Raw genomic sequence first — 115343 nt, forward strand, 5'->3', positions numbered from 1 at the left:
GTCACCGGTCAAGCGGTCCGCAAGCACTACCGGCGAGCCGCAGAAGCTGCAATGGGTCGCGGCTGTGTTGGCTTCCGTCAAAATCACCGCCCCACAGTTCTCGCAGTGGTATTCTTTTGCTTCCTCGGGATCGAATTTCCGCTGGATGTTTTCTTCAGGAAACGTTTCGATGTCATCCTGCCTGCCGCAGTTCGGGCAGGACAGCTTGCCCGAATCGCTGTCAAACGCCATGTCTGATCCGCAGTTCGGGCATTTATATTGAATGACCATTCCATCTCCCTCCCTTCAGACTGCAGCAAACACTTGGGCCGCCCGTCATTGTTCACCTTTGCCGATCCGGCTTTTCAGCGCCGCAAGCTCATCGTCCACGTTAATGCCTGTTTCCAGCGAATCCAGTTCATCATCCACTCCTGAATCCGTTTCGTACTTCGCCGCCAAATCCTTGATATCCACGCTCGAACTCCTGTTGAGTTCCTGCATCGCCAGCGCTTCATCAAGCTCCTGGTTGATCTTTTCTTCCATCTTGTCAAAAGCGGAGATGCGCTCCCCCGATCCATTTACCGACGAATGAAGATCGTTCATCTTTTTCTGCGTTTTTGCGATAGCCGCTCTTCCTTTGAGTTCCGCGCGGCGCGATTCAAGTTCCCCGATATCCGACTCCAGCTTGTCGTGCATCTGGCGCATTTGGACCGTGTTCGCGTTCGCCAGCTCAACAGCCGTCTTCCGGTCCCGTTCCTTCTCAGCCAGTTCAGCTTTTCGCTGCAGAAATTTGCGCGCATCGTCTTCATTGCCCGCTTCCAGCGCTTTCACTGCGTAGCGCTGCATATCCCCGATTTCTGATTGCAGCTCGTCAAGCTCCCGGCGCTCGCGTTTTTCAGCTGCCATGATCGCGGCCGTCTCAGCCTTCACTTTTCCCAGGTCGCTGTTCAAATCGCGCAAATACTGGTCGATCATCTTCTCCGGATCTTCCGCTTTGTCGAGCATTGCGTTGATGTTGCTCGCCATTATGTCTCTGAACCGTTTCAAGATTTCCATTGCCATTCTCCTTTTTGGTCTGATATCCAGGACTGCACGGCAGTTCCTTTTATAATGGGAGATTACCCTTTCCCGTTTCCGGCTAATCATGTAAAACTGCACCGGCTATGCCCGGCGTAATTTTGCTGCGGTTGGAAACAATGGAAGTTCCCCCAAAACAAACAACCCCTCCAAAGGTACGGAAGGGTTGCTGCACATTGATTCCTTAAGCTTGTTCAGTGGATTTCGCCGTTGAGTTATAGACAGAACCTTTTGGCCCTTGCGGCTTTTTGAAGCTATTGTCTTTACGGAAGTTGCCCATGACTTCCATGGTCTGGCTGATGCTGACGAAAGCGTTCGGGTCGATCGCTTTGATGAGCGGGCGGACAAACGCAAGTTCATAGCGCGAAATGACGCTATAAAGTATTTTGACTTTCGTGCCTGAATAGGCGCCTTCGCCGTCCGTCACTGTAATGCCGCGGTACAGGTTCTCGAGCAATTCTTTTTTGATGGCTTCCCCTTTGCTTGTCACTACCATGAGGCTGAGTTTATGGTGACGCGTATGGATTCGGTCCATGACAAGCCCCGTGATGTAAATCGAAGCCATTGTATACATCGCGAGTTCCCATGAAAAGATGAAACCCGATACGAAAATGACGAGGCTGTTAAGGCTGAACACCAAAAAGCCGAGCGGAATGTCGCGCTTCATTGTCAATAATAGGCCGATAACGTCAAATCCGCCTCCAGAACCGTAAAAACGGATGATGATGCCGGCTCCGGCGCCGACAAGAACTCCGCCAAACACCGATGACAACAGGACGTCTTCCGTCACTTTCATCACCGGGATGTAAAGCATAGAAATCGAAGTCACTGCCACCGAAAAAATACTGTTGAAGATGAAAACCTTCCCAAGCTTCATCCAGCCCAATACAAAAATCGGGATGTTCAGGACAATCAACCAAACGCCTGCATTGAGCGGCGTGATCAAACCGAAAATCATGGCCAGCCCAGTGACCCCGCCCGATAAAATTTCATGCGGCAATAAAAACATGTTAAATGCGAAGCCAAGCAGCACCGATGCCGCGAAAATGACTAATATTCTATAAACTTTGTCCACCCATCATTCTCCATTCCTCAATAAATTCATAGCCAGCAAAAACGGGAAAATCCAAGCCGCTCTTGTTTGCTTCAGCCCCCTAGGGCCTTGGCGCAATGTTTCAAATTATAGAGTACAAAACAGTCCGATTGCAAGCCTTGCCGTACAGGTTTAACAAATCCCTTACAATCCCACAAGAAAAAGCGTTTCCGCTAACCTTCCGATTAGCGGAAACGCCAGGTTGTTCACTAGGTTTACACATTGGACTCTTTGTTGACCTTAAAGCGCTTCCGCTCTCTTCTTGTCCAGTTCAACAACCGCTGGTTCTTCGTATTGCTTCATCCAGAATTCAGCGTCTTTGAAGCCCATTTTTTCGGCATCAAAAACAGGGTCCTTGCCCTCTTTCTTCTGCTTTTCATAGTCCCGCAGCACCCTTAAGGCGGGTTTCGTCAGGAACAGGATGGCTACAAAGTTCAGCCAAGCCATACTTCCCATGCCGAGATCTCCCAGAGCCCAAGCAAATTCAGCGCTTACGACACTGCCGTAGAAAATCATGCCGAGCAGCACAATTTTCAATAGATGAGTCGGCCACTTCAACTTGACAGCGCGATTCCGGTTGAGAAAGACAAGGCAAGTTTCCGCTTTATAGTAGTACGACATGACCGTAGTAAAGCAAAAGAAGAACAGCGCAATAGCCAGAAACGCTGCACCAAAACCAGGTATGACGGATCCAATTGCCATTTGCGTGAATGCCGAAGGGGAAGCGCCGGGAATATTATTGACAATCGCCTCTCCGCCTGCAGGTTTCACATTGTACATGCCTGTAAACAAAATCATGAAGGCAGTTGCCGAACAGATGAGCAATGTATCGATATAGACCGAAAATGCTTGCACCAATCCTTGTTTTGCGGGATGGGATACTTCTGCGGCACCAGCATCATAAGTTTCACTGCCTATTCCGGCAGCGTTTGAGAATGCGCCTCTTTGGACACCCAAAGCGATAGCTGAACCCACAAGCCCGCCGAAAGCGGCGTTAGTGCCAAAGGCGCTGGAGAATATGAGCGAGATTACGCTTGGCAACTCGGTAATGTTCATAAGAAGAATAATAAGGCACATTAAAATATAAATGATGGCCATAACCGGCACGACAATTTCAGCCGCCTTCGCTATGCGCTTGACTCCACCGAAAATGATGACGCCGAGAATTATGACCAGCATACCGCCCGTTATAAGCGGTTCAATGCCAAACGCATTTTCCATCGAAATGGCGATGGTGTTCGCCTGAAGACCCGGCCATAGCACACCCATTACGACGAGTGTAATAATGGCAAACGTTACAGCATACCACTTGATTTTCAATCCTTTTTCTATGTAATAAGGCACGCCTCCGCGATATTGCCCGTCCAATTTACTTTTGTATACTTGTGTCATTGTAATCTCGATAAACGATGTAGCACCGCCCAAAAGAGCCATGACCCACATCCAAAAGACCGCTCCCGGACCCCCAAAAGCAATCGCAGTAGCAACACCCGCAATATTTCCGGTTCCGACCCTGCTCCCGAGCGACATTGAAAATGCCTGGAAGGAAGACACGCCAGCTTTTGATCTGTCACGGCTGAACGTCAGTTTGAACATATCCTTTAAAAGCCTTACTTGCAGAAAACGCGTTGCAATGGAGTAGAACAAACCCACTCCTAAAAACAAATAAACCAATGCTGAACTCCATACGATTCCATTCAACCAACCTACAAAATTCTCCATGTATCCTCCTTTATACACCGAAATTTCGGTGATGCCCATAAAATTCGGCGCAAAAAAACTTCTTTTACAAACGCTCTATTTGGCGTTCTGCCTTTCCATTGCTTGCTGCCGGCTGCGCTCTTAAACCACTTCTATGTATTAGCGGAACTGCAAAGCATCATCACTCTTGCTTCTCAGTCTTTGATTATTGCTCTAAAACAAAACACTTATGTAATAAAACACGCAGCCCTAAAAGTCCTTCCCTGGCACTCCAAGGCCAATCCCAAGCCCCCTCTCACTTCGCCCCCCTTTCTTTACGGCAGTATGCTTATCTTTGATGCCTCATTAAAATACTTAGGGAGTCTTAATAAGTCAGTAGTTTCACTTTCCCTGTATAATATTTTTTAAACATTTGTTAATGATTCTGAAGAGATTTGGATTTATTCGCCCCCCATTTTTCAATAAAAAACCAGCCACGCAGGATAGCCTGCATGACTGGCGCCATAGTCTTCATTGTTTTTCTTCCTTCTATTTTCCCTTAGACGGTTTGCTGCTTCCACTTTGCCAACACCGCTTTTTCTTTTTCCGGATCCAATCCCGCTTTCCGGTCCATATCAGGACGCCCGGCTTCCCACCCAAGCGTATCCCGGATGGTTTCATGCAAAGGCCGGAAGCTCAATCCATTGCGGAGCGCTTTTTTGATAGCCACCGCCAAAAATCCCGCCATGTTTTCCCGGTCCGGTATCCACAGCGGCATTTCCGACCAATACCGGACATCATTCGAAAGCAGGAACTCCTCATCTGCCCAAACCAATTCAGCATCGCTGCCGGAAACCGTTTTGCACTCCTCCAGCAACTGCTCCATCGTCAAACGGGATTCCGGCCCTGTTGCATTAAACGTTCCTGTGCCGCCTTCTTCGGCCATATTGATGATCCACTCCGCCAAATCCCGGACATCGATAAACTGGACTTCCTTGTCCCTTCTCCCCGGCGCCAGTACTTCCCCGCCTTCCGCTATCCGGCTCACCCAGTAATTGAAGCGGTCTGAGTAATCATACGGCCCGACAATGAGCCCTGCACGGACAATCAAGTTGCGTCCAGGAAAAGATTTCTCCACTTCCTTCTCACATAAAAACTTCAGTTCACCATAGTATTCATAGGAAGCAGGGCCCGCCGCATCTTTCTCCAGTTCCTCCACTTTTCCCGGCGGCAATTGGCTGACCGGATGATTTTCATCAATCCCCGGATTTTGCAGCTCATCGTAGACAGAAGCGCTCGAGATAAAAGTGTAATGGCCGGCTGCACCGGCTAACAGCCCTGCCGATTCCCGGACAGCCCATGGCACAAAGCCGCACGTGTCAATCACCGCATCCCATGACCGCCCCTCCAGCGCTTTCAGATTCCCGTTCCGGTCCCCGATCAGCTTCTCCGCTTCCGGGAACAACCCGGAATTTTCCCTCCCCCGGTTAAACAAGGTCACGTCATGCCCTTTTCTCAGCGCCGTCTCCGTCAGGAAGCGGCCCAAAAAACGGGTGCCCCCAAGAATCAATATCTTCATCGCCATTCCCCTTTCTTTTCCTCGATCGTTTTTTTCTGAACCCTTTTATCTTTTCTATTAATGCCTATTCGCTGTTTGTTTTCCAAAGTCCTTGTTTTAAAAAACGATTGAAGTTCAACTTGGGGCAACTGACCACAAAAAAAGAACGAATCCTCTTTAGAAGGATTCGTTCTTTCATCAATTATTCTGCTTCTTCAACCGCTTTCGCCTGATAATTGTAATCTGCCGGATTGATTGGCGTGAAGCCTTCCGGCGTGTAGAACCGCAGCAAGTCTCCATTGACTACTTGGTCCGACAGATACAATTCATATTCTCCGCGCTGCTTGAATTCTTCAGCTTGCTCCAGCTGGTCTTCTTCAAGCGGCAAGCCGGTTTCGGGATCATAGAACGTATCGTTCAGCGCGTAGATTTCCGGGCTGACATAATCGCCGTTCCTGAACGTGACAAGTTCCTCATGTTCCTTGGACAATAAGTCCGTACCGAAATGCACATAATCCTGCGTTTCAACGCCCAGCAAATGCATCACAGTCGGCAGAAGGTCAATTTGTCCGCCATACGTATGGTTGATGCCGCCTTCTAAGCCGGGCACGTGGATGAACAATGGGACACGCTGCAGTTTGGCATTTTCAACAGGGGTGATTTCTTTTGAAAGCACTTGTTCCATTGCCTGGTTATGGTTGTCTGAAATTCCGTAATGGTCGCCGTACATGACAATCATCGTATTGTCAGCCAGGCCGGACTGTTCCAGCTCGGCAAAAAACTGCTCGATCGCTTCGTCCGCATAGCGGGCGGTCTGGAAGTAATTATCGACACTCGGATCGCCTGTCGTGCCTTTTTCGATGGTCGTCAATTCCTGGTCGATATGGTAAGGGAAGTGATGCGCCACCGTGATGTACTTCGTATAGAAAGGTTCAGGCAGCGTTTCAAGAAGATCCGCCGATTGTTCAAAGAACGGCTTATCAAGCACACCGTACTCTGCCATATCCTTTTCTTCCAGGTTGGTATACGACTCGATATCGAAGAAATGGTCATAGCCGAAAGACTTGTAGATTTCAGAGCGGTTCCAGAATGTCGCATTGTTGCCGTGGAAGACCGCCGATTCATAGCCTTTGTCTTTCAGGATGGCAGGAGCCGCCTGGTACGTGTTTTTGCCTTTCGTAATATAGGCTGACCCTTTCGGCAGGCCAAACAGCGAATTTTCGAGCATGAACTCCGCATCCGATGTTTTGCCTTGTGCCGTCTGATGGAAGAAATTATCGAAATACATCGTATTTTCGTCTTCGATCAATGAATTCAAAAACGGTGTAACTTCTTCCCCGTTCAATTCATAATTCATCAGAAACGTCTGGAACGATTCCAAGTGCAGGTAAACCACGTTCATGCCTTCTGCCGCGCCAAAATATGCTTTATTCGGTTCGGCATAATTGGATTTCGTGTAATTCAACGCTTCTGTGCTGTCGTCGCTATCGGCCATCACTCGCTGTGAGGAAGACTTCAAGCTTTCCACGGTGTCATAAATCGCGTAATTGTACATCCCTAGGTACTTGACGATGTAATTGCGGTCAAAGCCGCGCGTCAGCAGCTGCGGGCGGTCTCCTTCAGCCATTGCCAGGTTGAAGAACGAGATTGCCAAAGCCGCCGTGACAACCGAAACAGCTACTTTGTTCTTGAAGCTTCCCGGATCTTTCTTGAACTTTTTGGAGAACACCAAAAGAGACAGGAAAACCACATCAACAAAGAACAACGCATCGGTTGGCTGGATCAGCGTTAGCACGCTTCCTCCCAGGTCACCGAAATTCTGTGTTTGGAACAAAGTCGGCAGCGTGATAAAATCGCTGAAAAACCGGTAGTAAACCACGTTCGAATACAACAGAACCGACATCAGCGTGTAGATTGCCAAGAGGGATATGTACTTCCGTGTCCCTTTGAAAAAGAGCGACAAGCTCAAAAATAGCAGCGCAGATCCCAGTGGATTGATGAACAGCAGCAATTCTTGAAGCACGCCGTCGACATCCAATTTAAATTGCGTTTTCTGGGATACGTATGTCTTCATCCATAGCATCACAACAGCCAGCAGGAAAAAAGGCATATACTTGTTAAAAGTCTCTTTACTCATCATGTTAATTTTTTTCATATTGCACCTTCTCATAATTGAACTTCACAAGGCATTTTGAGACATTGAATTAAAAAAGCCTGAAGCTAAACCACTCCAAGCGAAGTTTATATAAATAATACCAATTTCCATTTTACTAGAATGGGACGCAAAAAGACAGCTTAAGGTTCCTTCCGGTCTTTTAAGCCATCAGCCCGCCATTTCACCACTTCTTTTTCTTCAATCTGCTTCTCCAGCTTTTCATCCCAGCCGCCGGCCAGCCCGCTCCACACCCGGGCATAAAAAATGTCCTGCTTCCGGTCGTACAATTGAAATTCGACGCACGGAACAGGCTGTGCACTGTGCTCTTCACAGCCCACAATATCTGTAACGATCGTTTGAAAATCATCTTCAGCGGAACCAAACTCTTCTTTGGCAAGAAGCTCCTGCAGACGGTCCCAATCCACCGTCCCTTCCACTGCATAGCGGTAAACCGGAAGCGTCCCTTCCCCTTCCACAGCTTCGTTGCCGTCCGCTAATCGGTACTCATCATGCACAGCGCTATATGCGACCAGCGCCTGCCCCTCTTCCATGTCTTCTTCAAAAATGCCTTTTCCGAGATATTCATGCCCCTTTGGCGTAAGCATATAACCTTTATTTCCAAGATGGATCAGCTGAGTCCTCTCCATCTTCCCGATCAAGTCGCGGATAAACAGCTCTTCCACAAGCAGCATGTCGGCTAAAGCGGCGGCTCGTCGGATATCCGTTTCCTGAAAAGCGAAAAGCAGCATTTTCATCAGGATATCCATCTTGAACCGCTTCACCTGGCTGAAAGTGACTTCATATGAAACGGCCGGCAGCTGCCAGCGCGCCGTCTTGATGATCGAAACATCCGGATTTCCCAGCAAATCCGACCGCAGATCCTTTATGAGTTTGTCCATCCCTTCACCCCCTGCTGCCCTGCAATGCTTTCAAGCCGTTTTTCTGTTTGACGACTTGCAGGACGTGCCGATACATCGCTTTCGTTTCGTCCTTTTTCGCGCGCTCCGTAAACATCTCGGAACTGCCGATCAACACAAGCAGCTCTTTCGCGCGCGATAAAGCCACGTTCAACCGGCGGTAATCCTTCGCAAAGCCGATATCGCCGTGCTTGTTTTGGTTGTTGCGCACCATGCTGAGCAGGATGATTTCCATCTCGCTTCCTTGGAACCGGTCGACCGTCCCTGTCCGGATCGTCAAGTGCGGCAAACGCAGCTCTTGATCGATCATCCGCTGCAACCGCTTGACTTGTTCCCCGTAGAAAGAGATGACGCCCACGCTTTTCAGATGGTCAGCCCCTATTCTTCCTTCTTGCTTCGCTTTCGCCGCCGCGTCGTTCATCTCCACGAGCAATCGGCTGATTTCCTGGAGTTCCGCAGGATTATAGAGGCTTTTGCCGCCGCTCATGCGTTCTTCAAAATAAGCCGGTTCATTCGGCAAATCGAGCCACATGAGGTGATTGCTGCGGCTCACCATGTTTGATTCGAGCAAATGGTCGCGGTCCCGGTCGGAATCGGGAAGCCCGCATTGCAATTGCTTGTCCTCCAGTTCATAGAACGGCGAGATTGTTTCCATAATATCCGCGTGCATCCGGTATTGAATGGCAAGCATCGTCTTGTTCGCCTCCGGCAAGTTTTTGTACAAACGCTCGAACAGCGATTCTTCCAAAAGCTTCTCAAGTTCCCGCTTCTCTTCAAATCCGCTGTTTTCTTTGATCATTTCCTCGAGCGTTTCTTCTAATGTGTCATTGCCAAGAAGTGGCGGCAATTGGTGGTGATCCCCGACCAAAATGACTTTCCTGCCTTTCAACATCGGCAACAGCAGTTCCGGCGGCGTTGCTTTCGACACTTCATCGATAATGACCACATCAAACACCGGGTAGTTGTCGATAAAATCCTTGCGCGCCGAAGCGACGCACGTCGTCCCGATCACGTTGGCGTGCTTGATGTACAATTTGCGGATTTCGTCCAAGTCATGATCGTTGGCCCCTTCCAGCAAATCCAGCCATTTTTTCTGGATCGACTGAAGCAAAGGCAAGTTTTTCTGTTCCTGCTTGAGGGATTCCTGGGTGAATGAAAGACTGGCCATTTTTTTGGCCGCTTCTTCGTATTCCGTCTCGGGGCTGGAAGAAAGGACTCCTTCTAAAGCGTCCAATTCTTGTTCTTCGTTCGCTATCCATTCCTGCAAGCGGCCCTTTTTCGCATCGATCTCGGCGAGCTTTCCTTTGTTTTCCTCAAGTGCATCCGTTTCCTGTATGCGTTCAGCTTGAAGTTCTTTCAAGCTTTGCTCCGCCTGTTCATAGGCGGCTTTCTCTTTTCCAAGTTCGATGAGCCGGGCTTTCTCTTCATAGATGCCCTCTTCGATATTGGCCGAAATATGTGCAGCATCAGACAGCTGGCGGACTTGCCGTTCAAGCGGAACTGCTTCGAGCCGCTTTGTTTCGAGGTCTTCGAGCCACTTCTGGTCCAAAGCAAAGGAATGCTGCTGCTGTTTCAAAAGTTCTCCGCACAGCACTTTCTTCAATTCCTGAAACGCCCGCTTCGACTCTTCTATGTAAACGTCCGCGGTTTTTAGTTTCGCGCCTCTTCTCCATAAATCGTTCTGGCGCTTGTACAATCCTGTAAGCGCCCCTGCCAAAACGGCCGGATCGTTCCGCTGCCGGCTTTTCAGCGCCGCCCTCAACTTTTCCAGAAACCGGTCGAGGTCAGAAGAAGTAAAGGCTTCTGTTGCTGCGCTTGCCTTTTGCTTCAACTCTTCGATAGAGAGGTTTGCAGATGCTGCCAACGGTTCCACATAGGTGATTGCAGCCGAAATCAGTTCATTGTATTTTTTCAATTTCCCCCACGCATCGATGTTTTCACGGTTCGCTTCCAATTTGTTGATCAGATAGGTAATGGCTGGAACTTCTTCGATCTTTTGTTCAGCCATCACCTGCATCAAGCCATCCACTTTTTTCACGCTTTCGGCTTCAAGAAGCACGGCTTTCTGCGCTTCGATAACAGCCGCCATTCGGTCCCGCTTTCCGGAAATCACAGCCATGTCCTTCTTCAAGCCAGCCAACTCTTTTTCAAGCCCTTGGAAGAGGCGGGCGCGTTCAAGCTGCTGGATATTATCAGAGACTCGCTTTTGCTCTTCTTCGAACCACTCGAAGGTCCTGCTTTCAAGCAATGCCAGATTCTTGGCGATCAATTTTTCGACCGCCTCCAGCTTTTCTGTGAGCTCCCGCTTTTGGCGGACCGCCTGTTCTTTTTGAAACTCGAATGCCGTTAAGTTGTTTTGCTCTTTTTTCAAAAGCGATTGGATTTCACGCTTCTGCTCCTGCGCTGCTTTTTTCTCTTCGACTGCTTTTGCCGAACCTTCATAAACTGGCTGCAGCTCATTGTAAGCCCGTTCAGCAGCTTCCAGTTCCCTTGCCAGCTCGGATGCGCGTTTTTTGCGCGTTTCGTATTGGGCCGTAATTTCTTTTAACGTATTCTCTTTCCAATACTGGCCGACGTTTTCTTCGATAAATTTTTTTCCTTCTTCTTCAATGCTTTCGGTCCGACCGACTCGAAGAATCCGGATGTCCTTATTGGCCAGCAAGCGGCCAAGGGCGTTGTCAACCGCCAGATTCGATTGCGAAGCGACGAGCGTCTTCAATCCTTTTTTCGCGTTCTGGAGGCAAATCTCTGCGATAACCGTTGTTTTCCCCGTTCCCGGCGGCCCTTGGATGACATACAAATCTTCAGCCGACACCGCTCCTGAAACCGCCTGCTGCTGGAACTCATTCAGCCGGTTGTGGAAGCTTAGCTTCTCCATTTGCTTGAGCGGCTTGACCGGCGGCTTTTCTTCAAACAACAGCCGGTCGAGGTTGGGATTGACCGCCAGGCCTTTTTCCAGGTTGGTGAAGCCCTGGCGCAGCCTCCTGATCTGGCTCAACGCCGCGAAATTGCTGAAAACCACTTCTTTTTTATGAAGCGAGTGCCCTTTCTCCCGGAGCTGTTTGACGATGCCATTTTGAAGTTCGATTTCCACTGCCCGGTTCGCGGCTTTGATCACGGTTCCGACATCCCCGTCAATTCCCGTAAGCCGCACACTCAAGTTTTTCAGCGTTTTCCACTCGTTGTCCTTCAATCCGCAGCCAGTCAACGTGATGCGGCTGAAATCATGGCTGAACGCCAGTTTCGAATAACTTGTCTTGATGTCCGGAATGTCCATTCCGCGCTCCTGGATCTTCAGGTAGCCTTCCCAGCTGCCAATCCGCTTTTTCACATAATCGGAACTTTCTTTCGCCGGCGTCATCCGGTTGATCAGATTGATGAATGCCACCGGAGCCGGTTCCCGGGAGTTTTCGAAAACGACCTGTTCTTCCCGCTGCCAGTTCGTCCCAAGCGCGCCGTACGCTTTCCGGAGCGTCACATTCGTCAAAAGCATTTGATGGTTCGTGAAGATGCAGTGTAAGACAATCAGCTGATTCAGTTCCTTCGCTGCCAGCCGGCTGTTTTCAGCCTGGCTGAAAATCAGCGCAACCGAAAGGCCGCCATCCGGACTTGAAGGATACCGTTCGATAAACACCTTGAAAGGTTCGCCCCCGACAAAAAACGAGCGTTCGTCGATGCCGAACCCCCTCATTTTTTCCGAAGCGGTCTTTGTTATTCTCATGGACGTTTTGTGTATGCTGCTATTTGTGTTAACCATTCCATCACCTGTTCTAAAACTGAAGAAGCTGCTCGATTAAAGCATTCCATCTGATATGTTTTGCATCTAATCATCATACCATCTATTGAGGGAATTTTTCTTTCGAACTTGTGAACTTTATATCAAACGAATTCTTCCAGACAGAACATCCACTCCTGTCCAAAAAAGCCGCAAAAAAAAGCAGACCCCTTCGGCTCCGCTTTTCTATGGATGACATTTTTTCATTCTGCTTTTCCATCTTTCTGTTCTGCAAAGTGATGCTCTGTTGCATATTTGAACGAACTCATCAAAAAGCCTGTCGCTGCCTTGCTTATCTCGGCCTTCGGGTGAATGATATCGAAGCCATGATAAGCACCTTTATATATTTCAAAATCAACCGGAACTCCTGCCTGCTTCAGATTTTCCACATACTGGATTGTTTCATCCCTGAATGGTTCGATATCGCCTACAAACGTGACGGTTGGCGGCAAGGAACGGTAATCGGCTGCCCGCGCGGCTGCTGCATAAGCCGGCACTTCTTTGCCGAACAGTTCGCCTAGATAGAGCTTCCATGCCCAGCGGTTGGTGTCCGAGTTCCAGACGTGGGCGTTATTCTCTCTTGCCGAGTCGGTCAGCATCCGGTCATCGATCATAGGGTAGAGAGGCATTTGAAAAGCGATATTCACTTCGCCTTTGTCCCTTGCATACAGCGTAAGCGCAGCAGTCAAGCCGCCGCCGGCACTTTCTCCGCCCACCATGAGCTGGCTGTCCCGGATGCCCAGCTCTTTCGCATGGGTTTTCATCCATACCATCACCTCATAGCAATCGTCAAATGCTGCCGGATAAGGGGCGTCAATCGACAGGCGATAGTCAGGCGCAACAATGATACAAGCACTTGTTTCGATCAGCTTTTTATACATTTTCCCGCTCATCTCAGGAACTCCTTGTGCATATCCGCCTCCGTGAATCCACAATACACCAGGCACCTCGTTTTCCAGACGGAGCGGTTTATAGATGCGCACACGAATCTTGGAAGCATCTTTCCGGCTGACCCATACTTTGCTGCACTCCAGCCCTTCTGCGTTTTTCCCTTTGAACGTTTTATCCATCTGTTTTTTGGAATTCTGCATCGATTGAATAAACTTGGCTTCGGTCGATTTCTGCACCAGCCGGCTCAATAACATCCCTCTGAACCGTAATTGCCTATCAACCATTCTGCGGGACACTTTCAAGATATAACCTCCTTCAAAATAGCCTTGCCATATATAAAGTATGAATCGGCTGTATCTATAATCATCTGAATTTTTGATAACGGGAGATGTCCAGAATAATTTCCGGCCCAGCTTGGGTATACTACAGTACACACAAATCAGGAGGGTGTTATCATGGCACAGCTGCCCTATAACAGAATCGATTCCGCTTCAAGAGTGATTGAAGCAATGCCAAAAACCATTTATCAGGCATTTATGAATCCGGAAGAATTGATTTTGTGGCTTCCGCCCAAAGGAATGTCAGCCTTCATTGATGTATTTGAGCCCTATGAGGGCGGGACTTATAAGATGACTTTGACCTATGAAAGGGAGGACTCGAACTTCGGAAAGACTTCAAAAGATACCGACGTAACCCATGGGAAATTCCTGGAGTTAGTTCCTGACAGAAAAATTTCCCTATCTGTCCAATTTGATTCTGAAGACCCGGCGTTCTCGGGTGAGATGATCCAGACATGGTATTTGGAATCCGTCTTGGAAGGCACGAAGGTCACCATCATTTGCGAAAACGTTCCGGAAGGAATCCGGAAAGAAGATCATGACGCCGGTCTGAATTCCACACTCGAAAACCTCGCGAGCTTTACCGAAAAGCAAGCCGGGGAACCTTAAATGCCGAATCCACAGACGCATCAGCTTTCAAACTTTTAAGAAACGCCCTAAAATTTTCCGGGCTTTTTTGCGCGGCTGAAAATGAGAATGGATCATTTCCCAGTTTCAATAGCCGATGAATAAAATACTTTAAATTCTTTCTTCATTTCATAGGCGCCTTCTAACACTCGGAACTCATTTTTAACCGTCGATCATTGCAATGTCACCAACTATCTGGATTTCCCCTTCTTCAACAAGGATTCCATCTCCATCATTTGCCGCATAAACTGTCGTTCCGGTGTTTTCAGCATAGCTGCGAACCGCTTCTTTATAATCTTCATTCCAGCGATTGTAATGAGGTAAAAATTCAAAATCAACAAGTTGCAATCCTTCTAATTCATTATCAGAATCCCCTGTAAATATCTGAAACAACTTAATGGATTTCCCAAGCTGAACCCCTCCGCCACTAACCCCTACAACTGTTCCTCCCTGATTGAAAAAATCACGTAGGAACTTATCCATTTTTCGATGCTCGATAGCATTTCTGAATTTTATCGGATTTCCGGCAGAAAGATGAAGTATGTCGCATTCTGCTAATTCATCAATCTTTGAGGAATCAAACTCACTGTAAAGGTCAAAAAACATAAAATCTTGAACTCCATAACGGCGGTAATATTGCGTTTTTATATCGAAATACGTTTTCTCCCGATCTTCTGTAGAAGGAATGTAGCCTATTTTAGTGTTTTTAGTATTCCTGCTATCGAAAAGCATATGATCCAATCTTTGATTGCCAAAAGATTCAACTACTTGGTCACTATAAAAGAACAATTTCCCCATTTTGAACACCTCTTTCATATTGATTCACTATAGCTTCTTTTATTCCGTCAAACTTTGCAAGAACCCGATTCAAAGGTTAGACAATGCTCCAGTTTTGTTCTATCAATGAACAAACTATTTCAATGCCTACGCTTCTCTTCATTTCTGCTGTATATGAATTCATAGCATCCCATACTAATGCGAATCCAAGTTGAACAGCAAAGTTTTAGTTAGCTGCTTGAACACCAACACAAGCCAAATAAGGGAAAGCGTCCAGCACGAAACTCCTCCTTCTCCAAAGCCCATCGCCATTTCAATCCGATAACCGCCTTTCCCCTTTTTAACGAAAAATAAGACCCCGCTTCGAAAAACGGGAGTCTTATTTTTCGTTGTTCCCTAGCTTTGGCCTGTTTTTCTTTCACCGTTTCTGTGCCGCTTCGCGCTTCACGATTTTATCGCTCACTTGCTGGCCGCTCAGTGTAACCATCGGCATGCCGCCACCAGGGTTTACTGTTCCGCCGACAAAATAAAGGTTGTCGTAGAGGGCGCTTTGTTTTTGATGCTTGAATCCCCTATTCGTCTTTTTGTCGGAAACCGTGCCGTAAATGGCGCCTCGGTCGGAGCCGTAAGTGCGTTCAATATCGTGCGGCGTCCAGACATCGCGCGTCACGATGTTGTCGCGCAGGCCATGCAAACCCATGCGCTCCAACTTTTCAAGGACGCGTTTCTCGAATTCCAGATAGTCTTCTGCTGAGAATGGATTCTTCTGTATGTAAGGAATATGCGGCAGAATTTTCAAGTTTTCGTGGCCGGGAGGCGCTTGTGATGGGTCGGTTTTGTTGGTATTGACCACGTAAATGGTTGGGTCATCCGGCAGCTGGTGCTTTTTGAACACTTTCTCCATCTGTTCATGCAGGTTCTCCGAAAAGAAGAAATTGTGGTGGTTCAAGAAAGGATATTCCTTTTTCACCCCGAGATGCAGTACAAGGCCGGAGCTTGCCGGTTCATATTTCTTTTCCAGCTTCCGTACAAACTTCTTATCGGCAGCGACCATCTTTTTATAGAACGGGATCACTTCCATATTGGACACATAATATTCGGCTGTTTTCACAGATCCGTCTTCAAGCTCCACGCCCGTGATTTCCCTGTTTTTATTGGTGAACACTTGCATGACGCCAAGGCCCGTATGGAGTTCGACGCCTTCCTCCTTAGCGAGTTTCGCCAAGCCTTCCGCAAGTTTATGCATCCCGCCCGGCACATACCAGCAGCCCTGGGCATGCTGCATGTAGATCATCATATTGAGAACCGCGGGTGCGCTATACGGAGAAGAGCCGACATATTTGATGAAATAGGAGAGCATATCCCGCAGATGGGGATTGCTGATCCGCTTGGCAATCGCCCCGTGCATCGTCGAAATCAAATCAAATCCTTTTAGAGACGATATAACTCCCTGCTCGGCAATGATTTCTTTTGTCGTGTCCAGGCCCTTTTCAAAATAGCCGGCTTCGGTCGTGTCATAAAGCCGCTTCGCATATTTCAAGAACGCATGATACTCTTTTATGTCCTGGCGGCTAAGCCAAGGGTTCTCCCGTTCCATCGAACGAAGGTCTCCGTATAAATCTAGCACCGTGCCGTCCGGAAAGAACGAACGCCACTCGCGGTCCAGCCGCTTGATCGGCACATAGTCAGCCATCCGCTTCCCGCTTCCGCGGAACAGCTTTTCGAAAACATGCGGCATCGTCAAAATGGACGGGCCGAGGTCGAAACCGAAACCGTCCTGTTCCAGGCGGTTCAGCTTTCCGCCCAGGTGCGCATTCTTCTCATATAAAGATACAGAGTACCCGTTTTGCGCAAGAGATATGGCGGCAGACAAGCCTCCAAGGCCTCCCCCGATCACGAGTACGGATTTGTTGGGATTCGTCATACGGGTACCGTCCTTCTTTCCAAAGTTTTTCAGCCCATCGACTCCGTTAAAATCCGGATCATTTCCCGTTTTGTCACGAAGTTTTTCTGGGCAAAGCAGTCATAATTGTTTTGGCGGACGCTCGTTAAAATTCCCCGGTAAACTTGCGCCGAGACTTGAACAGGCATCCGGCTGTCTTTATCAAAGTTCGAAATGCATTCAAGAAATTCGTCATACAAAACCTCAGCCCGGTTGGCCATCGCTTCCCAAACCTGGATAAAACTATCGGTGATCTCCGAATTGGCCAACTGGCTGACGCGGTAGCCGGCTCTTTGAAGCTCCTCGGCAGGAAGATAGATTCTTCCTTTCTCGCGGTAGTCTTCGCCTACATCCCTTAAAATATTCGTCAATTGCATCGCCACGCCGAGACTGATGGCTGCGTCTGTGCAATCCACTTTGGAACCGGAAGCGATGATCGGCAAAAGCATGCGGCCGACCGATCCTGCCACGTAATAGCTGTAGGTTTCAACATCCTCCAGCGTTTTTGGGGTGGAAAACGAGATGTCCATCCGCTGCCCTTTGATCTGGTCGTAGAATGGCTCGAAATCCATTTCATAAGTGTCGAACACCACACGCAAAGCGCGCCACAACGGATGGTTGATCTCCTGTTTTTGGCCAAAGCGACGGAGTTCGTCCGTCAATTTGTCCAAGGCTGTCAGCTGAGCTGAACTTCCACGGTTTTCATCAACGCTGTCATCCGCTGTCCGGCAAAACGCATAAATGGCATAGACAGCACGGGCTTTTTCTTCGGGAAGTCTTGAGAAGGCGTAATAGAAACTTTTCGAGTGCCGTTTAATGATTTCTTCGCAAAACGCAAAGTCGTCTCGGACAGACATTTGAGCAGTCATGGAAAACTCCCCTTTCAGCGGGTGTGGAATAGGATTCCTTTGTCATCATGCAACAGTTCTTCTGTAGCGATTCGGGCGGACAACAAGACAATCGGAACACCGGCACCCGGATGTGTACTGCTTCCCGTAAAGTAAAGGTTCTCACAATGGGTGGCTTTACTTTGGGGACGCATATGGTTGCTTTGCGCGAGTGTTGGCTGAAGGCCGAAAGTGGCTCCGTTATAGGCATTGAAGCGCCGTTCGAAATCGGGCGGTGTCATATACGATTCAGAGACGATTTCCTGCTTCACATTCTCAAAGCCCTTGATTTTTTCCAAAGCATCCAGTATATTGCTGCGGTAATGCTGGATCGTTTCATCGTCCCATTCATATTGGGAACACGACTTATCAGAAACAGGAACAAGGACGTACAATCCGTCCTTCCCTTCAGGCGCTAAGGCCGGATCGAGCTTAGAACCAATATAGACGTAGAATGACGCTGTGTCGAGGCGTTTTCCTGAAAAGATATCATTCAAATTCCGTTCAAGCTCTTCATTGAAGATAAAGTTATGGGCATTCGGCACTTCGTCGTACTTCTTGTCCATTCCAAGATACATCAGGAAGCAGGAACAGGAGTATTTCATGCTGTCGATTTTCTTATCGGTGTATTTCCCTTTTGCCTTTGGTTCTGAAACAAGATTTTTCATCGCATACGGAAAATCGGCATTGCACATCACAAAATCCGACGGAATGAATTCGCCGTTCAGTTGAATGCCTATCGCCTGCCCATCTTCGATGACAATCTCGTCCACAGGGGAGTTGTACTGGACGGTACCGCCCATTTCCAGAAACAACCGTTCAAGGGATTGCGCAAGCGTATACATCCCGCCCTTGATGAACCATACGCCATAAAGGAACTCGATCATCGGGATCATCGTGTAAAGCGAAGGCCCGCTGTAAGGAGAAACACCGATGTATAAGGTTTGGAAACTGATCATTTGCTTCAGGCGTTCGTTTTTGATGTATTTGCTGATAAATGAATCCGCGTTGTCGAAAGTCTTCAGTTTGAGGCCTTGGCGCAGCACTGCCGGATTGTAGAAGTCCGTTGGTTTGCGGAAAGGTTTTTGAAGGAAATGTTCTTTGGCCACTACAAAACGGCTGTAGATCTCCTGTATATATTTGAAAAAGCCCAGCGCATCTTCTTCCCCGAACGACTCGAGCGTTTTGGTCAATTTGATAAGATCTGAACTGATTTCATAATGCTCATCCGGCTCTCCTTCAAAAAACACACTATACATAGGGTCCAGGCGCTCCATCGGGATATAATCATCCGGGTCGACACCGCACACTTCAAACACTTCACGGTAAAGTTCCGGCATCATGACAATAGTCGGCCCCAAGTCGAACTGGTAGCCATCTTGTTGGATCCTATGCATCTTTCCGCCAGGCAAAGCTTCTTTTTCATATAACTTGACTTCATATCCAGCATGCTGCAGCCGGCAAGCGCTTGCAAGTCCAGCGACGCCTGCCCCGATAACACTGACACTCTTTTTCAATCAGATCTCCTCAATTCTCCTTATAATAAGACGCTGTACAATCAACCTAAGCAATACAATGTATTAGTCCTATTTATTCCCTGCCTATAAGGTTTGAAACATTGGCTGTATAGGTTTTGTACAACGTGCATAAGCATCAGTAAGGGCTGAAAATCAGAAATATCCAACCAGCCAGCAGAAACAGGCGCCGTTCCCATGTGTAGAACGGCGCCTGTTATTCTTGCCTGAAAATAGCGGTCCATACTGATTCGCCGGTTCTTTGCTGAAACAGTTTAATCGTTTGCCGCCAATGCGCGGTCAATCAAATCCTTGCCTATCTGGCTTTCGTATTTCTCATAAACAGATTGTGCTGCCTGGCGGAATTCATCACGCTGCTCGGCCGTCAAGTCGTTCACTTGCATGCCTTCAGATTTCAGTTGCTCCAAAAATTCCACGTCCTGCTGCTGGGCAAGTTCACGCTGTTCATCACGGAATTCTTCGGACGCTTCCATGACCAGCCCCTGCAGATCTTCCGGCAATCCATTATAGAAATCGTTGTTCGCCAATAAAATCGCCGCTGCATAGACGTGGCCCGTCAACGTCAAGTAATCCTGCACTTCGTAAAATTTGTTCGTATAGTATAAAGAAATCGGGCATTCCATTGCATCATATGTCCCTTGCTGCAATGCCGTATACAATTCACCGAAAGCAAATGGGGAGGCATTGGCGCCAAACGCTTTGAACGTATCGGTGTGGAGCGGGTTTTCGAGCGTCCGTAATTTCAAGCCAGCCATGTCTTCCGGGGATTCTATCGGCCCTTCGTTATTGGAAACATGCCGGAAACCGTTTTCTCCGAACGCCAGCCCTTTCAAATCGTTTTGTTCCAGACTATCCAATAACTCCTGGCCTAATTCCCCGTCCAATGCACTGTACGCGGATTCATAATCATTGAACAAAAACGGCAAATCGAATACGAGGAATTTCTCATTGAACGAAGCTAGCGGAGCAACCGCCGGAATCGTCATTTCGAGATTTCCTAATTGTACGGCTTCAATCGCCTCCCGGTCTGAACCATATAGTTGTCCGTTCGGATACAGTTCTACAGTCAGCCTTCCGTCGGATTCCTTTTCCAATTTTTCTTTGAACTTTAGGGATTGGATATGGGCGGAATGTTCTTCGGGAACCAAATAAGCTATTCTGATGGTGTAGGTTTCTTCCCCGCCCTCTTCTTGTGTCGAGGCAGGTTGTTCACTTGGCCTGCCGCATGCCGCCAGTGTAAGTGAAATCAGGATAATCAGTGCAAGTCCGATTGTTTTTTTCATGGTCCCTCCCGTTTGATTTTTTTAAACCCTATACCCTTACTATAATCCAATTTAACCTGAAACAAGACATTATGCTACCAGAAATTAAAATATTCTGAATTTTTAATGCTGATTATAAACTCATGTGATACTCCGGACAAATCCGACTCTTTGCTAGTTCCCAATTCTTCAAATAGAAAACCTTAGAGGACGGACCTTAAATCTGAAAAAACTGCCGGCTCTTGCTGCGAGCTGGCAGTTTTGTGCATTCAAGCTTCATCTCTGATATCAGGTTTGTTTATCTGTTGGGTCTAGGCGGATCTGTTTTCAGCAGTGCATCCATAGGCGCTTCTTTTTTGATGGAATATGTCATGGACTTAGGCTCCGCGTTTGATGGACTATAGGCCGGTTCTTCATGAAAACTGATATCCAAGCCCATTTCTTCTTCCTCTCTTGACACGCGCAGCGGCATGAACAGCCCGATGCCTTTCAGAATGAGGAACGTGCCTGCACAGCCAAGTACCAGTGCGGTCCCGACTCCGATTGCCTGATGCAGCAGCAGTTCCGGGTTTCCGTAAAACAAGCCGTTCTTCCCGGCTTCGTTGACAGCGGTCGTCGCAAACAACCCGGTTGCGAGCGCCCCCCAGATCCCCGCAATCCCGTGGACGCCAAAAGCGTCGAGCGTATCATCGTACTTGAAGCGCGATTTGACGAAATGTATGCCGAAATAGCTGACAGGGGCAGCAATCAGGCCGATGATCAAAGCGGCTGGCACCGTGACAAATCCAGCTGCCGGCGTGATGCCGACGAGCCCGGCGATGGCGCCGGTTGCCGTGCCGACAAGAGTCGGCCTGCGGCGGATGCTCCATTCGACGAATAGCCAGCCGAGCCCGCCTGCCGCGGCGGCGATTTGCGTATTGGCAAAAACCAACGCCGTCAAGCCATTGGCGGCCAATGCACTGCCGGCGTTAAAACCGAACCAGCCAAACCAAAGCGTCGCCGCCCCGATAAGGAACAGGACGATGTTGTGCGGAGAATGCGATTTTTTCAAATGCTCGAAACGCGGACCGATGACGATCGCCGCTGTCAGCGCACTGACGCCTGATAAAATGTGGACGACTGTCCCGCCGGCAAAGTCGAGCTCGCCAAGCTGAGCCAGCCAGCCGCCCCCCCATACCCAGTGTGCCATCGGGGCGTAAATGACGGTTACCCAGACGGCACTGAACAAGATCCAGGCAGGGAAAGAGATTCGTCCGGCAATGCCGCCTGAAATGATAGCTACGGTGATTGCCGCAAATGCGCCCTGGAATATTGCGAACATATAATGCGGAATTGTGTACGTCCCGAATGCCGCTTCAGGCCCCACCCCGTTGAACCCAAGATAATCAAGTCCGCCGATAAAGCCGCCGATGTCCGTTCCGAATGCCAGCGAATATCCCCATAGCATCCAAACAATCGTGACAACAAGCAAACTGACGAAACTGTGCATCATCGTGGAGACGACGTTCCGGTCACTTACCAGGCCGCCGTAGAAAAGTGCAAGGCCCGGAACATGCATGAAGATGACGATCGCTGTCGCCACTAGCATCCATGTCGTGTCACCACTGTCGATTTGCACAGCCGGTGTTGCAGCAAAGGCGCTCGTGGCTCCAAAAAAGACGGATATAAGAACAACAATAAGGAAAGAAATGAAAAACTGGCTGCTTTTTCCGATCATATGAACTCCTCCTGTTCTTTAGTAAATATGGATTTTATTGATCTATGGCGATCCATCGGACTGCTTACTGTGGATGAACGTGTGATTGATGCCCGCTTTCTTCGTTCCCGTTTGCATCCGCCGCAACAGCAGTCCCAATTCCCGCTGCTGAAACGGTGCTGAGCAAAAGCATAGCAAGCGGCAAAAGCCGAAGCTGTATTTTGACGTTCGCGGTTTTTTCCGCTTCCCGGCCCATCATATACAGCAGGCCGAAAACAACAAATACATAAAAGAGGTCCATCGATACAACGATGAACAGCTCACGCGCAGGCGGGACCATCGCTGCAAGCATGGCGCCCATCATCGCCCCCATGAAACTGGCAGCAGATGCTTCGATGATGCCGGTCGAACCGAATAGCCTTCCGATCCCAAAAGCGAATAGGAAACTGATGCAGACTGACAAGACGGTTGAAACTGCCAAGTCTCCAGGCAGTAGAAACGTAATGATCAAACCGATCGCTGTACTTGAAACCATCCCGTAGGACATGGCCACGCATTTCCCCATGGCGGCGTTGACGTGGGCTTTCACCTTCTGGCCGTTCCAGTAAAAGAACAGCGTACAGACTACTAAAAGCAAGGAACTGATCAGCATCAGCATACATATGACCTCTCTTCCGTAAGCTGCAGGAGCCGATTCCCGGCTCCTACGGCTTTTCAGTTGTTTAATGGCAGCTGTCAGGCTGCTTCATGCCGCACGATTTCGCTTTCGGTGTTGGCCGCGGCAGATCCAGCGCCGGATTGCGGTCAAAAAAGCCTACGGGTTTCAGCTGGAAGCTTTGGTAAGCGGTCGGCATGACCGGCCAATCTTCTGTCCGGGTAATGTGGTGATGCCCCATTGTGTACCAGACGACAATGTCCTCGTTTTCGATCGGACGGTCCGCTTTGACGTAATGCTCCAAGCTGTCGCCTCCTTTGGACTGGTTCGGGTATTTCCCGGACGCATACATCTGGTCCGGATCGAACTTCGTGACATGCAGGTGGTTTTTGATGAACCCGGCACGCTGGATGACCGTGGCGCTGTCGGCCGCGAACGGAAAGCAGTTTTCGCCGGTGACGATTTTATAGCTGACGGGCTGGCCGACATGGTTTTTCGATTCCGGGTTCACGATCCGCCATGTTTTCTGGGTGACAAGATCGATGTTGCTGACAGACTCCGATTCGGTCTTGAAAGTTTTGGCGACAGTGTAGAAGGCGTTGCCGTTCGGGTTTTCCGGACCGGCTTTTTCAGCGACCGTATGGCTTTCCACGAGCGAGTTGTTCACTCCGTCGATCATCGGGTCGATCCGGAAATTGAAGAAATGCTGATGGTACGGCGCATTCACTTGCGGAGCAACTTCGGTCCCATATTTCGGCTTTTCCCCTTCATCAAGCGCTCCCACATTCAAAATGCCGGTCAGCTTCACTTCGCATTCGATCGTGCCGTCCGGATAAAAGGACCAGAAAAAGCCGTAGTCGTAGTTGGCGACCGTCGCGAAGAATGACAGTACGAGGCGGCGGGAACGGCGGACATCCACTTGATTGGTCCGCCAGTCGGTATGTTTCCAGGCGATTCCGTAGTCTTCCTCGTGCAGGCAGACGGCGTTTTTGATCGTGAACGGCTCCCCTTTGCTGTTGGCCATGACCGCATCGAAATACTGGATATGGCCGACACAGTCGCAGCCGAGCTCCAGCGAGTTCGCCAGCTGTCCGATGCCATATTCCCCTGCATCGAAGGCGTTCTGCCAGTTATGCGCCGGGTTCACGTCACTGTATGGGACGACCATTTCGGACAAGGCCGCGCGGTATAAAATCGGACGCACTGCCCCTTTGTCCTCGTAGCCGACCGTATGGAGGACGAGGCCTTCACGCGGCGTAAAACCGAAACGGATTTTCCACTTCTGCCAGTCGATCGAATGCCCGTCGAATGTAAAACTCGGGCCTTCCGGCTGGATGATGTCGAGCGGCTTGAGGTCTGTCCGAACTTCGACCGGATGGCTTTTCGCTTCTTCCGGCACATACGCCCCGTCGGTCGGAGGCAGCGGCTTGACGCCATAGTCCTCAATGCGCACAATTTCCATCTTATTGACGTCGACCACGGCAATCAGCCCGGTGATGGGGTACGCATAGCCGTTTTCGTTTGCAGCCGGCCGAACCCATGCAAGAGCCCGGACAAGCCGTTTGCCTTCATCTTCTTCTATGTTGTAATAGCCGGCAGACCACGGGTCCACCATGACGAGGCTTGGGTCGGCCACGCCCCTTTTCAGCAAGGCCGCCTGGTAGTCGGGATCCTGTTTCACCAGCTCTTCCACCATGTCGAATTCATCAAGGATGAAACCTGGCTTCGCATCCGGAACGAATTCCCATTTCGCCACGCTTTCCGTCGTCAGCGACACGAGCGCTTCGAAGGTTTCATTTGTTTCGGGTTTCAGGATGATAAGCGAAGCCAATCGGTCCGGGGCTTCGTGCTCGCTGAAGTTCAAAACGACTTCCTTTGCCGGTTCGTGCAGGACCACTTGAGCGAACCGTACGGAAGGAGCAAGGTTTTGTTCTTTGGAAAGAATCGCAACCGCTTTTGAAATCTCTTCTGCAGTCAACGGTTCAAGCGGATGAACCAGCTTTTCAACTTGTGTAGGTTTTGTCGTCATAAAATCATCTACCTCCCAGTTATGTTATAAAACCTAACAATCATTTGTGTTTGGTTAGGATAAAACTTATCATAATCGCTTTTTCTGCTAAAAAATTGTAAAAAACGAAACAAAATTTAATATTTTCTGAATTTTCATGTTATATTTACTAACATGATATACCACTTGTTTTTCTCACTTCGATTACACTGAAAATAAAACAGAAAGGGAATAATAAGAAAGATAAATAGCAGCAGGGCTTTTTACTGGCATTCACTTCCCATACATATTTTTTTAGAATCCATTAACCAAAGGTGGAGATAAAATGGAAAGACCGAAAACGTATTTTCCTTCCCAGCCGGAAATCCAGCAGCGCACGAATCAGTATCAGGAACTGAAACCTCTCCATTTGAGTTATGCACGGGACGTCGCCTTGTTTTATCAATTCACCACGGATCCCATTTCACCGCCTGCCCTTTCTTTGATTCCGGACGGCTGTTTTGACCTTCTTTTTTGCTGTGACGAATCGCAGCCTGCAGCTTTTCTTTGGACAAGCCCGTACAGCCGGCGGAAACAGCCGGCATTCAGTCCCGATTGCACGTATTTCGGCGTACGGTTCTTCCCGGAACAAAGCCTATTGAAATTCAAGGTCCCCATGGCTGAATTGCTGGATCAGCAAATCCAGTTGTTCGATGTGTTTCCCGGCGAGCAAAAGATCGTCGAGGAACTGATCGTTGCCGGTACGTTTCAGGAACGGATACGCGCTTTCATGGCTTTTCTGGATCAGGCCAAAGTCGACCTGGATAAAGAGATCCGGCTCGTTAAGCATGCCATTGCAGAGATTTACCGCTCGAAGGGGACAATCAACATTCAGGAAGTTGCGTTTGACGTAGGTTGTTCCGAACAGTATATCCGCAGGCGGTTTGAAGCGTATATCGGATTTTCCCCAAAGCAATTTTCGCAAGTCGTCAAATTCCAGAACGCGCTCGATTATTTCCTGGCACCTGAGCAGCCCGATATGCTGGATATCGTCCACGAAACCGGCTATTATGATCAGGCCCATTTCATCAAGGATTTCAAAAAGTTCATGCAGGTAACGCCCAAGCAATATAAAAAAGAGCAGACATAAAACGAACCGCCAAAACCTCGCAGGTTTTGGCGGTTCGCTTTTCTATATCCAGAATCAGGACTCAGTTCCCGATCTTCAACGCATGGTCTTTGTTCTGCAGCACAGCCAGAATGCTGAGTGCTGCAAGAAGGCTCGTCTTCGGATTGTCCGGCATCGGATTGTTTTCGACTTGCAGCTGCATCCGCCCGAAATCCCCTTCCGCTTCAATGGTGTGGGAATTTCGTTCAACGTCCGGATCGACGATGATGCGCACTATTGTTTTCTCGGCCCCAATTCCCGCAATCGCAAGCACCAGCGCCACATTGACATTCTTCGGGAATTTTTCGACGGCTTCATAAGCGGAGCCTTCGAATACTACTTGCTCTTCGTCCGCTTCCAAACCGAGGGATGCGGGTGATTTCCTTGTCGTGATCTGTACCCGCTTCAACCCGCCGGCCGCTTTCGCCGATTGCAGGACATCCAATCCGCCGATTGCGCCGGATGGCAGGAAAATGTGTGTGCCAGAAGACTCCGCTAAAGTTTTAAGCTCGTCCAGAAAAGCGGCATCTTTGAAAACGCCGACGCTGCTGACTACGAGGTCTTTCCTATCAGCGACCACATTTTTCAGATAGATACGCGCCGCTTCCACAGTAGCCGCCTCCACGACTATATCCAGCGGCTCCTTCAAAAAGCCTTGAAGGTCCGTATAAAAATCAGCTTCGAATTGCTCGCCCAGCCGTTGGCCCGCTTCCTCGTTGCGCCCGAAAATGGCGGTAATTCTGCCGCTTGCCATACGGTTTTGATTGATCTGTTCCAATAAATAAGACGCAATATTCCCCGTTCCGATGATTCCGATGTTCATGGTTGGCCTCCTTCCGTAATTGAATAACCTTATCTCATTCCATTATATAACATTTCAACTATCTCTATTGCGTTAAATGATAGCTACTAGCCTGTCCCTTTAAACATAGACACGCCACCTTCGGCACTGTCGATTTCATTAAAGTCGCATTTAATTGATACCTTGAATTGTTGTTTTTACAGATATATAACAAAAAACCAGCTCTGGGGCTGGTTTTGGATTATAAGGAATCTGTTTTTAGAATGAACGGAATTCAGCTTTGTGTTCTCATCAGGTTCTTACAGCTCAAAATCCTTCGATTACGATTTTTCCGATTGTTTTTCCGTCCTCCAACATCGCATGCGCTTTTCGTACATTCTCCGCATTGATCGGGGAAAGAATTTCATTCACCGTCGTTTGTAGTTCGCCTGAATCAATCAGTTCCGAAATCTTATCCAGGATTTCATGCTGCCGGATCATATCATGCGTGCCGAACATGGCACGCGTAAACATAAGTTCCCAGACGAAAGTGACGCTTTTATTGAATAGAGGGAATAGATTCAGTTTTTCTTCGGTCTCATAGATAGAGCAGATTTTCCCTTGAGGATTGATGGCTTTCGCCATGTTGTCCCAATGCATTTCCGTCCGGTTAAGGCATAGAATATAATCCACGCCCTCCAATCCGATTTCTTTCAGCTGCGGCAAATAATCCTCGTAGTGGTTGATGATATGATCGGCCCCGCGGTCTTTAATCCACTGTGTCGATTCCGGACGGGAAGCTGTCCCGATGACCGTCAAGCCAGCCCGTTTTGCCAGTTGGACGGCAATCGAGCCGACCCCTCCAGCAGCCCCGATGATCAATAGATTTGCATTCTCGTTCCCCGATTCCGGTATGCCCAAGCGGTCAAACAACGCTTCCCAAGCCGTAACGGCTGTAAGCGGCAAAGCCGCAGCTTCCGCAAAAGATAAGGTTTCAGGCTTGCGCCCTACAATCCGCTCATCTACAACATGGTATTCGCTGTTGGCTCCTGGACGCGTAACGCTGCCGGCATAGAAAACGTGATCGCCTTTCTTGAACAGCGTACTGTCCGGTCCGGTCTCTTCAACAATACCCGCAACATCCCAGCCGAGTATCCTTGGTTCCTGTTCAACACGTTCTTTTGGACTTCTTATTTTTGTATCCACCGGATTCACCGAAATGGCCATAACCCGGACAAGAAGGTCATTTCCTTGCGGCACCGGCTTCGGGACTTCAACGTCCACCAAGCTTTCCGTGTCTGTAATCGGAAGATAACGATATAATCCAACTGCTTTCATGTTTGCCATCTATTTTTCACTCCTTCAGGTTTTGTCAGCTCTCTATTTGGAATATAGTTTGGAAAATCATCTGTGCTCTAGTTAGTCCGTAAGTATATGTATGAATACAAATGATTTGTCACTTACAGTAGTTAGTATATAAGTTGAACAAACTGTTTTCCAATTATTGAACCTGTGGATTGTTGTGATACTGCGGATGGAGAGAAAGTTGCAGGAAAACAATCAACACTCCACGCGATTTCCTGCTGTTATTGATATACTTGTCAAATGCAGCTTAGACGAGGCGTGCAAAGAAGGACGGGATGGATTGAAACGATTAACGCCAACAGGTGAATTCATATATACGTACGCATATCACGATGACGAAAAAGAATTATGCCAGATGGAGATGCGCGCATTTTTCGGCAGGTACACAGAAGAGAAAATCATAAAAAGCAAACGCGGCATTGATCCCAGCAGAAGCCCGTTCATCAAAGAGCGGCTTGAAGTGCTGTTTGAAGCAGTGGAACTATCCGGTATTTTGGAGCAGGCGGCCGAGGTCGACATGGATACTGCCACATTCAAAGTGATTTTCCCGAAGATCAACGGGCTCGCTTTGGGGGATAAAGTGGAGTACGTGGAAAAACGCGCTATTGAACGGCAGATCGGCGCTGTCATCACAGGCCGGGCGGATGTCCATAGCCCGGATGTCACTTTCGGGCTGATCCCATTCGGCGGCCGCTGGTATTTCGGCAAGTCCCGGCAAAGCGAGTCCGTCTGGTTCAAGCACCAGCAAAAGCCGCGGGAATATTCCACAGCGCTGAGCACGAAAGTGGCGCGCGCCGTCGCCAATATCGCGGTCCCCCATCCTGCCGGAATCAAAGCCATCGATCCATGCTGCGGCATCGGCACGGTATTGGTCGAGGCCTTGTCGATGGGGATCGACATTGTCGGGCGGGACATCAATCCGCTTGTCGTAGACGGTTCACGGGAAAACATCGCCTATTTCGGATTGACGGGACAAGTGGATTTGGGGCCGATAGCCGACATCACCCAGCAATATGATGTGGCCATCATTGACATGCCTTATAACCTTTATACACACGCAACGCCCGAGGAACAGCAGGACATCCTGAGTCATGCACTGCCTTTCACAGAAAAACTGCTTGTCGTGACTATCGAAACGATCGACCATATGATCGATCAAGCCGGCTTCACCATCACCGACCGCTGCATCGCGAAAAAAGGATTGTTCCTGCGGGAAATCCTCGTTTGCGAGAGAACAAGCGAACGGATGGAAGCCGCAGAAGAATTACAGGAAGCTTGAGAAAGAAATGGAAAGCATCGTTTTAAAGCGATGCTTTTTTCTATCGGAAAGTGGGCCATACTCAACTCCGGAGTTGAGTATGGCCAACACATATTTTCAAAATCGCTTAAAATTGTTTTTATAAAGGGCAGCATCGTTCTCCAATAAAATTTTATTTCCCATGAACTTTTTCGCTGCTGCTGTGTCTAATGTAAAACAAGAGAGAAATGAGGTGTTGGCTGTGGACGAAATCGAAGCTGCCCGAAAAGCGATCCAAGGCGACGAAGAGGCATTTGTCGCCTTGATGCACATACATAAAGAAGCCTTGCTGCGGACGGCTCTGGCTTTCCAGAAAAATGACCACGATGCGCTCGAGGCCTTGCAGGAAACGACGTACCGGGCCTTCAAGAAAATACATACATTGAGAGAACCTGCTTACGCAAAAACGTGGCTGATCCGCATCATGATCAATTACTGCCAGGACCAACTAAAAAGGGACAGGCGGTATGCCAGAAATGGAGAAGCTGCAGATTCTTCCGTCTCAGACGATTTGGCCCTGCTTGAACTGCAGGATGCCTTGAGCACGCTGTCCCCTGCTGAGCAGCAATTGATTTACATGAAGTATTTTCAGGGCGTCAAAATCAAAGACATCGCGGCCATTGAGAAGATTCCGGAAGGCACCGTGAAATCCCGGCTGCACAAAACATTGCGGCGGCTTCGCAGCCATTTTGAAGGCAAAGGAGAGATCGACCATGTATGAGAAAGAGGAACAGAAATTGATCCATTTCAAAGACTGCTTGGAACAGGTCCCTCTCCCTTTGGATGCAGCGGACGGCGCAATCTTGCAGGGACTCGAGCGGGCAAAACGCGAAAAAGCGCAAGTCCGCGCCAATCGCATACGGACACTTTGGAGTCTGGCTGCAGCGGCGCTCCTGATCCTTGCGTTAGTGACCACAATACGCGTGTCCCCCGCTTTCGCTAATGCGGTCGCGTCGATTCCCGGAATGGAGAAATTTGTCGAGCTGATCCAAAACGACAAAGGCTTGAATGCGGCTTTTGAAAACGACTATTACCAGCCGATCGGTGAATCGCAAACCATCGGGAATGCGACATTGACAGTAGACGGCGTCATTCTGGATGAATCGGGGATGAACGTTTTCTATACGATTGAATCGGCTGTGGATATGGAGGATATCACCATCCTTGCACCTGTTTTGGAGAATCAGCAAAAAGTGCCACCTTCCAGCATTTCATTCAATCATCCGATTTCCCAGGAAGATTCACCGAAAATCTATAGAGATATCCTGGGTTTTACGTTCGAAGAACCGGTAAGGTTTGAAGATTTGGCATTTACGCTCCATTTGAAGACGAATTTGGATGGCAAGGAATTCGACTTTTCCGTGCCATTCACAGTGCCCGAAAATGTGAAACCGAGCGTCACTTATGAGATGAAGGAAGAAGTGGAAGTGGAGGGACAGAAGTTCACCATTGAAAACGTGACAGTTCATCCGCTGCGTGTCGGAGTCAAGATTTCATTTGATCCGGATAACACAAAAAAGATTCTCCAATTTGAGGACATGCGCCTTGAAGACGAGAACGGCGAAGTTTGGAGCTCTATAGCAAACGGAATTTCAGCCCATGGCGACATCGACGACGGTGAATTGACTTATTTCCTCCAAAGCAATTATTTCGAAAAACCGGAGGAACTGTATTTGCGCATCAATAAAATGCAGGCAGTTGATCTGGAAGATGCTTATTTCCTAGTGGATACCGACAAGGAGTTGTTGCTTCACAGCCCGAAAGATGGCAGGCTGGAACTGACCAAAGCAAGCCGTACGGGATTTGAGGTTGACTTGAAAATGGATCAGGAACAGGAATTCCCTTATGGAATTGACAAGAAAGTCACGGATGCCAATGGCACACTTTTGGATCTGCGGCATTCGGGAATGTCCAGCCCATATGAAGGCAGGCAAATGATTGAAATCGCCATTAAGGACAACGGCTACGCAAATCCGGTGAAAGTTGAACTGTTCGCCTACCCGAACTACATCAATGGTGATGTGAAAGTTGAATTGAAAAAATGACAGTGCGAAAAGGCAGAGACCGGATAAAGGGTCTCTGCCTTTTTATAGTTTCATTTCCAGATTAATTTTATTTGGGCACGTACGCGTATACTTTCTCTTCACCTGTCATTTCGAACAACAACTCAGAAGGAACTTCTTGAGACAAAACCTTTTGCTGATTTATTTTTAAGGGAGCGACTTCTTTTAACCCCTCAAGATTTCTGTATTTTAGCGCCTTTACTCCAAAGTGCAGCTTCACTTTATAGTTTTCTTCAATCTTTTCAACTTTGCTTTCAATTGTCCCGATGATTTTATTGTTTTCGGCAATCACTTCATCCAACGTTTGGGACCTCGAATTTTCTTCCTGATAGTTTCTTACTGCAGTCAGGTAAGGCTCATAGCATTCCTCGATGAACTTTATGTTCAACAACACCAGTTCCTGTTTGTTGTTGAACGTCTCAATCAGCCGCTTATAATCCTTTATTATTGCAGCTTCGCCCCATTTGCGGATCACTTCATGTTCCTTCAACCGATCGATGCTTTCGCCGATTCCGTTAAGGTCCTTATTTAGAACCTTCAAATCCTGAAGAGTGGCCGTGTAGAGGTCTTCCACTTTTTGATCTTCCACGCCTCCAAGCATGATGCCATTGCTTCTGAAGCGTCCGATGACTTCCCTGAAATAACTGAACCTTGCTTCGGCTTTTCCAGCAAAGTCATTGTCCCGGTTTTGCAGTAAAACATCTAATTTCCCTTCAATCCCTTTCAACGAACTCTGGATTTCAATCAATTGCTGTTGGCCGACAACAGCCGTCAACAGATTGAAACTCGCATGCGCGACCAGTTTCGGATCAATCTTTTTCACCAATGTAGCTTGTGCATAAATCCCTTTTACGCCTTCTTTTTTGACTGCAGGGAGATATCCTTTTCCGTCCACTTTTTCGATAAGATTCATGCTCTTATCCTTCAATCCTTTTACAACTTCAGGACTAAACTCCACCTTGTACGTTTTGCTGTCTTGGATGACCCTTGCCCCCGCTTCAAGAGTCCGCAGAAGGTCCAGCTTTAAAATTGCAGGAATTTCAATTTTTCTATACCGTTCTTTTACCGCCTCTTCGTTTTGAACTTCCCAAACGCGAGGCACAAATTGTTCATAAGGATCTTCTTCCATAGGATCTTCAATATCTGGTTCAGATTCTTCGATTTCTGCTTCGCTTTCTTGAATTGGGATTTCTTCATCGTCTGAAGATGCCGCTTTTCTGCTCCTAAAATAAACAAAAAGAGCAACTAGCAGAATCACCAAAACCGCTGCTGCCAGAAGGATATTTTCCACACGCTAGCCCTCATCTCTTTTGAGTTATTCTGAAATGACCTGAATCACATTGTAAAACATATCTAGCCAATATAATCAAATCTTAATCCATATGGTTACGAGCAAGTATCACTTATACCTTGATATGATTATAAGCAATAAAAAAGCTGCTTAACAGCATGCCGCTTTTGAATCTCTTTACAAGGACCTCAATGAAGATAATTTGCTCTATGCAAGACAGTTCATAAACTGAAGATTCCTGTGAATAGTGAGGATTGCTTTGCCGGCGTTTACCTCTATTCCTTACGGGAATAAAGATAAAAACTGCTATGAGAGGGGTATTCTATGAGCTAGGACAAATCATCTACACGAGAAACAAACATCGAAAAAATGAACGAAATCCTTGAAGAAAAAAACAAGCAAACTTCAGAAAAACAAAATTCCAACTCGCAAGAACAAACCAACCAATCGTTGAAAGACCAGGCGCACATCCCGGATGAAAACAATAAATTAACAACCAAGAACAATAACCGGACTCCTTGATTTCCTGTTTTAACCAGGTGGTAATAATAAGTTCACCAAACTTAAAAATGTAAAAAAAGGTTCCGGCAATCAAGCCGGAACCTTTTCCACTGTTATATCGAAGACAATCTTACTTCCCTGGCAAAACCGCTTTTGGAGAAACGAGGCCTGCCTCGACCAGCTCTTCCCAAAAAGCAGCTGGAATCGTGGCCTGCATTGCCGCAAGATCTTCCTTGATGCGGTCCGGTCTTGTGGAGCCCGTCACCACTGCTTTTACAGCAGGATGGGCGGTCGAGAACTGGAGCGCGGCATCCTTCAAGTTCACGCCGTGGTTTTTTGCAACATCTGTAAACCGCTCGACCCGCTTTTTGAGGTCAGGCGTGATTTCCTTGTAATCGAAATAGTCTCCGCCAAACAACGCACCCGAGTTGAATGCACCGCCAATTACGAGCCCGCCGTCTTGCTTCTGCGCCAGCGGCATCATGCGCTCAAGGGCGCGTTCGTGCTGAAGCAGCGTGTATTGTGTCGCCGACAAGCTCAAATCCGGATGGGCTTCTTCCAGCTCAAGCGCCACTTCAATTGGCGTCGTCGTATTGACGCCAAGCCCCCAAGCTCGGATAACCCCTTCATCCCGGAGCCGGTCCAGCACTTTGAACGCGCCTTTCCGCGCTTCATCGAACTTCGTAATCCATTCGTCTCCCAGAAAGTCCGGCGAAAGGTCATGCACAAAGACCATATCCAGGCGGTCCGTCTTCAGCCGCTTCAAGCTGTCTTCAATCGACTTGAGCGTGCCATCCTCCGTATAATCCGTCGCAATCTTATTCTTGCGACCGTATTCAAACAGCCCCTCTTTTTCTTCTTCTTCGTCCAGGATGATCCGGCCGACCTTCGAACTCAGCAAAAATTCGTCGCGGTTATAGGAAGACAAAATTTCACCAAGCCGCAGTTCAGCGAGCCCCGCCCCGTAAAACGGCGCCGTATCAAAATACCGGATTCCCTCGTTCCACGCGGACTGGATCGTTTCCATCGCTTCCTCTTCCGGCACGTCCCGGAACATATTGCCGAGCGGCGCAGTCCCCAGGCCGAGCTTGTTTTTTACCGTTACATTGTTTTTCATAATGGACACCTCTTTTAGAAAGTTGTTTTCAATCCAACACATAACAACTATCTACCCGCTGTGAATTCGGATAAACGATGGAAGGTGAATGGGAGGAAATCAAAAAGCCTGGCCCCTCGCGGTGAACGTCGAGAGATCAGGCTTTGGTTATAAAAATATATGTAATAGAAGAAGGTTGTCCGGCACTATTCTTTCTACTTCCATTATACCGCTAATAAAAACTTATTTATAGACTACTCTTTCCCAATTCCCTGCCCTATACTGTTTTATACCAAAGTAATCATACAGGAGGCAGATTCTTATGAACGACAAAAAAGAGCTCTTGGATTCCGGCCCTTTTTTTCATGGAACGAAAGCCCAGTTGAAAATCGGCGACCTACTGGAAGCGCAAAATCAATCCAATTATCAGGACAAGAAATCCAATTACATCTATTTCACTGCCACATTGGAAGCTGCGAAATGGGGCGCTGAATTGGCTGCATCTGAAGCCAAAGAACGAATTTATATCGTGGAGCCACTGGGCGATTTTGAAAATGACCCGAACTTGACCGACAAACGGTTTCCCGGAAATCCGACACGTTCTTACCGGTCCAAATCCCCGCTGAAGATCGTTGCTGAATTGGGTTCTTGGGAGCGGCATTCTGATGAAGAGATTGAGCATATGCTTGCTTCTTTAAAAACTTTGCGTGAACAGGGGAAGGCGATTATACTGGATTGATTTTTTAGAGGGGGATTCGCGACTGTTTTCTCATCTTTCGGATCGCTTTCGAAACCAACCGCTCTAAATAGCCACCATTTCTTTTTCGAAATGATGGCTAAATTTTTATCTTGTATCATTGATTGATAATGACGACATTTCCCTTTTTCACTCCGCTCTCTACATAATGATGCGCTTGGCGCAGCTGTTCCAGCGGAAATATTTGGTCAACTACCGGCTTGATTTTGCCGTCTGCCAATAGTTTGTTCAGATAGCTCAAATCTTCGGCTTTATAATCGGCCGCTCCCGCTATGATTTTTCGGTCGCCTTTCTTTGTCGGCAAAAGCCTCCGGAACATTTGAGCAAGACTTGGATTCCCCATGAGGTAGATGCCTTTAGACTTCAAGGAGTTGACGGTTTTTGAAAAAGGGCTTTTTCCCGCAACATCGAAAATCACATCATAGGTTTCGCCATTTGCGGTAAAATCTTCTTTCCGGTAATCGATCACTTTGTCTGCGCCGATGGATAGGAGCATGTCCAACTTCTCGCTGCTGTCGACGGCCGTCACTTCAGCGCCTGAATTTTTGGCAAGCTGAACGGCCACCGTGCCGATGCTCCCCCCGGCACCGATGACCAGTACTTTTTGGCCTGCACGGATTCTGGCTTTCTGAAGAAAAAACAAGGCGTTCATCCCGCCTGTCGAAATGGTGGCAGCTTCTTCGAAACTGAGCCTTTCCGGGATGCGGGCGATGGCATAGCTGCCGGGAAGACAGAGGTAGTCCGCATAAGCGCCAAGCTTCAATCCGGTCGCGCCATATACGCGGTCACCTTTCTTGAAGAGCGTATGTTCAGTTCCTACAGCTTCAACTTCCCCGGCAAATTCCTGCCCAAGTACATTCACCCTCGGTTTCCGTACCCCGAAAAACAGCCTCAGCGGAATTCGCAGCAGTACTGGAAATGTAAAGCCCCGTATCTCACAGTCTCCTGCTGTTACGGTGGATGCGCGGACTTTCACCAGAATCTCAGCAGCTTTCGGGACAGGCTTGTCGAGCTGCTGAAGCTCCAGAACTTCCGGCGGCCCGTATCGGGTGCAAACCATGGCTTTCATTTTTCGTCCCCCTTTTTGTGCAGCGATGCACCAAACGGAGTATCGCTTAATCGGCCATCTATATTGAACTCTTTCTCTTACACCGCTTGTCCTTAATAAAATTCAAGACAACCGTGTCCAATCCCTTTTTCCAATAAATTATTTAATCCAATTTCGGAGCCCGCTCCTCTTGCCGGTTTTCCCTAGCAATGCAACTGAAATAAGGCTGTATTTAATAGTTACTTAACTTAAACGCCTGATCTTTATTATGCAACATAGCCAAAATGCACCTGCAGTAAAAAGGTACATCTCCAAGCTGTTCGGCATGGGATTTTTTTCAACCTGACTTGCAGCTGTACCCTTCCCTTTCTCTTCTTGATCATTTCATTAAGATATCCTATCCCAGCAAATACGATGCACTATTACCTGCTCGGATAAATCCGATGTTCACGATGCCTTTGTGGCGTAAGTTTCAAAGTTTTTCATTTCCACTTGAGATACATTCCACAACCGCTTTTTTTATCCCCTTATAACTTACGATAATTGGATTCATTCTTAGCAATGCATTTAAGCCTATCGATTTCTGGCTTCCCTTTTCCCGGTTGATTTGCTCGGTCGCCAGCACATAAAATTCCCATTGATCCAAATTCAGCGGATTCACCACACTTCTATCCTGTTCTTTCAACAAACAGAACACATAAACGTCCGCACTTCTTTTCATTTCCGTTGCATATGTATTGGTACTCGCTTCCCAAGCGAGCGCCGGCCGGATACTGAACTGAATAGTTGATGGTTTCATTTGCTGCCAAGACTGCAAATAGGCCGCCGACTTCACCTCCACATTGATGCCTTCCGCAGTTACCAAGTCGAAAGCGTCCCATTCCGTACGGATTCCTGTCACCGCATCCAAAGCTTTGCCCACAATAAATTCCGCGAGTGTCCCGCGCAATGCGTTATTCAGCAAATCAGACTGATTCCATTGCCAGAAATCCAAAAGTTTGATGTCCAGATCGCCAGTTTTAGAAATAAAAGATTCTTCTCCTGTTTTCTTCATTCTTATAAAGCCCTCCTTAGCGTCCACATACAACTAAAAGCTTATAGAGTTCGAGATATAAGCTTTGGTATCAGAATAAATAGTTACTACAAATAGCACAATTTACATTCCAATATCATCCATTCAATGATACTATTTATTAGCAATATAGTAAAAATGAAAGATGGGATATCCAAAATGAAAAAGAAGATTTTCACAAGTTTATTATTCAGCTGCCTTAGTTTATTTCTACTAGCAGGTTGTGGATCACAAAATCCAAGCACTACTGTAGAAGATTTTTTAACTGCTATTAAAAAGAATGATTTTGAAAAAGCAGGTGCTTTTGTTGAAGGTGGTACTGGCAGTTTGACTACCGAGCAAGAATTTTCTGATGAATCAGAAGAAGACCTTGCAATAACTATGATTGAGAATATCTCAAAAAAATACGATTTTAAAAACCTCGAAGAAGTATCAACTGAGGGCGAAACGGCCGTCGTAAAAGCCGAAATTACTTCTCTAGATATGGGAAGTGTCATGACGAGCACTATGGCTGAAGTCATGCCTTTAGCTTTTGCCAGTGCATTTGATGAACAAACTGTAGAATCCGAAAAAGCATTTGAAGAATTGACTGAAAAGACCATGATCAAACACATGACTTCAGAAGATGCTACCCTTGCTACTCGAACCGTCGAATTCAACCTGGAAAAAGACGATGAAGGAAACTACAAAATTAAAGATGATGAGAATTTAACAGAAGCCATCTTTGCAAACATTTCGCAACTAGAAGAGATGTTTAGTGAAGAAGACAGTGAAGCTTGGACAGAATCCGAAGACAAAGAAACGGAACAACCCGAGCAAACTTCCGAAGTACTATCTATAGTAGCGGAAAACAAAGCATATGAAACAAAACCAATGAATGTCACACTGGAGGAAGCATCTTTCAAAAAAGCGACGAATGTTTCAGAAAATCAGCAGAATAGTATAAACAGCATGTATGCAAATGAACCGATAGGCGAAGAATTCAACTACTTCTATATCAAATACAATGCCGAGAATACATCAGATCAAGATGTCACTTTTAACGGAATTGAGGAAGTTGTATTATTTGCAGAAGGAAAACAAGAAAAAATTGAGGTTTCTAATCAATGGAAAGATTTTATTGATTATGACGAAGCACAGGATCCGGACTACTATGGTGCTGTAAGCAAAAGCGGCGAAGTTGGTGTAGTGATTAAAACCGACCCAGCTAAAGTAGAAAAAATTCGAATCGTATTAAGCGGACCAATGGCAACTGAAAGTTACGAAACACTTTCAGAAGCTCAGAATATCGAGTTTGAAGTAAAAAGATAAATAACTTGCATCTCCATAGTCATTATAGATATTGAAGTTAACAGATCTTTTTAAAAAAGATTGTCTTGCTTTCTTTTAGAAGACACAAACGCCAGCTCCGAAATTGATTGATTCGGAGCTGGCGTTTTTCATTTATTCTCCTGCCAATCCTTATTCGTGTACGCCTTCTTTTACAGGAACCGCCAGCAACTCTTTCAAATGGCGGTCGATTTGGCCGTGGTAGGCTTCCCCTTCTCCGCCGAACAAACCGAAATGGCCGGCAATGCTGGTGATGACTCTCAGTTCACTGTTCGGTACCAGCTTTTGTTCGGGTTCACAATCACTTGGCGGGAAAAACATATCGGTATCGATCGGCATGACATACACCTTGGCTTTGATGCGGCTGAGCGCTTTTGCCAAGTCCCCTTCAGTGTGGCGGCTCACATCACCGCGCTGCCATTTCCATCCCATCGTCAGTAAAGCATTGGGATCCATCATCTGAAAAAACGGCTCAAGGAAGCCTTCAACCAACTCTTCTACAGTCCCCACACCTAACAAGTCCCATTTTTCCTGCTTGAAAAACTCCGTGCAGAAACCCATAACGGCCCAGATATCAGCATGCCGCTTCAAGCCGTCCGCCACTTCTGTATGGGACGAGTAATTCCCGCCGTTCCAACCCGGATCGGATGTAATAGCATCCATCAATGTCTGGGTAAACAGGAAATCATGGATGGTGTTTTTTGCAGTTCCTGCAATCGGCGCCGCACGCTTCACCATATCCGGATACCTGACTGCCCATTCATAGGTTTGCTGGGCTCCCATTGAACCGCCCACCACCAGCGCCAGCTCTTCAATGCCGAACTTTTCCGTGATGAAGCGATGCTGCGCTCTTACGTCATCTCCGATGCGCACTTTCGGGAAATTGCTCATGCTGATCGGATCAGGACTGTTATGAGGCGAGCTGGATAGCCCATTTCCCATCTGATTGATTATGATGATAAAATAATCGGTTGGATCAAGAGCTCTCCCTTCGCCTATGTATGGTTCCCAATCTTTACTGGTTCCTGAAAACCAAGTAGGAATCAAAATGACGTTATTTTTCTCTTCGTTCAGTTTGCCATGCGTCGCATAAGCCAATTTGCAGTCAGGAATCGCTCCCCCTTCTTCCAGTTCAAAATCCCCTAACTCGTAAATCTCATAAGGCCCATGGTTTTCTTGTGAATAGAATAAATTCTCAATCATCAACATACCGCCTTTCCCTTGAAATTTTATAGTCCGAGCGGAAGCAATAAACCGGATTCCAACTGAGCCAATCCTTTACTTCCTTCCTTTCATTATACGCAAGCTCAATCTAAAATAAAACAGAATTTTCTGATTATAAAACTAGGTTAAACTTGTCGCGCCAGTACAGTTACGCCAGTTCAGCCCTTCCAGTATCCGGATCGAACTTTCCACCTGCAGCTCGCAAGCACAAAAAGCAGGTATTTACGCACCAAACCGAATTTGATTTAAATCCATGCTCTTTTGGGTAAACAGGAGTTTAGAACTTGATTTAGGAGGCGTAATGCTATGAAAAAAACAGCAGTTGTTGCTGGAGCTACAGGCGTTATCGGCAAATATATCATCGATTATTTTAAAGAGCAGGAAGGGTGGACAGTGATCGGCCTTGCTCGGAATGTTCCGGAAGATGAGCCGAACGTCCGCTATATCTCTGTGAATATGCTGGAGCCTGATGAAATGAACCTAAAATTATCTTCACTTGGGGATGCAACTCATTTTATCTACGCGGCCTATCAAGACCATGAAGCGAACCCTCAGCAGCAAGTAGCGGTGAACTTGGCTATGTTCAAAAACACGTTGGATGCAATAGAGGAAAATGCGCCTGCTCTTGAACGGGTCATTTTGATGCAGGGAGCCAAAGCATATGGCGTTCATCTTGGGCCGATCAAGACGCCTGCCAAAGAAACCGATGCGCGCCACATGCCGCCAAACTTCTATTACGACCAGGAGGATTATATGCGGGAAGCCCAGCTGGGAAAAGATTGGACGTGGACCATTTTGCGGCCGGATGTCGTATGTGGATTTTCAGTCGGAAAACCGATGAACCTTGCGATGGTCATCGGCGCTTATGCAGCCATTTCAAAAGAACTCGGACTGCCTCTGCGCTTCCCAGGAAAAGCTTATCCGTTCCTTGCGCAGATGACCGATGCCACCTTGCTCGCACGCTGCACACTCTGGGCAGCATTAGAAGAAAGGTGCGCATTTGAAACATTCAATGTAACAAATGGCGATTTTTTTCGGTGGGAAGATATGTGGAAACAGATCGCCGATTTTTTCGGTATGGAATCCGCCCCGCCGAAACCACCGATCTCGTTGACACGCATGATGGCGGATAAAGAAAAGCTGTGGCAGCAGATGGTGGAAAAGTATGGTTTGCAGGACATCCCCTACCAGAAACTCGCTCTTTGGGGATTTGGGGATTTCATCTTCAATTGCGATTACGATGTCATGTCGGACACGACGAAACTTCGGAAATTCGGCTTTTTGGAGTTCGTCGATACCGAAGAAATGTTCATGAAACTCTTCACCGAGTTCAAGGAAAGCAACGTATTGCCCCGTATATGAATAAGCGTTGAACAGGCGCTTATCCAATCAACAGAAGAACGAAATCAAATCATTCATGAATCTGAAAACAGGCTTAAGGAGGAAGAAAAATGGAACAGAAACTAACAGTAACCAACGATATACTGTTTTTCGCTTTTAAATATGCATTAGGCAGCAGTTCAGATGCACCTGTACTTGTAATTGACTCACTCAAAGAAAATATCAAGAGTATAGAAGCAGTTGATTTGAGAGAATATATCCGTGAAATATATGAGTGCAGAAATTCAGGCATGCTTAAAGATGAAGCGGCTTGGCTGGATTTTGTAGATTATCTTCAGGAAGAATTACAGAGCAGAGAGTAATAAAAGATTGCTTCAATCATGCCGATAGATAGAAACCCGCTTCATTGTTAAATGAAGCGGGTTTCTTATGTGAAATCACTATATAGTTCACACTCTGTTCGACGCATAAACGCCATTCACTTCGCCAAGGCAATCTTGATATGCTCCAGATGATGCTCTTCGTGCCAGCACAGTTTCGCGAGTTTCGTTGCGACGCTGATTTCACCATTCGTTTCATGGGTGAAGACGCGGTCCAACTGTTTTTGCGTCACATGCTGCCCAAGTGCGACGATCCGTTCGTTCAAGCCTTCCAGCATCCGGATTGAGCTTTCCACCGGCAATTCGTTGTCCGGAAGCTCCGCCCATTTTTCCTGGTCAAAAGCCGGCACTGTCGGATTGTCATCCGTCAACGCCAGTTTCAGGCGCTGGTACATATTGAGCTGCGAATCCGCAATGTGATGCACCAGCTGGCGGACGGTCCAGCTGCCTTCCCTGTACTTCTTGCCAAGTTGCTCGTCATCCAGTCCATCGACCACTTGTCTCAGCCGCGTTGTATAACTTTCAATTTTGCCAAGCCACCCTTGCACATCTTCAGCTTTCACGTTTTCAGGAACCTCTAATTTTCCAATGGGAAATTTCACATCCATTTTTCCAACCTCTTTTCCTTATCCGTATTTGTAGGCACTCGTATTCACGCTCAATATACCAAGGCGTCCAGGTTTTGTAAATCAAATGCCTGAGAGCTTACTGGGAATTGATAAAGCCGAATAAAACCAAAAAGCATTTTGGGGAATAAAAGATTTTAGCCCAGATAAGCTGGAACTATATATTATCAGGATCGTTTGAATTCAAGTTTATCCTAGTCATTGGCGTGGTAGACAAGGGGCAAATAAATATTCTGGAGGAATCAGGCATGAAGAAAAAATGGATTCCAATGTTGTTGGCATTCGGGTTAGTAATTGCATTTCCCTTCTCCTCTCAATCGGCGGCAGCTACAAGCAGCGCGTCTGCAGGCCAGGAAGAGAAGCTGCCGGAAAATCTTGAAAATCTAATGGCCATCGCGCCCGAGCATCAGTTTATTCTGCGCAAAGGAAGTGTCCGCATTGAAGTGGAACTCCTCCAATGGACATTAGATCAGTATGGACTACCAACAGCGGTTGATGGAATCTTTGGGCCTGAGACAGAAAAAAACGTCCGGCAATACCAGAGGGATAAAGGTTTGAAAGTTGATGGCATCGTAGGCGTGAATACATGGGTGGCAATATATGGGGAATATTAGAAAGATCCCTTCCATAGAATCGCTATGGAGGAAACTTGTGTTGGATAAACTTAATAGACTTTCCGAAAAAATCCGCCCTATAGTTGGGCGGATTTTTCAGTTGGCATCGCGGCGTCTGTACAAAGAGTCATAGAAATACGTTCGATACTCGATCTTAAAGGAAGAATGACCCCTAAAACTAATTCATAAGTTAACTATAGTAAACAAATAAAACTTCCTAAAGAAGCAGCAAAAGAAGCTCTCGATTATTCATCTATTCCAAAAAAACTTTCATTTGTTTACTATTTAATTAAGAGGAAAAGGTTTAGAGATATAACATTTAGGGAAAAAATCACAAGCCCTCTACTTAATTGGGTAAGCAACAAAATATTTTTTATCATTAAAATTATCTCTCTTTTCATTAGCAGCCTATAGCAATAAGAGGGCAATCCGGATGGCCGTCCGGGTTTTATTTTGGGTTATAACAAAACAGAAAATAGGGGGAATGATCTTTGAAGTTACGGACGTTGCTTTCTTTATCAATATTAGGCAGTTTAACCGCCTTGATGCTGGCAGGCTGTGCTACCGGCAATGCAGCCAGCAAGGAAGGACAATCGACTACATTGCGGATTGCGCATAGTTTGGCTGAAGATCATCCGATCCATCAGTCGATCACGCAATTCGCTGATTTGGCACATGACAATTCCGATGGCACAATCGGATTCGAAGTGTACCCAAACGGACAGTTGGGGCAGGAGCGCGGCACCATCGAGATGGTCAAATCTGGACTGATCGATATGGCAAAAGTCAGCGCGAGTGGACTGGAATCGTTCAGCAGCAGCTATTCGATTTTTTCGCTTCCCTATGTGTTCCAAAGCGAAGAGCATTATTACAGAGTGATGAACAACAGCGAAGCGGTCCAAGAAATATTCCAAAGCACGAGAGACGATGGATTTATCGTCATCAATTGGTATGACGGCGGCCAGCGCAGCATTTATACCGCCGACAAGAAAGTGGAATCTCCGGCTGATTTGAACGGCATGAAAATCCGCGTCCAGGAAAGCCAGACTTCGATTGCGATGATCGAAGCAATGGGCGGAGCTCCGACGCCGATGTCATTCAGCGAAGTGTATACGTCGCTTCAGCAAGGCGTCATCGACGGGGCTGAAAGCAATGAAACCGCACTGACAAACAGCAAGCACGGCGAAGTATCGAAAGCCTATACCTACACAGAACACCAATATGTACCGGATTTGCTGATTATCAGCACTGAAACTTGGGACAGTTTGACCGTGGACCAGAAACAGGCATTAAAAGACGCCGCGGCTAGATCTTCCGAAAGCCATATTGATGTCTGGGCGGAAGCGATCGATAAGGCGATCCTGGAGGCAAAAGAAATGGGTGTGGCATTCTACAAAATCGATAAGCAGCCATTTATCGACGCAGCCGTACCGGTCCATGAATCTTATCAATCTCAAAATGCGGATTACGAACGGTATTTCAAAGATTTCCAAAGCTACGCCGATTAACAAGCGAAGAAAGACAGGTTCAGACCCCAGCTATCAACCGCTCTGGGTAGTGCCTGTCCTTTTCGTGATAAAAAAAGGAGAAACGCCGATGAGAAAAATAGTTGACCGAATTACGGCATTCCTGACCTGTTCCTTGATGGTCGCCATGGTGCTGGCCGCCTGCTGGCAGGTATTCACCCGGTTCGTGCTGAATTCACCAAGCACGGTCACCGAAGAATTTTTGCGCTATTCGCTGGTCTGGCTGACCATGCTCGGAGCTGCCTATACATATGGATTGAAAAAGCATTTGGCGATCGTTTTTGTCGCAAGGAAAATGCCGGAAAGAATCCAGCGTACCCTTGATCTTGTGGTAGAGGCAATCATCCTTGTATTCGTTTTATCCGTCCTGCTGTTCGGCGGCTCACAAACGTACCGGAGTGCGATTGGCCAAGTGTCGTCAGCCTTGAATATGCCGATGCAGTATTTATACTTGAGCGTGGTTGTCGCAGGTGTGCTGTTCGTTTTTTACGCCTTTATCCACATTTTCGAGACCATCAAAAAGAACAAAGGGACTGGCATCCATCTGGAAAGCTAGAGAGCAGAGAAACCAATAGAGCAGGGAGAGAAATTAGATGGCATTACAGGCAGGACTTGTTCTCGCAGCGGTTTTCACACTGCTGCTGATTCTTAGTGTACCGATTTCATTCAGTATCGTCATTGCATCGCTGGTCACCGCTTTGTTTGTACTGCCACCGGATTTGGCGGTTTTCATGGCCAGCCAGACATTAGTGACCGGCCTCGACAGCTTCACGCTGCTCGCGGTTCCTTTCTTCATACTAGCCGGCGTTCTCATGAACAACGGCGGTATCGCTGAACGGCTTGTCAATTTCGCAAAAGTCCTTGTCGGCAGAGCACCTGGGGCACTGGCACATACGAACATTCTGGGCAACACGCTGTTCGGCTCGCTTTCTGGCTCTGCTGTCGCCGCTGCGGCGGCTGTCGGCGGCGTCCTCGGCCCAATGCAGAAAAAAGACGGCTATGATCCGAAATACTCAGCGGCGGTAAACATCGCTTCCGCTCCCATCGGGCTGATCGTCCCTCCAAGCGGAACCCTGATCATCTACTCGCTGGTGAGCGGCGGAACTTCTGTCGCGGCCTTGTTCGTCGCCGGATATCTTCCGGGAATCCTGTGGGCGATTGCCTGCATGGCCGTGGCCTATCTAATCGCCAAACGCCGGAATTACCCAGTCACTGAACGCGTCTCGTTGAAAGTCGCATTCAAGACATTCATCGAGACGATTCCGAGCCTGATGCTCATCGTCATTGTCATCGGCGGGATCCTGGCCGGAATCTTCACGGCGACCGAAGCGGCAGCCGTCGCCGTCGCCTACACATTCCTGCTGACGCTCGCTTACCGGACAGTAAAACTAAAAGAATTCCCAAAAGTCATCATGGAAGCGGTAGAGCTCACTTCCATCGTCATGATGCTCGTCGCCGCTTCTGCCGTCATGTCCTGGGTCATGGCGTTCACCGGCATCCCGGGCGCCATCAGCGGATTCATCTTAGGCATCTCCGATAACCCGATCGTCCTGTTGCTGCTCATGAACGTATTCCTGCTTCTGATCGGAACGTTCATGGACATCACACCGGCCGTCCTGATCTTCACACCGATTTTCCTGCCGATCGTCACAGGCTTCGGCATGGATCCGGTCCATTTCGGCATCATGCTGGTCATGAACTTGAGCATCGGCACCATTACACCGCCGGTCGGCAATGCCTTGTTCGTCGGTTCCAGTGTCGCCAGACTGAATATGGAAGAAGTCACGAAACCGCTGCTTCCGTTTTACGCAGTCATCATCCTGGTGCTGATGCTGGTCACTTACATCCCCGCGATCAGCTTGATGCTGCCGAACCTGCTGATTGAGTAGATTGAAAAAAATAGCAATATAAAAGAGGGACTGTTAGTTATCGGATAACTAACAGTCCCTTTATGCGTATACTTTTCCCCTTCCTCACTGCCCATACTCCTTTCCCGAGCGTTTCTGGAAGCAACAGCAGAACCCACTTTTATAACGATAGCGAGGCAAATTCTAATTTTGATTGCCATGGAAACTGACCAAAATTCGATGCGATCCTCTCTTAGCATTTTTAGTTTGCTCTAGCCTGTGGAGATCAACCGAATAAATGCTTTCAAGCGGACTTGAATATCATTCCCTTTCATAAACCGCGCTTTCCGTTTCTCCCAGATCCACAGGTGTAATCGTGATGGTTCCGCCTTCCGCAATCAGCCCATCATCGCCGAATTCGGTGCCTGGATTCAAGATGATGCTGAGGGTCGGTTTTGTTTCGTCTCCCAGGACCACTACCGAATAAATTCCGAATTGCTCAGTGTTTTGGATATTATAATAATACAGTTGGCCATCTTTTGCATAAACCAGTTCGTTGTTATCCGACATGAAATAATTTTGCGGGTTTCCCTGTTCCATCCATTTGCCGATCAAGCTGACGATGACATTTTGGTAACTGATATAATCACTGCTTCTGAAATTATAAATTTGATGATTCAAAGCCCCGTCATAACCGGTTTCATATGTCAACTCCGCAATATCTCCTGCGGACCACTCAATTTTATACCGTTCTTCTTCCAATGCCTTGTACTCCGAACTGCCTGCAAGAACGCTGTCTTCCCTGCCAAAGAAGATGCCTCTGCGCTTCAGCCGGACGGTTTCCTTCTTCATTTTCGGGTATTCTTTGATGACCACTTCATGCTCGCCGTCTTCTGATTCCGCAATCAGCAAATTCACGTCGCCCATGTAATAGAAGAAAGTCGTGTTCGCTGTAAGCAAAACAATACCCACAAGCAATAAACTCCATTTCAAATAACCGGCTGTAAAAATCACAGCACCGGCAATAACTAGGAAAAGGATGATTCCGTAATTAATGGCATAAAACTGCCCCTCATGGATCAGCCAATATCCTTTAGGAGCAGCAATCCCGATCAGCAAAGCCTGAAAAAACCCCAATGAGATTCCCAAAGCGATAAATGTAACTCCCAGTATTCTTCTTTTATTCATTGAGCGTCCCCTGCAATTCAAAATGTGCCATGATTTCATCATAAAGCGCGTTCTCAACGGAAACGGGATCCCATGTCACACCCATGTTGACGCTTCGGAAAGCAAGCGTTTCTGCCTGACTGGTTCCTTCGTTCCGAAGCGCCACCAAGAATCCCGTCTGTTCCCCGTCGATAAAATCGATATGCATTTTCTCGTAGCCCTTTTCAAGGTCATGCGTGGCGGTACGCGAAATGCTGCCGACACTCCACACCTGTCCCCGGGTATCGGTCGTCAATATGCTGATGTTCTCCGGTCCCCGGCCACCATATGCGACGGAGACTTTTTCACCCGATATGTAAATATTGCTTCTTGAAATAGTATCGATATAATCGCTGATGCGCGCATATCCCAACTCGGTGTCATCCGGCACCGGAATCCAGCTTTCGCCTTCGTTGACGGTTACAAAAAGTTCCCTTTCATAAATCGCATAATCCGCTCCAGTATCGACCGGCAAAACCGTTTCCTCCGTACTTGGCGCCGTATGCGAAATTGTTCGATCGATATCCATCGGCATCTCCGCATCGGCAGCAGTGGCCTCCGGGCTCACCGGATTTTCCGCCTCGTACTGCGCATTGATGTTTTCGATTGTGCCTACGCTTGCTTTGAAGGCACCATAACTGAACACAATAGCAGCTGCGCAAAATAAAATAATTTTTGAGATTTTCATCGCATCTCCTTTCTATGCATAGGAATAAGTTCATGTCGATTCACCTGAACCAATTATAACTTACGCAGCTTTAAGGCTGAACCGCAATTACCCGGAGAATGGATATTGTTACCATGAAAGAAAAGCCACAGGAAACCTTTCATGCAGCAAATCCCCCCACTCTACGCTGGCGTCACTTATAGTAAGGACGCCATACTAATTGTGTTGGAGTCTATAAGAAAATGGATGATATACTGAACTCCAGTGGAAATACTACATAAAGGAGAGGATGGTCCAACTATGATGCGATCCTTCCGTTTCACTGGCAGCAGGATTGTGAAAACCGGGATAGCCATATTTTTAACAGCCACGATTTGCAGATGGTTTGGCTGGCCGCCTGTCTTTGCTGTCATCACGGCAATCGTGACGATTGAGCCGACTGTCAGCGATTCGATCAAAAAGGGACTTGTCCGGTTCCCGGCATCTGCGATCGGTTCTGCATTTGCTGTTTTCTTTATTACACTCTTTGGGAACGCCCCGATCACCTATACACTCGCTGCTGTTGCCACGATTTTGGCTTGTTCCAGACTCAATCTGCATGCCGGCTTACTCGTTGCCACATTGACATCCGTCGCAATGGTGGAAGTCATCCACGATAATTTTCTCGTCTCTTTCTTCATCCGATTAGGGACAACCACTATTGGTTTGCTCGTATCTACTGCTGTAAACATGCTTGTTTTCCCGCCAAACTATCGGACAGATATTCTAAACAGCATTCAAAACATTAGCGAACGTGCGGGAAGTATGCTGGAACACACATTCCGTACCATCCTGTTTGATGGTGATGCGAATCTTGAGGAAGATAAAGAGATCGTTAAGCGGTTGACTACGGAAATCAGGAAAACGGAGAAATTGATCCATTTCCAGCGTGATGAAGCCAGTTTATACCCTTGGGTCCGTGATAGAGAAGCCGAGCTTCAGATGGCGGAAAGGCAATTGCTGTTTTTACATAATCTCGAATTCCATTTGGATGCTTTGCTTCGTGTCCCTCTGCATGATATCGTTTGGACAACAGCCGAGCGAGATCTTATTATGCAAGCCGTCAAGGCGCTTGCGAACGACTTGCAGCATTCTACCAGCTACGATCACGACAAGCATCAGCACCAGTTAAAAAAGATTACCGACCTGTTTTGGGAGAACAGCAAAAGCGTAACAGCAAGCGATGCTATGCACCCTACCCTATTCCCGCCAGAGTTCACGATCCTTTACGAGCTCATCACGATTTATGATTTAGTGGATAAGTTTTTTGATCCGGATAGTGTGAAGGCGGCACGGGAAGCGGAATAACAATAGGCATTACTTGAATTCCATCAAATTATTTGAACCTACAACCTTTAGAATTAAATAATTTTAAAAATGACCGTGCCAGAAACAGTTCAGTTTCCGGCACGGTCATTTTATATTAGTTTCCACACTGTTTCATCCTCTTGAAAATAGATACGCTACTAATCTTGATAGCGGAATAAAGGAGTATACTATCGGCATAATTCTTGGCAATAACAGTGGAAAGAGCAGTTCCTTTCTCAGGATGCAACTTCATAGGCAGATGGCATGATTTCAGCATGCTGGACTGCTATACTCCTTTATGTGCAAACTTGCAATATAAGGAAGGAAGTTAACTAGATGAAATTAAGCGTATTGGACCAAGCTCCTGTCACGACAGGAAACACGGCAGAAGATGCCATGAAAAAAGCGGTGGAACTCGCGGTTCTCGCTGACCAGTTAGGCTATAGCCGGATGTGGATGGCGGAACACCATGGCTCGGGCGCATTTTCCAGCTCCGCTCCTGAAGTTACTGCCGCATACCTGAGCGCCAAAACAGAGAGGATCCGAATCGGCACAGGCGGCGTGATGATGATGCATTATTCGCCCTTGAAACTTGCGGAGGTGTTCAAGACATTGAGCGCACTTGCGCCGGGCCGCATCGATTTCGGTGTAGGACGCGCACCAGGCGGCGACCACAGTTCCATCTACGCCTTGTCCGAAGGACGCCGGGCCATGACGGATGATATGTACGGAAAATTCGATACGGCGCTGAAACTGATCAACGACGAAGTGCCAGAAGACAATCTGTACAATAAAACAATCGCTTCTCCGGTAAATATCAAACTGCCGGAAGCCTGGCTTCTCGGCTCGAGCGGCAATAGCGCATTAGAAGCAGGACGGATGGGCGTCGGCTATTCATTTGCCCAGTTTTTCAACGGCGGCATGACAAAAGCCATTTTAGATTCCTACCGGGCAAATTTCACGGTTTCCGCTTTCATGGAAAAACCGGAAATCTCGGTGTCGTATTTGGTGACAACGGCTGAAACTGCCGAAGAAGCGGAATACGAAGCATTGCCGCAGGACATTTCGCGCCTGATGTTTATGAAAGGCCGCATCATGCCGCTCATGACGCCGGAAGAAGCACAAAATTCCGCACTCACGGAAATGGACCGCATGCAAATCCAGGCAAGCCGCAAAATCCATTTGGTCGGTTCTGCGAAAGACGTGGCCGATCAATTGCAGCGGGAGCAAATGGAATACGGTTTTGAAGAAGCCATGATCTGCAGTATCCCCCATTCTCAGGAAAAACGGTTGGATGTCTATCGTTTACTGGCACAGCAGTTACTTTAACTGATGGATTTCAGATTCCATAACTAGTCCATTTCACAGATAAACACAGGAAAGCCGTATCCGTTAACCTTTAAGGTCAGTGGATACGGCTTTTTCCAGATGTAACTGCAGTTAATAAACTGAATTGAGTTTGACATAAAAGGCGATTTTTATTCGGCTATATTATCAATCATTTATGAACATCCGTTATCTCTTTCATCAATTGAATCCATTCTTCTCTCTTGAAATCATACAACGCCAGTTCCGTTTTTCTCAGAACCAGGTGGATGCTGTCGAACTTTTCATCTGAACGGAATCTCCACCAGCTTTTCACTGTTGAAGCCTTGGTGCCTGGTTCGTAATAAGTCAATGTGATTTCGGGATCGATGATGTCCTCCACCCTGTCAATATCTAAAAAATTATGCGGAAAATCAATATAGAGACCGAGTGCCGTTTTATGAGGCGTAATAGATCCAATTTTATGTGACGATTCCGCGTACCGCTTCTCAAGAGCATCACTCCAAGGAACCGGTTTATTGCTGGCGATCAACAGCCGATCACCCTCATTCGGTTCTATCCTGCAATTCGGAAGGCTGTTAAACACTTCGAGCATCTCGTTTATTTTTTGTTCTACGGTTTTGTCCACTTTTCTATCCCATCCTTTTCAATGCATCTATCATCCATGAAGGCTACAATTTCTTCTAGGCAAAATACTACCGCTTACTGTAAGAGGATTTAATGTGCCACTGACTGATATTCTATCACGTCCCCCTGATTGCTCCATGTTTCATTTCTTTGCTTTTAACTTTTACTTTCCAGGAAGTGACACTATTACCAAACAATTTATGCGGATGATAAAAAGAAAAAGCTACAACCGACATGTTGATGCTGTCGGTGTAGCTATTATTAAGAATGAATTGTAATTTTTTTCAAAATCTTTTTGGTTTTTTTCAAGGAAAATAATTTTCAGTTATTTCAACAGAAATTGTAAAATTTCTCTTAAGTTCTATATTCATTAAAATCCAAGCTCTTTAATAAAAGATATATGTTAAGTCCATAAACACTTAATATGCTAATAAACAACATAATTTCATAATCAAAAGCAGCAGGCTGCTGTTCTTGAAGTGATAGATTAGAAATGTTATTGAATATGGAATTAGCGGCAATTAAAATCGTTATAACGATTCCTACAATAATTATGATTTTTTCAATATTCCTCGGATTTATCATAGTTTTTAGTTCTTTCGATAATGGTACAGAGTTTGAACTTTTAAATATAAGTTCTACTACTTTTTTTATTAATACTTCTATAAGATTTCCTAAGTCTAACTTTGTATAAAGCCAATAAGTAGCTGTCGATATAATCAACGTTAAAAAAACTATTAAAAGAAACTCATCACGAAATACATCAGGTTTATAAGAATAGAATGACAACGTAAAAAAGAAAATTATTATTGTAAGGAGAAAAATAGTTATTAACTCCTTGACTGCATAAATAATAGTTAACACATAAATATTATTGTGAAGCGAGTATAAAGCAATATTTAGAATCTCAAAACCAATTATATAAAGGACTAGTATTAGTCCCCATACAAATGCAGACCTTAAATGTGACAATGCAAATTCTATAATATTTAATTCGAATAATAAACATATAGTTAAAATAATACCTACGTAAAAAAGCCAAGACTGAATAACCTTTTTTTCATTTAACAATTCAATTACCCCTTAAAATTAGAATACCACTTCACAGATAGCGGCACAATTTCTCACATAATTAATGTAATTAAATTAACCATTAAATTTTGATACAAATATTTACAAGTCTCTAGTGGTCATGTAAAGAATAATTAGTTTTGATGCAACTTTGAAGATTACACCATAGGATTCCAGTTCTTCAATTAATGCCACACACTGTTCTCCTTGCAACGGAGCAAGCTCAAACACTAATTTCAATCGACCATCACGCAAATGATCGAAAAAGAATACAAACGGGCCGTTATACCACCAATTAATGCGAGTCATTCCGAACCGCTCCTCATTTTTTGCAAAAGCCGGAATGATGAAAGATGGATAGCGCTGGTGAGGATTCCGGTTCTCTTCACTAATGCCGTTCTCGTTGCAGAATTTTAGAAAGGCAGCATTCGGTATATTCAGAACCTTTTTTTCGTCAGAAGGTTCTACTTGCACACTCTGTTCTAAATTACCGTCTCTTCTTGATTCTGCGTCATGGCTTCAACGGACAGGGCAATTTTCTGAAAGAGGTCATTAATTTCTGGTGCATCATAAAGCTCAAGTATGCTGTTCAGAACTTCCTGTTTAGACGCCCAGCCTCTTACTTCTGTCCAGGCTGTGTAGATTCGCGTGTATTTCTTGCCTTCCTGTTTTACATTCTGCCGGAAACTGACGCCATGCTTCTCCAGCATCGTCAATAATTGAACCCGTTCTTCGTAAGGGATTGGACCGACTTCCACCGTAATCTTTAAACGATTCTCCACTTGCCTCTCGAACCAGATAATAAAATCCTGGCCAAGCCAATACGCAGAATCCAGTTTGCCCAGTGTTTCCTCGAAGTCGAACCAGTCAGGGAACACAAAGTTTTAGGAACGGATACTTGCAGAATAGGCCTCTTCCGGTATTTCCGTTTCTTTGACAAATTCAAGAAACGCTTCGCGCAAGACATTGCTGCCAATATTGAGAATGAAATCAATCGTCTTTTTCTTTGATTCATAGATCTTGCGGAGCGCTGTTTTCTCTCTGTCGCTAAACTCTACAATTTGCTTATAGATTCCTTTATAGATAGCTTGCTTTTGGAAGTTTTCATTTTGACTAAGAAATAAATAATCGATTGCTCTTTTATTTCCTTCATATACTTCCAAAGCCAGTGCACAGCCTCTTCATCATGGACCAATTGCTCTTTTAAGACTTCGATATAAAACAGCAAAAAATCATGGATGGCATCTGCAGTTGTTTCCTTATTAAACTCAAGATGCTGCTCGATGATTTCCAGCACATCTTCATAGCCCAGCAGCAGGTAACTGTCTTCTGAAGGCTCTTCATTTGCGAGCGTCAAGAAAATCGGAAGGATCGTATAACCAGGCTTCGGAAAACGCAGCTTTGCATATGCTAGATAATCGGCAAGCTGCCCGTCCTATTCACCTCACCTGCATGTAATTTGTTTTCTATGACCAGTACCAGTTTTTGCGATGGCACATGCACGAGCAGATCGAATAACCTGTTGGTATGCGTCTTCACTTCCCTCACCACTTCGGCGTCATGGAATGAACTATGGAGAAACGACAAAAAGTCGATTCCTTCTCCTTTTCCTTCGTTCTCTGCGCGCATAATAAGCCGTGTCAGCATCTTTTTCAGGAAGAAACCACCTAGTTGATACGTCTCATCCGGATCCAGCAGCCAAGCCAATATATTCTAATGACGAATCTCAAACTGATCGACCCGCAGCACTTTCAACGGATTGAATTGATGGAATTTCTGGTGCAGCCGAGCGAATTCTTTAGAATGTTCGAGCTGTGAGATTGTTTCTAGTGAGTATGGCATCTTGTGCTCCTTATCAGGCTTTTTCAGAGCGTTATATTTCTTTTCAGTTTATCATTAACAGGGAGTATTTGGCAGGAGAGTTTGAAGATTAGAATTATATATGTTATTGATATAGTAGCTGTGTAAAAGTAAGAACGTTTCAACTTTCAATTTCCAGCTGTCCCTAGATTCTCCCTGTGTTGAACACAATTCCCACACAATTTATAGCCATGCATAAAAAAATCCACATCCGTATTGTTGATAAAACGGATGTGGGGATGTAAGGAGTATAATTTGTAGTGTATAGTTAGAATCGTTTAGAATTATTTCTAACCCAGGGGCGCGATTTTAAACCATCTGTTCAGCGAATCCCCGGCGGGCATCTGGAATCAGATGTTTTTGACGTTGATCGCCTTTGCACTCTTAGAAATTCTGCGGCTTATCCATTCGCCAAACACAACGGCGTGAAATTTTCTAAAGGCGATCCGTGCTTATATTTATCAGCCCCTCAATGAATTAATTGCTTATATGAATCGTCCGCTGAAAAAAAGCAAAGGCTGGCAGAAAGTGCCAATACCTGAGGTAAAAGAAATTTTTTTCGGAGAGAATTCCGCCATTGTCAAACCGATTTCGAAACAGTATCACATCAACGAGCAACATAAAAGTTTAAAAAAGGAACCTCCATTTTGGCTAACAATCATTTCTTTTTGCCCTTCAATGGGTTGATTTTACTGTTCTGAATGATTGTGGATACTATGCAACGCTAGTGGGAAAGCGGTTTTTCCGAGTGCAATTTGTTTTGCAGCTGAAAGATATTATTTTCTTGGTCTACTTAGAACGTTCTTTACTTCGCTTGGCAAAATCCCCATAAAATAATCTTCTGTATTATCCCAAAACCATTTTGAGTAATTCAAAATTTTCTCTCTTGGAGTGTTTCCTTCTTGTTCTTTCGTAAAAAGATATTTCAACATTTCAACACTTGTGTAATGCTTATCTTGCACATCTTTTAATATGCTATTTTGATAAAAATCTCCTTGCTTAATAGCTTTTTCTAATGGATAGATGGAGTTCATTCTTAAATATATTTGTGGGTTGTTGCCACCCACTACTTGATAGTTCAATAAATTTCTGCTCTCCCCAATTCCAAGCGCCGCTAATTTCGCATCTAATTCCGTACTATTTGCTCTTATACTGAATGAAAGCAGAGCGCCCTCATACTCTACAAAATTATTATTAGGCTTTAACGTTGCCAACAACCCCCTCTTGATAAAGGTCGTGAATAAATCTACTTCATTATGAATAAGGTACTTGGGTTTAGAATCTCCAGTGCTCGCACGCTCGTTTATGAATTTAATCTCTTTAATCTTCGAATACTCAAATGCTGCGTTAATGACTGTTTGTGCAAAAGTCATTGCCTCAAACCTATCAGCTATTTTTAACACTTTCATAAAATGGTATCCAAGATCATCAACCGAGAACTGTTTACCAGATATTTTGTAATTATTAACGAATGTTTCAAATGCCTGTAAGATTAAATTATACTCGGAAACAATAGACTCAACTGTTTCATTATTATTTAACCCCACTTCTACCCCTGATACATATATGAACTTCTCAAAAATAGATTTATGTTTCAGCTTCTCTCTTTCTTCTGCTGAATACAGTGAAAATTTAAAGCTTGGAAATGACATACTTCTATAATATTTCTCCCATATCTCACTTAAATTCACTTGATATATAGCAGAGTAAGTTTCACTCTGTATCTCGTATAATTTACTAAAATATTTCCCTAAATTTGAACGCGTTAATGTTCTTTCTAATTCAGATGTAACTAATATTAAATCATTTCCAAACAAGCTTCTTGGTCTCGCGACAAATGGTGAATATCCCAACTTATTTGGTGAAGAGAAGTCTTTCTCAATCATCAATAAAACTGTTTTCACTTTATTGTCCAATGAATCTTCGTCACGTTTATTTTGAACGAAGATATACTTAAAATCCTCTGGACTGATAATTAAGTTACGGTTATTATTTTTTTCTTTATATACTGATAAAACTTTTTTCATAACCTCTAAAATTTGGCTCTTTCTAATTGCTGACATGCCATAAAGTTGCTTAACCTCATTCATATCACGGTTTAGAAAGTCGATTATACCAAAACCATTAATAACTTTATTCTTATCCCGCGCTGCTCTTCCTATTTCTTGAATATAATCAACGACATTTCCAGTAGGAGCATAATGATAAACATTTGTAATATCAGGAATGTCGATTCCCATTCCGAACGCTTTAGTTGCTAAAACGTATTGTAAATCTCCGGTTATATATTGATATAAAACCTCGTCTTTTTCTTCCTTTTTAAGTCCTCCATGATATTTGCCCGTGATTTCAACAAGATTTGGTGCATTTTGAGTTAGAAAATTATTAAAATCCATCAACAACTTTACTGTTGGGAAATAAATTAATGATTTTTGTTTATTTTTATAAGCTCTTTCTATATGTCTCAAAGCTAATGTGTGTTTTGTTTTTCGATAATCCCTTCCTTCTTTTTCTAAATCTTTCTCACTACTTTTGACAATCATTAGTATCTCATCGCGACGAACTTTGCCAAAGTATGAGATTGGACTTATCATATTAAGGCTATTCCTTGTATCTAAGTACATATCTTCACGGCCTCCATAAATTGCCGTTGCAGTAAAAGTAACGATAGGGAACTTATACTCTTTTCTTAGCTTAGCTAGATAGATACCTAAATACCAATAGTCAGAACGGAAAGTTTTCCCCCAAGTAGTTACGATATGTGCTTCATCAATTATCACTACTCCAATATTTCTATTTCCGATCAGCATTTTTATATCGGATCGAGCTTGAAGCGTTTCAGGAGATAAATATAAAATGTCAACTTGTTGATTTTGAATTTTATCAAGTATACTTTCTTTTTCGTACGGCGGAGTATTCCCGTTTATTGTTGCTGAATTTTCAATCCCTTTTCTCTTCATGCTGTCAACTTGATCATTCATTAAACCAATTAATGGTGATATAACTAAAGTTAGAGGTTTATCATCTACATATTTATTTGCTAAATATAACGCTGGTATTTGGAACATCACCGATTTCCCCGCTCCAGTTGCCGCAGTTATATAAACATCTCGAAAATCTTCGCCGTGCATTGCTTTTTCTGCGTGAATGACAATATCATCTATAATTTGAGCTTGCGAAATTTCTATCGTTTCTTTATTTTGATTTTCTATATTCTTATAAAATTCAATTTCTTTAAAGTTTTCATACCCATAAATTTCTTTTAATATTTTTTTATATGCAAATTCATTTTCTATTACCTTTCTTTTTATAGATAATGTAGTGAAAAAAAATTTAAAATCAGAAATATTAGTAAGAATGTTTATTCGAGATAAATAGTTATTCGGTATTAACTCATCCGTTCCCGATAAAATACATAAAACATTCTTAGTTTTGTCTTTGGATATAGTGTTCATAATAAGATCTAAAAACGGAAGTTCATCATCTGATAATTCTATTTGAAGTATATTTTCTTCAGGATAATTTTCACTAAAGTTAACGTTATAATCTTTCTCCACAAAATACTTAAAGGTTAAAGGTTTGTCGTCGAATTCTGGGTATGTCACGTAATAATTACCGCTTTGTTTCGAATAATCTATTTGTCCATAGAACTTTGAGACGTTTTCCAATATTTTCATCTGATCATTTTCCAGTTCATTATCTTCTTGATAATACAAGTAATGATAAATGCTTTCTACGTTTGAAAGCGTGCCTTTGTAAGGATATTGCTTATTGAACAAATTATTTTCAATTACTACAACAGGCATTTTATTTATAGCTTTTTGATCTTTAAATAATTGATATTCTTCAATAGACATCCATAAATAAGAGTTTGTGAAAGTGCGATTTTGGATTATATCTTCAATAACCTGTTCCTTTAACATCGACAAATCTACTTTATCTAAATAACCAATATCAAACGAAAAATACTTTTTTTCTGTTTTTAATTCACTTGTATCAAATCCTTTTAAAACAATAATAGATGATCCATTTTGTTCAGTAATTTCCTCAATCTTTTTTTCAATGTTCATTTAAATACTCCCTTAATAGTCCAGATATTTTTTGTTTTTGGAGCTTTTTAAGTGCTTTGGCTTCTATCTGTCGAATTCTTTCTCTTGTTACATTAAATATTAGACCAATATCCTCTAATGTCTTTCTTTCCTCGTTTTTAAATCCAAAACGATAATTTAAAACTTGTGTTTCTCTCTCCGTTAAATACAATTGAAAAATGTCTCCAATTGTATTTCTTAACTCAATTTTTAAATACTCTACATCAGGTGTATTAAAATTTTCATCTAGAACAAATTCTCCTAGCGATGTCGTCTCCTCTTCCCCAACAAGGCGATCAAGACTATCCAAGTTACTTTGTGCAATATAAAAACGTAATTCTTCAATAACTTCGTTTGATTCCTTCATTTCTTTAGAAATCTCAAATGCTGTAGCAGGTCTAGCTAACTCATTCCACAATTCATTTTCAATTCTGATAAATTTATTCATTTTTTCTCGATAATGAACCGGTATTCGTATTGTTGTTGAATAATCCGCTATCCCTCTAGTAATCGCTTGTCTTACCCACCAAATTGCATAAGTTGAAAATTGATTGCCCAAAGAAACATCAAACTTTTCTGCAGCTTTTAGTAATCCAATTACGCCAACTTGATACATGTCCTTCTCATCAAACCCCACCGTTGATAGGCTTGAATACTTTCTAACAACTTTCCATACAAGTTTTTTATTCGCTTCAACTAAATTGCTAAGTGCCTTAATTCGCTTTAATTCATCGTCCGCATGTATTTGAGTTAAATATTCAATGTTCCTTGACTTATCGATAATTTCTTCAAGTGAATCAACATGGTTAATGAAACTTGTGTCATCTAATAATGAATCTAGATCATCTTCTAAAAGATAATCAGGTATATCAAAATCAGCATTTCTTTCATCCAGTAGTGTATCGTCAATAATTATATAATCTCTTTTTGCCAAATCGCTTAGAATACTCTCTTGAATATATTCATTAATACTGTTTTGATTAAACCAGTGTGTAAGAATACTTTTATTAATTTCATTATTTTGCTCAATACATTTAAACAACTTTAGTAACTTAGCTTTTAATGTAGTTTTAGGATGATCAATAATTTCAATTTTCAAAGAATCTAGTTCATCATAGACGGTAAATCTTTCTTCAATTTCAAGTGTGTATTCTTTGAACCATTGATCAACAATATCTTGCTTTATCTTACTTCCAAAACGCAAGTTATCATTAATATAAGAAAGTAAATCGTTTAGCTGATTGTTCATTTACGTCACTTCCTTAGTTTAGGAAATTTATTTTATTGTAGAGTGAGAATACCACTTCACCTAAGAATCCTTGAAAGTATTTTTTTTCAAAAAGTTTTTTAAACCTCTATTTCTCAAACCCTTTCTTAGCATTATTTACCACCTAGTAAATTTAGCACGCAGGATAAAAGCTCTTATTTATCAGGTTATTTTTTAAATACGTATTTAAATATATAATTAAAATCTTTCCTAGACTGTTTGTCAGCAATAATTTATTAAGAAACTTCTAAAAATGTTTTCTGACAAGCAATAATCGACAATTAAATGTCTACTTATATTTTGGAGATATTTCCCTTTAATTCTATCATTTAATTTAAGTAGAAATGCAGATTATTTAGATAATTATTTATGAATTTTAGTAAAATCACCTATACTTATTAGTAAGAGTTTTTTCCAGCCACCAAAACGTCAGAAAGGAACAGTGATTATGTAAATACTCCATTACAATCGATCTATTCAGGAAATTATCCCCAGTGCTTTTTCCGAACTGAAAATAGATAAATCGCAAATAAGCGATTTAATACAATTGTAATTAATAAACTGAATTGGACTTGACACAGGACATGATTTTTCTCGGAGATTAATATGGCTGAACATATGAAAACAGATCGCGATTGAGGCATCGCTTCCCAAGGAGCGGCACAATTAGTTGTGTGTAGCGTTTTCTACAGTACAACTTATAGTATATAGTCAAATTAAATCAGAATTGCTTCTTAACTTATGACATGGTTTAAAATTTTATTCTTTATTCGACTATAGTTTTTTAATTAAGAAACGATGATAGCATGTACCTTCTGGAAAACAAACAATTTAAAAGTGAAATTGTTCCTAAGACATTTGCAGAATCAGAAATGACGGAAGCACATATGGAAAATATTCTTGCAGCAAACCTCAACATGATTTTCAATGAAGAATCCATGATTGTTATCGGCAAGCAAGTTAAGAATGCAACAAATGGCCGGAGCGATCTCACTGTAATTGACCAGAACGGGAATATAGTTTTAATAGAAATTAAACGGGATAAAGCCGATGCTGTAAGCCGAAAAGAATCGTTTGAATCACAAGCAATCCGTTATGCTGCAAGTTATGCGACGATTAAAACCATTGAAGAAGCTGTACAAATTATCTATGCGTCTTATCTCAGGAAGTTAAGACCTTTAGATTTTCATTCAGATCAATCTGCATATGATTATGGTCTAGCGACTTTAAATGAATTTCTTGACAAGAATCACTCTAGAACTTCCTTTAACCAGAAACAACGCATTATACTCGTCGCTTCCGATTTTGATGTGCAGACTCTTTCCGCTTCAACCTGGTTAAAACAAAATGGAATTGACATCAGTTGCTTTAAAATGGTTCCTTATGAACTTCAAGGCCATCATTTTGTAAACATGGAAAAGGTGTTACCACTTGCGACTGATGAAGATTTTTTGGTAAACCTATACGTTAAGTCATCACCAACTAAAGTGATGACTGCTAGCAGAACCAAACGTGTCTTACCTAAAATAAAAGATATGCTCGAGTGGAAGGTAGTAAAAGAAGAAGATATCTTGGTAGCTAAAGACAGAGATATAAAGGCAGTTCTTTTGAGGAATGGAAATGTGAACTTTAATAATGAAGAAATGACTATGCAAGCTTGGTTGCGGGGAGTTTATGGATGGGCAAGTGTTCATACCTACGTTTTTGCAATCCATAAAGAAAGTGGTAAATCACTTTCAGAAATTCGAGAAGAGTACATGCAAAATTCTGAGGAATTTCAGGAAATGGATTAAAGAGATGCAATACTAATAATTCCATTCGTTATTATTTAATTGATATGGAATTATTAAGGCATCGTTCCCCAAGGACGCGATTCCATTTCCAGCAGTTCCCATATTTCCCCTGTGTCGCTCGCATTTATGTATATAACTTTTCAGATAAAAATACGAAAGCCATATCCGCTAACTTTTGAGGTTACTGTATACGGCAATTTTATCATGCAATTGTAGTGAATGAATTGAATTGGGTTTGACACAGCGAGGCAAAATTGGGAAGCGAATTTGATTTAGATTGTACTTACCCGTTTTTTATATGCATTATAATGTTTTCTTAAAAATCTTCTAAATTCTTCTGACTCAAAGTCATATAACTCATTTTCATGAAAAGTGAAATGAACTGCTCCAAACAATTTCGGGTCATCTGTCACCTTAACACCGTTCCTTCCTCTTTGATGTCCATATAATATATCCAATTCGGTTATATCGTCGAGGTGCAGTTCACCCTGCAAGTGATCCATTGATACAGACAAACTAGTCGGGTTCTCATCTATTTTCATCCAGCGTTTTTTCTCAGTTCCTACATTAACACTGACTCTGTTTGGGTTAGTTGGGCTGACATTCACCTTGACACCAGGAAATTGAGTGACTTGTTTTAAGAGTTCTTCTTTGAATTCATTACTTTTCATCGCGCTCACCCTCCATTTAAATTCATTTTATTATGTTCTATGTATCTGTTGATTAAATGCTTCTACAATCAATGATTTCAATTCGAGCAACTCGTCAGGGGCGAATTTTACTAAGTCTAGTATCGCTCCCCTGCCGATCCCATGCCTTGATCCTTCAACCCTCGGAAATACTTGAACCTTTCCTTGCTCTCGAAAAACTTTAACAACGTTTTTTTCCGATTTTTTAACAACAGGCCTTTCTGCTTCCCAATACTTAGTCATCTCTGTTCCCCCTTCCGCTATGCTCGATTTCAACCGCTATTTCTGTCATATCCAATAATGTCTTATATACATTTAAAATAGTCTGTGGATTTTCTAAATCACCAAAATGCTCTTTGATCGTTTTTAAAGCTTCTGCAGGTGTTTCCTCTAAAAAGGGGTGTACGTTATTTTTTATAAGTTTGCTTATTTTTTTATTTTCAGGAATAAAAATATGCAATGGGGATTCTATTTGCTCGAAGTCGTTATAGATTACTTCTCCAGATCTTCGAAAGAAGTCTTTAATATTGCTGATTGCTTCCACATAAAGAGTCGGTCCATGATCTTTAGGCATCACTGATTTGATATACCGCTCAATCTCTTCCCATCCATCTGCTTGAATATTTTTCAATAAATCTGAAGCAGTGACCAATTGGTATTGATTAATCGGACTATCTTCTTCATAAAGTTCCGCATCAACCACTACAAGCATCACTTCTGATACAGGAAGGCTCACTCCATGCATTCTTGAATAAAGCAATCGTGCGAGTTCATTTGAAGGCACCATCCAGTTTTTCCATTGTTTGATTGCATCCAACTTTCTATTTCTTACATATTGCCTTATTGTAACGATTGACATTGAAGTCACTTTCGCCACTTCTTCCAAAGTGTAGAGATCATTATTCCTGACTTGGACGGGCATCTCATTCACTATAAAATCTTCCAGATTAAAATAACGACTTGATGTTTCTTGAACCCCTAATAGAACTTTTCTTTGGCTTTCTGTTAACATTTAAACTCCTCCTTCACTTATATTCATTTATTATCACTTATATTCATTTATACATAAATTTGAGTTGTCTGTCAATAATAAAATATAAATAACAATCGATGAACGCTTCTAAACAATTTTTAAACTGAAAAAAATGAGCTCTTTATTACCTTGCTAGGGTGTAAGAGACTCGCTTTTTCTTCTTATATAAATAATTTCTCAATCCAATTTGAACTTAATTTCCCCAAGAACCGCATAATTTTAGTGTATCTACCCTGTGTCGCGCGCAATTATGTATATTTAACTTCTCAGATAAAAATCCGAAAGCCGTATCCGTTTACCCTTATGATTAATGAATACGGCAACTTCATCATGTAATTATAGTGAATGAATTGAATTGGGTTTGAGACAGGTAGCTGGTTTTATTAAGAGAAACTCTGAGCTTTTTCACCCTAAAAACGCATCAACTTCCCCAATCCCATATACCAACCAATAAATCAGCTTCGCCTCATCCTTATTCCCCTCCTGCAGACTGAGCCGCCTCGGAAAAGCACTCGGCTTCTTGCCTTCTTTCAGCAGTTTGAAAAGATGCGGATTGCGCTTCTTGATGAATTGTTTCATTTGGCTCCTTTCGTGAGGTTTGAGAACGCCGGTATGCAGATCGGAGAGATAGTGGAAATACATGCCGATTCCTGTATTGTCCTCCAAAGCAAAGCTATCCGTAAGATCACCCGCCTGCTCCCATTTTCCCGCACGGATATAAGCGCTCAGGAGCAGCCATTTCGCTCCCTGGTGGTCGAGCGGATTCTTATCTAGGATCTCCGTCAGCTGTTCAATCGCTTTGTCATATCTGCCTTGCTCCATCAGCCAGGCACTATATGAAAATAAAGCCCGCAGGAACGGCCGGTTCGGCACATAGCCCCAGAGCACGTCAAAACTGTCATCGAAAGTCAGGTAACCGGTTTTCAAAGCATTTAAATAATGAAGCTCTTTTTCAACATCGTGCTCCGCAAATTCCGCCATCAGCAAATTCGCGTCGCCGCTTTTTGGATCCAGTTCGAGCGCTTCCCGCGCCAGTCGTTCGCGTTCTTTGCCATCCTTTTCAAACGCTTCGTAGCAAAGCAGCTGAGCCTGTTCCGCATCCGTTTTCGGCATGAATTTCTGATTCGGCTGCTGCAGAATTTTGTTCATTTCAGCTTCCGAGTCCGCGTACGTCATACGCATCATCGTTTCCCACAGCCCACGCTCCGTCATCCGCGGGTCGGTTCCCATCTCTGTGACAACTTCCGGCATGATATACGGCTGACGGTATTGTTGTTGATCTTGAGGTTGAGCATTTTCATCCTTGTCCACCCGTTCAATTACAAACTCGCCGACCATGTCTCTGTATTTCGACAGGGTGCCAACGGTTGTTCCGAGCTCTTCCGCGATGATCTGCTGAGTCAAGTAAACTTCTTCAAACAGCCCGAAATCACTTGCCGCCTGCAGTATTCCCGCCGCCACTCCTTCCGGTTTCCGCGCCTTCACAGGCACTTCCTTCAGGAACGCAAACGCAATGCCCTCGATCGCTTCATTTTTCAAACCGTAGTCATCAATAAACCCGCTTACCAGTACCATGACTTCTTCCTGAAACGCCGATAATCCCAGGTCCGTAATCGCTTCCGCAAAAAGCCGGTACAAGTCCAGTGAATCGCTGACACCTTCCTTCAAGCGGGCTGCCAGCTTCTCAATAAGTGACTGCTGGAAAACTGGACTGGTCATCAAACCTTCCGCCGGCTGCAAAATCGGCTGGCCATCCCGCAGGCTGTGCATGACGATGCCAAAAGTTCACTCTCCAGGTTTTGCGTCACCCATGTTCGTTATTTGATGGACGTCTCCCGTCACTTTGTCGCGTATCTGAAGAATGCCATTTCCCACTTCCTGAACTTCAGCAAGCAGGTAAAATGGCTCTTCCCACAACGCCAGCACATCCAGCACACGCTGCCGTTTTTGCGTTTTCATTTTCCGGGTGATATAATTCCGCCAGATATCCGAACGGTCATGAAAAACAAACGCCTCAAATGCCAGCGCATCAATCGTAGCCTGGTCAAAGACCTTCGATAAAGCCGACTGCCAGCCTGCAAAGCGCTGAGTCAATTGATGAAACTCCTTCGGCTCCAGCCCTTCCTCCGCGAATCCGGTCATGATGCCATCCAGTTCCGTATCAATCACCTGCTGCAGATCCACCGCTTCTTCCCGGCCGCAGCATTTCTTATACTTCTTCCCGCTCCCGCACGGACACGGATCATTTCGTCCAACCTTGTCATCCCCTCGATTCATCAGCTTTTCTATAATCGTAGCGGGGTTTAGTGGGGGGGCAAGGGGCGTGTTGCTGTTCCCCAGATAATTAGGCATTTCTTTTCCAGATGTTCCCAGATTATTCCTGTGTCGCACGCAATTATGAATACTTAACTTCTCAGATAAAAATACGAAAGCCGAATTCGCTAACCCTTGAGGTTAATGAATTCGGCAATTTTATCATGCAATTGTAGTTAATAAACTGAATTGGATCTGACACAGGGAGGCGGTTTATGATTCATTTTCCAATGTAGCAGGTGTGGAATTGTCTAGAATATAAATTGAATCGTGTTGTCAGAATCGCACAAAATTGTTTTGCACAGGGACACGGTTTTTTTAAGATAGTGACTTGAATATCTTTTTCTAACCTCTTTTTGTTGTACTGTAATAATTGTTTAAGCTACCTTCTCCAATTTGTTCCGCTCATATCTATAGGTTCGGAGATTATATTTAATTGTTTAACTCTATACAATATACTATTTGTCCATGAGACCTTATCTTGATTAAACAAACAATAATTTTTCCCTTCTTCTAATGCACTTCTATATTCAATACCTTCAAAATCAAGGTATTTTGCTAACTCCCCAATATATTGAGTAGGTATATAGTTGAAATATTTAGTATCTTCATCAGCAGGCTTCGAGAGTTCCATATTTATAGTATTGGTTAACGAGTAAAGCTGGAATTGTTTAAAGAGAGTTTCGCCATGAAATGTGGTGTTGTTGAATGATGAGATTCTAATATCTTTTTTAATTTTTACAGTTGCAACTGAAATTTCTTTCCCCTTGTATGGTCTCACTTCTGCAATTGCGGTTTTTTCATTTGTGGTTAAATATAAGTAAGGGATTCCCTTTGGATTGATTCGCCCCTCAGATGCTAAATACTTGGGAGGACTCATAATTTGGTCATCTTCATATGGTAACCCATGACTATTCTCTAGCTTCCCTAATCTTGCACGATAAAGGAGCTTGTCTGCTTCCAAATACATTTCATTTTTTTTTATTATTTCAGTAAGCAATTCTTTTAGCTCACTTACAATTCCAAAACCAAAACGGTTGCCGTGCTTAATGTCTTCTTTGAAATTATCCCATGTTCGAATTATACTATCTTCAAACCTAACGCTAAAAGTTCCTTCTAATAAATCTTTCCCTATGCTTTTACGAAATAAATAGAATAAAAGTTCTTTCGCAGAAATAGGTGATAAAGAATTACTTAATAAGTCTATTTGTTTAGTGAAAAACCTTTCTAATTCAAAGCCAGCATCATGCGGCAAAAATTTATGAGCAAAAATAAACAGTTTACTATCAAAAAAGCCATCTTGAACATCAATAGTAAATACTTTTTCAGATTTACAAAATGAACAGTTTCCCATAATACCTTCTTTTTTAATATAGGTAATAAACGGTTCGTAATTAAAGCATTTTTCACAGCAAACTTTCATCAAAATTTCCTCCTTTGAAGTTAATATCCTGTCACATTTGATACCGTCGTAATGAACTTCGCTTCCCTGAGACCCATACAATTCCCAAACAATTTATATAGATGAATAAAAAGAAAGAACCACAACCGAAATGTGGATGTAGCCGGTGTGGCTATGCATATAGTCTAAATTAAATTTCGCTTCCCAGAAAGCGACAGAATTAGTTGCGAGATTGTTTCTAGTAAGTATACCATCCTGTATTCCTTAACAAGCTCTTTCATAGCGTTATCATTCTTTTCAGTTTATCATTTACAGGAAAGTATTTGGCAGAAGAGTTTAGGGGCAGGATTCTCTTTCTTATGAATAAAAAATGATCATTTGATAATTAGAAACATTCTAAGATGTATTTCCATCTGTCTCCAAATGTTCCCTGTGCTCCGTACAATTCTTTTACGCTTTATATGGATGAATAAAATGAATAAACCACACCCGCAAATTGGCAACTTAGCTAATAACCTTTATTAATTTCTAATGAATTTACTGAGCAAGATTTAGCGTAAAAATTAAACTTATTCATCGCGTCAGCTAGAGTCCCCAAAGCATAATATCCTTCTTTAGAACGTCCAATACTTCCTATTAAAGGTGACGATAGAAACTGAAGCATTTCAGATATTTCTGTTAGTAGTGGAGGTGAATCAAACTTCTTGTAAGATCTCAACGATCTATAAATATCTTTATCGTGAAGAAGTCCCTCTGTTACTGGATCTAAACTTTCCTCAATCAAACACTCCATAACTGTTTGTAGCAGAATTCCAGATCTGTGAATCTCTCGACGGTCTTCTTCGAGGATACTTACATTAACTTTTCCTCTTTGAGAAAATATCTTTTTGTATGAGTTTACTAGAAGTGGTATTTCATTATGAAGTCGAATTAAAGTTTCTAAATCCTCAATATCTATTAAGGCAACCTCATGTTCAATAGCTCTTTTAATTAACCGTTCTCCTTGAAAAGAAAATCCAATTACTGCTATAAAATCTGCTCCATGCATTTTTCTATGATCTTTTAATGTGTCAAAGTTAATCAGTCCTTCTGTCACTGATCCTGATTGAGTTGATTTTGCATCGACAGTTACACTAAAAGAATATTTCGGAATGCTAGGTGACTGTATAAAAACATCTGTTTTTCCGGAACCTCCATGCCTTACCACATTAAACCCTAATATGGAGAGTGCTGATGCTATAGCTTTTTCAAATCTTATGGGATTAGAAGACTCTTTAGAAGCTAAGCGAAGCTCTGTTAAATAATCATTAACAGTTAGATTATCTTCTATAATTTCTACTTTTTTTGTTATTTCATTTACCTTGGGTAATTCTCGACTTTTCTGTAATACACCTTCTTTAAGAACATTTTTTCCTCTTTGTGTTAGAGCATACTTCCCAGGAGTTTCTTCTTGTACAAGTAAAGCCAGTTGCATAATATTGATTCTCTTTCTTATTTCATCTATTCTTTCGGTTTCAAAACCATAGGATACTTTCGCAATTACAGCAAGTTCTTTAAAATTTAAACTTTCTCTCTCAAGTTCTTTCAGTAATTCGAATATAAATAATACATTAACGTGCAAGCAGTACACTAAATCTACGGGTGATTTATTAATTAGCCATTTTTTTGCTAATGAGGTAGCTTGATATGTATCTCTAGAAGTCCGTTCTAAAAAATTTAAATTTGTCATAGTCGTTGCAAATGCATTAGCTGAAGAAATTGCTATATTATATGTTTCATGTGAATATTTCAGAAAAGTCTCCCTATTAACGCTGGAGTACATTAATTGAATAAAGCCATCAAATGTTTCACATATTTCTGGAATACTACCTGGAATATAACCTACAGAGGGCTTTCGAATAATTGGTTCTTCTGACTTCTTTTGGATTAAATTCTCCGCCCAACTAGAAACAGGTACCTCCAGTTCGTTAATTGTTTTGTCACCAAGAACTTCGATATCATCAGGATTTACACAACTGATATTTTCTAAAAACTTCTTCCCTTCCTCAGTTAAATAATACGTATTTTTAAAATCATTAAAACTTACTAAATCTAATTGTCTAAACCAGGTTAATCTATTTCCTACTTCCGATTTAGTGTTCCAATTCAATTTATAATCTTTATTTGCTATTGTAAGCAATTCATTAGAAGTTAATGGATTCTCAAGCTGCACAAGCAATTCGGCCATAAATCTTATGTTGGCACAGAATATAGCCATTAAATATAAATCATCTTCGGACTCTAGAAGTTTTCTTCCCTCATTTGAAATCTTCCATACTCTATCTTCTTTGTAGATTACTCCTAGGGGTCTTAACCATATACACAAATTTTCTAGAGTCGAATTACTAGTGCTTCCTGAGAACTTCATTTTAGTATTGTAAGGAACTTTCTCTGTTAAGGCTTTTAAAATTGCCCGTATAATTGCAAACTGTCCTAAATCACCTCTTGGGATCTTAGGCATGGAAAAAACTTTAGCATTCCACTCTCTGTGTTCTGGATATTCACTTGGGTTGACTGTAAACACTATAATCACCTTCTGACTTTCTTATGAACTTATATATAAATTATTTTAATGATAACACTGACATACTTCATCTTGAATTTCTGGACAATATGGATACATATGCTCTATTTTACTCTTTAGGAAGAGCGTCTTAGCCAAGATCGTTATGTGTCACTATGTACACGGGAAAATTGAAATCAAAAACACCCGCTATGACGACTCTCGGAATTTTTCGACTTCTCTTTTAGTGTTCCACTTCCTTGTCTAATCTGCCAACAACACAATACCTTTTAATAGAAATATCCTAGTGAATTTCACGAGAGAGTTTAATACTTTAAAATCGAATTTCCATCAAATAGAATATCTGTTTTTCTTTAGTATAAGACGCTTTCCATTCTTGTTATAACCCTTCTTGTTATAACCCTAAAAGCCGCCTCCTCAATTCCTCATCACTCGCATAAACATAAAGCCCCTTTATCCCTCTCTTCATCAACACATTAATCGAATTCAATATGATTTGTTCTTTCGCTCTTTCAACATTTTCAATGCCATCTTTTCCTCTAAAAGCTTCGGTATCGCTATATTTTTCAGTAATGATCTTCAAGCAATCATTCTGTTCATCATAAGTAACTGACGGACCCAATATCACGCCTACATAATTCAGATCGAAGCCTTGAATCGTATAGATGGATCCCGCTTCTTTGATTGTCTCCGGCTTTTCTGCCCAAGTGTTTTTGGTATCGGTGGAATTCCAGGGAATTTCTAGACTGTCTTCTCTAATGTAGTATTGCTCGCCGTCTTTCTTATGTTCATAATCGAATGTCGAAACCACTCTGGAGAGTCCGTGTTCTTTATTCTTTTCCACTATGGCATTATGCATTTCTTTTGCAGAATCGAATATTTGAAAATCATACAGCTTATCTTTCGGAAGCTTGCCAATTCGTTTCTCTACAAAATTATCGATCCAGTTGATCACATCGTCTCCAGCATTCATGCGGAACTGTTCTTTTAAAATATAGGGCTCTTCGGTTTGATGGTCGAGCACTACGTTTTTCAGCCGCTCCTCGTCCCAATAGCTTTTCAGTTTTAAGACCTGTTTTTCATCGTAGACAACGATGACGACTTTGCTGTGCTTGATGATTTCTGCCAGTTGATTGTCTTCATTGAATCCATTAAAAGCATCCGCTCTGCTCAGCAATAAATGTGCTTCGTCGACCAAAACCACATCCGCTTTTTCTGCAGCTTTCTTTTGTTTGTTAATGAAACTTGTAGGCTTGTCAAAGTTATTCTTTTTAAGAAACTTCACATTGGAAGCAATGTTTTTATACGTTTTCAGCGTTTCTGAATGATTGACGAGCAAATAATTCTTCGTTTGATGAAGACTGGAGTTTTTATCAGCCGCCAGCTCCTGGATGCTGTTGAATACGGAACTTAGGACTACACTCTTCCCTACACCGGCTTCGCCCTTGACCATGAATACAAACGTTTCATCATCATTGATGTGTTGTTCGCATACTTCCAGAATTTTTGTTTTAAGCTCGAGCTGCGTCATCGTCAGCTCTTTAAAAGGAGAAAGTTTGAATATATCCCTGTTTTCAATTACGTGAGCAGGGTTATTAACCATTTCCCTTTTCAATAGTTCTTTCCATATATCATTGAATATCTCTTCGTCGTAGAATTTCTTATTATGATAGTTGTGCGTTACGCTTTGTGCAGTCTGACTCTTATTCTGCAGTTTATAACGGTCATCACCTAAGAAGTAATTAATCAATTTAGTTTCCAGGTTATAAGTAGCTGAGCGATGAAACTCCTCGTGAATAATGAGGGTCATTTTCTCTAAGTTTTTCCGTTCCTTATTATTTAAATGCGATTTCATTCGATTTTTAAACGCTACCGTTTCTCCAATATATACAGTCGTATTATTGTTAAGAAAATAGACCACCGGGTAATCAAAATAACGTTCATTTTTGATTTGATTCAAGGAACCTCTATTAAAATCCCATGTTTTTAGTTCAACTAATCCCATATTTATCGTGCCTTTCTAACTATTGATTAGAGTAGAAAAAATCTTCTATATACCGAAAGAAATTCTTATTAGAAAAAGACATGACTATAACTACATTTCATTTATCATTACCTTAATATTAGCATTATTTAACTATCTTTTTACTACTTTTGGAAAATTTTTTGTAATTAGTATAGTGCTATTTTTTATATAACCTTGCGAACTATTTAGATGCTTATTTCTACGGAGTTCTAAGTGTAATTTGATTGTATTACTTCAATTTTCCAACCTGTCTTATTCCTTCTTAAAAGTTGTTGCTTACAATAGATAAAGTAAAAGATGAGGAGTTTTAAATTTTGCTCCATAAGAAAAAGCGAACCCATTTGGATTCGCTTTTTCTATTTATTCTTCTCCCTCAACTCTCCAACTTCAAATCCGCAAAAAGCAAACCCCATTCATGAATTTCATAGTTCCGTGCACCGCTCAGAACAAAAGGATCTTGTTTGACAAGAGCCTTGCAATCTTCATAAGTTTCAGCATTGAATATTACCAAACCGCCTGAGCCGTCAACAAAGCGGCCGAATGCCGATACATGGCCGGCTTGCTTCATTTCATCAAGGAACGCTAAGTGTGCCGGTCTTTCCTGATCCGATTTTTCCTTATCCACTAAAGGCAAAAGAACTGCGTAATGAGCCATTAGATCCATTTCCCCTTTTCGATAGTTTTACTTTCATTAAAGCCATTCTTTCAATGATTCTTTTAAAACTCCTCATGCGTAGCCGGATCCATATTATTCAATCTGCCGTCCGGCTGGGACAATCCTGCTATCGCACTCATTTCGGTTTCACTTAAAGCAAAATCAAAAATATTTATGTTTTCCCGCTGCCGCTGTGGAGAAGTGGAGCGCGGAATCGAAACCGAGCCGATCTGGTGATGCCAGCGCAGCACAACCTGTGCAATAGTCTTATTGTGGTTCTCGGCAATCTTGCCGATCGTTTCATTTGATAGAATGTCTGCTGACTTGGCAAGCGGGCTCCACGACTGCGTTTGGATGCCCCGTTCCTCATGAACTTTCCGCTGCTCTTCCTGGTTGAAGAACGGATGCAATTCAACTTGGTTCAAGCTCGGCGTCACTCCGGTCTCCTGTATAATGCGCTCCAGGTGCTCCGGCAAGAAGTTGCTCACACCGATCGAGCGGACAAGTCCCCATTTCTTCGCATCAATCAGCGCCTGCCACGCTTCCACGTAGTGGTCTTGCCTTGGAAGCGGCCAGTGAATGATATACAAATCCAGGTAATCCAGCTTGGAACGGTACAGTGATTCCTGAATCGCAACCAATGCTTTTTCGTATGTATGATAGCGGCCCGGCAGCTTGGACGTAATCCACAATTCCTCGCGGGAGATGCCGCTGCGCTTGATGCCTTCCCCGACCGCTCCTTCATTCTCGTAATTGTACGCCGTGTCAATCAGCCGGTAGCCGGCATTGATTCCGCTGCTAATGGCGTTTGCTCCTGCATTGCCCCAAAGTCCATATGTACCCAGTCCGGTAACCGGCAAGGTTGTTCCGTCGTTCAGCGTCACTTCTGGTATTGCTTTTTCCATTAGGTTTCACTCCTCTCGTTTCTAAACTTAAGATTACTCCTGGACGGTGGTAAAATCAAACAATTCTGTAATTGGCACTAAAGTGGAACAGTGAGAGAAAAATCAGCTTCTTCTCTTTTGCAAATAGAATTTTTTCGCCGCCCTCTTTAAAACAATCAAAACCGGGTATAGAACCCTATACCCATTCGAAGATTTTATTCCCCAAGGAGGAATACGATGCATTATCAACTCAATCTCCATCTGGCAAGCGAAAAGAAGGATTATTACTGGCTGTTCAATAGCCAGGAGGACACGGTGACGATTTTCAATGAAGTGATTGAGACCTTCAAGCATTATGAACCACAGAACACGAAAGCGTTCATGAAGGAAAAGCAGCGCGAGATCGACGAGACCGGCAGCAGCAATACGGTCCAGATCGAAGTTGTCAAAGTGGATAAGGAAGCCATCATCCGCTCCGCTTCCTATAACGAGATGGTGTACGAAGGCCGGCACTTCAAGGCGATTTACAACATCCTAACCAACCGGCTCGGTCCGCCGGAAGAAGAGTCGATCGCGTAAAAACTCCCCTTCAACAGACTGACACGTTCTGCTTGAAGGGGAGTTTTGGATTTGTTTTAGCAACTTATGATTCGATATTCAACAACTTGATCAACCGGATGACTTCTTCATCGCCACCCACGTCAACGGCTACTAGTTCTGTATTGTCGATGATCTCTGCGTAGAACTCTTCACCCGCCGGATACTCGCCGTCCCAGCGCAGCGGCACGTTGTAGACATTGATGGTGCCGTCACCGTTGCCGCTATACGTGATGGACCCGTCCACCAAGCGGGATCCCGCCAGCTGGATGACGTCTTCCGGATAAGTGCCGCTGGTTTCGTCATCGGGATTCAGCGGCTCGCCTGCCGGAATGGGCTGGACGTACAATCCGTCGATATCCTGGTTCGCCCCAAGCTGCAGCCAGACTCTGGCGTATTCGATTTCTTCACTTGAGTATTGGGATAGCGCTCCTTTGCCTTGTTGGTCCTTTGCGGTTTTTGTGGCGTCACTAGCTGTTTTTGTCTGGATGGATTCTTCTGAAGAAGAGCCGTTTGTTTTCTCCATATCCTTTTCCTCCGTTTCATTTGCCGGTTCGCTTTCCGCTGTTCCAGTCGCATCTTTAGATTCTGCAGCAGGGCTGTTCCCTGAAGGAGCCGTTGCGGATTCTTGGCTGGCGCAGCCCGTTAAAGTTACTAAAGCAGCCAAAATCCATAAACCCTTCATTATCCCTTTCATTTCGAACCTCTTCCTTTCAGCAACGCAGAATGATCCTATCCACCTGATCCTCACATCCTTCCTGCCTCTAGTGATTTATGTTGTTTCATCCCAAGACACCGATCAGCCGATTCCAGAAGCTTTGATTACGTCCATTTTAACAGGTACGTTTCAAGCATTCATGCACTTTTTGATGCCAGCTGCAAATATATTTCTATCTGGTTCTTACATATATTCCCCTAAATCTTGAAACTCTTTTCTTGTTATTCCGTATTCTAGACCAAGGGAGGTTTTACCATGTCTGGAGATTTGTTTATGTTATTGCCCATCATTTCAATTTTGTTTTCATTGATTCCGCTTGCGGTGGGAATTTACGTGGTTTTCGCTTTTTTGAAGCAAGGCAAAGAGCGCAATTCCTTATTGAAGGAAATTGCGGAGGAATTGCGGAGAAGGTGAGTTTGCAGGAAAGGGCTGGTCAATATGGGATTGTTCCGTTTTTTGTTTTTCAAACGAAAATGCCTTGTCTATACGGCGTTTGGCAATAAGATGTATTTGGATGCGGCGAATAAATTCACCGAACATGAGGTCTCTTATGATACGGTGATTCGCGGCGGCGCCAATGCCCATTCGGCTATGAACGGGGCTTCGCCTAGCTTCAATAATTTCAAGGCGAGTCCATCGCAATATGATTTCTATGTAGCAAAAGAAGATGAATACCGCGCACAGCAAGCTCTCCATCGTTGAGCTTGCTTTTTTGTTTTCACTTCCTCCCTTTCAAAGGCATGAGTTTCGAAAAGATTTTTTTTGGGATTAGTAAAGAGAGCCCAAATTCATTACAATAAAGTTAACAAAAGCATAAATTTCATTGATTCGGGGTGTTGGGTTTGTACAAGTTACCGAAAAAGCATTTTTGGCACGGACGCGTGGACAGCGAAACCGACCGCAGCAGTTTCCGTTTTCATCAGACAATCGAATTTATGGACACGTACGATGTGCCGGAGGGCGCATTTTCCATCATCGGCTTTGAGTGCGATGAAGGGGTGCAGCGAAACGGCGGGCAAGCGGGAGCCGCTGACGCCGCGAATGAAATCCGCCGTCATCTGGCGGATCTCCCGTACCACCTCGGCGACCGGCAGACATTTGATGTCGGGTCGGTGATGTGCAAAAACAACGAACTGGAAAAAGCCCAGCGCGAACTCGGCAACCACGTCAGCCTTTTGTTGGCAAGCGGCTCGGTTCCCATCATTTTAGGCGGCGGACACGAAACGGCTTACGGACACTATTTGGGGCTTCGCCGAACTGTCGGACCCGATGCGAGAATCGGCATCATCAACATCGACGCGCATTTTGACCTGCGCAAGGCGGCGCGCCCGAACTCCGGCACCATGTTCCGGCAGATTTTGGAACAGGACGGCAACGCAGGCTATCTCTTCCTCGGCATCCAGCCGCTTGGCAACACGAAAACGCTGTTCAACTATGCAGAAGAGCTGGGCGTGGAATACGTTCTTGCGGAAGCCCTGACCTTACTGGAATTGCAGAACACACAAAGGATTATCGACTCGTTCTGCGAGAACTACGACCATATCCTGATCACGCTTTGTATGGATTCCATCACCTCACTTTATGCGCCGGGCGTCCTTGCCCCTTCCCCGTTCGGGCTCGATCCGGCGGTGGTGCGCCGGCTCTTGTGGCACATCGTCTCCAACGAAAAAGTGCGCAGCTTCGATGTATCCGAAGTGGATCCAGCGTTAGACGACAATGGCAAGACGGCGAAGCTCGCCGCGTACCTGGTCGCTGAAGTGATGGCCGCTTTTCATTGAAGGGAACAGAAACGCTCCAGCTCCAAATGGCTGAAGCGTTTTTATGTGGAGTTATTGGATAGTGGTGTCGCTATCTATGGAAGAAAGTCGGTTGGAAAAATTTTCTTCCTGAAGTTTTCGGGTTCTTACATGAAATATTCGGGTTTCTTCATGCGCTCTATCGGTTCTAACATGACGTGTCGAGTTTTCTACATGAACTTTCTCTTGTTCTACATCACTTTCCAGAAATTCGTCTCTCCAAGAGCGAAGATCAAAAACAATAAGGAATCTGTTCGCCGGGCGAACAGCTTTTTATTCCTTAGCGTCACTTCTTACAGAAAAAATTGCTTGGAAAAAATTGCTTCATGAAGTTTTCGGGTTCTTACATGAAAGATTCGAGTTTCTTCATGCACTCCATCGCTCCTAACATGACGAGCCGAGCGCTCTACATGAACCCAGTCTTGTTCTACATCACTTTTTAAAAAAGCCGCGTGTAACTTCTTCCCGCTTCACCCGTATCTATACTATAAGCGACAACGCTTTATTCAACCGGAGGTGTTCACATGCCGATATGCCAGAATTGCACCCATAAGTGGAGTTGGAAAACAACATTCAAGAAGACCCTTAAGATAAATAATGGAATGATTTGCCCTGTTTGCGGGGCCAGGCAATTTGCCACGGCAAAATCCAGAATGCGGGTAGGCCTATTGTGTTCCATCATTGCCCCGTTTCTAATTTTGTCTTCTTATTTTTTCCACTTGTCTACCAAAGAGCTGATCGTGATAGGTCTCCCGTTGACCATAGCAATCACATTGGTTTCTCCTTTTCTGTATGAGTTATCGAATAAAGAAGAACCACTTTGGTAATGCTCTCCTGTAAATGAAATCGGTAAGTAACCGGTTAGATTTCATTCCATAATGCTTTTAAAATAACTGCATAATCATTTTATTACTATGAACCACTTCTCCAAAATTTAATGTTAGATAAACTGACAAAACCATTAAATTTCTTTCTATTCATCAAATTTTCTCTCAAAACCTCGAAATTTCATCACTTCAATGTTAGAATACATAACATGAAGAGAATTTCACAGAGGCGGGTGAGTCATTTGATTGAGTCTTTACGAGATAAAAAAGTTATGATGATTGGCACTGTGGCTGAGATTACGGGATTGTCGGAAAGGCAGATCCGTTATTATGAACAGAAACAACTGATCTTTCCTTTCAGGACAGCAACCGGCAACCGGAAATACTCGTTTTCCGATATTGAAAAGCTTATCGAGATTGCAGAAAAAGTGGAAGAAGGCGTCCGCACAAGCGAGATACTGGAAGACCTCAACCGAGCTGAAAGGAGCTCCATTTCAAACAAAGAACTGATCCAAGGCCAGATCAACTCCCATTTCCGGCAAAGCGGAAGAAAGTGAACGTTCATGTTTCTTCGGCTAATGGTCTACAAATTTTCTTTTTCATTTACATAACACGCTTCTTCAGCCGCTCAAATTATTCCGTTGTCCCAGTAAACCTTAATTTTCCCGGCTCATGCCAAATCGTTCTTTTCCTCGGTCCACCATAAACCGCAAACAAAAACCAGCGCCACCCAAAGGGCGGCGCTGGTTTATTTATCGTTCGTTCATTTAGTTAGTTTGTAAACCCGTGCTTCGTACGGGAGTAATTGAGTTGAATCCATATCTTCGTAATTGGCCAACAGCAATGTGGCGTCTTCCGGCGCGTCCCAGTCGCAGGCGAATTGCGCCAGGTTGGAGACGACAAGAACTTTTTCGTTTTCGTCTTCGCGCGTATAAGCGTAGACGGCCTCGTGGCCAACGTCGTAAAGTTCGTAAGTGCCGTAAACAAGAACGGCCATTTGCTTGCGCAGCCAAATCATTTGTTTATAGAATGAGAGCACTGATCGCGGATCTTGCTGCTGGGCGGCAACGTTGATCTTATTGTGGTTCGGGTTGATCATCAGCCATGGCCATGCATCCGTAAAGCCTGCGTTGAAGCTTGCGTCCCACTGCATCGGCGTCCGTGAATGGTCCCGGCTTTTCGCCCCCAATAGCGTCATGATGGCTTCATGCGCCATGCCGCCCGCCAAGTTGTTGTGGTATAGGTTATGTGTCTGGATATCGTTGTAATGATCGAGCTCCGCAAACGGCGCGTTCGTCATGCCGATTTCCTGGCCTTGGTAGATGAACGGCGTCCCTTGCATGAAAAAGTACATGCAGGCGATTGCCGTGGCGCTTTCCCGCCAGTATTCCTTGTCATTGCCCCATGTCGAGACAACGCGCGGCTTGTCGTGGTTTTCGATAAACAAGGCGTTCCAGCCTTTGCCTTCGACGCCTTTTTGCCAGCGCGTCAGCACTTCCTTCAGTTTCGGCACATTGATGCCCGTCCGTTCATCGGTATCCCAAAGACCCAAGCTTTCAAACTGGAACACCATATTGAACTTGCCGTCTTTTTCGCCGATCCACTCTTCGATATCCCCGACATGGACACCGTTCGCTTCGCCGACAGTCATGATATCGCGATTCGCCAGTGTTCTGTCCCGCAGTTCAGCTAATAGCGGCTGGATGCCCTTGACATTCATCATTTTCTCCCATGCCGGGGCATATAGTTTTTGTTCAGGGTCAAAAACGTCGGTCAAATCTTTCTTGATGTGGCTGATGGCGTCGACTCGGAATCCGTCGATCCCTTTGTCCAGCCACCAATTGACCATGTCGAACAGTGCTTTCCGCACTTCCTGGTTTTCCCAGTTCAAGTCCGGCTGCTTTTTCGAAAACAAGTGCAGGTAGTATTGCTTTGTTTCTTTGTCGTATTCCCAGGCGGAACCGCCGAAAATGCTTTCCCAGTTCGTCGGGTCGTCGCTCCAGATGTACCAGTCCCGCTTCGGATTGTCTTTCGATGATTTCGATTCGACAAACCATGGATGCTCATCGCTCGTATGGTTGATGACCAGATCGATGATGAGCTTCATGCCTCTTGCGTGCACTTCCGCAAGCAGGCGGTCAAAATCCTCCATTGTGCCGAATTCTGCCATGATGTCCTGGTAATCGCTGATATCATAGCCGTTGTCATCGTTCGGCGATTTGTAGACCGGGCTCAACCAAATAACGTCGATCCCCAAGTCTTTTATATAATCCAATTTGCTTGTCACACCGTTGATATCCCCGATGCCATCCCCATTGGAGTCTTTAAAACTGCGTGGATATACCTGATAGGCGACTGCTTCTTTCCACCATATTTTCTTCATACTGATCCCTCTCAAAGACCCGTGGCGCATTTCCCCTTCAATCAAGCGGCCGAAAACCGTAAATTGTACCAGAGAAGCCATGTCGTCTGTTATTTTCTATAGTACGAAAAGGTTGTTCCTGCTATGGTGCCGGCTTGGAAGCTGCCCCATAGTTCCGGAAAAACAATTTGCAAGATGCTAGTGTAGCAGAATTCGCCGGAATAGCCTACAGATTTTATTAACTTTTTGTGTCTAAAAGTAACTTCCTGTCCAGCGTGCACCCCTTTCCCCAAAAAAGGTTTCCTCTTGTATAACCGATGTTAGGTACATGAAAACCCCGAAATGAACACTTTTTCAAAAAAGTTTCCATGGCTCGGGGTTTTCGTTATTTCCGGATTCTGTTTTAGGCTGTTTCGGGTTTTCCAAGCATCATACATTGTTTTCTGCTAGCTTTGATCATCATCAGCGGCTGCGTCTTTCTTACCTCCATTACACAACATCGACTGGCGATCATACGTTCCCACGACTTGAAAAACGTTTTTATTTTTGAAACTGAATCCAATTATGGCACAGGATTAAACGCCTGTTTCAAAAAGCCGGCACAAAAAACCCTTGGTCCGCCCACTGTTTTCAGCATGCAGTTTCCAAGGGTCCTCTCTTTTATTCGGCTGTTTTCTTAAAAACTTCCGCAGCCATTTCCGCCACTTTTCCGCTGCTGTCATTTTCAATATTCTCGACCATCATGGCGAGGATGAATTGCGGGTCATCTTCGTTATATGCCACAAAATAGCCGTTGTTTTTTCCTTTGTCCCGGGTTGTCGCTTTAATCTCTGCGGTGCCAGTTTTGCCCGCAAGCGGAATGGATTTAAGATCAGCCGATTTGGCAAAGCCGTCGGTGACCACGTTCCGCATCCCCGCCCGGAGGGTTTCTGCGTTTTCTTCACTGACGAGCCCCTCTTTCCACACTTGCGCCTTTTCCTCTTCCTCGAATAAAACCGGCTTGTATATTACCCCGCCGTTCAGGAAGGGCTCGTACATTGACGCAAGGTGCAGAATGTTCACCAGCATCTGCCCTTGGCCGAACGACGTGTCGGCCAACTGCCCTTCTGACGTGATGAGGCCGTCGTTCGAGATTTGCGAAGCTGCCAGGTTCAAGCCTTCAAACGGCATCGCTTCGCCGAATCCATACTCTGCCAATCCTTCAGCCAATCGGTCGCGTCCGAGCTCAAGCGCTTGCCGCGCAAAATAAATGTTGTCCGAATAGACAAGTGCAGTGTTCAAGTCGACCGGATTCGGTGCGTCACTGTGCAGGCGTGTTATGCGAAAACTGCCCCATGACGGCTTTTGCCATGTTTTTCCGGAGATGTCCATGCCTTTTTCCGGATCGAGCGTCCCCGCTTCCATAGCGATCGCCGCAACCACCGGCTTGATGGCGGAACCCGGCGCGTACGACGCCGCAAAACGGATGAACAGCGGATTGAGCGGATCGTTTTGCAGTTTGCTGTAGCGGCTTCCGCTGATGCCTATGACGAATTCGTTCGGATTATAGCTCGGTGAACTGAGCAGGACAAGCGTTTCTCCCGTCCGGGGATCCACAGCGGCGCTTGTACCCGCCTCGCCGTCCATCGCGTCGAATACCGCTTTTTGCAGCTTGGCGTCGATTGTCAGCTTGATGGCATCTCCATTTTTCGACTCTTTTTCAGTGGCAATGATCTTTTCCGCCCCGCTCCGCGCTTTTTCAATGACGATGCGCACGCCTTCTTCGCCCCGCAGCCGTTTTTCAAGCGAGCGCTCAAGGCCTTGGCGCCCGATCCAGTCCTCCTCTGTATAGCCTTCGTCTTTCAGCCCGTTCAATTGTTCCGCGGTGATGGGGCCGATAAATCCTGATACATGGGCCAAGGCTTTGCCATACGGATATTCCCTGAGCGGAATTTCCCGGCGCTCGGTGCCCGTAATGGTGAAAATCTTATCAAGCGTTTTCTTGTTGGTTTTCGCCACTTTGGCAATCGGCACATAATGGTCCGGCCGCACCCAGCTTTGGTTCAATTGTTCATCAATGGCCGCAGGCGTCATTTTCAAGAGCTTTGCGAGCTCCGCTTTTTTGCCTTTATCGAAATTCCCTGGAACGATGCCGATTTCATAGCCGGTGCCATTGACCGCGATGCCTTTGCCGTTGCGGTCCCGAATCTCGCCGCGCTGCGGCTTGGTGATTTCGGTTTTGACTTGGTCGCCTTCTTCAAGCTGGGGAAAGATGAACGACGGGTCCCATTCAACAAACCAATCGCCGTTTTCATACAGCAGCGTCAGCGTCTTTTCAAATTGCACAGGGCCGGCCACCGTAGCGATATCCACGGCAATCGGAAAATCTGCAGGCTCATCCGTGTTCCAATTTGGCGCTTTTTCCTGTTCCAGCGAGTCGATTGAAATGCCGGTGACCTCCAAATCTTCCTTCAACTGTTCCTGCCAGCCGACAAACACCTCTTCCCCAAATGCCGCTTTCGTGCCTTCATTCAAATATCCGTCGTACATTTCCTGGAAATCCCCGGCTTGCCATAAGGTCAGGAATTCTTCAAACCGGCCTTCCGGAGAAGATTGCGCCTCCGCCTTTTCCGGCTCTTCCGGTGCCACCTGATCCTCCGGCTGGCACCCCGCCAAAATAACCATCGCGACCCAAAACAGACCGATCCACCTTTTCTTCATGGCAGCCCCTCCGCTTTTCTTTCAGTGTATCATTTGACTGAATTTTTAGAAATATAAAACGTGATTTTGCGGGTCTCGTGGTATAAAATATATAAAAAGATTTGTTGCCTGAAGTTCCTGTACAACCTATCAATCTCCCTCCCCACAGTTCTGGCAGAAATGCGCTTTTCCCGTTTTCTCGTCCTGCAGCCCGGTTTTTCCCAAGAGAAAAGAGAGGCGGTGCGGCAAATGTTTGAAGAGATGCCCGCTCGGCATTTGTTTGGATTTCTCGCGTTGGCTATCGGCGTTTCCATCATCATCATGTTCGAACTGTCCGCAAGCGACCAAATGATAGAAGTCGTTTTCCAACTGGTCTTATACGTCTTCGTGCCTATTTTGTATTTCAGCTATTATTTCCATAAGCACGGAACTTCCATCACAGATGTGCTGTTCCTCCGCGGCCTTTTCCGCTGGATGCCGCTTATCGGCGCCCTCGTTTGTTTGTCATTCCTGTTTTCAGCGGGTATGCTGTGGTTCCAGATGTATATTCTTTTGCCGGTTGCGCCTTGGCTTGTCGACTTTTTCACCGGGACGATTCCGCTGCCCGGCAGCACGCTGTATGCGCTGTTCACCCTCATCATCATCACGGTGGTCGGCCCGATTGCTGAAGAGTTCATTTTCCGCGGCGTGCTGTTGAAGCGGATCATCGTCAAGACGACGATGTGGAGCGGCGTGATCATCTCGAGCCTCATTTTCGGCATGCTGCACGCCGATATTGTCGGGGCATTCCTGTTCGGGGTCCTCGCTTCCCTCCTGTATTTGCGGACCGGCAACCTGCTCGTGCCGATTTTATTCCACGCGGTCAATAATACGGTGGCGTCTTATTTGATGTTCGTGCCGGGTGCCCGGCCGGACTGGCTTTATATCCTCGACAGCACGGAAGTTTATGCAGAAGCCACCCCGTATGCGGCAATGCTCATCTGCAGCGCCCTTTTCCTTGTGCTCGCCATTTGGATCCTGTCCCGCGGCTTGGAGAAAAAGCTGAGGGATGAACAGTTCACCAAGCTCTTGGAATCGTATAACGAAAACGAAAAAAACGGGCTTAGAGGAGATCTCTAAGCCCGTTTTTCGCCCTGCTTTTTCATGCCATCAAAAAATCCGTCACCACTTCCAAAAAGCGTTCGCGCTCTTCAACGTTCGGCGCGTGCCCCGAGTTCTCAAATTCCACGAAAACCGCGTCAGGAATGAGCCGGGCGAGTTCCTGGCCGCGTTCCGGCGGATTCAAGCCGTCATGCGTTCCGCTGATGACAAGCGTCGGGGCTTCCACCGTCGGCAGTGCCGCCCGGAAATCGAAGCCTTCAAGCGCCTTGTTGGCGGCGGCTTGCTGGACAATCGTCAAATCAGGCTCGTTGAGTCCCGCTTCTTCCTGCCATTCTTCCACAGCGGCAATGTTATGGAACATGTATTTGAACAGATGCTTTTGCTGCTGCTGCTCGTCCATGCCTTCAATTTCATCGGCGTAGCGGTTGAAGAGTTCCATTGTCGACGACGTCTTGCCGTTCGTTTTGGAAACTACCAGCACCAGTTTGCTGACGCGGTCAGGATGTGCAAGCACCACGCCTTGCGCGATATAACTGCCCATCGAAACCCCCAGCACATGCGCTTTGTCGATATCGAGGTGGTCAAGCAGCGCCACCACATCCTCGATATGGTCGTTCAAAGTGAAACTCAGCGGTTTGCCGGAACGCCCATGCCCCCGGCAATCATACGCAATGACCCGGAAATTCTCCTGAAAATAATCCACTTCCTCCTGGAACGCCCGGAGATTCGCGGTCAGTCCGTGAATCAAGACCAGCGGCGCCCCTTCCCCAGCTTCTTCGTAATACAGCTCCACTCCATTTGAATCGAATTTCGGCATCTTGCTTCCTCCTCCATAAAGGTTTATCGGGTGATTTTCTTTCTTTAGTTGTATACCCCGTTTGTTTGGAGATTGTTTGGGAACTTTGAACGGTTTTAAGCTGCTGCAAAGAAACTTATGGAAAAGCGGTTTCGTCCCAACTACAAACAATTGAACGCAGGGATTCCAGAGGAAATTTCCGCTGTTCGCTAACGCATGATGAAATTGGAGGGGTGTTGCCGATGAAAAACTTCTTTACGTTCGGGTATCTGCAGGCGTTGTCCTGCCTTTTTCCGGTCATCATTTTCGGGGCGCTTGCCATATCGAAATTGATTGAAATTCCGGGTCTGCCGCGGTACGACTTTATCCTGCTGGTATGTTTGGCGGCTCAAGTGTACATGCTTGCGTCGCGCATGGAGACAATTGACGAATTCAAAGTGATCTGTTTGTTTCACGTTATCGGCCTCGGGCTGGAATTATTCAAAGTCCATATGGGTTCTTGGGCTTATCCGGAAGACGCCTACAGCAAAATTGCCGGCGTGCCGTTATACAGCGGCTTTATGTACGCGAGTGTCGCAAGCTATATTTGCCAGGCATGGCGGCGGCTCGATCTGCGGATTTACGGCTGGCCAAAGCCGGTGTTCGCCGTCAGCATCAGCGTGCTGATCTACGCGAACTTTTTCACGCACCACTTTTCGTACGATATCCGCTGGGTGCTGAAAGCTTTGCTGTTTTTGATCTTTTTCAAGACATTCGTCACGTTCCGCATTCATGGCACCGCCTATAAAATGCCCGCGATTTTGGCGTTTTTGCTCGTCGGCTTTTTCATCTGGATTGCCGAGAACATCGTCACTTTTTTCGGCGCCTGGCAATATCCCGACCAGCAAGCGGCATGGTCGCTCGTCCATATCGGCAAGATTTCCTCATGGTTTTTGCTGGTGATCATCAGCATCATTATTGTAGCGCAGCTGAAACGGGTGAAAAGCGGACTGGCGCGGACCGCAGAAAGCGATGCGGCAAAGTTTCCCGGATTTCGGCGGAGGGTGGTTTCTTGAAAGATTACTAGTTAAACAGTTAAAAATTGTTAATGACTCCCTATAGACGAAGAATTATGATAGAAAGAAACAATGCCAGTGAATAGAGGAACTTTGCAATGAAGTATGTTCGTTTTTTTGTTTATCAATTTGTATTCGTCTTTGTGTTCTTTAATATCTTTGCGATTTTCGATTATTTTATCGGCCCTCCCATGACACGGGTCGATTGGATTGCTGTCGCTGTCAGTATTCCGTTTCTGTTATTGATGCCAAAGGTTTTTGAAGTGCATTCCACAAAGTTTGGCAGCGTCCATTGGTTCATCAAAGCCCTGTTTTCCATCCCACCGTTTATTGGAGCTCTTTTATTTGCTGGATTTATCGGGCTGTTTGGGTAAGCAGGAAAAGCTGTTCGCTTAGGCGAATGGCTTTTTGTTTTGGAGGATATGAAGATTTGTTTGGGAAAATTTGCTTCATGAAGTTTATGGGCTCTAATATGAAGTATGCGATTTTATACATGTACTCTTATATTTCATATATGACGAAACAAAGTTTCTTCATGAACTCTTCCTAGTACTGCATCACTTTCTCGAAAATCGCCTCTCCAAGATCCAAAACCAAAAAACAATAAGGAAGCTGTTCGCCCGGCGAACAGCTTTTTATGAATCGGCATCGTTTTCTATAGAAGAGAATGGGCTGCCAAAATTTGCTTCATGAAGTTTTCACGTTCTTACATGAAGTATCAGGGTCCCTACATGAACTCCTGCAATTCTTACATGACGAAGCAAGCTTTCTACATAAACTCACCCCTTCCAAACAAAAAAAGCCGACCCACAACGGGTCGGCTTTTCCTTATCCAGCCACTTTTTCAGCGAACTGGCTGTTGTACAATTCTTCGTAGAAGCCTCGCTGCTCGAGCAGTTCGGCGTGTGTGCCCTGTTCGATGACTTTGCCTTGGTCCATGACCAAGATCAGGTCGGCGTCTTTGATGGTCGACAGGCGATGCGCGATGACAAAGCTTGTGCGGCCTTCCATCAGGCGGTTCATGGCTTGCTGGATAAAGACTTCGGTCCGGGTGTCGACGCTTGATGTCGCTTCGTCCAAAATCATGATCGGCGGATCGGCGAGCACGGCGCGCGCAATGGTCAAGAGCTGCTTCTGGCCCTGTGAGATATTGGACGCTTCTTCGTTCAAGACGGTGCCATAGCCATCCGGCAAGGTGCGGATAAAGTGATCGGCGTGCGCGGTGCGGGCGGCAGCGAAGATTTCGTCGTCGGTGGCGCCGCTTTTGCCGTAGGCGATGTTGTCTTTGATGGTGCCATTAAAGAGCCACGTATCCTGCAGCACCATGCCGAAGCTTTTCCGAAGGTCATCACGCGACATGTCGCGTGTGTCGAGGCCATCGATTCTGATGCTGCCGCCGTTCAATTCGTAGAAGCGCATCAACAAGTTGATGAGCGTCGTCTTGCCGGCGCCCGTTGGACCGACGATGGCGACTGTCTGGCCGGGTGCGACATGGATGTTCATGTTCTCGATCAACAGCTCTTCGCCGTAGCCAAAGTCGACATCCTCGAATTCCACAGCCCCTTCCGCACGCGTGAGCGTAACCGCTGTCTGTTCTTCCATTTCTTCCTCTTCGTCAAGCAGTTCGAACACGCGCTCCGCCGCAGCCACCGTCGACTGGACGATGTTCGCGATGTTCGCCGTTTGCGTGATCGGCTGAGTGAACTGTTTGGAATAGGTGATGAACGCCTGGACGTCCCCAATCGAAATGGCGCGCTGCGTCACCAAGATCCCGCCGACAACCGAGATCAGCACATAGCTGATATTGCCGATGAACATCATCACCGGCATGATGATTCCGGAGATGAATTGCGCTTTGCTGCCGGCTTCGTACAGTTCTTCGTTGACGGCGTCAAACTTCTCGCCCGATTTTTTCTCGTGGCCGAACACTTTGACGACTTGGTGCCCCGTGTACATTTCCTCGATATGGCCGTTCAGTTCGCCGAGCGTTTTCTGCTGCTTGGCGAAATGCTTTTGCGAACGTTTCAACACCGGGCCGATAACGAAAATCGACAGGGGCAATGAAACAAGCGCAATTGCCGTCAACAGCGGAGAAATCGACAGCATCATGATGATGATCCCGACAAGCGTGACAATCGATGTGATAAACTGCGTCAAGCTTTGCTGCAGCGTGCTGCCGATCGTGTCGATGTCGTTTGTCATGCGGCTTAAGGTTTCGCCGTTTGGCCGGCCGTCAAAATACTGGAGCGGCAGCTTCTCGAGTTTTTTATTCACATCTTCGCGCAGATCATAGACCGTGTCCTGTGCGACGGTCGACATGATGAATTGCTGGATATAGCTGAACAAACTGCTGATGACGTAAAGGCCTGCAAGCAGCAGTAAAATTTCGCCGATGCGGCCAAAATCGATTGCGGCGCCTGGCGTGTCCGTAAATTTGCCGTACGCCCCTTCAAACAGTTCCGTGATGGCGAGCCCCATGATTTTCGGACCGACGATCATAAAGACCGTACTGAGTATGGCGGCCCCGAATACCGCGATGAGTTTGCTGCGGCGCGGCTTCAAATAAACGAGCAGGCGCCGCAGCGTCTTCTTGAAGTTTTTCGGTTTTTCGCCCGGCACCATCATCATGCCGCCGGGGCCATGACCCGGTCCGCTGCTGCGCTGAGGCTGTTTTTGGCTCATGCGATTTCCTCCTCTGTCAGCTGGGATAAGACGATTTCGCGGTAGACATCATTGGTCTGGAGCAGCTCTTCGTGCGTTCCGATGCCGGCAATCCTGCCTTGTTCCAAGACAATGATCCGGTCCGCATCCACTACCGTGCTGACGCGCTGCGCAACAAGCAATACCGTAGCCTCTTTCGTTTCGTTTTTCAGTGCGGCCCGAAGCCGCGCATCCGTCTTGTAGTCGAGCGCTGAGAAGCTGTCGTCGAACACATACAAATCCGGTTTCCGGAGGAGCGCGCGGGCGATGGACAAGCGCTGCTTTTGGCCGCCGGACAAGTTCGAACCGCCTTGTTCGATTTCCGATCCGTAGCCATCCGGCATCCGTTCGATAAAGTCCGCTGCTTGCGCAACTTGTGCCGCATGCTCAATCTCATCTTGTGTGGCATCTTGCTTCCCGAAACGGATATTGTCCGCAATCGTGCCCGTAAACAGAATGGCTTTTTGCGGCACAAAGCCGATTTTCGAACGTACTTCGTCTTGTGGCGCTTCACGGATATCGACGCCATTGACGCGGATCACACCGCCCGCGATTTCGTAAAAGCGCGGAATCAGATTGACGAGCGTCGTTTTTCCGGCTCCCGTGCCGCCGATTATTGCCGTGACTTCCCCCGGTTTTGCCGAGAACGAGATGTTCGACAGCGCCGGTTTTTCGGCGCCGGGATAGCTGAATGTCACATTATCGAATTGGAGCGTTCCGCGCTCACGGTCCGCTTTTTCGGTTCCATTGTCGACAAAAGACGGTTCCATCTCAAGCACTTCATTGATGCGGTTGGCCGACACAGCGGCGCGCGGCACCATGATGAACATGACTGAAGCCATGACAAGCGCGAACATGATCAGCATGACGTACTGGATGAATGCCATCAAATCGCCGATCTGGAGAGCGCCGCTGTTGATGCGGAGTCCGCCAAACCAGATGATGCCGACAACCGTCAAGTTCATCACGAGCATCATGACCGGCATGATGAATGCCATGATTTTGTTCACTTTGATCGATACGTCTGTCAAATCTCGGTTCGCTTTGGTCATGCGCACCTGCTCTTCCGTTTCCCGGTTGAACGCCCGGATGACGCGGATGCCCGTCAAGTTTTCCCGCAGCACCAAATTCAGCCGGTCGAGCCGCTGCTGCACTTCCTTGAACAGCGGCATGCCTTTTTTGAAGATCAAAATGATTGACCCCGCCAGCACCGGCATCGCCGCTAAAATGACGAGCGACAATTTGGCGTCTTGAGAAATTGCGAGGATCAAGCCGCCGACGAGCATGATGGGGGCGCTGATGACCATCCGCAGCATCATGATGACCACTTGCTGCACTTGGGTGATGTCGTTCGTTGTCCGTGTGATGAGCGACGCCGTTCCGACCTTATCGAATTCCTGCAGCGTGAACTTGCCGACATGGTTGAACACCCGGCGACGCAGATCGCGCCCGAGCCCCATCGCCGCCCGAGCCGAATAAAAACTTGCGGCAACCGAAGCGATAACACCGGCTGCTGACACCAAGAGCATGACCCCGCCGATTTCCAATATGTGCCCCGTATTTCCTGTGACGACGCCGTTGTCGATAATGTCCGCCATCAGCCGCGGCAAGTACAGGTCCGCCATTGACTGGATAAAGACAAGAACGACGACTGCAGCGACCAGCCATTTGTAGACGTTTAAGTTTTTCAATATTTTAATCATGTCAACTACTCCTCTAATTCAATCGCTTCGAGCAAAGAGGCGATGCGCGCATGGGTGCCGAGCAGTCCATCCACTTCCTGCGGTTCCAGTGAATCCAGCACTCCCTCGAATATGCGGAGGACGCTGCCTTCTTTCATATGGAGATCCTGGATAAATTCGATTCCTTTCTCGTTCACTGACAACAGTACTTCCCGGCGATTGCCTTCCACTTGCGTGCGCTCGAGCAACCCTTCTTTCACCAAGCCGTCAACCGCTTGGCTCAATGTGCTTTTCGGCAGAAATGTCTTCTCGCCAATCGTTTTTTGCGTCATGGCCGATTCCGAGATCAAGGTGATCAAAACAGTATATTGCGGCACGGATAAGCCGTTGTCCGCCGCCGATTTCTGGACAAACCGGTATAAATTTTTCTGCACGCTCGCAAATGACTGAAGCAGTTCGACCGAGCGCATAATGCTTTGGTTTTGAGTTGGCATCCTTCTCTTCCTTTCACGACAGAACTGTTCGTAATGGAACTGTTCTTCATCAGTCTCTTTAATGTACTCCTATTGTTTTTGGCAGTCAATCCGGAAGTTCGCTTGATCCAAGCAGTGGTCTAGAAAAGGGATTACAGATGCAGTCCGCACTTTATGAATGAAACAGCGAAAAATCCGTACAGAGGCGATGGCTGCTCGCTTTCGTACGGATTTATTGGCATCAAACTTTTCAATTGTCCGTCCCTCTCCTATGGACAGCTAGCCACCCTGCGACCCACGCATCAATTTTCGCACGCCCGCTTTCATCAAGCTGCGCTTCGGAATCCCGCTTCATGCGGATGCCGCCCCATGCATAGAACAATGGCATTGATTGGGCTTCAGCAATCCCGCATCCCGCTCTCCAGCCTTTTACAAAATTGTCCAGTACATCCGGATCCTTTTCGAACCGCTTTCTGCCAACCAATTCCAAGATTGAGAAAGTGCGTGCAAGGTCAAACCGGCAATCGCCGCTGGCAGCGTTCGCCCAGTCAAGGACCGCCGTGACGTTCCGGCCGTCTGTCAGCACATTCAACGGATGAAAATCCAAATGGAGCAAGACATTTTCGGAATCGGTCAATGGCACGGCTGACAAAATCCCGGCTTCTTCCCGGGACGGCGTCAGCCAGGAACGCAGCTCCCTGTCTTGAGGAGAGACCTGAATCTGATGGATCCGGGCTTGGGTTTTGCCGCATGCGATCCCCAGTTTCTCTGCAAGTTCCGGCCGTTCCTTCAGCGCCGCCATAACCGTCATCCCTTCCCCCCACTCCATCAGCATTGCCGCATAGCCCCCGGCTGTTTCAATAGCGTGGACTTTTGGGACCGGCACGCCATTTTCACGGGCAAGGCCGATCGCCTTCTTTTCCTGAACAAACTGGCCGTACTTCCGGGCTGGCAAAAGCCGCAGCGCATACGCGCGATTCTGTATGCCTATCTTGTAGACTTGGCTGTCCCGCCCTCCTTGTATCTCTTCGCAGAAATCGAACGAAGCTACACCCAGTTTTTCCAGGATGCCGTCGACCCGCCCGCTTGCCGGCTGGCCCGCACGGATTGGTTCCGCTGTGATTTTCCCGACAGCGAACGGCGTGAGACTGACTTTTTTATTGCGCAATTCCTTAAAGCGTTCACTGTTCTTGTCCATTTGGCGCCTCCTTTGATCCAGCGGTTTTCTATAGATTATAAATTGCCGGCAATCCAATAAAAAGAACACCTCGCGCGGCAAGGTGCTCAAGAAAGCTTGTTGATAAGTATAGAATCAGTACAGGTTTTGCAATATTCAATGATAGCCAAAGGCACTTTCCTGTTCTGGAACTTCTCAGGAAATGCCCAAATGTTTTCAAACACTTGGCTGACAATTGCCTCACAGATAGCTTGATCCGCAACAGCGCGATAAGAGATTTTCCACAAAAGTTGAAAATAACGATCATACAGTTCACTTAACGCCTGTTGTTCGCGATTGAGAATCCTTGCCATCAAAAGCTCATCTGTAGTCAACTTGCCACCCCCACCCTCAAATTACCCGGGAGGAAAGAACCAAAACATCGAAAAGAGCGTTTTCACTCGTTATTTAGTGATTGCTGCAAATTTCTTTTGAAATCGAATGGAATATGGAGCTTTTTAATGCGAATGACCTATCCGCAGTTGGCTGTGAGCCCAGTCAATGCATAATATGCGCCAGCGCTTTATCAATCGTGTCATAGCGGAACTCGAAGCCTTCTTTTTGCAGCCGTTCCGGCAGAACCCACCGGCTTTTCAGCACCAGTTCCGTCTCGGTGCGGATCATGGCGGCCCCCATTTCCAGCATCCAGGCGGGAGCCCGGAAGCCCATCGGCCGGTTTGCTTGTTTGCGCAGCTCTGACATCAACATACGGTTTGATACCGGATGCGGCGCCGAGCAGTTGAAGATTCCGTTCAGCTGCGGCTGTTCCTGGAGAAACAGGACAATGCGGTACAGATCCTCAATATGGATCCAGCTGAACATTTGGTCTCCTGACCCCTGCATGCCGCCAAGGCCGAACCGCACCAAATTCAGATACGGTGTCATGACGCCGCCATCTTCCCCCAGAACGATAGCTGTGCGTAGCGCCACTTGCCGGGTGCGCGGCAGTTTGAAAGCGAACAGCGACTGCTCCCATGCCTTCGCCACCTCTGCCGAAAAGCCTGTCCCGATTTCCCCGTTCGACTCGGTCATCGGCCGGTCCTTCGCGTGCCGGTAAATCGTTGCCGAGCTGGAGTTGATCCAAAGCGGCGGCGCGTTCTCGCACGCATACATCGCATTCCCTAAGATTTGTGTCGTTTCGATCCGCGACTCCAGGATTTCTTCCTTGTTCCGTTTGTTGTAGCGGCAGTTCACCGATTTGCCAGCCGAATTGATGAGCATTTCCGCACCGTCCAAGGCTGCCACAATCCCCGTATGGTCAAGCCACGATAAATGCTTTTCCTGCCTGGAGACTATGTATACGTCATACCCTTCCTCCATAAACCTTTTTTCAAAGTAACGGCCAATGAACCCTGTGCCTCCAGCAATTACTACTTTCCGTTCCACGCCATCCCCTCGTTCCCAGTATATTCATACTATATGTAACGTTTGAGGCCAGTAAAAGTTACAGGATTTGGAGTTTTCGGCGTAAATATACCCATCTTTTTTTCCAATTCTGAAAACGGCATTTGAAGCCTTCAGCAAACCAGCCGTCCATAAAAAAACCAGCCGTCAGAACGGCTGGCTTTCTTAGAAGATGGCACGTCCTTAATGGCCCGCCTTTTTCCCTTTCACAATCAGCCAAATCCCCATTCCAGCTACGATGGCTAAAGCTGCCAGCGCCAGCGACGGAATGCCGGATCCCCACGCCAGCTGCCCTTCTCCAGTTGCTGTGTATGCCGCTGCCGCTTGAATCGAATCGCCCAATTGCAATAGGGCATAGACAATAACGCCGGTTATCAATGCTTGCGCGATTAAAATAAATCCTGCTGCTTCTTTCAATTTCTTCTTCCTCTCTCTGACTGTGGCTGTAACGAGTTTAATTATGCAATAACAGTTTTTATCGTGAAGCTGCCGCTTGTTTCAACGTAAACACCGGGCTTAGTTCGCCGACCTTTTCTTTCCGCGCGTTTTCAAGCGGCGGATAATGGTAGTCGCGCAACCCTTCCTTTTGCGCCTCCGTCAGCAAGCCGAGCTGAGACAGCACTTCAACTGCCACCGCGGATGTTGCCCGCGCATTGCCGTCTTCGATTTTCAGCGCGATGCCGAGGCCTGTCTCTTTGTCGCCGATGCAATAGACGCCTTCCGCTCCCGCTTTGGCGAACATGCGGCCGCCCATGATGCGCATGAAGTCTGTGCAAAAACGCGCCGTGCCGCCGACCATTTCCGGTTCTGCCGCCATTGCCGCAGTGATCTTTTCGACCGCATTCCGGCGTTTTTCCGGCAAATCGCCCGGATCGGCCATCTTCGCAAAACTGAGCGCCAGATTTTCAATCGGCACACCGTGCACCGGAACGCCGCAGCCATCAATGCCGATGACGATTTTGTCCGCCGGCACTTCCGTCAAATCGCTGATGGCCGCCAGGATGCGCTGCTGCACCGGATGGCCGAGCTTGTAATAGTCTTCCGTCGATTCGTCCATATGCTTTGCCGTCGCAAGCATCCCGCTATGTTTTCCGGAGCAATTGTTGTAAACCGCCGTAAGCGGCTCCCCCGATTTGATGAGCGCTTCATACGCCGCTTCCCATTTCGGGTTGTGCGTGCCGCATCGCAGATTATCAATCGCAAGCCCCGTTCTCGCCAGGATTGCCTGCACCCGTTCGGTGTGCTGGCCTTCCCCGTTATGGGACGCGCACGCCAGCGATAGATCCGCAGCATCAAACCCGTAGCGGTCGGCCGCGCCTGTTTCCACAAGCGGAATCGCTTGCAGCGGCTTCATGGACGACCGTGCGTAAATCACTTTTTGCGGATCGCCCACACTGTACAGCAATTCCTTATGCGCATTGACCACCGCTATATGGCCTCTATGTAGGCTTTCCACAAGCGTGCCTCTTGAAACTTCCACCACTTTTTCTGCTGTCATGGAGCCACCTCTTCTTTTTTGATTGTCCACTAACTGAGGAAATGCCATTTTCCGTGTTTCCATGTCCCGGCTGTTCCTAAGGCAGGCAATTCCGCCGCTAAAACACCTTGTATGTGTCTTTCCTGAAAGCGCCCAGTTCATATAGAATTGCGGCATCGCTGTTTTCGCACCACAGTTCTTTCACCCGCTCGCCTTCGAACAGGAAAAGCATCATGCCTGTCTCTTTCACCCGCTGATCATTTGCCGGAATATCAAACCAGTCGCCTTTGTATGTCATCCAGCCCGTATAGCGGACCACCAGTTTGTTCTCTTGCTCGATACAATCATTCAATTCCCGCTCATCGTCTCGGAACACCGATCGGTACCACTCCATAAAACGCTTCAGTGTTTCTCTCGAACTGCCATCAGTTCATCGATGACCTCGGCATTCCCTTGTGTAAAAAACTCATGAAACCACTGCTCAGCAACCATTTTCTTCTCTGGACTAATCATCAGCCGCAACCTGTACTTGCAATAAAAGAATTCCAATTGTTATGATAATTTTAATTCATATGGTGCAAGATTGCACTTTATTTTTAGTCTCCCTAAATAAATTGCTGTATACTTCCAATAAAAAGACGAGTGGTGAAAGCATGATCAGGTTAGCAAGCGGATGGGACGCAAAGGCGATTATGGATATCAACAATGAAATAACCTTGTCAGAGGCGACGACAAAGTTTTTCATTTCTTCCCCAGAGGAAGTGTCCTGCAACCTCAATGAGGAAAAAGAAAAAATCGAGAAGAACTTGGCGAAAAACAATTTGTACGCGGTCTACGAAGCGGACGGGAAAGTTGTCGGCTATCTGGTCTTCAAGCGGTATGAATACGCCCGCCTGAGCCACGCCGGCTCTATGGGGATGGGCATTGCAGAAGGCTATAGAAACCGGGGCATCGGCACCAGGCTTATCAGTTTCCTGATCGATTGGGCCAGGCAGCAGGACGGCTTGGAGAAAATCTGTTTAGGCGTCGTTTCGGCCAACGAACGGGCCATCAAGGTATACCGGCGGATGGGTTTTGTCGAAGAAGGCAGGCAGCGCAGCCAGATCAAATATGAAGACGGCTCTTACAGCAACGACATCATGATGGCGTATATGCTCCATTGAATATGAAATGCCCCAATCCGATTTCGGCTGGGGCATTTTTTTATCCGAATTCTTTTTGATGCTTTTTTTTGCGCGCCAAGTAATCCTGGTCTTCCCTGATTTCATCCCATTTTTTCTTGAAGATCGCCGCCGACTCCGCTTTCACCGGATCGATATTGCGCTCCTTGATCGTGCCGTCCTCGTTGTATTTGCGGCCGCCTTTATAGTTCGTATAGCGCCGCGCGCGCGTATAGCCCATCTGGATAAACTTGCGGGCCATATCCATGCCCACAAAATCATCCTGTTTGCGGTACTCCTCGAACATCTCATAAATCTTGTCGCACGACTCCTGCGCAATCTCCGGCGTCTTGAAGCGCCAATGCGGCAAAATCTCGCTCTTATAAGGCTCCACAAGCAATACGCCTTGCTCGCCTTTGCCCACCCGGTACAGCTCCGGATGCTTCCGCAAATCCAGATTTTCATAATCCAAGTCATAATCAAAAGCCATTCGTATGCACCCCTTTTGCTTGCTATACCCGGTTTTGGCGTGCGGCATGCGGATTGTCATGCAGAAACCGGGAAAGTGATGATAGAAGCTTTGCTTCGTCATGTTGGAGGCGTGGGAGTTCATGAAGAAACTTCAAAACTTCATGTAAGAAACCAGAAACTTCACAAAGCAATTATTTCCTGCTTAACTTCTAACAATAAGGAAGCTGTTCGCCTCGGCGAACAGCTTCCTTATTGCTTGTGAATCTTAGAAAAACATATAAGAGTAGGAATGGTTCATGTAGAAATCATGATTCATCATGTTAGAACCCGCAGAGTTCCTTTAGAAACCCCACCACTTCATGTTAGAACCAAAAAAATTCATAAAGCAGATTTCCCCAGCCCGCTCCAAACAAAAAAGCTGCTCCGCCCAGGCGAAACAGCTCCAATCTATTTATTCAATCTCCCAATGGATCAATTCATCAGCCACATGCGTCCGTTTGAATCCGGACTTCTCCAGCACTTTGATTGAGGGTTGATTTGTCTCAAGGCAGTTGGCGACGATTTTTATGACCCCGTCTTTTTGCTTCAGCCACTCGACGAGGCCTTTCACCATTTCGGTTCCATAGCCTTTGTTGCGGAAGCTCTCCACGATGCCGTAGCCGATTTCGACCACTCCGTTTTCATCCGGGCCGCCTTTGCAGCCGATTTCGCCAACCAGCTGCCTTGCTTCCCAGTCGACCACAATGCGGCTCCACTGGCTTGCTTCGGGTGTATGCGCCAATGTCTCTTTTTTGGACTCCAGCATTTTCGCGAAAGCCGGGCTTGGCCATTCTTCCGGCACCCGGCTGCCGATCAATTCCTCCAGCTCTTTTTTTCCGTTTAGAACAGCCTGCACTTGCTTGATCGTAAATGGCAGTAAATTCAATCTTTCCGTTCTAATCATGTTGCTCCCCCTAAAATAATGGTGTATAGAAAACCGTTCACACAGGTGAACCGCTTTGTGCTTTGCTGCCGTTCGTCAAGAGTCGTTTAGAAATGCGGGAAGTTTATGTGAAAAGCTCGATTCGCCATGCAATCCCTTCAAAAGTGCATGTAAAAACCGCAATACATCATATAAAAAACGAAAATTTCATGAAGGAAATATCGGCAGCTGCCCACCTCAATTTCCCTCACAAAAAACCACAAGCCTCGATGATTGCGGTCCGCTTTCCCTACATATCCACCCTCACTCCTGCGCCAGTCGCTTGCGCTTTGGCATACACGCCCTTGGCCACGGCCAAATCAAAATAAGCGGCGCCAACCGATTTGAAGAATGTGATTTCCTCATCCGACTGCCTAGTACAGCGATTTTCCATCGCCAGTTTGCTCAGCGTTCCGTAAACTTGTTCAAACGACCAAGTTCCCGTTTTGGCGCCATGGATCAATTCGCCTGCTTCGCCTTTCACTCCGGCCAAATCGTCGACGACAATTTTGTCGGCGCGCGCCACCGTTACTTCGTCCACTTCGCGCATGCGCGGCAAATAGGAACCGACGCCGTTTATGTGAGTGCCCGGCTGCAAATCAGCCCCTTCAAAAACTGGCTCATTCGAACGAGTCGCACAACAAATAATATCCGCCTTTTTCACAGCTTTTGCAACATTGATTTCCACTTCCCATGAAATTCCCACACCAAAATCGTCCAATTGCCCGCCAAAAGCCAACGCTTTTTCCGGCGTCCGGTTGACAAGAATGATTTTTTCGATGGTCCGCACGGCAATCACGCCAAGCACTTGCTCAAATGCCATCGCCCCCGTGCCGATGACGACCAGGACCCGGCTTTCTTTTTTCGCCAGCAAGTCGGTCGCGATGCCGCTGAGCGCACCGGTCCGGAGCCTCGTCAAATAAGAGGCGGCCATCATGGCGACATGTTCGCCGTTAGCGGCGTCCGTCAGCAAAATCATCCCTTGCGTCGTCGGTTTTCCTTGCGCCGGATTTTCCGGGAAAATCGTCACCACTTTGACGCCCGCCACATCACCCGCCAAATCGGCGCTTGGCATGTAAAGCGCCGATGCTTCCCGCTCCGGAAACTCGATGACTGTGCGATGCGGATTTGCAATTTTCTCTTGCTCCTTCGCTTTCAAGATAGCCATGATGTCCTTCATGGCGTCACTCATTTTATACAATTGCTGAATCTGTTTTTCATTGATCACTAACATCCAATTCCTCCTAAATAAAAAGAGCCGCTTATGCGCGGCTCCCTTTCACTGCTACTTTTTGTCCGGCGTGCTGTTGGCCACGGTCTTTTACCGCCCAGATTGCCGCTAAGGAAACAAGGGATGTGAAGACGATGTAGAGCGCGACTGGAACATATGAGTTATCAAATCTGGCCAAAAGTGCCGTCGCGACAAGCGGTGCTGTTCCGCCTGCAACCGCCGCACCGATTTGGTAGCCAAGCGAAATGCCGGTATAGCGGACTTTCGCTTCAAAGATTTCGGAGAACATCGTGCCAAGCACCGCGGTGATCGGTGCCCAGATAATGCCCAAACCGATGACGGTAGCGAGGACCAATAACACCACCGACCCTTGCTGGATTAGCCAGAAGTACGGGAATGCGAACAATGCCATCCCCACTGTCCCGGCCACGTACAATTTCTTGCGTCCCATTGTATCTGATAAATTTCCCATGATCGGTATCAAAATCGTTGTGACCACTGTGGCAATCATGACAGCTGTCAGCGCATTTGTCCGCGAAAATCCTAAGTTCGTCGTTGCGTAAGAGACGATAAACGTACTGAAAATGTAGAATGGCGCCGTTTCCACCACTTTTGCCCCGATGGCGATCAACACTTCTCGCCAGTGGTACTTTAACGTATCGGCAATCGGCAGTTTCGGGATTTCCCCGGATTCCTGCACTTGCTTGAAAGCCGGCGTTTCGTCGATGCCTTTACGGATCCAAAGGCCGAAAATAACCAAGAAAGCGCTCAAGATGAACGGCACACGCCAGCCCCATGTCATGAATGAATCATCCGGAAGCAGCGTCATGATCCATAAAGCGACTGTTCCCATCAACATCCCAATCGTTACACCCATTTGCGGGATACTGCCGAACAACCCTTTCTTTTCCTCCGGCGCATACTCGACCGCCAAAAGCAAAGCGCCTCCCCATTCTCCGCCGATTCCCAGCCCCTGGACCAAGCGGAGCGTAATCAATAGAATCGGTGCCCAGATGCCGATTGCCTGGTAAGTGGGCAACAAGCCCATGCCGAATGTAGCAATCCCCATTAAACTGAGCGTCAAAACGAGTGTTTTTTTGCGGCCGATGCGGTCGCCGATATGGCTGAACACCACGCCGCCAAACGGCCGGATGAAAAATGCTAAAGCAAATGAAGCATAGGCTAGCAACAACCCGACAGTCGGGTCTTCATTGACGAAAAAGAGCTGGTTGAAAACGAGTGCCGCCACTGTTCCGTATAGAAAATAATCAAACCACTCGATTGAGCTTCCCACTAAACTGGCAATCAAAACACGCTGCGTTTGCTTTTTGTTCATAATCCATCCCCCTAAAAATTGAAGTGTGGCTTTAATTTCTCCCCATGCTTTAGTTTATTTAGTTTCAAATTTTCTGTCAATAGTCTTTTTGTTAGCATTTGTTGCCGCTAGGAGAATTCGGTATCATAAAAGAGAAATCATTAAAGCAAGGCGGGGAATTGGCATGACACACGATTCGATGGGGATCATCCTAAAAAATCTTCGCAAAGAACGGAAGCTGACATTAAAGGAGCTGGCAGAACAGACAGGCGTTTCCATCAGTTTTCTCTCGCAGGTGGAGCGCGGGAAATCGAGCGCCACGCTTGAATCGCTGAAAAGGTTCGCCGATGCGCTCGATGTCAATCCGGGAGTGTTCTTTGAGGAGAACACCGGACGCGATGAACTGGCGGAGCGCAAAGCGCTTTTCCACTATAAAGACCTGTCCCACGGCGTGAAACACTCGAACTTATCGCCGATATTGGTCACGCTTTATCCCGGGGAAAACGAATGGAGCCCATTCGCCCATTCCGGTTTTGAATTTCTGTTTGTTTTGGAAGGCCTGCTGACGGTCGAGATTGATGGAGAACGGTCCCAGCTCAGCGAGCAGGAATCGGTCCTGTTCGATGCCAGCAAAAAGCATTATTGGGCAAACCATACCGAAAAGGATGTCCGCTTCTTGGTGGTATCCTCCAAAAACTAAAAAAGCCTGCGGCAGTTGCCGCAGGCTTTTTGCCTCTATAAGAGCAGTTCATACGAATAGAACTCCGTATCCCGTTTATACCCCAATTTCTCATACAGGCGCTGCGCCGAGCGGTTATCGGCCGCTGTGCTCAAGCTCAAGCTTTTCGCGCCGGTTTCCAGCGCAAATTCTTTCGCTTTTTCCATGAGCCGTTCGCCGGCGCCGCGTTTCCTCGCCTCGGGCGCCACATATAAATCATTCAAAATCCATGTCCGTTTCATTGAAACCGATGAATACATCGGATACAACTGCGTAAACCCTAAATACATATCCCCGTCTCTTGCCGTGAAAATGACCGAGTCTTCTTTTTTCAATCGCTGTTCTATGTAGTTCCGGGCAGCATTCACGTCCGTTTGCTGACCGTAAAACACCCGGTACCCATCGAACAGCCGGGCCACTCCTTCCAGATCTTCCAATGCCGCTTGCACTATACGCATCTTCATTCCCCTTTCTTCAAAGACCAGAAAAAGAACCGGTTTCTAAACCGATTCCATTGCAGAACAAACGCTTCGCTTTTTCGATCCACATGATTTCCTTCACTGTTTTTCAACGGTGGAACCGCCGTAGGTCTGAATTCTGTTCAGCTCGTCGATAATGTATTTGAGCTCTTCTTCGGTGATGCTTCCCTTGGTGAAATACACAAGCGCACGGAGCGGCATATTCTCGGCCAAGGCTTCCATCATTTCCGCCATTTCCTTGCTTTCATCCACTGAATCGAGGAAAGTCGGAGTGCTGTTCATTTCTTTGATGAGCGCAGTTGCCGGTTCTGCCAGAAGCGGATCTGACATGAGCTCGCCAATCGTTGTGTTGCGGTTGATTTTTTGGTTGATCCGTACCGTGCTTTGGACCAGAATTTTATGTTTCAGCTCGATTTCTTGCGAAGATTTCCCGATCATGATCTCATAGTCGCCCGTCTCCACGTGCCAATCCTTGATTTCGGTATTGTAGTAAGCGAAAGCCCGTTTGTCCAAAGTGAACTCGACCACCTGCTCTTCACCTGGCTGGAGCTCCACTTTTTCAAAGTCCCTTAGTTCTTTGAGCGGCCGGCGAATGGAACTTGCCAAATCACTTACGTATAATTGCACAATTTCTTTGCCGGCTCTGTCCCCGGTGTTCTTTATCGTCACGTGGACGGTCACGTTTTCGGCATCTTTTATCGCTTCGTCGCTGACGGTCAGATTGCTGTATTCGAATTCCGTGTAGCTCAACCCGTAGCCGAACGGAAACAGCGGCGGACGCTCTTTTGTATCGTAATAGCGATAGCCGACGAAGATGCCTTCTTTATACTCGACCAGGTTCCCATCCCCAGGGAAGTAGAGATAGGACGGGTTATCGCTCAATTTTATCGGGAATGTCTCAGCCAATTTCCCGCTCGGATTGGCGTGTCCGAACAAAACATCTTTTAACGCGCTCCCAGCTGCCTGGCCGCCTAAATAGCCTTCCAATAAGGCTTTGGCATTATCCAGCCACGGCATTTCGATTGGTGCCCCGTTGCTGAGCACGACAACCAGATTCGGCTGCACTTTCGCGATTTCTTCGATCAACGCCCGGTGGTCTTCCGGAATCCGCAAATGGGTCCGGTCATAGCCTTCGGATTCAAAATGGGCCGGCAAACCGACCATCAAAACCGCACAATCCGCTTTTTCCGCAGTTTCGACCGCTTCTTCTATCATCCGAGTATGGGGCAACTCCATATTCAGGTCATAGCCTTCCGCGTAGAAAAACTGGTCTTCCCCGCCTAGTTCGTAAGCCATCTCGTCATAAAGGTTATCAAGCTGCAGCGGATTGACGTGTGAGCTTCCCCCGCCTTGATATCTTGGTTTTTTCGCGAAAGCGCCAATCAAAGCGATCTTTTTATCTTTCGAAAGCGGCAGGATATCCTCTTCATTTTTCAGCAGAACCATGCCTTCAGTGGCGGCTTTTCTGGCAAGCTCATGATGCAGGCGCTGGTTGAATTTTGCGCCTTCTTTTTTATGGCTGTCAGCAAGGAAAATCACTTTAAGGAGCCTTTCGACAGCGTGATCCAGCTGTTTTTGGGAAAGCCGTTCGTGCTCGATGGCGTCCAGAATCTTTTTCTCACCGAAACCGAGGCTGCATGGCATCTCCAAATCGAGGCCCGCCGCCAAGGCTTCGTGGCGCTCATCGATTGCTCCCCAGTCGGACATGACGATGCCATCAAATCCCCATTCTTTTCGCAGTACCTCTTCCAGAAAAAAATGGCTTTCTGATACGAATTCATAATTCACCCGATTGTAAGAAGCCATAACCGTCCATGGTTTTCCGTTCTTTATGGCTTTTTCGAAGCTTGCCAAGTATATCTCCCGCAGCGCCCGTTCATCTATGATGGCGTTTGTCGTCATTCTCCGGTGTTCTTGGTTGTTCGCCAAATAATGCTTCAGCGATGTTCCGACCCCTTCGTTTTGGACGCCTTGGATATAGGCGGTAGCCAATTCCGATGAAAGGTGCGGATCTTCCGAATAATATTCGAAATTCCGTCCGCAAAGCGGGGAGCGTTTGATATTGACGCCGGGCCCCAAAAGCACCGAAATTTCCTGCGCTTGCGCTTCTTTGCCCAAAGCAGATCCGACTTCCCACATCAATTGTTTGTCCCAGGAACTGGCCAGCGTCACCCCTGCCGGAAAACAGGTGGCCGGCGCGCTCGGGCCAAGCCCCATGTGGCCGTCATCGCCGTCTTGTTTGCGCAATCCATGCGGGCCATCTCCGGTGCGTATGGATGGGATCCCCAGCCGGTCGATTCCCTTAAGGCGCCAAAAATCCGCCCCTGTACACATGCTCACTTTCTCCCTCAAAGACATTTGCGATATCAAAGCTTGAATATCCCTCTCCATACTGAACAACCCCCTGCTACATGAATATGCTTCAAGAATGGTGGTGTATATCCAGTGGCTGCCAGCGCTGCTTATCCTTTTTTGTTAGCCGCCGCTTCAAACGTGATTGTTTGTCCGGCGCGGGTCGGGTACTCCCCGAACTTGAAATCCGCCGAGATAATGATATTTTCGAATCCGGCATGCTCAAGAATCAGCCGGAATTCCTCCACGCCGTACCACCGCAGCGGATAGCGTTCGAGTTCCGTCTGGATCAACTTGCCGTTCCGCCATTTCTCATAGCGCGCCTGGGAAATACGGTATTGCTTGACCGGGTCCACTTCGACGATTTGGGATTCGACAGTGATGGCATCGCCGTTTTCCAAATCCCATTTCCGGACAGACGGCCTGCCGATCTCAAGTTCACCGGGCAAAAACACATCGACGATCAACTTGCCCCCATCTGCCAGATGGCGATGGAAATTCCTTAATGCCTGCAGCGACTTTTCGCGCTCATGCAACAGCAGAAATGTGCCCGTCGGAATGACGATGGCCCCATATTCCGCTTCGAGCGAAAAAGATTCCATCTCCGCTTCGAACAAAGCCGGCGCAAGCCCCTTCTTCTCGCAATTCCCCCGGCAAATCGCCAGCATATCTGGAGACACATCAAAGCCGTCCACTTGAAACCCTTTTTCCAATAACGGCACAAGCAGCCGCCCTGTCCCAACGGCCGGTTCCAAAATACGCCCTGTGCAAGCCGCCAAACGTTCCGTATAATATTCTATATCTCCAAATGAACTGCCGACCGGTTTATCGAGATCATAAACTTCCGATGACAAACTGTTGTAATAGCCTAACAAAAATGCTCCCCCTCTGTACCGATGAAGTTTTCAACGATTCTGTCTATTCCTTGATTATCCTCCTATTTTGCCCGTTTTTCCAGACATAACCCTAAAAAGGCGGTAGTTTCTTTATGTATTTTTCTGAACTCAATATCCAATCTTTCCGAATGATCAACGGCCTTGGAAAAGCTTTTCCGGCACTCAATCCGGCATTCATTTTCATCGCTGAATATTTCCTCTACTTGATGATCGTGCCGATCGGGCTGTTTTTGTTTGCGCCCCGATTCCGCAACCGCCGGCTTGTCGCGGCGGCGCTTTTAACGGTGGCGGCCGCTTTGATTTTGCGGATCGGCGTCGCTAAGCTGCATTCCAATCTTCAGCCGTTCGCCGAACTGCCCGACGTCAACCAACTGGTTGAAAAAACAGTGGGCAACTCATTTCCGAGCGACCACACCATCCTGTTCTTCTCGCTGTGCACGACCTTCGCTTTGTTTTCAAAGCGCTTCGGGTGGCTATGGATGCTGCTCGGCGCCTTAGTCGGCTTCTCCCGCGTTTGGGTGGGCGTCCATTACCCAGCTGACGTCATTGCCGGGGCTTTGACCGCTATTGCCGCAGCTTTCATAGTTTACGCGGTTATTATACGGGTGACCCGTGCGCACCGGTTCGAAAGAGCGGAGGGTTGAACATGGATCTGCTGATTTTTTGGAACCACGTCGGAAGAGAACACGGCGGTTTGGAATATGCTCCGGATATCCGAAAAAATTCGCCCAGTGTCATTCAAAGCTTTCTCGAACAAAGAGAACAGCTTATCCGAAGCAACGCACAGCCCCACCGGTTTGTCCGCCATGACGAATCCACGCTGCTTGAACTGCCGCCCTTAAACAGCAAGAAAAAATTCATCATTGTCTATTTGATTGATGAAGGCCTCCAGTTTTCATTGAATTTCAAGACCCGTTATCCTTGGTGGCTGATCGATATCGTCGACGTCCAGGAACTGAAACCGGATGTGTTTTGTGTTTACGATTTGTTCATCGACATTTCCGTCCACCCCGATGGCAGCTACCATGTGTTCGATATTGACGAGTTTGAAGAAGCGATCCGTTTAGGCGTTCTTACCCCAGAGCAGGTTTCGCGAAGTTTAAAATCGTTCCACTGCGCTTTGAATCTGCTTAATACAAAAAAGTTCACTGGCGAATGGCTGGACGAGCTGAAAGAGAAATACATGTAAACGGAAAAGATGGGCATTCAAAATTGAATGCCCATCTTTTTCCGTTTGGACGTTTCCATATACCTTGATTGAAATTGCCAATTTGATATACATGGCATTTTAAATTTTGATTTCCTTTCGGCTGGAAGAAGAAGGAATTCTCATTTCTTTTCGGTATTTCGTCACCGTTCGCCGGGATATGGAAATCCCTTTCTCGCCATTAAAAAGATCCGTTATTTTTTGATCTGATAAGGGTTTGGACTTGTCTTCCTTCTCAATCATACTTTTCAGAAGCATTTTCACTTTTGTTTGAGAAATATCAGGACCGTTTGCAGTTTCCAGCCCAGAAGCAAAAAATATCCGAAGTTCAAATGTCCCTTTTGGTGTTTGAATCACTTTGTTCATCGTGGCTCGGCTGACAGTCGATTCGTGCATGCCGATTTCTTCCGCAACTTCTTTTAATGTCAATGGTTTGAGGGAGATGAATCCATCGGCAAAAAAGCTGGCTTGTTTTTTGATAATGACACTGACGATTTTCAATATTGTTTGGCGCCGCTGCTCGATGCTGTTCAGCAGCCATTGATAGTTGGCAAATTGGCCATTGATGTATTTGGACGTCTCGTCTTTTTTGTCCAGCATTCCGGAATAACTGTGATTGAAGCGAATGGCTGGCAAATAGCTGTCATTCAAACCAAACGACAGGCCGTTCGGTTTGCTTTCGACAATAATATCCGGATTTACGTATTGTGCCGAAAAATCCGAAATGTGAGCACACGGCTTTGGGTTGAGGGTCAAAATAAAATCATGGATTTCTTTGATTTTAGCGAGCGAAATATTCATACGCAGTGCAAGTTCATTCCATTTCCGGTCAGCCAATAACTGCAGATAGTTTTGGATAAGGCATTCCGCTTGTTTTTTATCAGGATACTCTTCAGAGATTTGCAGCAGCAAGCATTCTTTCAAACACCTTGCCCCTATTCCTTTCAGCCCCAGTGCTTGAAGCAGCCGAATGCCGCGGTCGATTTCTTCCTCAGTGAATTCCCCATAAACTTCCGGCCCATCGGCATTGAAACTTAAATAGCCATTATCATCAAGGTTATAAATGAGATAGGCAATAACTTTCTGGTCGTGTATATCCCTATAGATGAACTTGGCTTGCTCGAGCAGCTGATCTCTCATGGTGGGGCCGTCGTTTGTTTTTAGTTCGAAGGCCTGATTCGTCAATTTTCCAAAATGCGACTTTCCAAAACTTCTTTCTTCATACACTACTTCATGTTTCCGTTCTTCCAATTCAATCAACGGATTTTCCTCTTGCTGTTCTTTGATAAACTTATAAAGGTCATATGTGGAATACTGCAACAATTCAATGGCTTGCCTTAACTTGAAGGTCATTATTAAATGCAATTCTTGTTTTTGCTGCAGAACAAGCTCCATAAGTCTCCCCCTCATATAGTCTGATCTATTGCATCGTGAAGGCGTCTCTAAACCTTCTTCTATTGTAATGCATATTCAACCAATTCTCTATATTATTTACGGAATATTCAAATTTATCGCAACAAGTATAAACCTGAGCAGAATTTTGAGCGCCCTGCACAGGTTTTTCATCAGATCGGCGGGATTTTATACCCGCCGGTTGCTTGCTGGAAAGCATCGGCTACTCGGTATATGCTGCCTTCATCATGATAGCGGCCGATAATTTGAAAGCCGACCGGCAAATTTTCTGATGGTGTGTTTCCTGATGGCACCGACAAGGCGGGATGACCGCTGTAGTTGAATGGAATGGTGCGCCGTGAAACATCGATATCTCCATCTTCAAACGACGGGTCTTTTTCAGTTGCCGGATAAGCCATCGTCGGGCTTACCAGAACATCCACTTGCTTTAATGCTGCATTGACTTGTTCGGTAAACCGCTTTTTCATTTCCATGGCTTCTAAATACGCTACGGCTGAAACTCCATACCCTGCTTTCAAATTGGCATAAGTTGCAGGATTATAATCCGCTTCTCTTAAATCGTACCACTGTTTATGGACTGCAGAAGCTTCGGCCAAGACGACCAGCAGGGCGGAACTCTCAATCGACTCGATCCCCGGTATATCCACCTCTTGTACGTCAGCTCCCAGTTCCTTCAGCTTGTCAATTGCAGATCGAGTCAAATTCATCACTTCCGGGTTCGTGACGGTATCCATCAGCTGTCGGATGACTCCGACTTTGACTCCTTGAATGTTTCCGGAGAAAATTGTTTCATAATCGAACGTGAGCGAAGAAATTTTCTCTAAGACAATCGCATTGTCGCGCACCGTCCTTGTTAACGGGCCGATATGGTCGAGGGATCGGGATAACGGGAACAATCCTTGTGAAGATACCGTTCCGTACGTAGGCTTTAGCCCGACAATTCCGCAAAACGAGGCCGGCACACGGATAGATCCGCCAGTATCGGTCCCAAGAGAAGCAAAACCGATGCCTGCCGCGACTGATGCGGCAGAACCGGTGCTCGATCCCCCTGCGGTGCGTTTAGGATTCCATGGGTTGTTGCACTGGCCGTAATCCGGATGGACGGAACCGTAAGCAAATTCCAGCATATTGTTCTTGCCGATAATTATTGCTCCTGCTTCTTGCAAAGCCTGGTAGACATAGGCATCTTCATCCGGCACATGGTCTTTCATGATGCGCGATCCTAAAGAAGTCCGAATTCCTTTTGTAGTAAAAATATCCTTGATTGAGACTGGAATCCCTTCTAATCTTCCAGCTTCTCCGCCTTTAGCAAAAAGAGATTCCGCAGCTTTCGCTCGCTCCATAGCTTGATCGGCTAAAACAGTTACAAATGCATTCAGCTGCGGCTCCAGTTCATGCAAGCGTTCCAAAGTCGCTGAGGTAACCTCTACAGGAGATACTTCTTTTTTCCGATAAAGTTTCCCGATGTCGTCAATCGATTCAAACAGCAATTGCTTCACGTCATTAGCCGGCAAATTAGTTCCTCCTCTTACAATGTTTTTTCCTTATAATTCAAGACCGCTTCATTCTTATTCGGTGCTCCAATATTTTTGAAGAATGGCCGCAATGCTCCTTGTGAAACCGGTTTTGTCATCAAGCTGACAATAATCATTCCCAGTAAGCTGACCGGAACACTGATATAAACGGCGTCAATGCCGAATGGATTGCCTAACCATAGCCAAAGGATGGCACTGCCTATTCCGCCGACCATGGAAGTGATTGCCCCGGCTTTTGTCGCCCGCTTCCAATACAAACCGAACAAAATGGATACAGCAAAAGAAGAACCGATCATCGCCGCTGCATTGATCCAAATTTGCTGGATTAACGGAACCGGATTCAACGCAAACGGAATCGGCAAGATTCCCATGATCAGTACGACAATCCGTGTCACTTTCAATTGCTGCTTTTCCGTCATCTGCCTTCTCATGACCACCTTCATGATGTCATGGGAAATTCCGCTGCCAAGCATGAGCAAGATGGCGCTGACGGTCGATTGGATTGCTGCAAGAATCGCTGCCAGCAGCAAGCCGCCAAACAATGCCGGTAACAGGTCCATCGCAAGTGTCGAGCTGGCCAGATCCGGAGTCGCTAAATTTGGATAAATAATGCGTGCGCTGACACCAAGCAATGCCACGGACACTGCGATGATTGCCTGGAAGATGAAAGAAACGCCGACCGCGCGTCTAATGGTTTTATTGTCTTTGATTGAATAAAAACGAATTGCGATAATTGGATAGCCAATCATCATGATGAAGAACGAAATACAAATAGCAGCTAAAGTTCCTGGCGGCATTCCGTTTGCTACGATATTGGGATCGATAGCAGCCAGCTGCTCGTTCATCGCGCTGAATCCGCCAGCCCGTGATATCGCAAAAGGCACAGCAACCATAAAGCCGACAGCAAATACTATCATTTGAAGAAAATCCGTATATGCAATTGCAAAAAGTCCGCCTAGCACGGTATAAAGAATAAAAACCCCTGCCAAAATGAGGACGCCTGCTGTTTCCGGCATGCCGAAAACCACGTTCAGCAAATAAGAACCGCCGACCAGCTCTGCTACAATCGTCATCCCGAAGCAGATCATCAAAATGATAACAGCAATGACCCGGATGGCATTGCTTTCATAGCGTGTTCCCAGCAGATCGGGAATGGTGAGTGCCCGGTTCGTGTTAAAGAACGACTTCATCTTCGGTGCAATGAAAAGCGCCATGATGACCCAAGAAGCCCAAATTGAAATCCAGATCCAGGAATAGTTGTACCCAACTTGGTAATGAAAACCCACTGAACCAATTGCGGTGCCTGCGCTCATCTGGGTAGCAGCGAGAGTTGCTCCTCCGACCCAGACCCCAAGTTTTCCGCCTGCCGCCAAATAATCCGTTTCATTATGGATTTTGGATTTCATATACCAGCCGATTGCTATGACAGAAACCATGTAAATTATGAGGATTGCGATAACCATTATTTCTTCTCCTCCCTCTTATTGAGAGCTTCTGTTAACACAAAATAGCCAACAATGAAAAGAACCATTACCACCCAAATCATCCAGTTGGAAAGAGCCAACCCCATTAATTCATCCATGATTTTCACCTCTGCCTTTATTTTTTTAGCCTTTTGGTTGGATTGTTTGTGGCGCCTTGTTTTATTGTGTTTCCTCAGCTGCTCGTTCTTTTTTCACTAGAAGTCCCTCTGAAGATTTTACGGTTCCAGATGAAATTTTCGGCGGCGTCATGTAAGCGAGCTTGGAATGCGAGACTCCAGCTCCTGCCAATGCTTCAGCCATCTTTAAGGCGATCTTGCCTGGATTGATGACCGGCACGCCTAATTCTTCTGACATTTCTTCTGCGGCATTCAAAAAGCCCATCGACATACAGCCCAGTACGAGCGTGTCCGCCCGGTCTTCTTTGATGGCCCGCCTTCCTTCCGCAATGAGTTTCTGTACCGTCTTCTCCCGTTCTTCAGCCAGTTCCAGAACGGGAACCTCAATCGCCCTGACAGAAGCGAGCTTTTTGCCGACTCCCGCTTTCTCTACCAGATGATGGAGCGGATTAACCATGCTGTGGGTGACAGTAATAATTGAAAAACGATATCCGCTCATGGCCGCTGCCATGACACCTGCTTCACCTGGCCCGACAATGATCATTTTTTCAGTCACTTCCCGAACGGCATCCAGTCCCGGATCCCCGTAACAGCCTAGAATGGCGGCATCATAGCCGCGCCATTCCATCTCCAGCATCAAGTCGACAGTGGGCGGGATACTTAAATACTCCTCGTAAAGCGACTCGATTGATGCCGGCCCTTCGTCAACATCGGCGATATCCACCTCGGTGCCGGGAGCCGCGTAGGAACGCAAAACCTCGAGCCGTCGCTGCATTTCCATGCGTCCGCCTTCGGTCCGGCTGATTGGGCCAGGCAATACATAGACAATTTTCAATGCTTCCCCCTCCTTTTCTTTTTATATGCACTGTCTATGCCAAGCTTCAGGTGCAGCAAATAAACTTCATCTTTCAAGCACACTTGCCAATAGCGGCGGCCGTTTATACCCTCCCGCAGCAGTCTGGAAAGCATCCGCAACCCGGTAGATTGCCGCTTCATCAAAATGGCGGCCGATAAACTGGATCCCAACCGGAAGATTTTGAGACGGCGTAAGCCCTGCGGATACCGTAATGGCCGGATGGCCGGAAACATTGAATGGCAAAGTCCGCTGCGTGTAGTCATATGTTGTATCGTCAAAAGAAGGATCCCTCTCTGTTGCCGGACTTGGTGAAGTCGGACATACCAACACATCTGCTTTGCTGAACGCTTCGGTCACTTTTTCGGAAAATGCTCTTTTCCTTTCAAGTGCTTCCAAATAGCTGACAGCCGAAACGTTGAATCCTTCTTTAATGTTGCCGACTGTCCCATCTGCATAATCGGCTGCACGCTCCGGATACCAATCTTTATGGTAATAAGAAGCTTCCGCCAGCAAAATCGGGAAAGCTATTTCCATCACCGTATCGATTCCCGTTATTTCAATATCCACCAGTTCCGCTCCTAAATCGCCAAGCTGCGCAATTGCCGCATTGACCGCTTCTGCAACTTCGAGATGCGTTAGATTATCAGCCAATGAACGAATCACGCCGATTTTCATACCTTTAATAGACCCGGTGAACACAGCGTCATAATTGGGCTTTTTGGAAGAAATGCTCTCCAGCACGATTGCATTGTCTTTTACAGTTCGCGTCAGCGGCCCAATATGGTCTAAAGAATGCGACAGATGAAACAATCCTTGGCGCGAAACAGTATCGTACGTCGGCTTTAATCCCGCAATTCCGCAAAACGAAGAGGGCAGGCGGATAGATCCGCCTGTATCTGTTCCGATCGAAGCAAAGCCGATGCCGGATGCAACTGCAGCGGCGGACCCTGTGCTAGACCCGCCAGCCGTCCTGTTCAAATCCCATGGGTTATTGCACTGTCCGTAATCCGGGTGCATCGAACCATAGGCAAACTCGAGCATATTGTTCTTGCCGAAAACGATAGCTCCTGCAGCATTCAACGCTGTATAGAGCGCCGAATCCTCACCGGGTATATGATCGTTCAGTATTCGGGAAGCGACAGTGGTCTTAATGCCCTTTGTCCGGAACAAGTCTTTGATGGAAACCGGAATTCCGTAAAGCTTGCCGACTGTTTCTCCTCTTGCAAAAACCGCTTCCGCTTCACACGCCTTCTGGAGAGCTTCATCCCCCAGCACCGTGATAAACGCATTCAGCTTCGGCTCCAGCTCTTCAAGCAGGCCTAGTGCCGCCTTCGTCACTTCAACAGGCGAAACTTTTTTATTGCGATACAGCAAACCGATTTCATCAATCGGTTTGAATAAAAGCTCCAATTCATTTCTAGCCGCCATCCTCTTTCCCCCTTGTTTAAAAGCTGCAGCCGGGCGCTATTTCCCTTTGGAATAAAAAGGATAAAGTGTTAACCGTTCGCACTTGTTAATAAGACAGCAATTCTCTTGCTTCTTGCAGTGCCCAAACTACCCGATTTTGGCCCCGGGTCAAATGTGTTTTCAATACTTTAAATTCATGCGACCCTTCTTCCAGCTGGCTAAAGTCCAGAGCTGGTGCTAAATCTGGCAGCGGCGGAACATTCAAAGCGGAGTCGTGCCAGAACTTGCCTCTTTTCGTGAAATTGATTGGGATTAAAATCCGGGCTAACTTTTCAATCACTTGATTCGCCTGCTTCACTTCCGGCTCAGTGATGTCCAGACTGTTTAAGCCAGCTGTTCTTTTATTGAAAGAAAGCAATTCTTCCCGCAGCTTCGCTACTTCATCCAAAGCCGGCGTAAAGTCAAAATGGGTTCCAGCCGCAGCCTGATAGGAGCGGATGGTTTTTTCAAATTCATCAGCAGTGCCGGCAAAATCGAACGGATGGACCGTCGCATTCGCCGCGCGCAAAACTCCTGTCAAATACACTTTTATGTCCTTCACCAAAATGTCCAAATCGGCAACATGCATTAAATCTTCTTCCGTATGCCACTCAATGTTTCCTCCGCAGCCCCCGACAGGGTAATAGCCTTTCTCCTGCAAAACATCTTCAGGGATGCTGGAAGAAAGCATGAAGAACGACGTGATGCCGATATTATTGAAAGAATAATCTCCGGCTCTCAATGGTCTGCCCCCTACGGATGGTTGGTCGACCGCGCTTGTTACGACATCTTTGCAAAAGCCATCCACTTCACTCATCCACATCATGTATTCATAAGATGTTGCCCAGCGGCAGCCCGGCGAATCGCAATTGACAGATGCGATGCAGTTGTTTTCTAAATCGATGCCGAATTGATCGGCAAACCATGTTGAGCCTGCATAACGGCCGGTTGAATGGCCTGTCCACACAGCGATGCGGATGCTTCTTTTCAGCTTGTCCCGGTTTTTATAGAAAATGCGCGCCAATTCAAGCAGCGCCGCATTGCCGGTTGCGTTGTCGCCGATGCCTTCATGCCATGAATCCAAATGGCCATGCAGCAACACATATTTTTCAGGTTCCTCTGTCCCTTCAATAAACATATCGATGACCGGGCAGTTGAACCAGCCTTGCTCTAAATACGTCTTGAATTCCAACGTCACTGTTTCCTTTTGGCTCAGCTCGATCAGTTCGTTGCCGTCGGGCTTGTTGATTGCAAGCACAGGAATCGCAGGTTCATTGTTTTTATTGTCCAAGTCCGGTGCGCCCCAGATGGTTGTGCAAATGCCTTCATGGATATTCTTTCCGGGGCTGATGAACATGATGGCTGCGACGCCTTTATCCGCAAATTCCTGCACTTTTCCAGGCATCGGATAGCCTTCCGTCAAAATGATCTTCCCTGTCAGATCCCCTAAATCGCCTTGAGCTTTTGTTCCGAAAATATCATTGATCCCCTTTGCATAACCGGTCGAGACATAAACCAACTCCCCCGTCTGAGCCTGGTCTCCTGTAATAACTGAAAAAGAAGGTGATTTCACCCGATATTCCTTTTCGAAAGGAGCAGTTACCTTCAAATAAGAGTTTTTTGGCACACTCAAATATAATTCCGGGTTATGGACTTGATGCGGAACCCCCCATTTTTTCAAATAATCTGTTAGGAAATCCGCGGCAATCCGCTCATCTTCACTGCCGGATTCCCGGATTAGGGTGCTGAACTTTTCCAAAATCTGTACCGGTACATCGGTGCTGATTTCCTCCAATAAACTTTTTTCCAATTCAGTATTCGCTACGTTTGCCATGCTGAACATTTCTCCTTTCTTCACTGGATTATTCACTTAACTACTATTGCAAGTCCCGTGCCAAAAACAAACAATCGAATCATGCAGAAAGAAAGAACGTTTTCTCAATTTGGGTTCTGTTTAGGGTGTAATAGGCTAAGTAAGGCTAACCCGCTTTTGAAAATACAAAAAACCTGTATGGATTCCTAATCCATACAGGGCAGCAAGCATCTCGTTTTTATAAAGATGCTTTATCAAGAAATTTCGCTTTCTTGCATAAGCGACTCCAGTTCCCGGATGTTGTCCATACCCATTTCCCGCTGTCCGGTTTCAATGTCTTGTATGATGGAAAGCAGCCTGCACGTTATCGGAAGTTCCAAGCCGTGTTCTTCCCCGATTCGAATGATAGGATTCAAATGCTGCGGCACTTCTGTTTTTCGTTTTCGGACAGCCAAGTCCCGCCATATGCCGCTTCGGGTTTTCGTATAGCCCCGCAGACGTTTTGCCAGCTGGAAATAACTTTGCTGCAACTTCTGCTCGTTTTTCTGCGGGTATAATAATGCCGGATTCCAGTCGTCAAACGGCTCCGGAACGACGCCTTGTTTTTCCGCAACTTTCAGTACTTCAGTGCCGAGCGCGTTCAAGACTCCATGAAATTGCGGATTTTCAAAGAAATCAGCAATTTCGTTATTGGTGGTCGCTGTCGCCGTCAGCATCGCGCCGTACGCCAATTTGCTCCATAAATAGCCAAAAATATTCTCGGTCTCTTTTGCTTCTCCCCAGCATTGCAGACGGTCTCTCAAATCGGTGACGCGTTCGCTGACTGTCCCGTTGATTTCGCCGATAAATAAACTGCCTACGCCACCGTATTCGATTCTACCTGGTTCGATATAGTCGGCGAATAAATTGACGAAACACCCGACTGTCCGTTCAGCCCCTACAACTTCAGCAATGTCGTATTCGCATAACCCGTTCTGAAAAGAGACGACAAATGAATCTTGTTTCATCAGCGGTTCAAACGGCTCAATTGCTTCTTTTGTATGCTGCGCTTTTACTGCCAGAAAAACAGCATCAACATAAGGATGCGAAGCAATAAACTTTTCAGGTGTAAAGGCTTTTGCCTCCACAGTAAAAGCTTCGTTTTTTAATTGGATGGTCAATCCGTTTTCATTTATTGCATTGATGTGGGCTTCATCGCGGTCGACAAACACAACCCCTTCTCCATTTCGGATCAAATAGGCTCCGATTACGCCGCCGATCGCTCCTGCTCCAATAATGGTGATTGGCATGATATGCCCCCCTTCTTTTCTCCAGCGCATCACGAGCGGCGGGATTCTTCGGTCAATATGGATTTCTCTTCCTTGATGCCGGCATAGTTTAAAATAAGGCCGGCCAGCAAAGCGCACCGGTCGTTCATCCGACTCAACAGCAAATGCTCGTGGTTGGCATGTGCGCCGTCCCCGACTGCTCCGAGTCCGTCAAGCGTCGGGGCAAACGGTGCTGTTAAATTGCCGTCGCTTCCGCCCCCGGTTTCTTTTTCGATAAGGTCCACATCAAGATGCTCCTTGGCAATCTGTTTTGCCGTTTGGAACATCTCTTGGACTTGTTCTGTCCGCTCTAACGGCATCCGATTGATGTCGCCGCTCATTGCCAGCTTTGTGCGGTTTTTTACCGGTTCCAGCTCCATCAGCATATTGTGGATCCGCTCCAATTCCGCTGTCGTTTTCCCTCTTACGTCTATTTCCGCAGACGCTTTTTCTGCGACAACATTCGTCGCAGTCCCTCCAGAAATCTTGCCGACATTGATTGTGGTGCCGGTTGTGAAATCGGTTTGCCCGTGAAGTTTGATGATTTGATGTGCCAATTCATCTATAGCGCTGACCCCTTTTTCAGGATCCACTCCGGAATGCGACGGTATGCCCGTCACTTCCATTCTGTAAATGCCGACGCCTTTTCTGGATGTCTTCAATCCGCCTTCAAGCGTCATTCCTGGTTCAAGCACAAAGACATGATCACTCTTCTTTGCTTCCTGC

Annotated in this window: 103 protein-coding genes and 1 pseudogene (2 of these 104 only partly in view); 29 read left to right on the forward strand and 75 right to left on the reverse strand. The window is 46.0% G+C overall.

The genetic code is table 11. The features are described 5' to 3' along the window. From FQV30_RS12965 to FQV30_RS13005, 9 genes are all read right to left on the reverse strand, one after another. Positions 1-270, reverse strand: partial view of a TFIIB-type zinc ribbon-containing protein gene (locus FQV30_RS12965; RefSeq protein ID WP_146500574.1) — the start only. Its footprint begins 759 nt before the window's first position; only the first 270 of its 1029 coding nucleotides appear in the window; its start codon is at positions 268-270; its stop codon lies beyond the left edge, outside the window. 45 nt (positions 271-315) lie between these two features. After that, positions 316-1035 carry a PspA/IM30 family protein gene (locus FQV30_RS12970; RefSeq protein WP_146500575.1) on the reverse strand — a complete coding sequence of 240 codons (720 nt, stop codon included), beginning with the start codon at positions 1033-1035 and terminating at the stop codon, positions 316-318. 205 nt (positions 1036-1240) lie between these two features. Next, positions 1241-2131, reverse strand: coding sequence for a YitT family protein (locus FQV30_RS12975; protein ID WP_146500576.1), 891 nt, complete (start codon positions 2129-2131; stop codon positions 1241-1243). Between the two features lie 258 nt (positions 2132-2389). Beyond that, on the reverse strand, positions 2390-3871 hold the full coding sequence (locus tag FQV30_RS12980) for an alanine/glycine:cation symporter family protein (protein WP_146500577.1): 1482 nt from the start codon (positions 3869-3871) through the stop codon (positions 2390-2392). A 517-nt stretch (positions 3872-4388) separates the two neighbouring features. Next, entirely contained in the window at positions 4389-5408 is a 1020-nt protein-coding gene (locus FQV30_RS12985; RefSeq protein ID WP_146500578.1) for an SDR family oxidoreductase, read from the reverse strand. Between the two features lie 181 nt (positions 5409-5589). Next, positions 5590-7542, reverse strand: coding sequence for a lipoteichoic acid synthase (gene ltaS, locus FQV30_RS12990; RefSeq protein ID WP_146500579.1), 1953 nt, complete (start codon positions 7540-7542; stop codon positions 5590-5592). A 140-nt stretch (positions 7543-7682) separates the two neighbouring features. Continuing rightward, a complete protein-coding gene (locus FQV30_RS12995) occupies positions 7683-8441 on the reverse strand; it encodes a hypothetical protein (protein WP_146500580.1) in 759 nt (252 codons plus the stop codon). 4 nt (positions 8442-8445) lie between these two features. Next, positions 8446-12216: a DEAD/DEAH box helicase gene (locus FQV30_RS13000; protein ID WP_146500581.1), complete on the reverse strand. Its 3771-nt coding sequence runs from the start codon at positions 12214-12216 to the stop codon at positions 8446-8448. A gap of 221 nt (positions 12217-12437) precedes the next feature. Further along, positions 12438-13421 (reverse strand): alpha/beta hydrolase, encoded by a 984-nt coding sequence (locus FQV30_RS13005; RefSeq protein WP_255473475.1) that lies wholly within the window; start codon positions 13419-13421, stop codon positions 12438-12440. Positions 13422-13580: 159 nt separating this feature from the next. On the opposite strand from FQV30_RS13005, the gene FQV30_RS13010 reads away from it, so the two are divergent. Further along, entirely contained in the window at positions 13581-14072 is a 492-nt protein-coding gene (locus FQV30_RS13010) for an SRPBCC domain-containing protein (protein WP_146500582.1), read from the forward strand. A 180-nt stretch (positions 14073-14252) separates the two neighbouring features. On the opposite strand, the gene FQV30_RS13015 is transcribed toward FQV30_RS13010, so the two are convergent. From FQV30_RS13015 to FQV30_RS13050, 8 genes are all read right to left on the reverse strand, one after another. Beyond that, positions 14253-14888, reverse strand: a complete 636-nt coding sequence (locus FQV30_RS13015) for a Type 1 glutamine amidotransferase-like domain-containing protein (RefSeq protein ID WP_186725648.1) — start codon at positions 14886-14888, stop codon at positions 14253-14255. 397 nt (positions 14889-15285) lie between these two features. After that, a complete protein-coding gene (locus tag FQV30_RS13020) occupies positions 15286-16791 on the reverse strand; it encodes a phytoene desaturase family protein (RefSeq protein WP_146500584.1) in 1506 nt (501 codons plus the stop codon). A gap of 29 nt (positions 16792-16820) precedes the next feature. Then, complete coding sequence (locus FQV30_RS13025) at positions 16821-17678, reverse strand: phytoene/squalene synthase family protein (RefSeq protein WP_146500585.1); 858 nt, start codon at positions 17676-17678, stop codon at positions 16821-16823. Between the two features lie 14 nt (positions 17679-17692). Next, complete coding sequence (locus FQV30_RS13030) at positions 17693-19213, reverse strand: phytoene desaturase family protein (RefSeq protein ID WP_146500586.1); 1521 nt, start codon at positions 19211-19213, stop codon at positions 17693-17695. A 272-nt stretch (positions 19214-19485) separates the two neighbouring features. Beyond that, positions 19486-20514 carry a TRAP transporter substrate-binding protein gene (locus FQV30_RS13035; protein WP_146500587.1) on the reverse strand — a complete coding sequence of 343 codons (1029 nt, stop codon included), beginning with the start codon at positions 20512-20514 and terminating at the stop codon, positions 19486-19488. 277 nt (positions 20515-20791) lie between these two features. Further along, a complete protein-coding gene (locus tag FQV30_RS13040) occupies positions 20792-22105 on the reverse strand; it encodes an ammonium transporter (protein WP_222434331.1) in 1314 nt (437 codons plus the stop codon). 169 nt (positions 22106-22274) lie between these two features. Further along, a complete protein-coding gene (locus FQV30_RS13045; RefSeq protein ID WP_146500589.1) occupies positions 22275-22847 on the reverse strand; it encodes a hypothetical protein in 573 nt (190 codons plus the stop codon). Positions 22848-22911: 64 nt separating this feature from the next. Continuing rightward, the gene (locus FQV30_RS13050) at positions 22912-24873 is read right to left on the reverse strand and encodes a primary-amine oxidase (protein WP_146500590.1); all 1962 of its coding nucleotides are present in this window, start codon (positions 24871-24873) and stop codon (positions 22912-22914) included. Between the two features lie 304 nt (positions 24874-25177). Here FQV30_RS13050 and FQV30_RS13055 point away from each other — a divergent pair, with 304 nt between their 5' ends. Next, on the forward strand, positions 25178-25981 hold the full coding sequence (locus FQV30_RS13055; protein ID WP_146500591.1) for a helix-turn-helix domain-containing protein: 804 nt from the start codon (positions 25178-25180) through the stop codon (positions 25979-25981). A gap of 61 nt (positions 25982-26042) precedes the next feature. Here the strand turns inward: FQV30_RS13055 and nadX are convergent, their stop codons facing one another. After that, positions 26043-26822 carry an aspartate dehydrogenase gene (gene nadX / locus FQV30_RS13060; protein WP_146500592.1) on the reverse strand — a complete coding sequence of 260 codons (780 nt, stop codon included), beginning with the start codon at positions 26820-26822 and terminating at the stop codon, positions 26043-26045. A gap of 285 nt (positions 26823-27107) precedes the next feature. Beyond that, complete coding sequence (locus FQV30_RS13065; RefSeq protein WP_146500593.1) at positions 27108-28127, reverse strand: zinc-binding alcohol dehydrogenase family protein; 1020 nt, start codon at positions 28125-28127, stop codon at positions 27108-27110. A gap of 298 nt (positions 28128-28425) precedes the next feature. Here FQV30_RS13065 and FQV30_RS13070 point away from each other — a divergent pair, with 298 nt between their 5' ends. From FQV30_RS13070 to FQV30_RS13080, 3 genes are all read left to right on the forward strand, one after another. Beyond that, complete coding sequence (locus FQV30_RS13070) at positions 28426-29424, forward strand: TRM11 family SAM-dependent methyltransferase (protein ID WP_146500594.1); 999 nt, start codon at positions 28426-28428, stop codon at positions 29422-29424. A gap of 220 nt (positions 29425-29644) precedes the next feature. Beyond that, positions 29645-30163 carry a sigma-70 family RNA polymerase sigma factor gene (locus FQV30_RS13075; protein WP_146500770.1) on the forward strand — a complete coding sequence of 173 codons (519 nt, stop codon included), beginning with the start codon at positions 29645-29647 and terminating at the stop codon, positions 30161-30163. Continuing rightward, entirely contained in the window at positions 30156-31487 is a 1332-nt protein-coding gene (locus FQV30_RS13080; protein WP_146500595.1) for a DUF4179 domain-containing protein, read from the forward strand. The genes FQV30_RS13075 and FQV30_RS13080 overlap by 8 nt, the downstream gene beginning before the upstream one ends. A 67-nt stretch (positions 31488-31554) precedes the next feature. Here FQV30_RS13080 and FQV30_RS13085 read toward each other — a convergent pair whose 3' ends face one another. Next, a complete protein-coding gene (locus FQV30_RS13085; protein WP_146500596.1) occupies positions 31555-32796 on the reverse strand; it encodes a DUF1572 domain-containing protein in 1242 nt (413 codons plus the stop codon). A gap of 631 nt (positions 32797-33427) precedes the next feature. Further along, positions 33428-34414, reverse strand: coding sequence for an aldo/keto reductase (locus FQV30_RS13090; RefSeq protein ID WP_146500597.1), 987 nt, complete (start codon positions 34412-34414; stop codon positions 33428-33430). Positions 34415-34715: 301 nt separating this feature from the next. Here FQV30_RS13090 and arr point away from each other — a divergent pair, with 301 nt between their 5' ends. After that, a complete protein-coding gene (arr, locus tag FQV30_RS13095; RefSeq protein WP_146500598.1) occupies positions 34716-35132 on the forward strand; it encodes an NAD(+)--rifampin ADP-ribosyltransferase in 417 nt (138 codons plus the stop codon). A gap of 115 nt (positions 35133-35247) precedes the next feature. Here the strand turns inward: arr and FQV30_RS13100 are convergent, their stop codons facing one another. After that, positions 35248-36219: an NAD(P)-dependent alcohol dehydrogenase gene (locus tag FQV30_RS13100; protein WP_146500599.1), complete on the reverse strand. Its 972-nt coding sequence runs from the start codon at positions 36217-36219 to the stop codon at positions 35248-35250. A 451-nt stretch (positions 36220-36670) separates the two neighbouring features. Beyond that, positions 36671-37252: a hypothetical protein gene (locus tag FQV30_RS13105; protein ID WP_186725650.1), complete on the reverse strand. Its 582-nt coding sequence runs from the start codon at positions 37250-37252 to the stop codon at positions 36671-36673. Positions 37253-37429: 177 nt separating this feature from the next. On the opposite strand from FQV30_RS13105, the gene FQV30_RS13110 reads away from it, so the two are divergent. Continuing rightward, entirely contained in the window at positions 37430-38581 is a 1152-nt protein-coding gene (locus FQV30_RS13110) for a hypothetical protein (RefSeq protein WP_146500600.1), read from the forward strand. 150 nt (positions 38582-38731) lie between these two features. Here the strand turns inward: FQV30_RS13110 and FQV30_RS13115 are convergent, their stop codons facing one another. Beyond that, positions 38732-39802 (reverse strand): alpha/beta fold hydrolase, encoded by a 1071-nt coding sequence (locus FQV30_RS13115; RefSeq protein WP_146500601.1) that lies wholly within the window; start codon positions 39800-39802, stop codon positions 38732-38734. A 327-nt stretch (positions 39803-40129) separates the two neighbouring features. On the opposite strand from FQV30_RS13115, the gene FQV30_RS13120 reads away from it, so the two are divergent. Both FQV30_RS13120 and FQV30_RS13125 read left to right on the forward strand, forming a co-directional pair. After that, positions 40130-41185, forward strand: coding sequence for an SDR family oxidoreductase (locus FQV30_RS13120; RefSeq protein WP_146500602.1), 1056 nt, complete (start codon positions 40130-40132; stop codon positions 41183-41185). A gap of 89 nt (positions 41186-41274) precedes the next feature. After that, the gene (locus FQV30_RS13125; RefSeq protein ID WP_146500603.1) at positions 41275-41526 is read left to right on the forward strand and encodes a hypothetical protein; all 252 of its coding nucleotides are present in this window, start codon (positions 41275-41277) and stop codon (positions 41524-41526) included. A gap of 116 nt (positions 41527-41642) precedes the next feature. Here FQV30_RS13125 and FQV30_RS13130 read toward each other — a convergent pair whose 3' ends face one another. Beyond that, positions 41643-42152: a YfiT family bacillithiol transferase gene (locus FQV30_RS13130; RefSeq protein WP_146500604.1), complete on the reverse strand. Its 510-nt coding sequence runs from the start codon at positions 42150-42152 to the stop codon at positions 41643-41645. A gap of 266 nt (positions 42153-42418) precedes the next feature. On the opposite strand from FQV30_RS13130, the gene FQV30_RS13135 reads away from it, so the two are divergent. From FQV30_RS13135 to FQV30_RS13150, 4 genes are all read left to right on the forward strand, one after another. Then, a complete protein-coding gene (locus tag FQV30_RS13135) occupies positions 42419-42784 on the forward strand; it encodes a peptidoglycan-binding domain-containing protein (RefSeq protein WP_146500605.1) in 366 nt (121 codons plus the stop codon). A gap of 491 nt (positions 42785-43275) precedes the next feature. After that, entirely contained in the window at positions 43276-44292 is a 1017-nt protein-coding gene (locus FQV30_RS13140) for a TRAP transporter substrate-binding protein (RefSeq protein WP_146500606.1), read from the forward strand. Positions 44293-44380: 88 nt separating this feature from the next. Continuing rightward, complete coding sequence (locus FQV30_RS13145; protein ID WP_146500607.1) at positions 44381-44866, forward strand: TRAP transporter small permease; 486 nt, start codon at positions 44381-44383, stop codon at positions 44864-44866. A gap of 37 nt (positions 44867-44903) precedes the next feature. After that, positions 44904-46199 carry a TRAP transporter large permease gene (locus tag FQV30_RS13150; protein WP_146500608.1) on the forward strand — a complete coding sequence of 432 codons (1296 nt, stop codon included), beginning with the start codon at positions 44904-44906 and terminating at the stop codon, positions 46197-46199. Positions 46200-46478: 279 nt separating this feature from the next. On the opposite strand, the gene FQV30_RS13155 is transcribed toward FQV30_RS13150, so the two are convergent. Both FQV30_RS13155 and FQV30_RS13160 read right to left on the reverse strand, forming a co-directional pair. After that, positions 46479-47345 carry a hypothetical protein gene (locus FQV30_RS13155; protein WP_146500609.1) on the reverse strand — a complete coding sequence of 289 codons (867 nt, stop codon included), beginning with the start codon at positions 47343-47345 and terminating at the stop codon, positions 46479-46481. Next, positions 47338-48051 carry a hypothetical protein gene (locus FQV30_RS13160; RefSeq protein ID WP_146500610.1) on the reverse strand — a complete coding sequence of 238 codons (714 nt, stop codon included), beginning with the start codon at positions 48049-48051 and terminating at the stop codon, positions 47338-47340. Before FQV30_RS13160 ends, FQV30_RS13155 begins: the two co-directional genes overlap by 8 nt. 282 nt (positions 48052-48333) lie before the next feature. On the opposite strand from FQV30_RS13160, the gene FQV30_RS13165 reads away from it, so the two are divergent. Together FQV30_RS13165 and FQV30_RS13170 are read left to right on the forward strand one after the other, a co-directional pair. Continuing rightward, on the forward strand, positions 48334-49377 hold the full coding sequence (locus tag FQV30_RS13165; RefSeq protein WP_146500771.1) for an aromatic acid exporter family protein: 1044 nt from the start codon (positions 48334-48336) through the stop codon (positions 49375-49377). 336 nt (positions 49378-49713) lie between these two features. Further along, positions 49714-50706, forward strand: a complete 993-nt coding sequence (locus FQV30_RS13170) for an MsnO8 family LLM class oxidoreductase (RefSeq protein ID WP_146500611.1) — start codon at positions 49714-49716, stop codon at positions 50704-50706. Positions 50707-50875: 169 nt separating this feature from the next. On the opposite strand, the gene FQV30_RS13175 is transcribed toward FQV30_RS13170, so the two are convergent. The 9 genes from FQV30_RS13175 to FQV30_RS13215 form a co-directional block, all read right to left on the reverse strand. Further along, the gene (locus FQV30_RS13175) at positions 50876-51331 is read right to left on the reverse strand and encodes a hypothetical protein (protein WP_146500612.1); all 456 of its coding nucleotides are present in this window, start codon (positions 51329-51331) and stop codon (positions 50876-50878) included. 353 nt (positions 51332-51684) lie between these two features. Further along, positions 51685-52401: a hypothetical protein gene (locus FQV30_RS13180; RefSeq protein ID WP_146500613.1), complete on the reverse strand. Its 717-nt coding sequence runs from the start codon at positions 52399-52401 to the stop codon at positions 51685-51687. 102 nt (positions 52402-52503) lie between these two features. Beyond that, positions 52504-52710, reverse strand: coding sequence for a hypothetical protein (locus FQV30_RS17995; protein ID WP_186725651.1), 207 nt, complete (start codon positions 52708-52710; stop codon positions 52504-52506). A 173-nt stretch (positions 52711-52883) separates the two neighbouring features. Beyond that, complete coding sequence (locus tag FQV30_RS13190) at positions 52884-53183, reverse strand: hypothetical protein (protein WP_186725652.1); 300 nt, start codon at positions 53181-53183, stop codon at positions 52884-52886. 272 nt (positions 53184-53455) lie between these two features. Further along, positions 53456-53758, reverse strand: a complete 303-nt coding sequence (locus FQV30_RS13195; RefSeq protein ID WP_146500616.1) for a hypothetical protein — start codon at positions 53756-53758, stop codon at positions 53456-53458. Between the two features lie 53 nt (positions 53759-53811). Continuing rightward, positions 53812-54108, reverse strand: a complete 297-nt coding sequence (locus tag FQV30_RS13200) for a PD-(D/E)XK nuclease family protein (protein WP_186725653.1) — start codon at positions 54106-54108, stop codon at positions 53812-53814. 6 nt (positions 54109-54114) lie between these two features. Further along, a complete protein-coding gene (locus FQV30_RS18235; RefSeq protein ID WP_255473458.1) occupies positions 54115-54243 on the reverse strand; it encodes a hypothetical protein in 129 nt (42 codons plus the stop codon). A 794-nt stretch (positions 54244-55037) separates the two neighbouring features. Then, positions 55038-58331 carry a DEAD/DEAH box helicase gene (locus FQV30_RS13210; RefSeq protein ID WP_146500619.1) on the reverse strand — a complete coding sequence of 1098 codons (3294 nt, stop codon included), beginning with the start codon at positions 58329-58331 and terminating at the stop codon, positions 55038-55040. Continuing rightward, positions 58321-59598 (reverse strand): sigma-70 family RNA polymerase sigma factor, encoded by a 1278-nt coding sequence (locus FQV30_RS13215; RefSeq protein WP_146500620.1) that lies wholly within the window; start codon positions 59596-59598, stop codon positions 58321-58323. Before FQV30_RS13215 ends, FQV30_RS13210 begins: the two co-directional genes overlap by 11 nt. 890 nt (positions 59599-60488) lie before the next feature. On the opposite strand from FQV30_RS13215, the gene FQV30_RS13220 reads away from it, so the two are divergent. Then, on the forward strand, positions 60489-61409 hold the full coding sequence (locus FQV30_RS13220) for a hypothetical protein (RefSeq protein ID WP_255473459.1): 921 nt from the start codon (positions 60489-60491) through the stop codon (positions 61407-61409). Between the two features lie 272 nt (positions 61410-61681). On the opposite strand, the gene FQV30_RS13225 is transcribed toward FQV30_RS13220, so the two are convergent. From FQV30_RS13225 to FQV30_RS13270, 11 genes and pseudogenes are all read right to left on the reverse strand, one after another. Continuing rightward, positions 61682-62080, reverse strand: coding sequence for a hypothetical protein (locus FQV30_RS13225; RefSeq protein ID WP_146500622.1), 399 nt, complete (start codon positions 62078-62080; stop codon positions 61682-61684). 30 nt (positions 62081-62110) lie between these two features. After that, entirely contained in the window at positions 62111-62341 is a 231-nt protein-coding gene (locus tag FQV30_RS13230; protein WP_146500623.1) for a hypothetical protein, read from the reverse strand. Further along, positions 62334-63110 (reverse strand): helix-turn-helix domain-containing protein, encoded by a 777-nt coding sequence (locus FQV30_RS13235; protein WP_146500624.1) that lies wholly within the window; start codon positions 63108-63110, stop codon positions 62334-62336. The genes FQV30_RS13230 and FQV30_RS13235 overlap by 8 nt, the downstream gene beginning before the upstream one ends. Positions 63111-63536: 426 nt before the next feature. Continuing rightward, positions 63537-64850 (reverse strand): tetratricopeptide repeat protein, encoded by a 1314-nt coding sequence (locus FQV30_RS13240; protein WP_186725654.1) that lies wholly within the window; start codon positions 64848-64850, stop codon positions 63537-63539. Between the two features lie 66 nt (positions 64851-64916). Continuing rightward, positions 64917-65315: a hypothetical protein gene (locus tag FQV30_RS18000; protein ID WP_186725668.1), complete on the reverse strand. Its 399-nt coding sequence runs from the start codon at positions 65313-65315 to the stop codon at positions 64917-64919. A 9-nt stretch (positions 65316-65324) separates the two neighbouring features. Next, positions 65325-65483, reverse strand: a pseudogene (locus FQV30_RS18375) (SEC-C metal-binding domain-containing protein); the annotation flags it as partial. A gap of 343 nt (positions 65484-65826) precedes the next feature. Beyond that, complete coding sequence (locus FQV30_RS13250; protein WP_146500626.1) at positions 65827-66867, reverse strand: RES domain-containing protein; 1041 nt, start codon at positions 66865-66867, stop codon at positions 65827-65829. A 487-nt stretch (positions 66868-67354) separates the two neighbouring features. Further along, positions 67355-69409, reverse strand: a complete 2055-nt coding sequence (locus FQV30_RS13255) for a restriction endonuclease (protein ID WP_146500627.1) — start codon at positions 69407-69409, stop codon at positions 67355-67357. A gap of 394 nt (positions 69410-69803) precedes the next feature. After that, the gene (locus tag FQV30_RS13260; protein WP_146500628.1) at positions 69804-71414 is read right to left on the reverse strand and encodes a DUF2075 domain-containing protein; all 1611 of its coding nucleotides are present in this window, start codon (positions 71412-71414) and stop codon (positions 69804-69806) included. Positions 71415-71808: 394 nt separating this feature from the next. Next, complete coding sequence (locus FQV30_RS13265; RefSeq protein WP_146500629.1) at positions 71809-72090, reverse strand: YciI family protein; 282 nt, start codon at positions 72088-72090, stop codon at positions 71809-71811. A gap of 62 nt (positions 72091-72152) precedes the next feature. Then, positions 72153-72995: an aldo/keto reductase gene (locus FQV30_RS13270; RefSeq protein ID WP_146500630.1), complete on the reverse strand. Its 843-nt coding sequence runs from the start codon at positions 72993-72995 to the stop codon at positions 72153-72155. Between the two features lie 216 nt (positions 72996-73211). On the opposite strand from FQV30_RS13270, the gene FQV30_RS13275 reads away from it, so the two are divergent. Then, positions 73212-73553, forward strand: a complete 342-nt coding sequence (locus tag FQV30_RS13275; RefSeq protein WP_146500631.1) for a hypothetical protein — start codon at positions 73212-73214, stop codon at positions 73551-73553. A 64-nt stretch (positions 73554-73617) separates the two neighbouring features. On the opposite strand, the gene FQV30_RS13280 is transcribed toward FQV30_RS13275, so the two are convergent. Next, on the reverse strand, positions 73618-74268 hold the full coding sequence (locus FQV30_RS13280; protein ID WP_255473460.1) for a hypothetical protein: 651 nt from the start codon (positions 74266-74268) through the stop codon (positions 73618-73620). Between the two features lie 276 nt (positions 74269-74544). Here FQV30_RS13280 and FQV30_RS18005 point away from each other — a divergent pair, with 276 nt between their 5' ends. The 5 genes from FQV30_RS18005 to FQV30_RS13300 all read left to right on the forward strand — a co-directional run bounded on the left by FQV30_RS18005 (position 74545) and on the right by FQV30_RS13300 (position 77469). Further along, positions 74545-74703, forward strand: coding sequence for a hypothetical protein (locus FQV30_RS18005; RefSeq protein WP_186725656.1), 159 nt, complete (start codon positions 74545-74547; stop codon positions 74701-74703). Between the two features lie 24 nt (positions 74704-74727). Continuing rightward, positions 74728-74991: a hypothetical protein gene (locus FQV30_RS13285; protein WP_146500633.1), complete on the forward strand. Its 264-nt coding sequence runs from the start codon at positions 74728-74730 to the stop codon at positions 74989-74991. A 140-nt stretch (positions 74992-75131) separates the two neighbouring features. After that, complete coding sequence (gene hutG, locus FQV30_RS13290; RefSeq protein ID WP_146500634.1) at positions 75132-76067, forward strand: formimidoylglutamase; 936 nt, start codon at positions 75132-75134, stop codon at positions 76065-76067. A 542-nt stretch (positions 76068-76609) separates the two neighbouring features. Continuing rightward, positions 76610-76912, forward strand: coding sequence for a TIGR04104 family putative zinc finger protein (locus tag FQV30_RS18380; RefSeq protein WP_146500635.1), 303 nt, complete (start codon positions 76610-76612; stop codon positions 76910-76912). Positions 76913-77121: 209 nt separating this feature from the next. Further along, complete coding sequence (locus tag FQV30_RS13300; RefSeq protein WP_146500636.1) at positions 77122-77469, forward strand: MerR family transcriptional regulator; 348 nt, start codon at positions 77122-77124, stop codon at positions 77467-77469. A gap of 206 nt (positions 77470-77675) precedes the next feature. Here FQV30_RS13300 and FQV30_RS13305 read toward each other — a convergent pair whose 3' ends face one another. Continuing rightward, positions 77676-79295 carry a glycoside hydrolase family 13 protein gene (locus tag FQV30_RS13305; RefSeq protein ID WP_146500772.1) on the reverse strand — a complete coding sequence of 540 codons (1620 nt, stop codon included), beginning with the start codon at positions 79293-79295 and terminating at the stop codon, positions 77676-77678. Positions 79296-79934: 639 nt separating this feature from the next. Then, entirely contained in the window at positions 79935-81974 is a 2040-nt protein-coding gene (locus tag FQV30_RS13310; RefSeq protein ID WP_146500637.1) for a penicillin-binding transpeptidase domain-containing protein, read from the reverse strand. Between the two features lie 228 nt (positions 81975-82202). Here FQV30_RS13310 and FQV30_RS13315 point away from each other — a divergent pair, with 228 nt between their 5' ends. After that, on the forward strand, positions 82203-83072 hold the full coding sequence (locus FQV30_RS13315; protein ID WP_146500638.1) for a CPBP family intramembrane glutamic endopeptidase: 870 nt from the start codon (positions 82203-82205) through the stop codon (positions 83070-83072). A gap of 22 nt (positions 83073-83094) precedes the next feature. Here FQV30_RS13315 and FQV30_RS13320 read toward each other — a convergent pair whose 3' ends face one another. Beyond that, the gene (locus tag FQV30_RS13320) at positions 83095-83871 is read right to left on the reverse strand and encodes an alpha/beta fold hydrolase (RefSeq protein WP_146500639.1); all 777 of its coding nucleotides are present in this window, start codon (positions 83869-83871) and stop codon (positions 83095-83097) included. Between the two features lie 221 nt (positions 83872-84092). Here FQV30_RS13320 and FQV30_RS13325 point away from each other — a divergent pair, with 221 nt between their 5' ends. Together FQV30_RS13325 and FQV30_RS13330 are read left to right on the forward strand one after the other, a co-directional pair. After that, positions 84093-84905 carry a DUF817 domain-containing protein gene (locus tag FQV30_RS13325; protein WP_186725657.1) on the forward strand — a complete coding sequence of 271 codons (813 nt, stop codon included), beginning with the start codon at positions 84093-84095 and terminating at the stop codon, positions 84903-84905. A 98-nt stretch (positions 84906-85003) separates the two neighbouring features. Next, entirely contained in the window at positions 85004-85279 is a 276-nt protein-coding gene (locus FQV30_RS13330) for a hypothetical protein (protein ID WP_146500641.1), read from the forward strand. 454 nt (positions 85280-85733) lie between these two features. On the opposite strand, the gene FQV30_RS13335 is transcribed toward FQV30_RS13330, so the two are convergent. The 9 genes from FQV30_RS13335 to FQV30_RS13375 all read right to left on the reverse strand — a co-directional run bounded on the left by FQV30_RS13335 (position 85734) and on the right by FQV30_RS13375 (position 94263). Then, entirely contained in the window at positions 85734-87587 is a 1854-nt protein-coding gene (locus tag FQV30_RS13335) for an ABC transporter ATP-binding protein (protein WP_146500642.1), read from the reverse strand. Then, positions 87584-89308 carry an ABC transporter ATP-binding protein gene (locus FQV30_RS13340; RefSeq protein WP_146500643.1) on the reverse strand — a complete coding sequence of 575 codons (1725 nt, stop codon included), beginning with the start codon at positions 89306-89308 and terminating at the stop codon, positions 87584-87586. Before FQV30_RS13340 ends, FQV30_RS13335 begins: the two co-directional genes overlap by 4 nt. 5 nt (positions 89309-89313) lie before the next feature. Next, positions 89314-89781 carry a MarR family winged helix-turn-helix transcriptional regulator gene (locus FQV30_RS13345; RefSeq protein WP_146500644.1) on the reverse strand — a complete coding sequence of 156 codons (468 nt, stop codon included), beginning with the start codon at positions 89779-89781 and terminating at the stop codon, positions 89314-89316. A gap of 229 nt (positions 89782-90010) precedes the next feature. Next, positions 90011-90958, reverse strand: a complete 948-nt coding sequence (locus tag FQV30_RS13350) for a phosphotransferase family protein (RefSeq protein WP_146500645.1) — start codon at positions 90956-90958, stop codon at positions 90011-90013. Between the two features lie 86 nt (positions 90959-91044). After that, positions 91045-91311, reverse strand: coding sequence for an RNA polymerase sigma factor (locus FQV30_RS13355; RefSeq protein WP_146500646.1), 267 nt, complete (start codon positions 91309-91311; stop codon positions 91045-91047). A gap of 163 nt (positions 91312-91474) precedes the next feature. Continuing rightward, positions 91475-92362, reverse strand: coding sequence for a TIGR01777 family oxidoreductase (locus FQV30_RS13360; RefSeq protein ID WP_146500647.1), 888 nt, complete (start codon positions 92360-92362; stop codon positions 91475-91477). A 201-nt stretch (positions 92363-92563) separates the two neighbouring features. Continuing rightward, complete coding sequence (locus FQV30_RS13365) at positions 92564-92797, reverse strand: hypothetical protein (RefSeq protein WP_146500648.1); 234 nt, start codon at positions 92795-92797, stop codon at positions 92564-92566. Between the two features lie 58 nt (positions 92798-92855). After that, the gene (locus FQV30_RS13370) at positions 92856-93878 is read right to left on the reverse strand and encodes an asparaginase (protein WP_146500649.1); all 1023 of its coding nucleotides are present in this window, start codon (positions 93876-93878) and stop codon (positions 92856-92858) included. A 97-nt stretch (positions 93879-93975) separates the two neighbouring features. Next, positions 93976-94263, reverse strand: a complete 288-nt coding sequence (locus FQV30_RS13375) for an ester cyclase (RefSeq protein WP_255473477.1) — start codon at positions 94261-94263, stop codon at positions 93976-93978. A gap of 247 nt (positions 94264-94510) precedes the next feature. Between FQV30_RS13375 and FQV30_RS13380 the strand changes: the two genes are divergently transcribed. Continuing rightward, on the forward strand, positions 94511-95020 hold the full coding sequence (locus FQV30_RS13380) for a GNAT family N-acetyltransferase (RefSeq protein WP_146500651.1): 510 nt from the start codon (positions 94511-94513) through the stop codon (positions 95018-95020). Between the two features lie 40 nt (positions 95021-95060). Here the strand turns inward: FQV30_RS13380 and FQV30_RS13385 are convergent, their stop codons facing one another. From FQV30_RS13385 to FQV30_RS13400, 4 genes are all read right to left on the reverse strand, one after another. Continuing rightward, a complete protein-coding gene (locus tag FQV30_RS13385; RefSeq protein ID WP_146500652.1) occupies positions 95061-95507 on the reverse strand; it encodes a DUF4385 domain-containing protein in 447 nt (148 codons plus the stop codon). A 432-nt stretch (positions 95508-95939) separates the two neighbouring features. Continuing rightward, complete coding sequence (locus FQV30_RS13390) at positions 95940-96431, reverse strand: GNAT family N-acetyltransferase (protein ID WP_146500653.1); 492 nt, start codon at positions 96429-96431, stop codon at positions 95940-95942. A 268-nt stretch (positions 96432-96699) separates the two neighbouring features. Then, on the reverse strand, positions 96700-97683 hold the full coding sequence (locus tag FQV30_RS13395) for an ornithine cyclodeaminase family protein (RefSeq protein ID WP_146500654.1): 984 nt from the start codon (positions 97681-97683) through the stop codon (positions 96700-96702). A gap of 28 nt (positions 97684-97711) precedes the next feature. Further along, positions 97712-99016 carry an MFS transporter gene (locus FQV30_RS13400; RefSeq protein WP_146500655.1) on the reverse strand — a complete coding sequence of 435 codons (1305 nt, stop codon included), beginning with the start codon at positions 99014-99016 and terminating at the stop codon, positions 97712-97714. A gap of 163 nt (positions 99017-99179) precedes the next feature. Between FQV30_RS13400 and FQV30_RS13405 the strand changes: the two genes are divergently transcribed. After that, positions 99180-99695, forward strand: a complete 516-nt coding sequence (locus FQV30_RS13405; RefSeq protein ID WP_146500656.1) for a helix-turn-helix domain-containing protein — start codon at positions 99180-99182, stop codon at positions 99693-99695. Positions 99696-99730: 35 nt separating this feature from the next. Here FQV30_RS13405 and FQV30_RS13410 read toward each other — a convergent pair whose 3' ends face one another. The 3 genes from FQV30_RS13410 to FQV30_RS13420 form a co-directional block, all read right to left on the reverse strand. Then, complete coding sequence (locus FQV30_RS13410) at positions 99731-100171, reverse strand: GNAT family N-acetyltransferase (protein ID WP_146500773.1); 441 nt, start codon at positions 100169-100171, stop codon at positions 99731-99733. 99 nt (positions 100172-100270) lie between these two features. Next, complete coding sequence (locus tag FQV30_RS13415) at positions 100271-102583, reverse strand: glycoside hydrolase family 3 C-terminal domain-containing protein (protein WP_146500657.1); 2313 nt, start codon at positions 102581-102583, stop codon at positions 100271-100273. Positions 102584-102654: 71 nt separating this feature from the next. Next, positions 102655-103419: a class I SAM-dependent methyltransferase gene (locus FQV30_RS13420; protein WP_146500658.1), complete on the reverse strand. Its 765-nt coding sequence runs from the start codon at positions 103417-103419 to the stop codon at positions 102655-102657. A 113-nt stretch (positions 103420-103532) separates the two neighbouring features. Between FQV30_RS13420 and FQV30_RS13425 the strand changes: the two genes are divergently transcribed. Both FQV30_RS13425 and FQV30_RS13430 read left to right on the forward strand, forming a co-directional pair. Next, the gene (locus tag FQV30_RS13425) at positions 103533-104084 is read left to right on the forward strand and encodes a phosphatase PAP2 family protein (protein ID WP_146500659.1); all 552 of its coding nucleotides are present in this window, start codon (positions 103533-103535) and stop codon (positions 104082-104084) included. Between the two features lie 2 nt (positions 104085-104086). Continuing rightward, positions 104087-104629, forward strand: coding sequence for a DUF402 domain-containing protein (locus FQV30_RS13430; protein WP_146500660.1), 543 nt, complete (start codon positions 104087-104089; stop codon positions 104627-104629). 99 nt (positions 104630-104728) lie between these two features. Here the strand turns inward: FQV30_RS13430 and rpoN are convergent, their stop codons facing one another. The 8 genes from rpoN to FQV30_RS13470 all read right to left on the reverse strand — a co-directional run. Next, entirely contained in the window at positions 104729-106042 is a 1314-nt protein-coding gene (rpoN, locus tag FQV30_RS13435) for an RNA polymerase factor sigma-54 (protein WP_146500661.1), read from the reverse strand. Between the two features lie 170 nt (positions 106043-106212). Continuing rightward, positions 106213-107574 (reverse strand): amidase, encoded by a 1362-nt coding sequence (locus tag FQV30_RS13440; protein WP_186725658.1) that lies wholly within the window; start codon positions 107572-107574, stop codon positions 106213-106215. Positions 107575-107588: 14 nt separating this feature from the next. Then, a complete protein-coding gene (locus FQV30_RS13445; protein WP_146500663.1) occupies positions 107589-109058 on the reverse strand; it encodes a sodium:solute symporter family protein in 1470 nt (489 codons plus the stop codon). Between the two features lie 180 nt (positions 109059-109238). Next, positions 109239-110030, reverse strand: a complete 792-nt coding sequence (locus FQV30_RS13450) for an aspartate/glutamate racemase family protein (protein ID WP_146500664.1) — start codon at positions 110028-110030, stop codon at positions 109239-109241. 66 nt (positions 110031-110096) lie between these two features. Then, positions 110097-111479, reverse strand: coding sequence for an amidase (locus FQV30_RS13455; protein ID WP_146500665.1), 1383 nt, complete (start codon positions 111477-111479; stop codon positions 110097-110099). 85 nt (positions 111480-111564) lie between these two features. Beyond that, positions 111565-113331, reverse strand: a complete 1767-nt coding sequence (locus tag FQV30_RS13460; protein ID WP_146500666.1) for a M28 family peptidase — start codon at positions 113329-113331, stop codon at positions 111565-111567. Positions 113332-113564: 233 nt separating this feature from the next. Next, on the reverse strand, positions 113565-114599 hold the full coding sequence (locus tag FQV30_RS13465; RefSeq protein WP_146500667.1) for a ketopantoate reductase family protein: 1035 nt from the start codon (positions 114597-114599) through the stop codon (positions 113565-113567). Between the two features lie 29 nt (positions 114600-114628). After that, positions 114629-115343 carry the 3' portion of a M20 family metallopeptidase gene (locus FQV30_RS13470; RefSeq protein WP_146500668.1) on the reverse strand. 470 nt of this gene lie beyond the right edge of the window, so only the last 715 of its 1185 coding nucleotides appear in the window; its start codon lies beyond the right edge, outside the window; it ends in the stop codon at positions 114629-114631.

It is taken from the genome of Planomicrobium sp. CPCC 101110 (assembly GCF_007859395.1).
Taxonomy (GTDB): domain Bacteria; phylum Bacillota; class Bacilli; order Bacillales_A; family Planococcaceae; genus Planococcus.

Excerpts from the sequence above, each read along its gene's own strand:
- FQV30_RS13235 (WP_146500624.1), bottom strand. The coding sequence starts at position 63,110 with ATGTTAACAGAAAGCCAAAGAAAAGTTCTATTAGGGGTTCAAGAAACA.
- FQV30_RS13220 (WP_255473459.1), top strand. The coding sequence starts at position 60,489 with ATGACGGAAGCACATATGGAAAATATTCTTGCAGCAAACCTCAACATG.
- FQV30_RS13080 (WP_146500595.1), top strand. The coding sequence starts at position 30,156 with ATGTATGAGAAAGAGGAACAGAAATTGATCCATTTCAAAGACTGCTTG.
- FQV30_RS13045 (WP_146500589.1), bottom strand. The coding sequence starts at position 22,847 with ATGCTGATGCTGATCAGTTCCTTGCTTTTAGTAGTCTGTACGCTGTTC.
- FQV30_RS13145 (WP_146500607.1), top strand. The coding sequence starts at position 44,381 with ATGAGAAAAATAGTTGACCGAATTACGGCATTCCTGACCTGTTCCTTG.
- FQV30_RS13150 (WP_146500608.1), top strand. The coding sequence starts at position 44,904 with ATGGCATTACAGGCAGGACTTGTTCTCGCAGCGGTTTTCACACTGCTG.
- FQV30_RS13100 (WP_146500599.1), bottom strand. The coding sequence starts at position 36,219 with ATGAAAGCCATGGTTTGCACCCGATACGGGCCGCCGGAAGTTCTGGAG.
- ltaS (WP_146500579.1), bottom strand. The coding sequence starts at position 7,542 with ATGAAAAAAATTAACATGATGAGTAAAGAGACTTTTAACAAGTATATG.
- FQV30_RS13300 (WP_146500636.1), top strand. The coding sequence starts at position 77,122 with ATGAAGAGAATTTCACAGAGGCGGGTGAGTCATTTGATTGAGTCTTTA.
- FQV30_RS13285 (WP_146500633.1), top strand. The coding sequence starts at position 74,728 with ATGGGATTGTTCCGTTTTTTGTTTTTCAAACGAAAATGCCTTGTCTAT.
- FQV30_RS13170 (WP_146500611.1), top strand. The coding sequence starts at position 49,714 with ATGAAATTAAGCGTATTGGACCAAGCTCCTGTCACGACAGGAAACACG.
- FQV30_RS13275 (WP_146500631.1), top strand. The coding sequence starts at position 73,212 with ATGCATTATCAACTCAATCTCCATCTGGCAAGCGAAAAGAAGGATTAT.
- FQV30_RS17995 (WP_186725651.1), bottom strand. The coding sequence starts at position 52,710 with ATGACTCGCATTAATTGGTGGTATAACGGCCCGTTTGTATTCTTTTTC.
- FQV30_RS13400 (WP_146500655.1), bottom strand. The coding sequence starts at position 99,016 with ATGAACAAAAAGCAAACGCAGCGTGTTTTGATTGCCAGTTTAGTGGGA.
- FQV30_RS18235 (WP_255473458.1), bottom strand. The coding sequence starts at position 54,243 with ATGCCATACTCACTAGAAACAATCTCACAGCTCGAACATTCTAAAGAA.
- FQV30_RS13460 (WP_146500666.1), bottom strand. The coding sequence starts at position 113,331 with ATGGCAAACGTAGCGAATACTGAATTGGAAAAAAGTTTATTGGAGGAA.
- FQV30_RS13035 (WP_146500587.1), bottom strand. The coding sequence starts at position 20,514 with ATGAAAAAAACAATCGGACTTGCACTGATTATCCTGATTTCACTTACA.
- FQV30_RS13330 (WP_146500641.1), top strand. The coding sequence starts at position 85,004 with ATGAAGTATGTTCGTTTTTTTGTTTATCAATTTGTATTCGTCTTTGTG.
- FQV30_RS13340 (WP_146500643.1), bottom strand. The coding sequence starts at position 89,308 with ATGATTAAAATATTGAAAAACTTAAACGTCTACAAATGGCTGGTCGCT.
- FQV30_RS13335 (WP_146500642.1), bottom strand. The coding sequence starts at position 87,587 with ATGAGCCAAAAACAGCCTCAGCGCAGCAGCGGACCGGGTCATGGCCCC.
- FQV30_RS13020 (WP_146500584.1), bottom strand. The coding sequence starts at position 16,791 with ATGACGAATCCCAACAAATCCGTACTCGTGATCGGGGGAGGCCTTGGA.
- FQV30_RS18380 (WP_146500635.1), top strand. The coding sequence starts at position 76,610 with ATGCCGATATGCCAGAATTGCACCCATAAGTGGAGTTGGAAAACAACA.
- FQV30_RS13280 (WP_255473460.1), bottom strand. The coding sequence starts at position 74,268 with ATGAAAGGGATAATGAAGGGTTTATGGATTTTGGCTGCTTTAGTAACT.
- FQV30_RS13025 (WP_146500585.1), bottom strand. The coding sequence starts at position 17,678 with ATGACTGCTCAAATGTCTGTCCGAGACGACTTTGCGTTTTGCGAAGAA.
- FQV30_RS13250 (WP_146500626.1), bottom strand. The coding sequence starts at position 66,867 with ATGAAAGTTTGCTGTGAAAAATGCTTTAATTACGAACCGTTTATTACC.
- FQV30_RS13135 (WP_146500605.1), top strand. The coding sequence starts at position 42,419 with ATGAAGAAAAAATGGATTCCAATGTTGTTGGCATTCGGGTTAGTAATT.
- nadX (WP_146500592.1), bottom strand. The coding sequence starts at position 26,822 with ATGAACATCGGAATCATCGGAACGGGGAATATTGCGTCTTATTTATTG.
- FQV30_RS13305 (WP_146500772.1), bottom strand. The coding sequence starts at position 79,295 with ATGAAGAAAATATGGTGGAAAGAAGCAGTCGCCTATCAGGTATATCCA.
- FQV30_RS13010 (WP_146500582.1), top strand. The coding sequence starts at position 13,581 with ATGGCACAGCTGCCCTATAACAGAATCGATTCCGCTTCAAGAGTGATT.
- FQV30_RS12985 (WP_146500578.1), bottom strand. The coding sequence starts at position 5,408 with ATGAAGATATTGATTCTTGGGGGCACCCGTTTTTTGGGCCGCTTCCTG.
- FQV30_RS18005 (WP_186725656.1), top strand. The coding sequence starts at position 74,545 with ATGTCTGGAGATTTGTTTATGTTATTGCCCATCATTTCAATTTTGTTT.
- FQV30_RS13270 (WP_146500630.1), bottom strand. The coding sequence starts at position 72,995 with ATGGAAAAAGCAATACCAGAAGTGACGCTGAACGACGGAACAACCTTG.
- FQV30_RS13385 (WP_146500652.1), bottom strand. The coding sequence starts at position 95,507 with ATGGCTTTTGATTATGACTTGGATTATGAAAATCTGGATTTGCGGAAG.
- FQV30_RS13000 (WP_146500581.1), bottom strand. The coding sequence starts at position 12,216 with ATGGTTAACACAAATAGCAGCATACACAAAACGTCCATGAGAATAACA.
- FQV30_RS12995 (WP_146500580.1), bottom strand. The coding sequence starts at position 8,441 with ATGGACAAACTCATAAAGGATCTGCGGTCGGATTTGCTGGGAAATCCG.
- FQV30_RS13125 (WP_146500603.1), top strand. The coding sequence starts at position 41,275 with ATGGAACAGAAACTAACAGTAACCAACGATATACTGTTTTTCGCTTTT.
- FQV30_RS13455 (WP_146500665.1), bottom strand. The coding sequence starts at position 111,479 with ATGGCGGCTAGAAATGAATTGGAGCTTTTATTCAAACCGATTGATGAA.
- FQV30_RS13410 (WP_146500773.1), bottom strand. The coding sequence starts at position 100,171 with ATGCGTATAGTGCAAGCGGCATTGGAAGATCTGGAAGGAGTGGCCCGG.
- FQV30_RS12970 (WP_146500575.1), bottom strand. The coding sequence starts at position 1,035 with ATGGAAATCTTGAAACGGTTCAGAGACATAATGGCGAGCAACATCAAC.
- FQV30_RS13405 (WP_146500656.1), top strand. The coding sequence starts at position 99,180 with ATGACACACGATTCGATGGGGATCATCCTAAAAAATCTTCGCAAAGAA.
- FQV30_RS13055 (WP_146500591.1), top strand. The coding sequence starts at position 25,178 with ATGGAAAGACCGAAAACGTATTTTCCTTCCCAGCCGGAAATCCAGCAG.
- FQV30_RS13345 (WP_146500644.1), bottom strand. The coding sequence starts at position 89,781 with ATGCCAACTCAAAACCAAAGCATTATGCGCTCGGTCGAACTGCTTCAG.
- FQV30_RS13230 (WP_146500623.1), bottom strand. The coding sequence starts at position 62,341 with ATGACTAAGTATTGGGAAGCAGAAAGGCCTGTTGTTAAAAAATCGGAA.
- FQV30_RS13120 (WP_146500602.1), top strand. The coding sequence starts at position 40,130 with ATGAAAAAAACAGCAGTTGTTGCTGGAGCTACAGGCGTTATCGGCAAA.
- FQV30_RS13380 (WP_146500651.1), top strand. The coding sequence starts at position 94,511 with ATGATCAGGTTAGCAAGCGGATGGGACGCAAAGGCGATTATGGATATC.
- FQV30_RS13325 (WP_186725657.1), top strand. The coding sequence starts at position 84,093 with ATGAAAAACTTCTTTACGTTCGGGTATCTGCAGGCGTTGTCCTGCCTT.
- FQV30_RS13015 (WP_186725648.1), bottom strand. The coding sequence starts at position 14,888 with ATGGGGAAATTGTTCTTTTATAGTGACCAAGTAGTTGAATCTTTTGGC.
- FQV30_RS12980 (WP_146500577.1), bottom strand. The coding sequence starts at position 3,871 with ATGGAGAATTTTGTAGGTTGGTTGAATGGAATCGTATGGAGTTCAGCA.
- FQV30_RS13050 (WP_146500590.1), bottom strand. The coding sequence starts at position 24,873 with ATGACGACAAAACCTACACAAGTTGAAAAGCTGGTTCATCCGCTTGAA.
- FQV30_RS13165 (WP_146500771.1), top strand. The coding sequence starts at position 48,334 with ATGCGATCCTTCCGTTTCACTGGCAGCAGGATTGTGAAAACCGGGATA.
- FQV30_RS13210 (WP_146500619.1), bottom strand. The coding sequence starts at position 58,331 with ATGAACATTGAAAAAAAGATTGAGGAAATTACTGAACAAAATGGATCA.
- FQV30_RS13425 (WP_146500659.1), top strand. The coding sequence starts at position 103,533 with ATGTATTTTTCTGAACTCAATATCCAATCTTTCCGAATGATCAACGGC.
- FQV30_RS13350 (WP_146500645.1), bottom strand. The coding sequence starts at position 90,958 with ATGGACAAGAACAGTGAACGCTTTAAGGAATTGCGCAATAAAAAAGTC.
- FQV30_RS13215 (WP_146500620.1), bottom strand. The coding sequence starts at position 59,598 with ATGAACAATCAGCTAAACGATTTACTTTCTTATATTAATGATAACTTG.
- FQV30_RS13105 (WP_186725650.1), bottom strand. The coding sequence starts at position 37,252 with ATGAAGAAAACAGGAGAAGAATCTTTTATTTCTAAAACTGGCGATCTG.
- FQV30_RS13110 (WP_146500600.1), top strand. The coding sequence starts at position 37,430 with ATGAAAAAGAAGATTTTCACAAGTTTATTATTCAGCTGCCTTAGTTTA.
- FQV30_RS13310 (WP_146500637.1), bottom strand. The coding sequence starts at position 81,974 with ATGAAGAAAAGGTGGATCGGTCTGTTTTGGGTCGCGATGGTTATTTTG.
- FQV30_RS13115 (WP_146500601.1), bottom strand. The coding sequence starts at position 39,802 with ATGATTGAGAATTTATTCTATTCACAAGAAAACCATGGGCCTTATGAG.
- FQV30_RS13155 (WP_146500609.1), bottom strand. The coding sequence starts at position 47,345 with ATGAATAAAAGAAGAATACTGGGAGTTACATTTATCGCTTTGGGAATC.
- FQV30_RS13260 (WP_146500628.1), bottom strand. The coding sequence starts at position 71,414 with ATGGGATTAGTTGAACTAAAAACATGGGATTTTAATAGAGGTTCCTTG.
- rpoN (WP_146500661.1), bottom strand. The coding sequence starts at position 106,042 with ATGGAGCTTGTTCTGCAGCAAAAACAAGAATTGCATTTAATAATGACC.
- FQV30_RS13265 (WP_146500629.1), bottom strand. The coding sequence starts at position 72,090 with ATGGCTCATTACGCAGTTCTTTTGCCTTTAGTGGATAAGGAAAAATCG.
- FQV30_RS13160 (WP_146500610.1), bottom strand. The coding sequence starts at position 48,051 with ATGAAAATCTCAAAAATTATTTTATTTTGCGCAGCTGCTATTGTGTTC.
- FQV30_RS13430 (WP_146500660.1), top strand. The coding sequence starts at position 104,087 with ATGGATCTGCTGATTTTTTGGAACCACGTCGGAAGAGAACACGGCGGT.
- FQV30_RS13465 (WP_146500667.1), bottom strand. The coding sequence starts at position 114,599 with ATGCCAATCACCATTATTGGAGCAGGAGCGATCGGCGGCGTAATCGGA.
- FQV30_RS13065 (WP_146500593.1), bottom strand. The coding sequence starts at position 28,127 with ATGGCAAACATGAAAGCAGTTGGATTATATCGTTATCTTCCGATTACA.
- FQV30_RS13320 (WP_146500639.1), bottom strand. The coding sequence starts at position 83,871 with ATGCCGAAATTCGATTCAAATGGAGTGGAGCTGTATTACGAAGAAGCT.
- FQV30_RS13130 (WP_146500604.1), bottom strand. The coding sequence starts at position 42,152 with ATGGATGTGAAATTTCCCATTGGAAAATTAGAGGTTCCTGAAAACGTG.
- FQV30_RS13240 (WP_186725654.1), bottom strand. The coding sequence starts at position 64,850 with ATGACCAGTCCAGTTTTCCAGCAGTCACTTATTGAGAAGCTGGCAGCC.
- FQV30_RS13315 (WP_146500638.1), top strand. The coding sequence starts at position 82,203 with ATGTTTGAAGAGATGCCCGCTCGGCATTTGTTTGGATTTCTCGCGTTG.
- FQV30_RS13395 (WP_146500654.1), bottom strand. The coding sequence starts at position 97,683 with ATGTTAGTGATCAATGAAAAACAGATTCAGCAATTGTATAAAATGAGT.
- FQV30_RS13390 (WP_146500653.1), bottom strand. The coding sequence starts at position 96,431 with ATGATTAGAACGGAAAGATTGAATTTACTGCCATTTACGATCAAGCAA.
- FQV30_RS13445 (WP_146500663.1), bottom strand. The coding sequence starts at position 109,058 with ATGGTTATCGCAATCCTCATAATTTACATGGTTTCTGTCATAGCAATC.
- FQV30_RS13225 (WP_146500622.1), bottom strand. The coding sequence starts at position 62,080 with ATGAAAAGTAATGAATTCAAAGAAGAACTCTTAAAACAAGTCACTCAA.
- FQV30_RS13415 (WP_146500657.1), bottom strand. The coding sequence starts at position 102,583 with ATGGAGAGGGATATTCAAGCTTTGATATCGCAAATGTCTTTGAGGGAG.
- FQV30_RS13370 (WP_146500649.1), bottom strand. The coding sequence starts at position 93,878 with ATGACAGCAGAAAAAGTGGTGGAAGTTTCAAGAGGCACGCTTGTGGAA.
- arr (WP_146500598.1), top strand. The coding sequence starts at position 34,716 with ATGAACGACAAAAAAGAGCTCTTGGATTCCGGCCCTTTTTTTCATGGA.
- FQV30_RS13090 (WP_146500597.1), bottom strand. The coding sequence starts at position 34,414 with ATGAAAAACAATGTAACGGTAAAAAACAAGCTCGGCCTGGGGACTGCG.